We start from the raw sequence: 115,343 nt of genomic DNA on the forward strand, positions 1-115,343 counted from the left end.
GATTGACTCGCCGCCGGCGCACGCCGCCGGCGCTCCTCCGGCCTGTCAGATCGTCTCACCGAACGCCTTGGCCAGATTGCGGTAGGCCTTCTTCTGCGCCTCGTCGGTCGCGGCCGGGGCCACGATCTCGATCTCGACGATCTGGTCGCCGTCCGGGCTGCCCGGCAGGCCGCGCCCGCGCAGGCGCAGCTTGCGGCCGGCATCGGAATCGGCCGGGATCTTCAGCTCCACCGCCCCGCCCAGGGTTGGCACGCTGATGCTGGTACCCAATGCCGCCTGCCATGGAGTGACCGGCAGCGTGTAGAGGATGTTGCGGCCATCGACCTCGAACTGGGGGTGTGCGGCGTACTCCACTTCCAGCAGCAGGTTGCCGCCATGGTTGCCCTGCCCGGCCAGCCGGATCACCTGGCCCGGACGGATGCCCTTGGGCACGCGCACGTCCAGCTGCTTGCCGTTGACGGTGATGCGCAGGCTGTCGCCGCTGTAGGCCGCCTCCAGCGGTACCGACAGCTTGGCGCGGGTATCGCGATTGGGCGCATGGCCCTGGCTGCTGAAGCCCGGACCCGGGCCGGCACCGCCGCGCTGGCGGGCGAACAGGCTCTCGAAGAAGTCGCTGAAGCCGCCATTGGCGCCACCGCCGCCGAACACTTCCTCGAAGTTGAAGCCGCCGGCACCGCCGTAGTTCGGCGGCACGTTGAACTCCTCGCCCGGGCGATAGCCCTGCGCGCGCAGCTGGTCGTAGGCCGCGCGCTTCTCCGGGTCACGCAGTGCCTCGTAGGCTTCGTTGACCGCCTTGAACTTGTCTTCGGCCCCGGCCTCCTTGCTGACGTCCGGGTGGTACTTGCGTGCCAGCCGGCGGTAGGCGGTCTTGATCTCCGCCTCGCCCGCGCTCGGTTCCACCCCCAGGGTGGCGTAGTAATCCTTGAATTCCATCCAGCTACCTCGATTCGCTTCGGCCGCGCCGGTGGCGCCGCCCCGGGTTCATTCTACGCGCCGGCGATGCTACGCCGCCCCTCGTGCGGTCGCGGTGAGGCCGACTGATCCTGCGCAATGCGCCTGCCATCGGCCTCCCCAGGCTATGGCTGGAAGCCCGCGTGGCAAAGGCTGAAGATGGGGCCTGCACGCCGGTTTTCCAATGTCTTGACGCCCCTGTCCCATGCCGGCCACTAGCCTGCCTCTGCAAGGAGTTCCCCATGACCATCCACGTTGGCGACCGCATTCCGGAAGTGACCCTCAAGCGCATCCGCGAGGGCATCGAAACGCTCGATACGCACTCGCTGTTCGACGCGCGCAAGGTGGTGCTGTTTGCCGTGCCCGGTGCGTTCACTCCCACCTGCTCGGCGCGCCACCTGCCCGGCTTCGTCGAAAGATTCCAGGACTTCCGCCAGCGCGGCATCGACGTCTATTGCATGGCCGTCAACGACCCCTTCGTGATGAAGGCCTGGGCCGCCGAGCAGAGCGTGCCTGACGGCCTGCTGATGCTGTCCGACGGCAACGCCGAACTGACCCGCGCGCTCGGCCTGGAACTCGACGCCAGCGCCTCGGGCATGGGCATCCGCTCGCGCCGCTTCGCCCTGTACGTGGTCGATGGCGTGGTGCGCGCGGCGTGGGTCGAACAGCCCGGCCAGTTCGAAGTGTCTTCGGCCGAGTACGTGCTGGAGCACCTGCCCACCTGATTGTCCACCGCAAGAGGAAACGGCCAGCCATGTCCAGCAAGCCAGCCAAAGCCCCCAAGCCTGCCGCGAAGATTCCCGGCATCAGCGACCGCAAGACCCTGCGCGAGCGTGCCCGGCGCAACATCGAGGACGGCGCGATCACCGACAGCTACAGCGCCGACCGCAAGGTGGTGATCAAGCTGCTCAACGACGCCCTGGCCACCGAGTACGTCTGCGTGCTGCGCTACTACCGGCACTACTTCATGGCCAAGGGCATGCTGGCCGACGCGGTGAAAGCCGAGTTCCTCGAGCATGCACAGCAGGAACAGGCGCACGCCGGCAAGCTGGCCGAGCGCATCGTCCAGCTCGGTGGCGAACCCGATTTCAACCCCGATACGCTGACCGCGCGTTCGCATGCCGAGTACAAGGAAGGCAGCGACCTGCGCGACATGGTGCGCGAGAACCTGGTGGCCGAGCGCATCGCCATCGACAGCTATCGCGAGATGATCAACGTCATCGGCGACCGCGATACCACCACCAAGCGCATTCTTGAGGAAATCCTGGCGCAGGAAGAGGAACACGCCGACGAGTTCGCCGACCTGCTGGATGGGTGGATCGGGGAGTGATTGCCTGACGCTCCCTGTAGAGCCGAGCCCATGCTCGGCTGAGCGCTGCACACGCGTCGCAAGAGCAACCGAGCATGGGCTCGGCTCTACAACAGCGTGGCAAACATACGGGACGTGCCAACCAAGGTTGGCACCTACCGGAATACGGTGAAGCGCACCTGCGTCCAGGCGCCGTCGGCGGCCAACGCGGTCAGGGTGTGCGTGCCGGGATCGCCAAACTCGCGCTGCATCAGCTGCGCGCCGCGGGTCTGCGCGATCCAGCGGCCATCCAGCAGCCAGTCCACTGCCTGCTCGCTGCCCAGCGCGCGCAGCTGCAGGCGTACGCCATGCTCGGCGTTGGGCGCGCGCGCCAGTGCGGCGCCATCATTGAGGCCATCGATGTGCAGTGCGACGCTGGCCTCGCGGCCATCATCACGGCAGTCCGGCGACAACGGCGGCAGCTGCGAGGCCTCACGCGTGGCCTTGGGCAGCCACGGCGACAGCAACGCCGGCCAGCGCGCGATCTCGCGCGCCACTTCCTCATGCGGCAAGCGGCAATCGGCCGACACCCGCAATCCGCTGCGGGCATCGGCCAGGTAACGCTGCCGGCCCGGCTGCCAGCCCCGCGCCTCGCGTTCGGGGAAGGTCGGCGGTGCCGCGCCATCCAGCAGGTAGGCTGACATCCTCCGCTGGCACAGTGCCGCCGGCAGCCCCTCGGCACGTTCGCCGGTGGGCCAGCAGACATCCTCCTGGCTGACGCTGGCCGGCATCGGCGCAGCCGCCGAGTCACCACGCTGGCGCGGCAGGCTGTCCACCACCTCGAACATCAGCGGCAGCGCAGTGACCGCGCCGTACTGGCCCGGCAAGGGTGTGCCGTCCGGTCGACCCACCCACACGCCCACGGTGTAGTGGCGGGTACTGCCGATCGCCCAGGCGTCGCGGTACCCGTAACTGGTGCCAGTCTTCCAGGCCACGCGCGGTCGCCCGCCGACGTCGAAGGTGCCGATGCCGTAGCCCGGCCGCGGATTCGACTCCAGCATCTCGCGCACGATCCAGCTGGCACCGGGCGAGGCCAATCGCCGTTCGATCATCGGTTCGTCGCCGGTGTAACGCACGCGGCCGGCGATGCCGTTGCGGTTCAGTGCGGCGAACGCGCCAACCAGGTCTTCCAGGCGTGCGCCGGTGCCGCCCAGGATCAGCGACAGGTTGGGCGTGCTGCCCGGCGGGAAGCGCAGCTGGATGCCGGCATGTGACAGGCGCGCGGCAAAGCGCGCCGCACCGACCCGCTGCAACAGGTCCACCGAGGGCACGTTGAGTGACAGCCGCAGCGCGCTGGAGGCGCCCACCGGTCCGTTGAACGCCATGTCGAAATTGCCGGGCCGGTAGCTGCCGAAACTCTGCGGCGCATCCACCAGCAGGCTTTCCGAATGGATCAGCCCATCATCGAGCGCCATCGCATACAGGAACGGTTTGAGCGTGGAGCCGGGCGAGCGCCAAGCCTGCACCATGTCGACGTGACCGAGCCGCTGTCGGTCGCCGAACGCCAGCGTGCCGACGTAGGCACGTGCCTGCAGGGTCTGGTTGTCGACCACCAGCAGGGCCGCAGAGGTGCGCTCGGGCAGCGTCGAGAAATAGCTGGCCACGCGCTCTTCCAGCGTGCGCTGCAGGCCGATGTCGATGCTGCTCTGGATGCGCGCCTGGCCCGGATGCGCCGAATGCAGGCGCTGCGCCAGCAGCGCGGCATGCAGCGGCGGCCGCAGCGAGCGCGCCACCACGTTCTCGATGCGCGCGTCTTCCACCTCTTCCGGCGTCCACGCGCCCAGTTCGGCCATGCGGGTCAGCACCTTGTCGCGCGCTTTCTGCGCCGCTTCCGGGTGACGATCCGGGCGCAGCCGGCTCGGTGCCTGCGGCAACACCGCCAGCAATGCGGCCTCGGCATGCGACAGCTGCGCCGCCGGCTTGCCCAGATAGGCCCAGCTGGCCGCTTCCACGCCTTCGATGGTGCCACCGTAGGGCGCGCGCTCCAGATACAGGGCCAGGATCTGCGGCTTGCTCAGGTGCACTTCCAGCTGCACCGCGCGCAGCATCTGCTTGAGCTTGCCCCACGGCGTGCGCGAGTGCGGATCGAGGATGCGCGCGACCTGCATGGTCAGGGTCGAGCCACCGGACACGATACGGCCGCCACGCAGCAGCTGGCCACTTGCCCGCAGGATCGCCAGCGGGTTGATGCCCGGATGGTTCCAGAACCAGCGGTCTTCGTAGGTCAGCAGCGCCTGCAGGTACAGCGGCGAGACGCTGTCGATCGAGGCCGGATAGCGCCATACGCCCTCGGCATCGGCGAACGCGCGCAACGGGGTGCCGTCCGCCGATACCACCAGGGTGCTGGTGTCGCGCTGCTTCGGCAACGGTGGCGGGAAGGCGAAATCCAGCACCAGCAGCAGCCCCAGCATCGCTGCGGTGCCCCAACGCAGCCACGGCCACAGCGGCCGCAGCCGGCGGCGCAGGGCCGCCAGCCGGGTCTTCATCGCGTCCTTCATTGCGTAGCGCCAGCAGGACGGGCCGCGCCGTCGCGGCCCATCCTTCGGATCACGGCTGCACCACCGTGATCGTGGTCGGGTTGCTGCGGCCGACGCCCCGCAGCTGTGGCCGGTACATGTCCTCCACCAGCGGCGGCGGCACCGAGTAGGTGCCCGGGGTCACCGCACGCACCAGGTAGAACACGTTGGCCTTGCTGCCGCGCGAGAGCTTGAGCGCGGCCACGTAGCGGTCGTCGCGGAACTCCTCGTGCTTGGTGTCGGCCGCTTCACCACGGTCGCTGATGGTGATGCCATCGACCACCACGTCGGCCCACTGCTTGGCGTCGCCGAGGTTGAAGTTCTCGATCTCCAGGCCGGCCGGCAGCAGGTCGGTCAGCAGTGCATCGGGCATCGTGGTGTCGGCGGTGACGGTGACGCGCACGATCAGCGCCTCGCCTTCCTTCAGCGGACGCGGCGACCACGGCTTGCCGTCGGTGCCGTAGTAGCTGCGTTCGACCCCGAGCACGCTGTTGTCCGGTGCCGGTGCGCTGCGCGGGATGCCGGCCACGTCGATGCTGGCGAACATCGGCGGCTGGCCCTGCGGGGTGAAGCGCACGCCGCCGGCCAGTTCGCTGGCGCTGAAGTTGCGGCCGAACAGCTTGCGCTCGCCGATCACTTCAGTGCTGCCACCGATCACCAGTTCACCGGCCACCAGCGCTTTCTGGTTGGCGGCCAGTGCCTTGCCGAGGCGGGCGATGGCCACCTGCTCCTGCGTGCTCAGCCACATCCAGCCGGCATTGCGGCGCGCATCCAGCCCACGGCCAAGATCCACCGCACGCGCATCCCAGGCCGGCTTGGCCAGCTTGTTCTCATGGGTTAGCGCGATCATCAGCGCGTCATCGCGGATCGCGCTGCCGTAATCGCCGAAGTAGGACGGGCGTTCACTGCTGGACTTGGCGAAGGCCGCCGTCAGCGCCGCCTGGCCACGCTTGGCATCGCCCTGCAGCGACAGCGCCACACCCAGGTGGACCAGCGACAGGCCACCGACCGCCTTGCTGCGCTCGTTGTCGTACAGCGTGCGCAGGGTACCCAGCGGCGCACGGTTGACCCGCGCCAGCACATAGCCCGAATACGCCTGGTTGGCGAACTTCAGCTTCTCGCGGTCATCCTGGCCGTAGAACTGATTGCCACCAGACAGCAGGTCCTCGCTGAGGCGGTTGAGCGCCTTCTGCAGCACGTTGTCGGGCACTGCAAAACCAGCGTCCTTGGCATCGAGCAGGAACTCGGTGATGTACGGGGTCAGCCACGGGTTCACGTAGCCGTCGTCACCCCACATCGAGAAGTTGCCGTTGGCCACCTGCATCGACGCCAGCCGGCCGAACGCGCCTTCCATGCGTTCGCGGCGGGTCTTGGCATCCAGGCCATCGGCGCCGAGCATCGACGACGTTGCCTGGTCCAGGATCAGCGCGGCGTAGCCCTTGCTGGTGGTCTGCTCGGCACAGCCATACGGATAGTTCAACGCGCCCTGCAGTGCACTGGCGAACGGGATCGGCGGCAGCGGGCTGACCAGCAGCCGGGCATTCACCGACTCGGACATCAGGCCCTCGGTCAGGCTGTTGTCGAGGCTGACCGCGGCCAGCGGATCAAGCGTGCGCACCTGCGAACGCAGCACCTGCGGCCACGCCGCACGCACCGGCAGGTCGTAGCGGCGATCGGCCTTGAAGCCGTTGCCGTCCACCCGCACCCGCACCTTGGCCACGCTGTGGCCCTCGCGCGCCGACAGCGGGAAGCTGAGCGTGCTCTTGGCATCGGCATTCAACTGCACGCTGCGCGTGCCTTCAGCCAGTGCCAGCGGGCCCTCGGTTTCCACCCGCACGTTGAACGCACCCGGCTTGCCGGTGAAGTTCTGCACGTCCAGGGTGACGGTGCTGCGGTCGCCCGGGGCGAGCACGCGCGGCATGCTGGCTTCGGCCAGGATCGGCGCACGCACCACGGTTTCCACATCGCGCTTGCCGTACTGGTCATCGCTGTAGACCAGCGCCGACACGCGCAGGGTGCCGTTGAAATCCGGCACCTTCAGGCGGATCCGGGCAATGCCCTTGGCGTCGAGCTGCACCGGGCCGGAGAACAGGTCCACGGTCTGCACGCGCGCGGTCGGGCGCTTGGCCTGCGGCAGCGCCTGCAGGGCCATGTCGCCACCGAACTTCAGCTTGCCGGCGCCGCCGTCGAAGCTCTCGATCACCCGGCTGTAGATGTCGTAGGCATCGATGCCGAGACGACGCTGGGCGAAGAAGTGCGCGCCGGCATCGGGCACCGGGAAGCGGGTGATGTTGAGGATGCCCACGTCCACCGCCGAGACGGTGACGTGCGCCATCTTGCCGGCCAGCTGTGGTGCGCTGACCGTCACCGGCAGGTCCTGCTCCGGGCGCATCTGCTTGGGCGCCGCCAGGCCGACCGCCACGGTGCGGCCCTTGCGGTCCATCGGCACATGCACCACGCCCACGGCACGGGCCGGGGTGATCTTGCTCGGCGCACTGCCGCCACGGAACACCAGCGCGGTGATGTAGACGTCGTGGCGTTCCCAGTCGGCGGTGACCGGAATCTTGAAGGTCGACCCCGGCTTGGCGTCGATGTCCTGCACGTACAGCATGCGGTCGGTCTCGACCATCAGGATGCCCTTGCCGGCGTGCGGCGGGGTCACCGTCACCTCGAGCGTGTCGCCTGCCTTGTAGCCGGTCTTGTCCAGGCCCAGCTTGATCTTGTCAGGGCGCGCGTCCAGGCCACGGTTGTCATCGCCCCAGCTCCAGCCGGCGCGGAATGGATAGCGGCTGGTCAGGCCGGTGGACGGATCGAACACGTCCACCCGGTACTCGCCCCACTCCACCGGCACGTCGAAGGCCACCGCGCTGCTGCCGGCATCGACCGTGCGGGTTTCCTTGTTCTCGAAGCGGCGGGTGAAATCGTAGTCCCAACGGTTGTCGTTGAAGGTCCAGTGGTAATCGCGCAGTTCGCGCACCAGGGTGATCTTCAGGCCCTTGGCCGGCTGCGGCTTGCCCGCCGCATCCACGCGCATCAGTTCAAAGCGCGCATTGCCGTTGGCATCGGCACCGTCTTCGGGATTGAACAGCGGACGTACGCCCACCAGTGCGTTGGCCGGCCACATCACCCGCTTCAGGGTGCGGGTGACGGTGCGGCCACCGGTTTCGTACAGGCTGCCGGACAGCACCACGGCGATCGGTGCCTTGGCCTTGGCCGCCTCTTCCGGCAACGCCACATCCTCGCGCAGCTGGCCATTGGCCGGCAGCGTGGTGTCGATCACGTCCTTGGCTTCGCGCGGCAGCTGCAGGGTCGGGTCACCGAAGAAGTAGCCCGGCAGGCCTTCCATCGGCTGCTGCTCGGCCGCCACTGCCATGCGCGCGGTGAAGCGGTTGCCATCGGCCGGCGCACCATACAGGTAGGCACCATTGGCCTGCAGGCGCAGGTCCTCACCCGGCTTCAACGTCTTCTGCGCACTGTCCAGATCCAGCTTCATGCGCTCGGGCAGGAACTCCTCGATGCGCAGGGTCATGCCCTGGATCGCTTCCTTGCTGGCCGGGTCGGTGCGGAATTCCACCTGCCAGCGCCCGGTCGGCGCCTCGGCGGGGATGGTCTGCTCGAAGTTGATGTAGCCCTGGTCGCCGGGCTGCAAGCGGGTCTCGCGGAAGGTCTTGCCGTCAGGCTGCTTCAGGCGCAGGAACACCGGCTGCGCCTTGACCGGCTTGCCATCGTTGTCGCGCAGCAGGGCGGACAGGCGCACGGTCTCGCCGGGGCGGTACAGGTCGCGGCCGGACCAGGCATAGACATCGAACCAGGCGTTGTCACGGCCGGCCACGGCGAATTCGCTCAGGTCCAGCGCCGGCTGGTTGAACGGCAGGAAGCTGGTGTCCTTGCCACTGCTGGCGACCAGCACGTGGGTGGCATCCAGGGTGTAGTTCAGCAGCGCATTGCCGTTGCCGTCGGTGCTGCCCTTCAGCACCACCTCGCCCTTGGCATCGAGCACGCGCAGGTCGATGCCCTTCAGCGGCGCACCGTCCTTCAGGCCGGCGGTGTGCACGAACAGCTTGTCCTTGTAGGCGCGGGTATGCAGGCCGATGTCACTGACCGAGAAGAACGCGGTATCGAACTCGCCCTCGTAGTCACCGGTGCGCTTGAGCAGGGCGAAGTACAGGCCCGGCTCCTGCAGCTCCTTGATGTCCTGGGTCGGCAGGTAGGTCAGCACCCGCTCGTTCTTCTTGCCGCCAAGGATGAAGCGGTTGACGTAGACCGGCTCGGCCAGCTTGTTGATCGGGCTGCGCTCGTAGTCGCTGCTCAGTTCCCAGCTGCCGCGGCGGCCGCCGCGCTGATACTGGCTGAAGAAGGTTGGCAGGTCCTTCTCGCGCACGCGCAGGAACTCGACGTCGACCTCGGGCACGTTCACCGACACCACCGGCAGGCCACGGCTGTCCTTGGCCGGCAGCACGCTGCCCTGCGAAGCGAAACCGACCACCGGCTTCAGCTCGCCGCTGAACACCTTCTGCTTCAGTTCCTTGCCCAGCCGGCTGCCATCGGCGGCCAGCAGGTCGGCCGAGACCACCAGGCTGAACTCCTTGCCCGCCTCGACGAACGGGTAGCGCAGGGTCAGGCCGTCATCGGACAGCGTCCAGCTGCTGTCGTCGGTGCCGACCTTCTCCTCGAAGCGCACCAGCTTGTCGAAGTCCTGGGTGCCGACCAGTGGGCGCGAGAACTCCAGCGCCAGCGACAGGCCGTCATTCTTCTGGTCCGGGTAGGCACGCAGCAGGGTGAACTCCTTCACCTGCTCGGCCTGGGTGGTGATGGCTTCACCGCTGGCCTTGGGCAGCTGCCCGCTGTCGTTGCGGCAGCCGGCCAGGCCCAGCAACAGGCCTCCTGCCAGTACCGCCGCCGCCCATCCCCACCGCTTCCGCCGTGCCGGACCGCTCATGTCGTCACTCCTTGATCGAGGTGGCCATTATAGGCAGGCCGCGTCAAGGTGTTGACGCGGATTCGGCAAGTGCCCCAGATGCAGGTAGTGCCGGCCGCTGGCCGGCAACCGGCATGGCAAGGCCATGCGCGGCGGGATCGGTAGTCGCCAACCTTGGTTGGCGCCCCCGTGCCAACCAAGGTTGGCATCTACCAGAGCGGCCCTACCCCGGCAGGTACAGGTCCACGTAGTCGGTCACCGGCATCGCCGCCAGCGCCACCGGGTCCAGCGATGCCGCCAGGACGCGCTGCTGCTGGGCAGTCGGGAAGCGATGGGCCAGATGCCGGCGGAACTTGTCCATCAGCAGCGGAATGCCTTCGGCGCGGCGACGGGCGTGGCCGAGCGGATACTCCACCCGCACCTCGGGCAGTTCAGTGCCATCGGTGAAGCGCACGCTCAGTCCATTGCCGATGCTGCGCTTGTCCGGGTCCAGGTAATCAGCGCTGAGCTGCGGGTCTTCATGGCAGGCCATCTTCGCGCGCAGTGCGTCGATGCGTGGATCGGCGGCCACGTCATCCTCGTAGTCCTCGGCCACCAGCCGCCCGTGCAGCAACGCGATGGCGACCATGTACTGCACGCAGTGGTCGCGGTCGGCCGGATTATGCAGCGGCCCCTGCTTGTCGATGATGCGGATGCAGGCTTCCTGGGTGCGGATGTTGACATGCGCGATGTCCTCGACCCGCCGCCCCATCGCGCGCAGCTGCTGGTGCAGCGTGATCGCCGCCTCCACCGCGGTCTGGCCATGGAATTCGGCCGGGTAGCTGATCTTGAACAGCACGTTCTCCATGACGTAGCTGCCCAGCGGACGCCCCAACGTCACACGCTCGCCATGCATGGATACGGCTTCAAAACCCCAGGTCGGCGCACTCAACACGCTGGGGTAGCCCATTTCGCCGCTGGCCGCCATCAGCGCCAGGCGCACGCCGCGGCTGGTCGCATCGCCCGCCGCCCAGCTCTTTCGCGAGCCGGTGTTGGGCGCGTGCCGGTAGGTGCGCAACGCCTGGCCATCGACCCAGGCCAGCGACAGTGCATTGAGCATGCGTTCGCGATCCAGGCCGAGCAGCTGCGCGACCACCGCGGTGGTGGCGACCTTGACCAGCACCACGTGGTCCAGCCCGACCCGGTTGAAGGAATTCTGCAGGGCCAGCACGCCCTGGATCTCGTGCGCCTTGATCATCGCCAGCAGCACGTCATGCACGGTCGGGGGCGGGCGGCGCAGCGGCTGCGCGTTGCGCCCCAGCCAATCGCAGACGGCCAGGATGCCGCCGAGATTATCGGAAGGATGGCCCCACTCGGCGGCCAGCCAGGTGTCGTTGAAATCCAGCCAGCGCACCATCGCGCCCAGGTTGAAGGCGGCCTGCACCGGATCCAGCACATAGTGCATGCCCGGCACCCGCGCGCCATTCACCACGCTGATGCCGGGGACCAGCGGCCCGAGCAGCTTGCTGCAGGCCGGGAAGGACAGTGCCTCCAGCCCGCATCCCAGCGTGTCGAGCAGGCAGTGGTGTGCGGTCTGGAACGCCAGCGGCGAGTCGATGCGGGCATCACGCACGTAATCGACGATGTCCACCAGCAGCGCATCCCACGCTGCACGCTCGTTGGATGGGGTGTGACTGTCGGACATCGTCGATCTCCTCGTCAGGGTGTGGCGCGTTGGCGGCCGCCAAAGCAGATCAGGCCACGCATCCCGGTAGTCGCCAACCTTGGTTGGCGCTGGACCATGCCCGGGCGGTGCCATTGACATGCCAACCAAGGTTGGCACCTACCGAAGCGTGTAATGCCAGCGCCGCCGCAGCCATCATTCGGCCGGCACCCGCACCTTGCCTTCCATCAGCACACGGGCGCTGCGGCTCATGATGGCCTTGGTCACCGTCCACTGGCCGTCAACGAGCCCGGCCTGTGCGCCCACGCGCAGCGTGCCGGAGGGGTGACCGAAGGTGACTGCTTCGCGTTCGCCGCCGCCGGCCGCGCGATTGACCAGCGTGCCCGGAATCGCGGCTGCGGTGCCGATCGCCACGGCGGCGGTACCCATCATCGCGTGGTGCAGCTTGCCCATCGACAGCGCACGCGCATGCAGGTCGATCGCCGAGGCCGGAATTGATTTGCCGCTGGACGATACGTAGTCCTGTGCCGGTGCCACGAAGGCCACCTTTGGCGTGTGCTGACGGGTTGCCGCGTCTTCCAGGTTCTTGATCAGGCCCATGCGCAAGGCGCCGTAGGCGCGGATCGTCTCGAAGCGCTCCAGCGCTGCCTTGTCTTCGTTGATCGCCGGTTGCAGCTCGGTGCCGGTGTAGCCCAGGTCGGCGGCGTTGAGGAAGATGGTCGGAATGCCGGCGGTGATCATGGTCACCTCGAAGCTGCCGACGCCGGGCACCTCCAGGGTATCGACGAGATTGCCGGTCGGGAACATCGCGCCGGCATCGCCGTCATCGGACGGATCGATGAATTCGAGCTGGATCTCGGCCGCCGGGAAGGTCACGCCATCCAGCTCGAAATCGCCGATCTCCTGCACTTCGCCATCGCGCATCGGCACGTGGGCAATGATGGTCTTGCCGATGTTGGCCTGCCAGATACGCACGGTGCACAGGCCATCGCGCGGCACCCGGGCCGGATCGATCAGGCCATTGGCAATCGCGAACGGGCCGACCGCGGTGCTGAGGTTCCCGCAGTTGCCGCTCCAATCAACGAAGGCGGTATCGATCGAGACCTGGCCGTACAGGTAGTCCACATCGTGGTCCGGCACCGAAGAGGTGGAGATGATCACGCACTTGCTGGTGCTGGACGTTGCACCGCCCATGCCGTCAGTCTGCTTGCCATACGGATCGGGCGAACCGATCACCCGCATCAGCAGCGCATCGCGTGCGGCGCCCGGCACCTGCGCGGCTTCGGGCAGGTCCTGCAGGCGGAAGAACACGCCCTTGCTGGTGCCACCGCGCATGTAGGTGGCGGGAATACGGAGTTGCGGGAGGAAGGTCATCGTCGGATCCACGCGTTTGGATTTCAGGAAATGTCTTGCATCAGGGCATCAAGGCCACGATCAACGCACCACACACGCATGACGTCGACGCGGCCCGGCAGATCGAGGTAATAGACGAGATAGCGTTCAAAGGCTGGGACCCGCATGAAGCGCAATGGCGCTGGCAGCTGTGCCGCGAGGTCGGCGTGCCGTGTGGAACACGAGGCTGGAAACAGCGCGATGCGTTGAAGCGTGGCCTCCAGTTCTTCGAGAAAGCGCTGGCCCAGTGCCAGCCCTTCCTGCCGGGCAAACCACAGCGCGGCATCGGCCGCATCCGCCTCGGCCCTGGGCCTCCACTCAATCGCCTTCACGCTCCATCCTTTCGGTCAGTTCGCGACGCATGCGCTCGAATGTGTCGGCCGTCACCGGCACGGCAGGCCCAGATGCCAAGCCCTCGGCAATCAGCTGCTTGAGCAGATCTTCGGCCTTGCGCCGCTGGCGCTGGCGGATCAGGTCGCGTACGTAGTCGGAGGTGCTGGAATAGCCGCCTTCACGTACTTCCTCGTCCACGAACTGCTTGAGCGGGTCGGTCAGTGAGATGTTCATCGTGGCCATGAGACTCTCCATTGGCAATATTTGCCAAGCCAGTGTGCGCCGCGCCCGGGTGTCGGACAAGCCCGCCCCCGACCGCCGGGGGCAGGCGTTCAGGCCGCCATCACGCCACCTTGGCGCCTTCCAGGAAGTCCTGGGCGAAGCGCTGCAACACGCCGCCGGCTTCGTAGATCGCCACTTCCTCGTCGCTGTCCAGGCGGCAGGTGACCGGCACGATCACGTCCTGGCCGTCGCGGCGGTGAATGACCAGGGTCAGGTCGGCGCGCGGGGTGCGCTCGCCGACCACGTCGAAGGTCTCGGTGCCGTCGATGCCCAGGGTCAGGCGGGTGGTGCCCGGTTTGAACTCCAACGGCAGCACCCCCATGCCGATCAGGTTGGTACGGTGAATCCGTTCGAAGCCTTCGGCCACGATCGCTTCCACGCCAGCCAGGCGCACGCCCTTGGCGGCCCAGTCGCGCGAGCTGCCCTGGCCGTAATCGGCGCCGGCAATGATGATCAGCGGCTGCTTGCGCTCCATGTAGGTCTCGATCGCTTCCCACATGCGCATCACCTTGCCTTCCGGCTCCACGCGCGCCAGCGAACCCTGCTTCACGCTGCCGTCGTCGTTGCGCACCATCTCGTTGAACAGCTTCGGGTTGGCGAAGGTGGCGCGCTGTGCGGTCAGGTGGTCACCGCGGTGGGTGGCGTAGGAATTGAAGTCCTCTTCCGGCAGGCCCATCTTCGCCAGGTATTCGCCGGCGGCGCTGGAGGCCAGGATCGCGTTGGACGGCGACAGGTGGTCGGTGGTGATGTTGTCCGGCAGCACCGCCAGCGCGCGCATGCCTGCCAGCGTGCGCTCACCGGCCAGTGCGCCCTCCCAGTACGGCGGACGGCGGATGTAGGTGCTCTGCGGGCGCCAGTCGTACAGCGGGCTGACCGCCGCGCCGTGCTCCACGCGCACGTTGAACATCGGGTTGTAGACCTTGCGGAACTGCTCCGGCTTCACCGCCGCCTTGACCACGGCATCGATCTCGGCGTCGCTCGGCCAGATGTCCTTCAGGCGCACCTCGTTGCCGTCGGCGTCCACGCCCAGCACATCCTTCTCGATGTCGAAACGTACAGTGCCGGCGATGGCATAGGCGATCACCAGCGGCGGCGAAGCCAGGAACGCCTGCTTCGCATACGGGTGGATGCGGCCATCGAAGTTGCGGTTGCCCGACAGCACGGCGGTGGAATACAGATCGCGGTCGATGATCTCCTGCTGGATCGCCGGGTCCAGCGCGCCGCTCATGCCATTGCAGGTGGTGCAGGCGAAGGCGACGATGCCGAAGCCGAGCTTCTCCAGGTCCGGCAGCAGGCCGGCCTCTTCCAGGTACAGCTGCACTGCCTTCGAGCCCGGTGCCAGCGACGACTTCACCCACGGCTTGCGCAGCAGGCCACGTTCATTGGCCTTGCGCGCCAGCAGGCCGGCAGCGATCACGTTGCGCGGATTGGAGGTGTTGGTGCAGCTGGTGATGGCGGCGATGATCACCGCACCATCGGGCATCAGGCCCTGGGCCTGTTCGGCCTTGCCGGCTTCCAGCTTGGCTTCATCGGCAATGCCGCGCTCGGCCAACTCGGACACCGGCAGGCGGCGGTGCGGATTGCTCGGCCCGGCCATGTTGCGCACCACGCTGGACAGGTCGAAGTGCAGCACGCGCTCGTACTGCGCGGTGGCCAGCGCATCGGCCCACAGGCCGGTGCTGCGTGCGTAGTTCTCCACCAGCGCCACCTGCGACTCTTCGCGGCCAGTCAGGCGCAGATAGTCGATGGTCTGCTGATCGATGTAGAACATCGCCGCAGTGGCACCGTATTCCGGACACATGTTGGAGATGGTGGCGCGGTCACCGATGGTCAGTGCCGCGGCACCCTCGCCGAAGAATTCAAGGTACGCACCGACCACGCGTTCCTTGCGCAGGAACTCGGTCAGCGCCAGCACCACGTCGGTGGCAGTGATGCCCGGCTGCGGCCGGCCGCTCAGCTCGACGCCGATGATATCCGGCAGGCGCATCCACGAGGCGCGGCCGAGCATCACGTTCTCCGCTTCCAGGCCACCCACACCAATGGCGATCACGCCCAGCGCGTCCACGTGCGGGGTATGGCTGTCGGTGCCGACGCAGGTATCCGGGAACGCCACGCCGTCCTGCACGTAGACCACCGGCGACATCTTCTCCAGGTTGATCTGGTGCATGATGCCGTTGCCCGGCGGAATCACGTCCACGTTCTCGAACGCCAGCTTGGTCCAGTCGATGAAGTGGAAACGGTCTTCGTTGCGGCGGTCTTCAATGGCGCGGTTCTTCTCGAACGCCTGCGGATCGAAACCACCGCACTCCACCGCCAGCGAGTGATCGACGATCAGCTGCACCGGCACCACCGGGTTGACCTTGGCCGGGTCGCCGCCCTTGTCGGCGATCGCATCACGCAGGCCGGCCAGGTCCACCAGCGCGGTCTGGCCAAGGATATCGTGGCAGACCACGCGCGCCGGGAACCACGGGAAATCGAGGTCGCGACGGCGCTCGATCAGCTGCCTCAGCGAAGCGGCCAACGTGGCCGGATCGCAGCGGCGTACCAGGTTCTCGGCCAGCACGCGCGAGGTGTACGGCAGCGTGGCGTAGGCGCCGGGCCGGATCGCATCGACGGCGGCACGCGCATCGAAATAGTCCAGCGTGCTGCCGGGGAGGTTCTTGCGGTAATCGGTATTCATGGGCTGGCGGAGTACTTGGGGCGGGCCGGGTGCCGGCAATGCGGCGGCGAATGCATCCGGCCGGCGCAGGGCCGGCCGGATGGGTACAGCGGGTGGATCAGACGCGCTTGTCGATGGCGACGAAGTCGCGGTCTTCCGGGCCGATGTAGTTGGCGCTCGGGCGGATGATCTTGCCGTCGATGCGCTGCTCGACGATGTGCGCGCTCCAGCCGGCGGTGCGTGCGATCACGAACAGCGGGGTGAACATCGCGGTCGGCACGCCCATCATGTGGTAGCTGACAGCGCTGAACCAGTCCAGGTTCGGGAACATCTTCTTGATGTCCCACATCACCGACTCCAGGCGCTCGGCAATGTCGTACATCTTCATGCTGGACTGTTCTTCGGACAGCTCGCGGGCCACGTCCTTGATCACCTTGTTGCGCGGATCAGAGACGGTGTAGACCGGGTGACCGAAACCGATCACCACTTCCTTGCGCTCGACGCGGGCCTTGATGTCTTCCTCGGCCTCATCCGGGTTGTCGTAGCGCTTCTGCACTTCGAACGCCACTTCGTTGGCGCCGCCGTGCTTCGGGCCACGCAGCGCGCCGATGCCACCGCAGATCGCGCTGTACATGTCGCTGCCGGTGCCGGCGATGACGCGGCAGGTGAAGGTGGAGGCGTTGAACTCGTGCTCGGCGTACAGGATCAGCGAGGTGTGCATCGCCTTCACCCACGAATCCTGCGGCTTCTCGCCGTGCAGCAGGTGCAGGAAGTGGCCGCCGATCGAGTCATCGTCGGTTTCCACATCGATGGCGCGGCCGTTGTGGCTCCAGTGGTACCAGTACAGCAGCATCGAGCCGAGGCAGGCCATCAGCTTGTCGGCGATGTCGCGCGCGCCCGGATGGTTGTGGTCATCCTTCTCCGGTGCCACGCAGCCGAGCACGGACACGCCGGTGCGCATCACGTCCATCGGGTGCGCCGACGGCGGCAGTTCTTCCAGTGCGGCCTTCACTGCGGCCGGAATGCCACGCAGCGACTTCAGCTTGGCCTTGTACGAGACCAGCTCGGCGCGGGTCGGCAGCTTGCCGTGCACCAGCAGGTAGGCGATTTCCTCGAACTCGCTGGTGTTGGCCAGGTCCAGGATGTCGTAGCCGCGGTAATGCAGGTCGTTGCCGCTGCGGCCCACGCTGCACAGCGCGGTGTTGCCGGCGGCGGTGCCGGACAGGGCGACGGACTTCTTCGGCTTGAAGGTCGGGGTTGCGGTCGTATCGTTCATGTTTTCCCTCCGAAAACTGATGGTGCAGGGTACTGCTTATTTCTTGGCGGCGAACAGGGCGTCGAGCTGCTGTTCGAAGGCGTGGTAGCCGATGCGGTCGTACAGTTCTTCGCGGGTCTGCATGGTCTCCACCACGTTGCGCTGATGGCCATCGCGGCGCACCGCCTGGTAGACGTTCTCGGCCGCCTTGTTGGCGGCGCGGAAGGCCGACAGCGGGAACAGCTGGATGGCCACGCCGGCCGAGGCCAGTTCGTCGCGGCTGAACAGCGGGGTGGCACCGAATTCAGTGATGTTGGCCAGCACCGGCACCTTCACCGCATCGACGAAGCGGCGGTAGGTGTCCAGGTCATAGGCGGCCTCGGCGAAGATGCCGTCCGCACCAGCCTCGACGCAGGCGATGGCGCGCTCGATGGCCTTGTCCACGCCGTCCACCTGGATGGCGTCGGTGCGGGCGATCAGGAAGAAGTCCGGATCGGTCTTGGCATCGGCAGCGGCCTTCACGCGGTCGACCATTTCACCCTGCGAGACGATTTCCTTGCCCGGGCGATGACCGCAGCGCTTGGCGCCTACCTGGTCTTCGATGTGGCAGGCGGCCGCGCCGGCCTTGATCAGCGACTTCACGGTGCGCGCGATGTTGAACGCGCTCGGGCCGAAGCCGGTGTCGATGTCCACCATCAGCGGCAGGTCGCAGACATCGGTGATGCGGCGCACGTCGATCAGCACGTCTTCCAACGTGTTGATGCCCAGGTCCGGCAGGCCCAGCGAACCGGCAGCGACACCGCCACCGGAAAGATAGATGGCGCGGAAACCGGCGCGCTTGGCCAGCAGGGCGTGGTTGGCGTTGATCGCGCCGATCACCTGCAGCGGCGATTCGGCAGCCAGCGCCTCACGGAAGCGGGCACCGGCAGAGAATGGAGTGGAAGCGGTCATGCGGCAATCCAGGTTGGAGAACGGGTAGGTAGGCGCAAACACCATGCCAAGCTGCAAGCCGTTGATTTCACGGGGATGACCGGGGCGCAGCACTGAAACGAATGAAACATTGAAACAGATGTATCATGAAACATCACTTCCTCCCCTGCCGCCATGTACCTGCCCCCTCCCCACTGCGCCACGCCGATGCCGACCCGGGCCGCCCGGTGATCTGGACGGTCAGCGTCTCGCGCCTGACCGGCCTGCTCGGCGACGTCATTCCCGAATTCGACCGCCGCGCGCGCATCGAGCAGATCAATCTCGGCTTCGAGGAAGCCGTCGAGGTGATCGGCCAGCGCCTGCGCCGCGAGCATTGCGACGTGGTGATTGCCGGTGGCTCCAACGCCGCCTGGCTGCGCAGCCGGCTGGAACTGCCACTGGTGCCGATCCAGGCCAACGGCTTCGACCTGATGGAGGCGCTGGCGCGGGCGCGGCGCATCGCCAGCCGGATCGGCCTGGTCACCCACGCCAGCGACGTGCCGGTGTTCAGCAACTTCCAGCAGAGCTTTGGGCTGGACATCGAGCATCGCCGCTTCGTCACCCGCGAGGACGCCCGCGACTGCATCGCCGACCTGCGCGCCAATGGCATCGAGGTGATCGTCGGCACCGGCATGGCCATCGACCACGCCGAACAGGCCGGCCTGCCCGGCGTACTGCTGTACTCGGCCGATTCGGTACGGCAGGCGTTCGAGCACGCGCTGGAACTGACCCAGACCCTGGCCCGCTCCGGCGGCAGCCGGCCCGCGCCGCGCCGCCGCGCCACACCACGCAGCGATGCCCACGACCTGCTCGGCGACAGCGAGGCGATGGCGCAGGTGCGCGCGCAGATCGCGCTGTATGCACCGCATGACAGCACCGTGCTGGTCACCGGCGAGACCGGCACCGGCAAGGAGCTGGTCGCACGCCAGCTGCATGCGCGCAGTGGCCGACGCGGCCGCTTCATCGCGCTGAACTGCGGTGCGATCAGTGAATCGCTGCTGGAGGCCGAACTGTTCGGTTACAGCGATGGCGCGTTCACCGGCGCGCGTCGCGGCGGTCGTGTCGGCCTGGTCGAGGCCGCCGACGGCGGCACCCTGTTCCTGGATGAGATCGGCGAACTGCCGCTGCCGCTGCAGACCCGCCTGCTGCGGGTGCTGGAAGAACGCGAAGTGCTGCGCGTGGGCGCCACCGAACCGACGCCGGTCGACCTGCGCGTGGTCGCCGCCACGCTGCAATCACTGGAACAGCGCGCGGCAGCGGGCAGCTTCCGTCGCGACCTGTATTACCGCCTGGCCGCGCTGCGCATCGCCCTGCCCTCGCTGCGTGCCCGGCGCGGGGATATTCCGCTGCTGGCCCAGCACTTCTTCCGCCAGCTGCGTGGCATCGATGCGCCACTGGATGAAGCTGCGATGGCAGTGTTGACCGCCGCCGAGTGGCCCGGGAACGTGCGCGAACTGCGCAATCTGGTGGATCGCCTGCGCATCCACTGGCAGCCGGCTGAAGGGCCTATTGATGCCGCGCGACTGCTGCAGCTTGCGCCCGAGCTGACAAGCGAAGGCGCGACGGCACTGCCATTGGAAAGCAACGGCAAGCGCCCGCCGCGTGCGCAGCTGGAAGCATTGCTGCAGGAACACCGCAATGACCGCGAGGGCATGGCCCAAGCACTGGGCGTGTCACGCACCACGCTGTGGCGTTGGCTGCGCGCGGAAGGCCTGTAGAGTCGAGCTTGCTCGACTGGGAAAATCGGCCGAGCATGGCTCGGCTCTACAGGAAGAGCAGTCGAGCAAGCTCGACTCTACAGAGGGAGCAGTCGAGCAAGCTCGACGCTACAGAAGCTCCGCGCCACGACGCGCGTCGAAGGCGAAGCGGCCACTGCCCACCGCCGCAATCCACAGCAACAGTACGCCCAGCGGCACTTCGCTGAGATAGAAGAACCAGCTCAGCCAATCCAGCACGCCCAGCCCGGCCGGAATGCGCGCGATGCCATCGGTCAGCGCCGCCACCGCGCAGATCGCCGCCAGCAGCAGGGCCGACGGGCGGCTCAACAGGCCCAGCACCAGCAGGCCACCGGCAATCCATTCAATGGCCCCGAGCACCGGCGCACTGAACACCGGGAACGGGATGCCCGCCTCGACCAGCGTATGCACCATGCGTTCGCGCCCAGCATCGGTGAACACCTTGTTCCAGCCGGAGACGCAGAACATCACCCCGGCCACGATGCGGGCCAGCAACAACAGCAACGCTTCCACGCCGCGGCGCGGCGGCGGCACGGCAAACAGGCAACGCCAGGCAGGCATGGCAACTCCGCAGATCGAGGGCATCGGCCGGAGTGTGCCTGCCAGCGACCTGCTCGCAGATGAAGCAGGCCGGTCCGTTCACGACACCCCGCTCCGTAGCGTCGAGCTTGCTCGACGGCGGTCGCTCTGCCGCCAAGAGCAGCCGAGCGTGGGCTCGGCTCTACAGCAGCCCCATCACCATCCCGCCTTACGGGTACAGCAGGCGCTTGCTCCAGCGACCTTCCGCACCGGCTTCATAGCACCAGCGCTCATGCAGGCGGAACTGCGCGCCGTACCAGAACTCGATGCGGTCGGGCACCACGCGCAGACCACTCCAGCCGTCCGGACGCGGCACCTCCTTGCCATCGAAACGTGCCTCGACCTCCGCCACGCGCGCATCGAACGCTTCGCGCGTCGCCAGCGTCTTCGACTGCTGCGAGGCCCACGCACCGATCTGGCTCATGCGCGGGCGGCTGGCGAAATAGGCATCGGCTTCGGCACCGGCGACCTGCTCGACACGGCCTTCGATGCGCACCTGGATGCCGGCCTCGCGCAGGCTGCGCCACAGGAACAGCAGCGCGGCCTGCGGATTGGCCTGCAGCTCCTGGCCCTTATGGCTGTCCAGGTGGGTGTAGAACACGAAGCCGCGCTCGTCGAACGCCTTCAGCAACACGGTGCGCGCCGAGGGGCGACCCTGCGTATCGGCGGTGGCCACGGTCATCGCGTTCGGCTCGACCTCGCGGCTCTGTTTGGCCTCTTCGAACAGGCCGGCAAACGTGGACAGGGCTTCGGCGTACAGGTCGCTCATGATTGCGTTCTTCTCACACGGATTGGGCTATTGTGGCTGCATGGCCGCTGCTGCGTATATGCCCCAGGTGAAAGGATTCCCCGAAACATTGGCCGAACAGGCGCTGGACGATGCGCTGGGCAGCGGCGCAGCGGTTCCAGTATTGGCGATCAGCGGCCTGCAGGGGAGCGGCAAATCGACGCTGGCCGCACAGGTGGTGGCCCGCGCACAGGCGCGCGGCCTCAACGCGGCGACGCTGTCCATCGATGACGTCTACCTGACCCGCGTCCAGCGCCAGCGGCTGGCCCGCCAGGTGCATCCGCTGCTGATCACCCGCGGCCCACCCGGCACCCACGACCTGCCACTGGCCCACGCCGTGCTCGACGCAGTGGCCGCGCGGCAATCCTTCGCCCTGCCCCGCTTCGACAAGCTGGCCGACGAGCGCCTGCCCCAAGCGCAGTGGCCGCGAATTGAACAACCCCTCGACCTGCTGGTGTTCGAAGGCTGGTTCCTGGGCACACCGGCGCAGGCCGACGACGCGCTGGACAGCCCGCTGAACGCACTGGAACGCGAAGGCGACGCCGACGGCCGCTGGCGCCGCTGGTGCAACCAGGCGCTGGCCCGCGACTACCCCGCGCTGTGGCAGCGCTGCGACCGCCTGTGGTTCCTGCAGCCGCCGGATTTTTCGGTGGTGCCGCGCTGGCGCTGGCAGCAGGAGCAGAACCTGCAGGCTGCGCAGCCGGGCCGGCACGGCATGAGCCGGCCACAGCTGGAGCGCTTCGTGCAGTACTACGAGCGGGTCAGCCGGCAGGCGCTGCAGGCCTTGCCGGCGCTGGCCGACCAGGTGGTGGTGCTGGACGGCCAGCGCCAGGTGCAGGCACTGCGCTGAACGCGCTTATTCGACCAGGAAGGTCACCCGCAGGTTGACCCGCCATTCGGTGATCTCGCCGCTGCCATTGGTCACCACCTTGGTCTCGTTCACCCAGGCGCCCTGGATGCCCTTGACCGTCTCGGAGACCTTCTTCAACCCGCTGCGTACGGCGTCCTCGACACTTTTCGGCGAGGAGGCGGTGATTTCGATGACCTTGGCGACCGACATGGGCTGTACTCCGGCTGGCGCGGGAACCCCCGCAGGAACCACCACCCTGACGTGAAGAACGTAAAGGCCGGGGCACGGAGGTGTTAGCATCAGAGGGCATGAATCCTGCTCCGAACCTGATCCTGATCGGCCCGATGGGCGCCGGCAAAACCTGCATCGGCCGCCGCCTCGCCGAGCGCTTCACGCTGGACTTCGTCGATGTCGACCAGGCCATCGTCGATGCCGCCGGCGCCAGCATTCCGACCATTTTCGAGCACTCCGGGGAAACCGGCTTCCGCGCCCACGAACGCGAGGCGCTGGCCCGCGTGCTGGCAGGCCGCGGCCAGCTGGTTTCCACCGGTGGCGGCGCGGTGCTCGATCCGGGCAACCGTGCCCTGATCGCCCAGCGCGGCTTCGTGGTCTACCTGCGGGTCAGCGTGACCGCACAACTGGAACGGCTGGCCCGCGACAAGGGCCGGCCGCTGCTGCAACGCCCGGACCGCGAGCAGGTACTGCATGACCTGGCCGCGCACCGCGACCCGCTCTACCGCGAGCTGGCCGACCTCACCCTCGATACCGACCCGTACACCGCTGCCGATGCGACCGCCCAGCTGGTGGTCAAGCTGGCCACGCAATGGCAGCGCCAGGACCTGACCGCATGACCTCCCCGCCCTGCTGCAGGTCGCCGTTGGCGGCGACCGCCCCTACTCCATCACCATCGGCGCCGGTGCGCAGGCCGACGGCACTGCGCTGGCCTCGCATGTGCGCGGCCGTCACGTGCTGCTGCTCAGCGACAGCGAAGTGGCGCCGCGCTACCTGGCGGCGGTGAAGCAGACGCTGCTGGCCGCACGCCCGGACCTGATCATCGGCGAGCACGTGCTGGCCGCCGGTGAAGCGTCCAAGACCCTGGCCGAATTCGGCCGCGCGATCGAAGCGCTGGCGACCCTCGGCGCCACCCGCGATGCCTGCGTGTTCGCCCTCGGCGGCGGCGTGGTCGGCGATCTGGCCGGTTTCGCCGCCGCCTGCTGGATGCGCGGCGTGGACTGCGTGCAGCTGCCGACCACGCTGCTGGCGATGGTCGATTCGTCGGTGGGCGGCAAGACCGCCGTCGACATCCCGGCCGGCAAGAACCTGGTCGGCGCCTTCCATCCGCCGCGCGCGGTGATCGCCGACACCCGCGTGCTGGCCACCCTGCCGCCGCGCGAGCTGCGTGCCGGCCTGGCTGAAGTGGTGAAGTACGGCGCGCTGGGCGATGCGGTGTTCTTCGAGTGGCTGCAGCAGCATGCCGATGCGCTGCTGGCCGGTGAGGATGCGGTGCTTTCCGAAGCCATCGCGCGCAGCTGCCGGCACAAGGCCGCCATCGTCGAGCGTGACCCGTTCGAGAAGGGCGAGCGTGCCCTGCTCAACCTCGGCCACACCTTCGGCCACGCCATCGAGACCGAACAGGGTTACTCGGCCCCCGGCCGCGATGCGCTGAACCATGGTGAGGCGGTGGCGGTGGGCATGGTGCTGGCCGCGCAGCTGTCGACCGACCTGGGCCTGGCCGAGGACAGCGACCGCGCCCGCCTGCAGGCGCTGCTGGAACGCCTCGGTTTGCCGGTGACGATCCCGGCCGGGCTGGACCCGCAGGCCCTGCTCGGCCGCATGCGGCTGGACAAGAAGAACGTGGCCGGCCGCCTGCGCCTGGTGCTGTGGCGCGGCATGGGCCGCGCCGAAGTGGTGCCGGACGTGGATGAGGCGGCGGTGCTGAAGGTGCTGTCGGTGCGGTAGTGCCGGCCGCTGGCCGGCTTCCCCGTTGCTGAAGTTGCCGGCCAGCGGCCGGCACGACCGCGTTGCGGCGGGGGTCACCCTGGCCCCGCTACAATCGGCGCCATGCACGTCTACCTGCAACATCCCGACGCCGGTGCCCAGGCACCGCGCTTTCTGCGCCTGAACCTGCAGCCGGACCTGTTCGGCGGCTGGGAGCTGCTGCGCGAGAGCGGCCGCGTTGGTGGCCGCTCGCAGCTGCGGCGTGAGCTGTTCCTGCAGGCCGACGATGCCCGACATGCCTTCGAGAAAGCCCGCGATGCCGAACTGCATCGCGGCTTCCAGATCCTTTCGCACGGCGACTGACGCCGCTGCCCACTTTCGTCCAAGGAATGCCCATCGTGACCAGCCCTCTCCGCAACGATCGCCTGCTGCGCTCCCTGCGCCGCGAACCGGTGGATTGCACGCCCGTCTGGCTGATGCGCCAGGCCGGCCGCTACCTGCCGGAATACCGCGCGACCCGGGCCAAGGCCGGCAGCTTCCTGGCCATGGCCAAGACCCCGGAGATCGCCTGCGAAGTCACCCTGCAACCGCTGCGCCGCTTCCCGCTGGACGCGGCCATCCTGTTCTCGGACATCCTCACCATTCCCGACGCGATGGGCCTGGAGCTGTACTTCGTCGAAGGCGAAGGCCCCAAGTTCCGCCACCCGGTGCGCGATGAAGCGGCCATCGCCAGGCTGGCGGTGCCGGACATGGAGCAGGACCTGGGCTATGTGATGGACGCGGTGCGGCTGATCCGTCGCGAACTGGACGGCCAGGTGCCGCTGATCGGTTTCTCCGGCAGCCCGTGGACGCTGGCCTGCTACATGGTCGAAGGCGGTGGCAGCAAGGACTTTGCGCGCATCAAGGCGATGGCGCTGAACCACCCGCAGGCGCTGCACCGCTTGCTGGAGGTCACCACCGAGGCGGTGATCGCCTATCTCGGCGCGCAGCGTGCGGCCGGTGCGCAGGCGCTGCAGGTGTTCGACACCTGGGGCGGTGTGCTGTCGCCGGCGATGTACCGCGAGTTCTCGCTGCGCTACCTGCAGCGCATCGCCGAAGGGCTGGAGCGTGGCCAAGGCAGCGAACGCACGCCGCTGATCCTGTTCGGCAAGGGCACCGGCCTGCACCTGGACGCACTGTCGCAGACCGGCGCCGATGCCCTGGGCCTGGACTGGACGCTGGACCTGGATGAAGCGATGCGCCGCACCGGCGGCCGCGTCGCCCTGCAGGGCAACCTCGACCCGACCACCCTGTACGCCTCCCCGGATGCGATCGCCGCCGCCGCCACGCGCGTGCTCGATACCTATGCCGCCGGCAACGGTGGTTCGCGCGAGGGTCATGTGTTCAACCTCGGCCATGGCATGTCGCCGGACATGGACCCGGCGCACGTGCAGGTCCTGGTCGACGCGGTGCACGCACACAGCCAGCGCTGAATCAAGCGCCGCAAGCGTCACGGTGCGACGTTGATCGCACCGTGACCCGGTTTGCGCGATCATGGCGCCCCCACGCTGCACCGGCCACACGCCATGCCCACATCGTCATCGACCTACAACCGCCACCGTCCCCTGCTGTGGCTGGTGTCCTTGGCGATCTTCATGCAGATGCTGGACTCGACCATCGTCAACACGGCATTGCCGGCGATGGCGGCCAGCCTGGGCGAAAGCCCGCTGCAGATGCAGTCGGTGGTGTTCAGCTACGCGTTGGCGGTGGCGACCTTCATCCCCGCTTCCGGCTGGATCGCCGACCGCTACGGCACCCGCCGCACCTTCCTGCTGGCCATCATCCTGTTCACCCTCGGCTCGCTCGCCTGCGCGCTGGCCCAGCACCTGCACCAGCTGGTCGGCGCGCGCGTGCTGCAGGGCATCGGCGGCGCGATGCTGCTGCCGGTCGGCCGGCTGGCGGTGATGCGCTCGGTGCCACGCGAGGATTTCCTGCGTGCCATGAGCTTCATCGCCATCCCGGCGCTGGTCGGCCCGCTGATCGGCCCGACCCTGGGCGGCTGGCTGGTCGAGATTGCCTCATGGCACTGGGTGTTCCTGATCAACCTGCCGATCGGCGTGATCGGTTTCATCGCCGCGATGAAAATCATGCCCGACCACTACGCCAGCCATCGCACCCGCTTCGACCTGCGCGGCTACATCATGCTGGCCTTTGCGATGGTGGTGCTGTCACTGGCGCTGGACGGCATTTCCGGGCTGGGAACGCCGCACGCGCTGGTGATGCTGATGACCGTGGCCGGCCTGGCAGCACTGGTCGGCTACTGGCTGCATGCGGCCAATTCAACCGCGCCGTTGTTCTCGCTGGCGCTGTTCCGCGTGCCCAGCTACCGCATCGGCATTCTCGGCAACCTGTTCTCGCGCATCGGCAGCAGCGCCATGCCGATGCTGATCCCGCTGCTGCTGCAGGTCGGCCTGGGCCTGGGCCCGATGAATGCAGGCCTGATGATGGTACCGGTGGCGGCCGCCGGCATGGTCTCCAAGCAGCTGGCGGTGAAGCTGGTCGAACGTTTCGGCTACCGCCGCGTACTGATGGTCAACACGGTGCTGGTCGGGCTGGCGATGGCCAGCTTCATCCTGATGACACCGGGCCAGCACCTGGCGCTGCGGCTGCTGCAGCTGGCGTTCTTCGGCGCGGTCAATTCGCTGCAGTTCACCGTGATGAACACCGTGACCCTGCGTGACCTGGACCGCGAGTTCGCCAGTTCCGGCAACAGCCTGCTGTCGATGGTGATGATGCTGGCGGCCGGTTTCGGCGCCGCCGCGGCCGGCAGCCTGCTGGCCGCGTTCGGCAATCACCTGGACAGCACCGATGCCACAGCGGCGTTGCATGCCACCTTCCTGTGCGTGGGCGCGATCACGCTGACCTCGACGATGATCTTCTGGCAGCTGCCCGACACCACGCCGGAGCCACGGCAGGTCGAGCACGTGGCGGAGTGAGAGGGTCGGCAGGGCCTGCGGCCCTGCACCTGCTGCGGGCAAGGGCAACGGCAACGGCGGGCTTCCTGCGGGATGGCGGGGCACTGTGGGTTTGCGGGGACGCCGTAAACCCATCCATGGGGGCTTGGTCGCCGCATCCATGCGGCTCACACCCCGCAAACCCACAGTGCCCCGCCTTCGAAGGATTCCTGCGATCTGTTGGTGGGTGTCGACCTTGGTCGACACATCTGTCAGCTGCTTCAGTCGAGCAAGCTCGACTCTACGCTGGCCCTACCGCCCCATCACCTTGCCGATGGCCTCCATCAGCAGCTCACCGGTGACCGGCTTGCGCAGGAAACCGCCGATGCCGGCCGCCTCCACCTGCTGCTGCAGGTCCGGATCGGTACGCGCGGTCACCGCCAGCAGCGGCAGCATGTAGCCCTGGTTGCGCAGATGCTGGGCCAGCTCGAAACCGCTCAGACCCGGCAGGTCCAGGTCGAGCAGACCGACGTCGAAGTCACCGGCACTGATCTCACGCAGCGCCGCCAGCGCGTGCCCCGCATGCACCACCTCATGCCCACGCGCACTCAGCAATCCGCGCATGACGTCGGCCACGGTGGCATCGTCTTCCACCAGCAGTACCCGCAACGGCGGCAGGCGCGTGGCTTCATCGCGATCCGCTGCAGCGCCCGTCTCCGCATCGGTATCGACCACCAGCGGCAACGGCAGCGTCACGCCGAAACAGGTGCCGCGCCCCAACTGGCTTTCCACCTGGATGCGGCCCTGCATCGCCTGCGCCAGCTCACGGCAGATCGCCAGCCCCAGGCCACTGCCACCGTACTGCGCGGCGGTGCGCGCACCATCGGCCTGTTCGAATCGACGGAACAGGCGCTGCTGTTGTTCCTGGCTGATACCCGGTCCGGTGTCGCGCACTTCGAAGTGCAGCGCGCGCAGGTCGCCATCGCTGCGTGCGTGCAGGGTAATGGTGCCGCGGCTGGTGAACTTGACCGCGTTGGACAGCAGGTTCAGCAGGATCTGCCGCACCCGCATGGCATCGCCGGTGGCATGCAGACCTGCCGGCAGCTGGTTGTCCAGGTTGAAGTGCAACCCCTTCTGTGCCGCCAGCGGGCCCATCAGCGCGGCCAGATCCTGCAGCAGGCAGCTCAGCGCGAACGGCTTGGACTGCAGCTCCAGCCGCCCGGATTCGATCCGTGCCAGATCCAGCGCATCGTTGACCAGATGCAGCAGGTGCTCACCGGCATGCCGGATCGACTGGGTGTAGCCACGCTGCTGTGGGTCCAGCGGCGAGGCCAGCAGCAGTTCGCTCATGCCCAGCACGCCGGTCATCGGGGTGCGGATCTCATGGCCCAGATTGGCCAGGAAACGGGTCTTGGCGGCCGATGCCTGTTCGGCCAGCTCCTGCTTGTGCAACGCCAGCTGATAGGCGTGGCGGCGTTGCAGGCGGCGGCGATAGAGCCACGCAAACCAGCTGGTCAGCAGCAGGGCGATCGACGCCAGCACCAGCAGCCCGGACAGGCTGCGCCACCAGGGCGGTTGCACGCGGAACTCCAGGCTCTGCACCCGCGACCAGACGTGGTCGGCCGAGCGCGCCTGCACTTCCAGCCGGTAGCTGCCCGGTGCCAGGCGCGAGAACAGGCGCTCGCCGGCCGGCCCGACTTCGACCCAGTCCGGGTCGTAACCGGCCAGGCGGTAGCGATAGGTATTGGACGCCGAATCGGCAAAGGACAACAGCCGCGCGACGATGCGCAGGTCGCGGTCGCCGTCGGCGATCTGCAACGGTGCATCGTGGGTCATGTCCAGCACCTGCTCATTGCGGCGCACTTCCACCCGCTCGATCACCAGCGGCGCGCGCCGCACCGAAGGCCGCACCTGCGCTGGATCGAACACCACCGCACCGGCCGGGGTACCGGCCACCAGATGGCCGTCCGCCGCCGCGATCAACGTGTGTTCGCGGAACTCCTGGCTGGGCAGGCCATCGTGCACGCCGTACAGGCGCACGCTCTGGCCATCGGCACTCACCCGCACCAGGCCGCGCGCACTGGTCGCCCAGGCCACGCCCTGGCCATCGACCACCAGGCCGGAGGCGGAAATGGCCGGGTATCCCTGTTCCGCGCCGATCACCGCCTGCCGTTCCAGGCGGCCCTGGCTCCAGCGATAACGCGACAGGCGGCCATCCTCGGACAGCCAGACCTGGCCATCACGACCGACATGCAACGCATGGATGGCCGTTGCCGGCGCACCCGGCACCGGCTGGAAGCGCCCGCTGTCGGGCAGCCACTGCAGCAGTCCGCGGCTGCTGGCCAGCCAGATATGGTCCTGCGGCCCGCATTCGACATCGAGATTGAGCTGGCCCTGCTGCAATCCGCGTTCACCGTTGTCCAGCTGGTGCCGCACGTGACCGTCGAGGTCACGCTGCTGCAGGCCCGAAGGCAGCATCAGCCAGAGACTGTCGCCGTCACAGGTCATCAGGGCCTCGACCACCCCTTCCATGGCGGCATCGGCGTCGGCCTCGCGCCCCCATCGGCGCAACTCGCGCCGCTGCGGGTCGTAGCGGATCAAGGCATCGGTGGAACCGACCCAGACCTGGCCGTGGCGGTCTTCGCGCACCGAGGTCAACCAATGCATGCCATTGACCCAGGTCCGGTGCTGTTCGACCTTGCCGGTCCTGGGATCGAAGCGGTCCAGCGCGCCGTGCCCGCCGACCGTCCATACGCCGCCATTGCGCGAAGCGCTGGTACCCAGCACCAGCGCGTTGCGCAGCGAGCTGGGGTCATCCTCCAGGCGCGACAGCACGGAGAACTGCCACCAGCGCGGCAGCAGGTGCCACAGCCCGGCATTGGTGCTCGCCAGCCAGATGCCGCCTTCCCGATCCTCGTAGGTGCCGGTCCAGTTGGGCCGGACCGGACCGCGTGCGATCGCGCTGTACAGCGGCACGGTCTGGTACTGGCCATCGACCGCGCGGCCCAGGCCGGTGCGGGTATCCAGCCAGTGCCCTCCTGCTCGTCGCGCAGCATCATGCCCAGCACCTGCTCGCCCGGCGGCAGTTTCCACGGCGGTGCTTCGAAGCGACCGTCCGGACGACGCACCGTGGCACCGGCCATGGTGCTGATCCACAGGCTGCCATCGGGCTCGGTGGTCAGCCCGTTGATCAGCGGACTGGGAATGACGTCAGCGCCGACGCGTTCGAAATCGGTACCGGTCCAGCGCGCGACACCATGCTTGGTGCCGATCCACAGGCTGCCGTCGGCCAGCGTGGCCAGGTACGGCACCGACGATGAGGGCAGGCTGCGCGGGTTGTTCGGCTCGGGCAGGAAACGCTGCAGGCGGTCGTGGCTGTCCAGCCGGTACAGGCCGCCCTCATGGGTGCCGAACCAGATCGAGCCATCCGGCGTGCTGGCCAGGCTCCAGACCGTGTTGGTCCCCATCAACGGCTGGCTGCTGCGGTCGTAGAAGTGCAGCTGGCGGCGGTCGGCCGACATCCGTACCAGGCCCGCATTCTCGGTACCGATCCACAACTGGTTGCGGGCATCGACCAGCACCGTCCAGATGCGGTTGTCGCGCAGGCCATCTTCCGAGCGCCAGACCCGGTAGGTACGCCCATCGTAACGGGCGAGGCCGTCGTTGGTGGCGATCCACAGGTAGCCGTAACGGTCTTCGGCCATGCGGTTGACCGTGTTGGACGGCAGGCCATCGAACACCGTCACCTGTCGCGGACTCGGCGGCACCGGCTGTGCAGCAACCGGCGACACGCAGCACAGCAGGACCAGCAGCAGCATCGCCGCCCGCAGATACACCACCGATGGCCTCCTCACACTGGATCTGATGATGCCCGCACAGCGGGCGTCGGCATGGTAAACCGAAAGTCGCACCCTTCACGCCGGGCAACGCCGCAGTCACGCCATGGCTTGTCGTTTTGCACGCGCCTGAACAATCGCAGCCACCAGCAGGTCACCGGTCACCGGCTTGCGCAGGAAGCCGTCGAATCCGGCGGCCAGCACCTGCGTCTCGGCGTAGGCATCGGAGCGCGCGGTCACCGCCACCAGCGGCAGCTCGTAGCCCATCGTGCGCAGCTGGCGGGCGATGGCGGTGCCATCCAGCGCCGGCAGGTCGAGGTCGAGCAGGCCGACATCGAAGCGATGGGTGGCAATCTCGGACAATGCGCCCAGGCCATGCAGCACGTGGACCACGTCGTGTCCGCGTCCACGCAGCAGGCCAGCGATGACCTCGGCAACGGTCGCATCATCCTCCACCAGCAGCATGCGCAGCGGTGGCAGCTCCGGCGACGCCGCCGGCTCACCGCTGGCACGCGCCGCCTGCCGGGTCCACGGCAGCGGCAGCTGCACGCGGAACCGGGCCCCCTTGCCGGGCTGGCTGTCCACCTCGATGTGCCCGCCCATCGCCACCGCCAGCTCCTGGCAGATCGCCAGGCCCAGCCCACTGCCGCCATAGCGCGATGCCGTGCGGGGGCCCTCGGCCTGTTCGAATCGATGGAACAGGCGCTGCTGCTGCTCGGCATTGATGCCCGGGCCGCTGTCATGCACCTCGAAACACACACCGCCTCGTTCTTCCAGCTGCACCGACAGGCCCACGTGCCCGCGCTCGGTGAACTTGATGGCGTTGCCCAGCAGGTTCAGCAGGATCTGGCGGACGCGCATTTCATCGCCGCTGACGCTGATCGGGCCAGGCGGATCCTCGCCGCGCTGGAAGGCCAGCTGGCGCTGCTGCGCCATCGGCTGCATCAGGCCCTGCACCTGGTCGAGCAGCTCCTTCAGATCGAACGGGTGCAGGTCCAGTTCCAGCCGGCCGGCCTCGATGCGGGCCAGGTCCAATGCATCGTTGACCAGCCGCAGCAGGTGGCTGCCGGCCTGCTGGATCGAACCGGCGTAGCTGCGCTGCATCGGGTCCAGCGGCGTGGCCAGCAGCAGCTCGCTCATGCCCAGCACGCCGGTCATCGGCGTACGCACCTCGTGGCCGAGCGTGGCCAGGAAGCGGCTCTTGGCCTGCGAGGCCTGCTCGGCCAGCTGCTGCTTGTGCACGGTCAACTGCCATTGCTGGCGCCGGCGCAGCCGCGCACGGATCGCCCAGGCCAGCGTCAGCAGCAACAGCGACCCCAGCAGCACATAGCCGAAGATGGCCATGCCGCTGCGCCACCACGGCGGCAGCACCTTCACCTGCAGCCGCTGCGAAGCGGTCCACACCCCGTTGGAGGACGCCGCCTGCACTTCGATGACGTAGTGGCCGGTCGGCAGCCGCGACAGCGTGCGCTGGCCGTCGCCGCCCTGTTCCACCCAGTCCTGGTCGTAGCCCTGCACGCGGAAACGGTAACGGTTGCCCTGCGGGCTGGCGTAGGACAACAGCCGCGCGTCGATCTGCAGGTCACGGTCATCCGGCCCCAGCAGCAGCGTGCCGGTGACCGGCAACGGCTGCCAGCCACGCGCATCGTCGCGGCGCACGCGCACTTCGGCGATCACCAGCGAAGAAGGCGGCCGCGCACCGTCAGCAGCATTCACGTCAAAGGCCACCAGGCCGGTCTGGGTCACCGCCAGCACACGGCCATCGGCGTTCACCGCCGGTGGCCGCCCGGTGAATTCGGCGTCAGACAGGCCATCGCGCTCGTTGAACTGCTGCAGGCGGCGTGCCTTGGGATCCCAGCGCAGCAGGCCGCGCGGCGTCGTGGCCCACAGCTGGCCATTGTCGGCCAGGGCCAACCCGCCCATGCTGACCGGCGGCACGCCCGCAGCCCCGTCGATGCGCTGGATCAGCCGCAGGCTCATGCCATCCCACTGGTAGCGCTCGAAGGCGCCCTGGCGCGCCAGCCACATCTGCTGCGGATCGATCCACACCAGGTCGTAGATCGGCCCACGCGAAACGCCCGGCACCGCTTCGAAGCGTCCAGCCTGCGCGCGCCAGATCCCCATCTCTCCCATGATCCAGGGGCGGCCGTGGTCATCGAAACGGATCTGTTCGATGGGCGCATCGGCGCTGCCCTGGAACTGCTGCAACGGATAGCTGTGCAGCAGCCGCCCCTCGGCGCTGCGCTGCTGCAGGTCCAGGCCCATCACCGATACCCAGACCGTGCCATCCGGCGCCTGCCGCATCAGGTCGATGCGCTGGCGCAGGTCGGCACTGCCATCGATGCGCCAATCCTGCAGTGCACCGCTGGCCGGGTCATACACAGTGATGCGTCCACCGCGTCCCAGCCAGAGGCGCCCGTCCGGGCGCGGCAGCACCGACCACACCACACCGCTGCCGAGCTGGCGGTCGCTGGCAAGCAGGCGCAGGGTGCCCTGCGCATCGAGCCGGTAAACGCCACGGGCCGAGCCGACGTAGTAGTTCTGCCCGTCGCTGGCCGCGCTCAGCAGGTACTGGCTGTCCAGCGGCTTGCCATCGAGCTGGTTCCAGATCGAGAAGCGCCGCCAGTCCGGCGGCAGGTAGGCCAGGCCCTGGGTGAGCAGTGCCACCCACAACCCGCCCTCGTGGTCCTGCAACAGATCCAGCACGCCACTGTGTGCGGTCAGGAAGCCGCTGCCACGGTCACCCTCGAGCCGGCGCAGCATTGCCGCATCCCCGCGCAGCAGCCCATCGGAAGTGCCGGCCCAGTAGCCGCCCTGGCGATCGGCCAGCACCAGCGCCGAACGCAGACGGGCACTGTCGGCCCAGCGTGGCCGACTGACCCGGTCCTGTGCGTCGATGCGGTACAGGCCATCGTTCTGGCTGCCCACCCAGATCGAACCGTCAGCATCGCGACTGAGCCGGAGCACGCTCAGCGTGCCCAGTTCGCGTGCGCCCACCGGCTCGAAGCCGGACCCGTTCCAACGCGCCACCCCGGCTTCGGTGCCCACCCACAACCGGCCCTGTGCATCGACCAGGCTGGTGAAGATGCTGTTGCTGGGCAGCCCGCCGGGATGCGCCGGATCATGGGTGTACAGGCGCACGCTGCCATCTTCGCCGAGGCGGCACACACCATGGTTGTTGGTGCCGATCCACAAGGCGTCTTCGGCGTAGGCCAGCGCCCAGAACTGTCCCTCGCAGAGGGAGTTGACCGTGTCGAAGGTCCTGAAGCGCGCACGATCGGCGTCCAGCCGGGCCACGCCCTTGCCGTTCATGCCCACCCACACCCGGTCCAGCGGATCGATCAACAGCGTCTCGATCTCATTGCCGGGCAACGAGCCCGGCTGGTCCGGATCGTGCTCCCAGACCCGCAGGCTGTTGCCGTCGTAGCGGGCAAGGCCGCCGTCGGTGGCCGCCCAGATGTGCCCCTGGCGATCCTCGGCCAGCGCCACCACCATGCGCGAGGGCAATCCTTCGGCGGCCCCGAAGCGGCGCAGGCGTGGTGTTTCAGCCATGTCCGGGGTCGCCGCGGCGGCGGTGATCGCGCCCAGCAGCAGTCCCAACCCCGCAATGCCACGGCACCACTGCCGCCAGCGACTCTTCATCCTGAACCCCCTGTCCTGGGCCGATTGTCACACAGGGCCGGGTTCATGGCTGCAACAGCCTGTTTCCAGCGGCGGCACCACCACGAACTGTTGCAGTCATGCACGCAACGTTGGCAGGGGGCTGTGCGTATGATCGCAACGTCCCCTTCCCGGAGTCCGCCATCGATGCGTCCCTGCCTGGCCCTGCTGCCGATGCTGCTCGCCACCGCCCCCGCCTGGGCGGCCGCTGACACCTATCGGCTCGATCCGGTGCACACGCGGGTGCTGTTCTCCATCGACCACGCCGGCTACTCGCAGGCCATGGGCACGGTCTCCGGCAGCGAGGGCCGCCTGCAGTTCGATCCCGACAACTGGCGCGATGCCACGCTGGATGTCGAGGTGCCCGTGTCGCGGTTGGACCTCGGTGACGCCAAGTGGAACCAGGCCACCCTGGCCCGCAGCCTGCTCGACGGCGAACGTTTCCCGAACGCGCGCTTCGTCTCCAGCCGGGTCGAACCGATCGATCCCAAGCGCGCCCACGTGATCGGCACGCTGACCCTGCGCGGGGTCAGCCAGGAGGTCACCCTGGAGGTGACCCTCAACGCCCTCAAGCGCTACCCGCTACCGCCGTTCCGGCGTACCGCCGGCTTTTCCGCCACCACCACGCTGAGCCGGCGCGCGTTCGGCATCACCGCCTGGCCGGGCGTGATCGGTGATGCGGTGCAGGTACGTATCGAGGCCGAAGCCACCCTCGACCGCAGCGACACGCCGGGAACTCCCGCTGCCGTTCCGCACTCCGACCCCAAGACGGCCCCCAAGGACCCTTCATGACCGCCAAGAACACCCCCGCCGCCTGGGGAGTGTCAGCCAGATCCTGCACTGGTTGATCGCCCTGCTGATTCTCGCCCTGGGCGTGGTCGGCCTGACCATGGGCGAACTGCCCAAGACCCCGAAATACTTCTGGGTCTACACCGCGCACAAGTCGATCGGCATCACCGTGCTGGCGCTGGTGCTGTTCCGTCTCGGCTGGCGCCTGTATGCCGGCGCGCCGAAGCCGGTGCCGGGCGTGCCCAGCTGGCAGGAGCGCATCGCCAGCGCCACCCACGTGCTGCTGTATGTACTGATGTTCGCCATCCCGCTGTCGGGCTGGCTGTACGACTCGGCCAGCGGCCTGCGCCCGTTCCGCTGGTTCGGCCTGGTCGACGTGCCCAAGCTGAGCGGCCCCGACCCACAGGTGGTCGCGGTGTCCCATGCCATCCACGAATACGGCTTCTGGCTGTTGATCGCGGTGGTGCTGGCCCACGCCGGCGCTGCCTTCTACCACCACCTGTTCCAGCGCGATGCGACCTTGTCCCGCATGTTGCCGCGCGGCTGGCTTGCCTCCCCTCAGAAGGACTGACCGATGAACCTGAAACTGACCACTCCGGCCGCCGTGGCCGCCGCCCTGGCCGGCATGCTGGCCACCGCCCCGGCGCTTGCCGCCGACTACGCACAGGCGCCCGGTGCCGGTTCGATCCTGGTGTTTGCCACCAAGTACGACGGCGAAGTGTTCACCGGCAACTTCCCCGGCTTTGCTACCAAGCTCAGCTTCGACCCAGCCAATCCGGCCGCCGGTTCGCTGGACGTGGTGATCCCGCTGGCGGGCGCAAAGAGCGGCAACAGCGACCGTGACTCGACCCTGCAGGGCGCCGACTTCTTCAACGTCGGCAAGTTCGCCACCGCGCGCTACACCGCCAAGGGCTTCCGTGCCGTCGGCAATGATCAGTTCGCCGCCGATGGCACGCTGGAACTGCGTGGCGTCAGCAAGCCGGTCACCCTCACCTTCACCTGGAAGCCGGGTGCGCAGCCGGTGCTGACCGGCAAGGCCACGGTCAAGCGCCTGGACTTCGCTGTGGGTGCCGGTGATTGGGCCGACACCAAGACCATCCCCGACGAGACCGCGATCAGCACGATCGTGAAGTTCGACGCGAAATAAGACGCCTCCGGTAGTGCCGGCCGCTGGCCGGCATCACCGGGTATGGCGAGGTTGCCGGCCAACGGCCGGCACTACCGATCGACGGCCAGCCAGGCCTCAACCGTGGCCGCATCGAACGGCCAGTCCAGCTCGCGACCGCCCGCCTCGTCGCGCAGCACCGGCACGCGGGCGCCATAACGTGCTTCCAGCGCCGGCTGGTCATCCAGGAACACCGATTCGAACTCCGGCGCCCGCGCCTTGGCCAGCTCGGCCAGGGCCAGGTCGCACAGGTGGCAGTCGTCACGCTGGATCAGGGTCAACACCGGTTCGGCTCCCATGGCGGAAATGCTGCGCCGCAGCCATCGAATGGCCCGGCAAGCCGTTAGAATAGCGGCTTGTCCGGTACCCGCAGTTTGGCATCCATGGCTGTCAGCACGTTCGACGTTTTCAAGATCGGCATTGGTCCGAGTTCCTCGCACACCGTCGGGCCGATGAAGGCCGCCGAGCGATTCATCCACCGTTGGCTGCTGGATCCGGGCCGCCTGCACGAGGTCGCGCGCATCCGCGCCGATGTCTACGGCTCGCTGGCGCTGACCGGCCGCGGCCATGGCACCGACAAGGCGATCCTGCTCGGCCTGGAAGGCCAGCGCCCGAACCTGATCGACCCGGACATCATCCCGGCCACCCTGGAGCGCATCCGCAGCAGCAAGCGCATCCAGCTGATGGGCCAGCACGAGATCGCCTTCGACGAGAAGCGCGACCTGGGCATGAACAAGCGCCAGAAGCTGCCGTACCACACCAACGGCATGCGCTTCACCGCGTACAACGCCGAGGACGAAGTGATCGCCACCCGCGATTACTACTCCGTCGGTGGTGGCTTCGTGGTCAACCAGGACGATGCGGCCGATGACCGCATCGTGCCCGACGAAACCCCGCTGCCCTACCCGTTCAAGAGCGGCGACGAGCTGCTGGCGCAGACCGCGCGCAGCGGCCTGAGCATCGCCCAGCTGATGTTCGAGAACGAGAAGTGCTGGCGCAGCGAAGACGAGATCCGCGCCAACCTGCGCGAGATCTGGAGTGCCATGCAGTCGTGCGTGGCGCGCGGCATCCGCGAGGAAGGCGTGCTGCCGGGTGGCCTGAAGGTGGGCCGTCGTGCGCCGGCGCTGTACCGCGAGCTGTCGTCGAAGCCGGAAGCGGCGATGCGCGATCCGCTGACCACGCTGGACTGGGTCAATCTGTACGCGCTGGCGGTGAACGAGGAAAACGCAGCCGGTGGCCGTGTGGTCACCGCGCCGACCAACGGCGCGGCCGGCGTGCTGCCGGCGGTGCTGCACTACTTCGATCGTTTCTGCCCGGGTGCGAACGAACAGCGCGTGTTCGATTTCCTGCTGACTTCGGCGGCGATCGGCATTCTGTACAAGGAGAACGCCTCGATCTCCGGCGCCGAAGTGGGCTGCCAGGGCGAAGTGGGCGTGGCCTGCTCGATGGCCGCCGGCGGCCTGGTCGCGGCACTGGGTGGCAACCCGAGCCAGATCGAGAACGCCGCGGAAATCGGCATGGAACACAACCTCGGCCTGACCTGCGACCCGATCGGTGGCCTGGTGCAGATTCCGTGCATCGAGCGCAACGCGATGGGCGCGGTGAAGGCGATCAACGCCTCGCGCATGGCGATGCGCGGCGACGGCAAGCACAAGGTGTCGCTGGACAAGGTGATCAAGACCATGCGCGATACCGGCCGCGACATGCAGGACAAGTACAAGGAAACCAGCCGCGGTGGGCTGGCGGTGAACGTCATCGAGTGTTGAATTGTAGAGCCGAGCCCATGCTCGGCTGTCGCGCGCAGCGCGGGATTTTCGCGGTCTGATGGCAGAGCCGTCGAGCAAGCTCGACGCTACGCGGAGCGACATCATCACTGCGTTCCGGTTAGGCTCGGGGCTCCCTCGCCCCGGATTGCCCCATGCGCGTGATCGCTGCTGCCCTGCTCGCCTGCCTTCCGCTACCTGCCCTGGCCGCGCCCAGCTACGGCCCTCGGCTGGAAGGCTTCGACTACGGCTATCCGGTAAAGACCTTCGCGCTGGAATCGCAGCGGCAGCCGCTGGAGATGGCCTACCTGGATCTTGCACCGAAGCAGGCGCCGATCGGTGTGGTGGTGCTGCTGCACGGCAAGAACTTCTGCGCGGCGACCTGGAAGGAATCGATCACGCCGTTGCTGGCCGCCGGCTACCGGGTAATCGCACCGGACCAGGTCGGCTTCTGCAAATCGAGCAAGCCCGAGCGCTACCAGTACACGTTCGCGCAGCTGGCGGCCAATACCCATGCGCTGCTGCATCAACTGCAACTGGGGGATGCCCCGGTGCATCTGGTCGGCCACTCGATGGGCGGCATGCTCGCGGTGCGCTACGCGCTGATGTACCCGCAGGACCTGCGCAGCCTGTCGCTGGTCAATCCGATCGGGCTGGAAGACTGGAAGGCACTGGGCGTGCCGTGGCGCAGCGTGGATGCCTGGTATGCCGGTGAATTGAAGACCCGTTATGACAGCATCCGCCGTTACCAGCTGGACGTGTACTACGACGGCCAATGGAAGCCGGCCTATGAAACCTGGGCGCGGATGCAGTCGGGCATGTACGAAGGCCCAGGCAAGCAGGCCGTTGCGTGGAGCCAGGCGCTGGCCTCGGACATGGTGTTCAACCAGCCGGTGGTGTACGAGCTGAAGAACGTGCGGGTACCGACCACGCTGTTCATCGGGCAGAAGGATCGCACTGCGATCGGCCGCGATCTGGCAGCGCCGGACCTGAAGGCGACGCTGGGCAACTATCCGGCACTGGGCAGGCCGCGGCGGCGGCGATTCCCGGCGCGACGCTGGTCGAGTTCGCCGAACTGGGCCATTCGCCGCAGGTGCAGGACCCGAAGCAGTTCAATGCGGCGTTGCTGAAGGCATTGAAGGCGCATTGAACGGCAGCCCCTCTGTAGAGCCGAGCCCATGCTCGGCTCATTCGGCAGGAGGGGATCTCGCCAGCAGCAGCCGAGCGTAGGCTCGGCTCTACAGAAGCGGTGCGTTCAGCCCACAATCCGCAACACGTCATCCAGCAGCGCAGCGGCGGTGACTTCCGCGCCCGCACCCGGCCCCTGGATCAACAACGGCTGGCGCTGATAGCGGTCACTGTGGATGGCCACGCGATTGTCGGTGCCTGCACCCTGTGCCAGCGGATGATCGGCCGGCAGCTCGCGCAGGCCCACCTGCGCACCTTCGCCATCGACGCGACCGACAAAGCGCAGCACACAGCCATTGTCGCGCGCCTGCTGCCAGCGCGCCTGCAACGGCGCATCCAGCTGTTCCAGCGCGCCCACCGCTTCCTCCAGCGGCAACGCTGCCAGCGCCGCTGGCACCAGCGAATCCACCTGCACCTGCGCAGCATCCAGCGCCAGGCCACTGCTGCGCGCCAGGATCAGCAGCTTGCGGCGTACGTCTTCGCCGGACAGGTCCAGGCGCGGATCGGGTTCGGTGTAACCGGCCGCCAGCGCCTCGCGCACCGCCGCCGAGAATGGCGACTGGCCGTCATAGCGATGGAACAGCCACGCCAACGAACCGGACAGCACGCCCTCGATGGCATGGATGTGATCGCCACCGGCCACCAGCGCGCGCAGGCTGCTCAACAACGGCAGGCCCGCACCCACCGTGGCACTGTCGCCATAGCGCGCGCCACTGTCCGCGCAGCTTTCGGCAATCGCCTGCGCGCGGGCCAGCTGCGCGCCACGGCCCAGCTTGTTGGCCGTCACCACGTGCACGCCGCGCGCCAGCCACTGCGCGTGGCGGGCCGCCACGTCTTCGCTGGCCGTGGCATCGACCACCACGTCACCCCGTTCCAGGCCTTCGGCGCTGGACCAGGGCGGTGAACGTTGGCCGTCACGCGGCGCGCGCCGCGCCAGCTCCAACGGCAGCGCCAGGTCGCGATCGATCGCCAGTGCGGTGCGCGAATTGGCCAGCCACTGCACATTGGGCAGTTCCAACCCCCGTGCCTGCAAGGCCTGGTAACGCTGCACGAAGGCCGAGCCCACAGTGCCGGTGCCGAGCAGCGCCAGGCGTCCCGTGCCCAGCGCGGGAATGTCAGCGGCCAGTGCGTTCATGCGTCCACCACCTGTTTGCGGCGCGCGGCCGCTTCGATCACCGCTTCGGCGCGCTGCAGCGCGGCGCCGAGATCGGCCAGCAGGTCACGCTCGGCCTCGATACCGACCGACAGGCGCAGCAGTCCCTCGCTGATGCCGGCGGCGGCACGCGCCTCGGCAGTCATCGCGGCATGGGTCATGGTGGCCGGGTGCGCGATCAGGCTCTCGACGCCGCCCAGCGATTCAGCCAGGGTGAAGCAGCGCAGGCCGTCGACGAACGCACGCACGGCGGCATGCGGATCGTCGCCTTCGCAGTCGGCCAGCTCGAACGACAGCATTGCGCCGAAACCGCTCTGCTGGCGTGCGGCGATGGCATGGCCAGGGTGATCGGCCAGGCCCGGGTAATAGACGCGGCCAACGGCGGGATGCTGGTCCAGCAGCGCAACGATCGAAGCAGTGTTCTCCTGGTGCACGCGCAGGCGCGCATCCAGCGTGCGCAGGCCGCGCAGGGTCAGGAACGCATCGAACGGCGAACCGGTCAGGCCCAGCGCGTTGCCCCACCACACCAGCTGCTCATGCAGCGCCGGATCACGGGCCACCACCGCACCACCGACCACGTCGCTGTGGCCATTGATGTACTTGGTGGTGGAATGCAGCACCAGATCGGCGCCGAAGGCCAGCGGTTGCTGCAGCGCCGGCGACAGGAAGGTGTTGTCGACCACAACGAGGGCACCGGCCTTGTGCGCGGCTTCGATCACGAAGCGCAGGTCGGTGATGCGCAGCAGCGGGTTGGATGGGGTTTCCACCAACACCAGCTTCGGCTGGGTGGCCAGCGCCTGCGCCAGCGCGCGCGGGTCGGTGAGGTCGGCGGTGACCAGTTCGAAGTGGCCCTTCTTTGCCAGCGCGTTGAACAGGCGCCAGCTGCCGCCGTACGCATCATGCGGCACCACCAGGGTATCGCCGGGCTGCAGCAGTGCGTTCAGCACCAGGTTGATCGCGCCCATGCCGGTAGCGGTGACCACACCACCGACGCCGCCTTCCAGTTCGGCCAGCGCCTCACCCAGCAGATCGCGGGTGGGGTTGCCACTGCGCGTGTAGTCATACTGGCGCTTGTTGCCGAAGCCTTCAAAGCTGAAGTTCGACGACAGCACGATCGGCGGGGTCACGGCACCGTGGGCGGTATCGCGATCAATGCCGGCGCGGACCGCGGCGGTGGTGCGACTACAGGACGGCTCGTTGGCGTGCAGGCTCATGCGGACTCTCCAGAGGTGCGGAAGGCGGTGGCGAGGATCGCGTCGATGCGATCGGTTTCTTTGAGGAAGGCGTCGTGGCCGTAGGGCGAGCGCAGCACGCGCAGGCTGCCGCGCGGGCCCAGCCCTTCGACCAGGCCGACCAGGTCGGCCAGCGGCACCAGGCGGTCTCCCTCCACGGCCACCACCACGGTCGGCGGCAGGATCGCGGCGGGGTCGACACGGTGCAGATCGATCGATTCGGACAGGCGCAGGTAGGCGGTCACCGGCGTGCGCGCGACGTACTGCGCACCGGCCGCGTCGAGATAGTCTTCGGCAGCCACGCGCACGCGGCCATTGATGACTTCCGGCGCAGCATCGAAGCGCTCGCCGAATTCTTCCGGGGTGCGGTAGCTGAGCATGGCGAACTGCCGGGCCAGGGCCAGGCCGTGGTCTTCACCGCACTGCAGCTGGCCGAGCGCGACCGCGCGGCGCTGCAATGCGCGCCAGGCGGCGGCATACGGATGCGGGCGATGCGCACCGCTGGCCAGCACCAGCTGACGCACGCGGGCACGATGCCGGATCGCGAACTGCTGGCCAACCAGCGCGCCATACGAATAGCCGACGAAGGCCTTCAGCGTGCGGATGCCGAGATGGTCCAGCAGTAGGGCCAGCGCATCGGCCTGGTCGGCGGTATCGATCGGTACGTCCAGCGCTCCATCGGCACCGATGAAGTCGAACGCCAGTACGCGCAGCTGCTGCGGATCCAGCGTGCGGCCACTGCCGACCAGGTCCTCGGCCCAGCCCTTCTCGCTGAACTGCGGGTTGGAGGCCACATGGCGATGCGCGGAAATGCCGCCGGCCAGCACCACCACCGGCGCGTTGGCCGGGCCGACCCACTCGTAGCGCAGGCGTACCGGGCTGGGGCCGGCATGACGCATCGACAGCACCGCGGCGAACTCGCCGCGCTCGGCATGCACACGGTCTTCGACCGGCACGCTGACGGGGACAAAGGGTTCGGGGCGAACGGCGGTACTGGCAGCGAAGCTCATGGCGGGATCCGGTTGGGGAATCGGCCATCGAGCCTTCGCGGGGCCCGCGTTCGAGATGCACGTGTGGTGCATGGTTCGAACCATCTTTCGGTGGACGCCACGGTCCCCGCAGGATTTGGCACCTACGCAGACGCTTGCGCGTCTGCGGGCTGCCCCGGCTTCAAAGGGCCTGTCCCTCTGCCGGTCTCGATGGTGGAGCCACGATGCCAGCCCTTTCCGGCACTGTCAATCCCTTCATGCGGATAAAGCGATGAATATTTTTCCGACGCCGCTCTGCGAGCGCCGTCGCGGTCGCTCCGTTCAGGATCGGGTACAGTCCTGGCGGTCCATTTTCCTGAATCGCCGATGCCACGCCTGCCCCTGACCTGCCTGCTCCTGCCGCTGCTGGCCAGTGCCTCCGCCGGGGCCAGCGACTGGCGCCAGGGTTGGGGGATGCTGCCGAAGCCGCCCACCCGCGCGAGCACTGCCAGCACCGGCGCGGGCGCCGCAAAGGAGGCCGTTCCGATGGCCCAGCTGCGCCTGCAGCCGATCGGCGAACAGTGGCAGGCGCGGATCGACAACGCACTGGCGGGCCCGCTGCAGATCGAGCTGCGCGCGGCACCCGGGCGCCAGATCGAAGGCCTGCCGATGCAGTCACTGATCCAGGGCGACAGCAGCCTGGTGGTCGGTCACCTGCCTGCCCCCGCCAACGGCCGCACCCTGGACCTGCGCCTGCAGTCGGTGCCGGGCAACCCCGCCGCACAGGCCGAGGACGTGGCCTACCGGTTGCCCTTCGATGCCGCGCGCCTGCGCGTGGACCAGGCGCCGCAGGGCCGGTTCAGCCACGATGATGAGGAGAACCGCGATGCGGTCGACTTCGCCCTGCCCGAAGCCACCCTGGTGCTGGCCGCGCGCGAGGGCACGGTGATGCAGATCCAGGATGGCTACCAGGGCAACGGCCTGGACCGCGAACGCGATGGCGGCCGCGCCAACTTCGTCCGCGTCCTGCACCGCGATGGCAGCATGGCCCTGTATGGCCACCTGCAGGCCGGGGGCATGCGCGTGCGCCGTGGCCAGGCGGTGCAGGCCGGGCAGCCGCTCGGCCTGTCCGGCAACAGCGGCTTCAGCAGTGCCCCGCATCTGCACTTCGTGGTGCAGGTCAACCGTGGCATGGGCCTGCGCTCGGTGCCGGTGCGCATCTTCGCCGAACAGGGCCAGCTGCAGTTCGCCCGCCAGGGCGAGGCCGAGGGCGGCACCGGGCGCTGAGCGGCCCCGGCCGGTATAATCGGGCGCTTATCTCTTTGAAAAGCGCCCCGGGCGGGCGCCACTGCCATGTCCGAAGTCGCCAACGAAGCGTCGCGTCGCCGCACCTTCGCCATCATCTCCCACCCTGACGCCGGCAAGACCACGCTGACCGAAAAGCTGCTGCTGTTCGGAGGCGCGATCCAGATGGCCGGTTCGGTCAAGGGCCGCAAGGCGGCCCGCCACGCCACCTCCGACTGGATGGCACTGGAAAAGGAGCGCGGCATCTCCGTCACCTCTTCGGTGATGCAGTTCCCGTACGAAGGCAAGATCGTCAACCTGCTCGACACCCCCGGCCACGCCGACTTCGGCGAGGACACCTACCGCGTGCTGACCGCGGTGGACTCGGCGCTGATGGTGATCGACGTGGCCAAGGGCGTGGAAGAGCGCACCATCAAGCTGATGGAAGTGTGCCGCCTGCGCGACACCCCGATCATGACCTTCATCAATAAGCTCGACCGCGAGGGCAAGGACCCGATCGAGCTGCTGGATGAAGTGGAAACCGTGCTGGGCATCCAGTGCGCCCCGGTCACCTGGCCGATCGGCATGGGCCAGCGCCTGAAGGGCGTGGTGCACCTGCTGACCGGCGAAGTGCATCTGTACGAACCGGGCCGCAATTTCACCCGCCAGGATTCGACCATCTTCCCGTCCATCGATGCCCCCGGCCTGGCCGAAAAGATCGGTGCACAGATGCTGGCCGAGCTGCGCGATGAGCTGGAACTGGTGCAGGGCGCCAGCCACCCGTTCGATCTGCAGGCCTACCGTGACGGCAAGCAGACCCCGGTGTTCTTCGGCTCGGGCGTGAACAACTTCGGCGTGCAGCCGCTGCTGGACTTCTTCGTCGAGCATGCACCGTCGCCGCAGGCACGTTCCACCACCGGCCGCGAGATCGCCCCGGAAGAGAACAAGCTGACCGGCTTCGTGTTCAAGATCCAGGCCAACATGGACCCGCAGCATCGCGATCGCGTCGCGTTCATGCGCGTCTGCTCGGGCCGCTTCAGCGCCGGCATGAAGACCTTCCACGTGCGCACCGGCAAGGAAATGAAGCTGGCCAACGCACTGACCTTCATGGCCAGCGACCGCGAGATCGCCGCCGAAGCGTGGCCGGGCGATGTGATCGGCATCCACAACCACGGCACCATTTCCATCGGCGATACCTTTACCGAAGGCGAAGCGGTCACCTTCACCGGCATTCCGAACTTCGCCCCGGAACTGTTCCGCCGTGCACGCCTGCGCGATCCGCTCAAGCTCAAGCAGCTGCAGAAGGGCCTGGCCCAGCTGTCCGAAGAGGGCGCGACCCAGTTCTTCCGCCCGTTGACCAGCAACGACCTGATCCTGGGCGCGGTCGGCGTGCTGCAGTTCGACGTGGCCGCCTACCGTCTGAAGGACGAGTACGGCGTGGAAGCGACCTTCGAACCGGTCAGCGTGACCACCGCGCGCTGGGTCCATTGCAGCAACGAAAAGAAGCTGGAAGAGTTCCGCGAGAAGAACGCGCTGAACCTGGCGCTGGACGCGGCCGGCCACCTGGTCTATCTGGCGCCGACCCGGGTCAACCTGCAACTGGCACAGGAACGCGCGCCGGACGTGCGGTTCTCGGCCACCCGCGAAGCGGCGCACACCGTGTCGGTGGCCTGACCCCAGCACCCAGGGATTCATCGACCATACGGTGACCGGCGTGCACGCGCCGGCCATCGCGGCGATGATAGGGGGTGCGGGTCCCCTCCCCGCGAACGATGCCTACGACATGTCCACGACTTCCGTTGCTTCGATCCGCGAAGAAATCGCCAGCGCCCTGACCCACGGCCTCGGTGCCGTGCTGGCCCTGGGCGCCGGCGCGGTACTGATCACCTTGGCCGCCATCTACAGCGATGGCTGGCAGCTGGCCGGCGCGATCGTGTTCGGCATCGCGCTGTTGCTGCTGTACACCGCCTCCACCCTGTACCACGCCATCCAGCACCCGGTCGCCAAGGGCCGCCTGAAGGTGTTCGACCACTGCGCGATCTACGTACTGATCGCCGGCACCTACACCCCGTTCACCCTGATCGGCCTGCGCGGCCCCTGGGGCTGGGGCCTGTTCGCCGCGATCTGGACCCTGGCCCTGGCCGGGGTGGTGTTCAAGCTGTTCTACACCGGCCGCTTCAAGGCGCTTTCCACCGGCATCTACATCGCCATGGGCTGGCTGGTGATCGTGGCGATCAAGCCGATGCTGGCCTCGATCGACGGCTGGACACTGGGCTGGCTGCTGGCCGGCGGCCTGTCCTACACGCTGGGCACCTACTTCTACCATCGCGAATCGATCCCCTATTCGCATGCGATCTGGCACCTGTTCGTGATCGGCGGCAGTGTCTGCCACTTCGTCGCGGTGACCATGCAGGTGCTGTAACCACAGTCCGGCGCGCGGCCCTGCACGCCGCGCACATGGACGCTTCGCGCCCCGTCCACGATCGGGGCGCAACCATGGCAGTGTGAATGCTGCCGCCTCCCCTGCTGCACGGCGCCCTTCCCGCTGGCGCCTCCGGCGCCCTGGCCCGTGGGGCCAGCGTGTGTGGGCTGCGCTGCTGTTCCTGCTGGCCGCGCTGCTGGTGTTGATCGCGTTGTGGGACTGGAACTGGTTCAAGGGGCCGGTCGAACGTGCGGTGCAGGCGCGTACCGGCCGTGCGCTGCACATCGGCCAGCTGGATGTCGATCTGGGCCGCACCACCACGATCCGCGCCGATGCGATCACCTTTGCCAATGCCCGCTGGGCCAGGCAACCGCAGATGGCCAGCGCCGACCGGGTCGAGATCGACGTGCGGGTCTGGCCGCTGCTGCGCGGCAGTGTGCAGCTGCCCGAAGTGCGCCTGACCCGGCCCGACGTGCTGCTGGAAACCGCCCCGCGCAAGGGCGAACCGGGCAACTGGGATTTCCTCGGTGACAGCGCCGGCGGAACCAGCCCCCAACTCAAGCGCCTGCGCATCGACGACGGTCGCCTGCAGTTCCTCGATGCGCTCGGCCGCACCGATATCCGCGTGGATGTGCGCAGCGGCCAGCCGAAGCAGGCCGATGCCGCACCGCCGCTGCTGGTGCAGGGCAAGGGCCACTGGCAAGGCAATGCGTTTACCCTGCGTGGCGGCACCGAATCCCCGCTGGAACTGACCGACAGCGATCACCCGTTCCGCATCCATCTGGACGGCCGCGCCGGCAGCACCCACGCCGTCGCCCGCGGCACGCTCACCAATCCGTTCCAGCTGCGTGTGTTCGACCTGCAATTTGCGCTCAGCGGACAGGATCTTGCAGACCTCTACCCCCTACTGGGCATCGCCATTCCACCCTCGCCGCCTTACGCCCTGGACGGACGCCTGAAACGCGACCACAACGTGTGGCGCTACGATGCCTTCACCGGCAAGGTCGGTGACAGCGACCTGGCAGGCAACCTTCAGTTCGAAGTGGGCGGCGCGCGGCCGCGGCTGACCGCCACGCTGGAATCCAGGCGCCTGGATTTCGATGACCTGGCCGGCTTCGTCGGCGCACCGCCGAAAACCGGGGGTGGCGAAACAGCCAACGCCGAACAGAAGGCTGCGGCCGCCCGTGTTGCCGCCAGCAGCCGGGTGCTGCCGGATACGCCGTACAACCTCGGCAAGCTGCGCGCGATGGATGCCGATGTGCGCTGGAAGGCCCACCGCATCAATGCGCCGTCACTGCCACTGGATGACATGGATGCGCATCTGCTGCTGGACGACGGCGTGCTGCGCCTGGACCCGCTGAACTTCGGCGTGGCCGGCGGCGATATCCGCAGCACGATCCGCATGGATGCGCGCCAGGCGCAGATCAGCACCGCGCTGAAGGCCAGCGTACGCGGCGTGCAGCTGGGCCAGCTGTTCCCGGACGCGAAGCTGGCCGAACAGGCCAAGGGCGGCATCGGCGGCGAGGTGGACCTGAGCGGTCGTGGCAATTCGATCGCCGCCATGCTGGGCAGCAGCAGCGGCAAGGTTGGCCTGGCGATGGGCCGTGGCCACGTCGGCAACCTGGTGATGGAACTGGCCGGGCTGGATATCACCGAATCGTTGAAGTTCCTGGTGACCGGAGACAAGCAGATTCCCCTGCGCTGCGCCTTCGCCGACTTCGGCGTGCGCGACGGGCTGATGACCAGCCAGGCACTGGCAGTGGACACCACCGACACGATCCTCATCGGCGAGGGCACGGTCAGCCTGCGCGACGAAACCCTCGACCTGCTGCTGAAGCCTCGCCCGAAGGACAAGAGCATCCTGGTACTGCGCTCGCCACTGCACATCGCCGGCACGTTCAAGGACCCGTCGTTCCGCCCGGATTTCAAGGCGCTGGGCATTCGTGGCGCGGTGGCCCTGGCGCTGGGCAGCATCGCCCCGCCGGCGGCGTTGCTGGCGACGATCGAACTGGGGCCGGGCAAGGATGCCGACTGCGGCGGGCAGTATGCGAAGTAGGGTTACAGCGTTGTTCGCGGCGCCTGCATTGATCGCGGCTTGAGGGGGACGGGTGACGCAGGCAGGACACGCCGCAAGTACGTCCCTGTAGGCTCGATGGCGCCATCCATGGCGCCAACGGTCCTGCCTGCGTCACCCGTCCCCCTCCCGACAGTTTCCTGCGCGCGCGGAACGAGAGCGGAAATTCAAAGTCAAAAGAAAGAGCAAAGTCAGAAGCCGTTGCCAACCAAGGTTGGCACCCACCAAAGGCGAGGCACCGCGCTCGCGGGAACGTGTCCAGAGGCGGAGGGTGCGGCTGGGCAGGACCGTTGGCGCCATGGGCCCGAGGCATGCCTCGGGCGGGTTGGGCAGGACGCCAAACCCTGGTCTTGCCGTGTGCGCAGGACAGCGCACACGAGCAAGGCGCCATCGAGCCCCATGGATGGGTTTACGGCGTGTCCTGACCAGCCGCACCCTCCGCCTCTCCGACGTATCAGGAAGGCGCTGCTTTGGCTTTGGCTTTGGCTTTGGCTTCGAAAAGCGGGCCGGCGGGCCGCAGGCCCGCCAGCGACACCCTCACCCGGCAACGATGTACTGCTGCAGATGATCCAGCTCGCGCCGCTGCGCATCGATCACCGACTTCACCAGGTCACCAATGGAAATCACCCCCAGCACCTGCGCGCCCTCCACCACCGGCAGGTGGCGGATGCGGTAATCGGTCACCAGCTGCAGGCAGTGCTCCACCTGCTCGCCCGGTGACACCGTCACCACCTGCGCGGTCATGATCTCGGCCACCGCCGTATCGCGTGAGGAACGATCGCGCAGCACGATCTTGCGCGCGTAATCGCGCTCGGACAGGATGCCGACCAGTCGCGGGCCATCCATCACCAGCACCGCCCCGATGCCCTTCTCCGCCATCAACCGGATCGCATCGATCACCGCCGCATCCGGCGCGACCGCATGTACTTCAGGAGACTTGCCGTCCAACAGTTGTCGTACCGTGGTCATCCGCCTGCCCTCCGAGGGTGGGTTGCAGGGCCGAGTCTGCCACGGCCGATGCTAGCCAGGCGTCAACCAGGTACAGCGGTCGCTGCTTGGACTCTTCATACAACCGCCCCAGGTACTCACCGATCAGCCCCAGCGCGATCAACTGCACCCCACCCAGGAACAGGATCACCGCCATCATCGTCGGCCAGCCGGCCACGCGATCCCCGTACAGCGCCGCCTTCACGATCACCCACAGGCCAAAGACGAACGCCACTGCCGCCGTCGCCAGGCCCAGGTAGGTGGCGGTGCGCAGCGGTACCGTCGAGAACCCGGTAATGCCCTCCAGCGCGAAGTTCCACAGCCGCCACAGGCTGAACTTGCTGCTCCCGGCCACCCGCGCGTGGCGATGGTAGGGCACGGCAATGCGCTTGAAGCCGACCCAGCTGAAAAGCCCTTTCATGAAGCGGTGGCGCTCGCGCATTTCGCGCAGCGCGCTCAACGCACGCGCCGACAGCAGGCGGAAGTCGCCGGTATCGGCGGGAATCGGCGTGCGCGACAGGCGCCCCATCACCCGGTAGAACATCGCCGCCGTGGCGCGCTTGATCCAGGCCTCGCCATCGCGGGCCATGCGCGTGCCGTACACGTTGTCATGGCCCTCGCGCCAGCGCGCGACGAACTGCGGCACCAGTTCCGGCGGGTCCTGGCCATCAGCATCGAGGATCATCGCCGCGCCTTCGCGCACCAGGTCCAGGCCGGCGGTCAGCGCCGCCTCCTTGCCGAAGTTGCGCGACAGCCGCAGCGCCGAAACGCGCGCATCGCCCTCGGCCAGCCCGGCGATCACCTCCCAGGTGCCGTCGTGGCTGCCGTCGTCCACATACAGGATGTGGCCGTCGAGATCGGGCATGCCGTCGAGCACCGCACACAGGCGCGGATGCAGCAGGGGCAGTGCCAGCGCCTCGTTGTAGGCAGCGATGACGAAAGTAAGCCGTTCGCGGGTCATGCCCGGATTGTACGTTGCATGGGCGCACGCCATGCGCCGGCCGGCCGGCACGCGCACTCAGTCCTCGGCCAGATATCCGGCCCCGCCCAGCTGGCGCGCCTGGCGCTGGATCCACGCCGCGCGGCGCTGCACGTACGGGCCAGGTGCGGCCGCGTTGTAGCGCCGCGGTGCCGGCAGCACCGCCGCCAGCCGCGCGCTCTCGGCCGGGCTCAGGCGCGCGGCATCCTTGCCCCAGAATTTCTGCGCCGCCGCCTGCGCGCCATATACCCCATCGCCGAATTCGGCGATGTTGGCGTACATCTCCAGGATGCGCTGCTTGGGCCACATGGCCTCGATCAGCACGGTGTACCAGACCTCCAGGCCCTTGCGGATCCAGCTGCGGCCCTGCCACAGGAACAGGTTCTTGGCCACCTGCTGGCTGATCGTGCTGGCCCCGCGCAGGCGCCCGCCGCGGGCGTTGTGGTCGCGGGCCTTCTCGATGGCCTGCAGGTCGAAGCCGTTGTGCTCGGGGAAGCGCTGGTCTTCGGCCGCCACCAGTGAAATCGGCAGGCTCGGCGCCATCTGGTCCAGGTCGCGCCATTGGTAATGCAGCCGGTAGGACCAGTCCGCCTCGCCCAGCGCCTCGCCGTAGCGCCACAGCATCACGGTGGACCCGGGCGGGTCGATGAAGCGCAGCACCAGCACCTGCAGGCAGCTGAACGCAGCCAGCAGCAATGGCAGCCACAGCAGGTATTTCCAGCGCCAGCGACGACGACGCGGCGGCGGCGCCACGGCCTCTACCTTGTGCTGCTCTCCCCTGCCCCCATTACTGGTGCATCCTTCTTCTGTCTGGTTGTCGGCGCATTATCCGGCAACCGCCCCCGTTTACGCGCGATGTGAGCCGATGACCGCCAACTCCGATTCCCTGATCCGCTTCCTGCTGCCCGACGCCGGTGTCCGCGGCGTGCATGTACGCCTGCAGGCCACCTGGCAGGAAATCCTGTCCCACGCCCAGTATCCGGATGCCGCCGCCGAACTGCTGGGCGAGGCCTGCGTGGCCGCCGCGCTGTTCACCGGCCACACCAAGATCGATGGCCGCCTGTCGATCCAGCTGCGCAGCAGCAGCGCCCTGCGCACCCTGTTCGCCGAGTGCACCGCGGCCGGCACCCTGCGCGGCATCGCCCAGCTCAGCGACGGCGAGGACGCCCCGCGCGACCTGTCCGCCCTGGGCGACGACGCCATCCTCGCCATCACCATCGAAAACCCCGGCCTGGACCCGCGCGAACCGCAGCGCTACCAGAGCCTGGTCGGGTTGACCGCGCCGGAACTGGATGAAGCCTTCGAGGACTACTTCCGCCAGTCCGAACAGCTGCCGACCCGCCTGCTGCTGGCCGCCGACCGCAATGGCGCGGCCGGCCTGCTGCTGCAGAAGCTGCCGGGAGACGAGGGCGACGAGGACGGCTGGGCACGCGCCAGCGCCCTGTTCGAGACCCTGGGCAAGGCCGAACTGCTGGCCACCCCGGCCGAACAGCTGCTGCACCGGCTCTTCCACGAGGAGCACCCGGAGCTGATGGGCGACAAGCCGCTGTCCTTCGCCTGCTCCTGCTCGCGCGAGCGGGTCGAGGCCATGCTGCAGTCGCTGGGTGAGGAAGAAGCACGCGCCGCTGCCGTGGACACCGGCGCGGTCGAAGTGCGATGCGAATTCTGCGGGCGTGAGTATCACTTTCCATTGACGGAGTTCGGCATACTGTTCCACGGCGCCAAGGGGGCAGTACCGGCGCCTGAACGGCTTCAGTAAACGGCAGTCTTGTACCTGGGGAGGATCAAGGCTTGTTAAGAATTCATAAACACCCTAGGATCGAGTTCCCGTCCCCACGGGAACTTCCGTTGTCCGTCCCTGTCTGAACTGGTCCGATGCGTACCTTCCTGCGTCTACCGCTGGCCCTGCTGATCGCCCTTGGCGCGATCACGGGCGTGCACGCGCAGAGCAAGGACACCCGCACCGTGCTGCCGGTGTGGAACAAGGGCAGCGGCAAGGTCGAGGCCCTGCTGTATCTGGAGCCGACCGGCGAACAGGCTGCCGGCGCCCGCTGGCACTTCGGCCGCAATTCACTGGACGCCGCCTTCGGCCTGTCCTCCGGCGATTCGCTCGGTCTGCTCTGCAACAGCAGCAGCGGTACCAGCATGAGCGGCCTGGCCAGTCATTGCATGCTGGCCAGCCTGGGTGATGACGACGACCTCAACAGCCGGCGCTTCACCGGCACCGCCGCGCTGAACCGTGGCAACAGCCGCCTGGGCATCACCGCGGGCACCGGCCGCGAGACCCTGCCGGCGTGGCTGGCCGGGCCGAACAAGACCCCGTCGCTGCGCACCGAACAGAACGATCTGACCGTGTTCGCGCAGAAGAACATCGGCCGCGAAGGCTTCGTCTCCATCGCCGGCACCTACGCCAAGGCACGCCTGGTGCCGCTGGCCGACGCCTCGCCGGCACTGGTCGACCGCTGGGACAGCAAGAGCCTGAGCATCGGCGCCGGCTATGGCAACTTCACCGGCAGCATCATCGGCCGCGTCGTTGATGTGCCCGGTAAGCCGGGCAAGTGGGAAGGCCTGGGCATCGGCCTGACCTGGCGCACGCCGTGGTCCGGCCAGCTGACGGTCGGCGCCGAGAACGTGATCAGCCGTGGCAAGAATCCGTTCTCGCCGCGCAATGAAAGCAACGACGACGGCACCGTGCCGTACGTGCGCTACGAACAGGATCTCTGATCCGTTTCCACGGCCCTGGCCGTATCCCCGTTGTTCCCTGCCGGGCGCCGAAAGGCGCCCGTTGCGCATGTGCGCTGCATACCTTTTGATGCACGCGTCAAGGGCCTGGGATACCTGGAATAACGCGATGACATACTGCGGTACATATCAAACGTAACTTTTTTCATCATTCTGCGTTAACAAACGAGGCACGGCTAAATAACCACATAAGCAACCCATTGATTTCAATGAAATAAGAGGCAATTTACCAAAATCACAGACTTGATTAACACAGCTTTAATTCTTGGCGAACGCCCGCTACTATCGGGTCAGCCTCGCGATTTGGGAGCGCTCTTTCGCTCCCCCGCCGGGCATAAACCCCAGCCAAGATTTCTTGGAGAGAGAGAGCCAATGAAACTCAAGTCCAGCCAGCTGCGTGACGCAGTTGTGATCGCGCTTGTCGCCGGTGCCAGCACCGCGACGGCCCACGCCCAGGAAGCCACCAACCTCGACCGTATCGAGGTCACCGGTTCGCGCATCCGCCAGGTCGATACCGAAACCGCACAGCCGGTGATGACCATCAGCCGCGACCAGATCGAGAAGCAGGGCTTCAAGTCGGTCGCCGACATCCTGCAGAACATCCCGGCCGCCGGTTCGCCCGCCATCAGCCGCACCACCCCGCTCAGCTCGGGCGAAGCGGTCGGCGGTTACTACATCGACCTGCGCAACCTGGGTGCCAACCGCACCCTGATCCTGATCGACGGCCGCCGCCTGGGCATCACCAACGACGGCCTGCAGGACGTCGCCTCGATTCCGTCGGCGATGGTCGAGCGCATTGAAGTGCTGAAGGACGGCGCATCCACCATCTACGGTTCGGACGCCATTGCCGGCGTGGTCAACATCATCACCCGCAAGGACTTCGAAGGTGCCGAAGCCAACGTCTACATCGGCCAGTGGGACCAGGGCGACGGCAAGCGCGAGAACTACGATTTCATCATGGGCTTCCGTGGTGAGCGCGGTTCGCTGACCGCCGGTGTCGAGTACACCAACGAAGATCCGGTGTGGGCCAAGGATCGTTGGTTCTCGCGTGACCGCTTCCCGACCGGCGAGAAGAGCGCACCGCGCCCGGGCGGCCTGTCCGGCACCTCGCAGTGGGGCCGCTTCGTCTACAACGACCAGCTCTACACGCTGCGCCGCGACGTTCCGGGCCTGGATCCGTCGCAGTTCTCCAGCTATCGCCTGGTCGACCCGACCATCGACGTCTCCAACCCGGCGCTGGCCTCGACCGTGTACAGCGGCATCAAGCGCAAGTCGGCCTTCCTGAACGGCCGCTTCGACTTCACCGACAACGTGCGCTTCGACACCAGCGTGCTGTACACCGACCGTGACTCGTTCGCGCAGAACGCGGGCTATCCGTTCTTCAGCGAAGACTATGGATTCACGAACAATGGCCTGTCGGCTGACAGCGTGTTCAACCCGGTCGGCGAAGACGTCCAGTACGTGCGCCGTGGCTGGGAAGTGCCGCGCGAAGTCCGCAACAGCCTGACCACCACCCGCTTCACCGGCATCTTCAGCGGTACCTTCCAGACCGGTGAGCGTTACTGGGACTGGGAAGCCGGCTATCTGTACAACCAGAACAAGGGCACCCAGATCAGCACGGGTAACCTGAACACCTACGCCGTTGGCCAGGCCACCGGCCCGTCCTTCATCAACGCCAACGGCCAGGTGCAGTGCGGCACGGCAGCCTCGCCGATCCCGCTGGGTACCGGCCCCGGGTCGTGCACGCCGTGGAATCCGCTGATTCCCAACGGTTACAACTCGCGCAACAGCCTGGCCGATCCTGATGTGCAGGCCTACCTGTACCAGCCGGGCCAGGCGCTGTCGCGCACCACCACCAAGAACTACTTCGCCAACATCGCCGGCACCATCGCAACCCTGCCGGCAGGCGACCTGGGCGTGGCGCTGGGCATCGAGCGTCGTGAAGAGAGCGGCTCGTTCTCGCCCGATGCGCTGGCCCAGACCGGTATCTCGACCGATCTGGCCGCCGGCCCGACCCGTGGTGGCTACAACCTCAATGAAGCCTACCTGGAGCTGCAGATCCCGGTCCTGGCCGACCTGCCGGGTGCGAAGGAACTGACCCTGACCGCGGCCACCCGCTACTCGGACTACGACACCTTCGGCAATACGCTGAACAGCAAGTTCGGCCTGAAGTGGAAGCCGATCGACTCGATCCTGGTCCGCGGTACCTGGTCGGAAGGCTTCCGCGCACCGACCGTGGCCGATCTGTACGGCGGCATCTCGCAGACCTTCCCGGGCTACACCGACCCGTGCGACACCAGCTTCGGCCCTGCCGCCGGCAACGCACGCTGCCTGGCTGACGTGCCGGCCGGCTTCCGCCAGCCGAACACTTCGGGCACCGGCCCGGCTCCGGGCAGGGGTGAAGCCAGCGATACGCCGTTCGTCACCGGCTCGACCCCGGGCCTGACGCCGGAAACGTCGAAGTCCAAGACCATCGGCATCGTGTGGAGCCCGTCCTTCCTGACCGGCTTCAACACCTCGCTGGACTGGTGGAACATCCGCATCGACAACACCATCGTTGCCGATACGCCGACCGACCTGCTCACCGACTGCTACCTGCGTGGCATCGAATCGCGCTGCTCCGGCTTCACCCGTAATGCCAACGGCAACATCACCGACCTGACCTTCGCGCTGCGCAACGCCGGCTACGTGGAGACCGAAGGCTTCGATTTCGACGTCAACTACCGCTTCGAAACCGGCTTCGGCAACTTCACCACGTCGCTGCAGAACACGTACGTGACGAAGAACGAGATCAAGCAGGACAACACCGACAACCCGCCGACCCAGCTGAACGGCTTCGAGGGCAACTTCCGCCTGCGCTCGAACCTGACCGTCAACTGGCAGCTGGACAACCTGTCGATCTCCTGGACCGCGCGCTACTACTCGGGCACCAAGGAAGACTGCTACTTCGACGACCGCTGCACCCTGCCGAACTTCAGCTCGCCCGATACCCTGGGCGTGATCACGCCGAAGAACGAACTGGGTTCCAACACCTTCCACGACCTGCAGGTGTCCTACAACCTGCCGTGGAATGCGACGGTGGCCGTGGGTGCCAACAACGTGTTCGACCACTGGTCGGCACCGGCCTACGCGCAGCCGAACTCGGGCTACTCGTACTACGGTGGCTACGACATCGGCCGCTTCGTCTACATGAAGTACCAGCAGAAGTTCTGATCGGTTGATTGATCGATGACATCAGCAACGGCCCCGAAAGGGGCCGTTGTTCTTTGCGTGGCCGGCAGCGTGCGAAGGCCATCGGCCCCAGCAGAAAGGCCGCGGCAATGCCGCGGCCTTCCAGTGACCTCATCGTGTGGCGCTCATCCGTTCGGGATCAGCGTCTCGATCAGGTGCTCGACGTAGGCTTCGAAATCCTCACGCGCCTGTTTGGGCTGCTGCAGCTGCAGCGACAGCTGCAGGAAGCCGACGTAGGCCGCATAGGCCAGACGCGCACGGTGCCGCGCATCGGTCGAGCTGAGCCCGGCCTGGCGGAACGAGGCGACCAGATAATCCAGGCGGCGCTGCGAGACGCGGTCGATCACCGGCCGCACCATCGGATGATCCAGCGCCTTCAGCAGCTCGCTGTAGATGATGTGCGGCTGCACTTCATGCGCCACCATCTGGAACAGCTGGCGCAGGCGTACGCGCGGGTCCGGCACGTCTTCCAGGCTGCCGAACACTTGTTCCTGTTCGAACAGCTCCCAGCGTTCCAGCGCTGCCTGCAGCAATGCATCGCGCGAGGGGAAATGCCAATAGAAACTGCCCTTGGTGACCCCGAGACGGCGCGCCAGCGGCTCTACCGCGACGGCGCCGACACCTTGTTCAGCAATCAGATCGAGGGCCGCCTGGGCCCAGTCTTCGGCACTCAGGCGGCTGTTGCGGCCGGCGCGCGGTTCGCCGGCGGAAGCGTCAGGTTGATTCATGGGCTGATTTAACCATACGGCGGGGTTCGTTGCAGTACGCGGTTGCGCTGGAAACCGTCGCAGGGCCACGTGGAGCGCCTGCCGCGATGCACCATACTGCGCAGTATTGACTTCCTTTCGAAGCACTCCATACTATCAAGTATGGTTACGTCCCCTATTCCTGCTGCGTTCCATGACCTGCGCCTGGATGCCGCCCACGGTGCGCGCCTGGCGGCGACCGCCAGCGACCACGGCCGCCGCAGCCGCGTGCTGTTCGCGCATGGCTTCGGCCAGACCCGGCACGCCTGGAACGCCACTGCCCGGGCCCTGTCCGCGGCCGGCCTGCAGACCCTGGCCTACGATGCGCGCGGCCATGGCGACTCGGACTGGAATGCCGCCGAGCTGCCCTACCACGGCGAACAGTTCGCCGATGACCTGATCGTGCTGGCCGGCGAGCAGCCGCGTCCGCCGGTGCTGGTGGCAGCCTCGATGGGCGGCCTGTTCGGCCTGCTGGCCGAATCGCGCTGGCCGGGCCTGTTCTCGGCGATGGTGCTGGTGGACATCACCCCGCGCTGGGACACCGCCGGCGTCGAACGCATCCTGGCCTTCATGACCGCCCATCCCGACGGCTTCGCCTCGCTGACCCAGGCCGCCGACGTGATCTCGGCCTACATGCCGCACCGCCCGCGCAAATCCGAGCAGTCGCTGCGTGCGCTGCTGCGCGAGGACGGCCACGGGCGCTGGCGCTGGCACTGGGACCCGCGGCTGGTGGCCGAACTGGCCCGCGACAGCGAACAGCACCAGGACGCGCTGGCCGAGGCCGCACGCCAGGTGAAGTGCCCGCTGCTGCTGGTCAGCGGCGGCCGCAGCGACCTGGTCACGCCGCAGACGGTGGCCGAATTCCTGGCGTTGGCGCCGCACGCGCGCCATGTACAGCTGCCGCAGGCCACGCACATGGTCGCCGGCGATGACAACGACGCCTTTACCGCTACTGTGTTGGACTATCTGGACGTGTTGCCCGCAGCGGATGCTGCAGCTTCGTCCGCCACAAACGAGCACGTCACCGGAGCACGCTCATGAGCATCGTTCTTCCCTTCCTCGCCCTGCTGCTGGCAGGCGCGTTCGTCGCCTACCACCGCATGCGGCTGGTTACCTGGACGCTGATCAGCGTGGCCCTGCTGGCCGCCTGCTGGTTCATTCCCTACGTCAGCCAGACCGCCACGATTGTGGCCGCCGCCGTGCTGGCGGTGATCGCCGTGCCGCTGCTGCTGCCGTTCATCCGCAAGCCGCTGCTGACCGGCCCGATGATGAAGGTGTTCCGCAAGGTGCTGCCGCCGCTGTCGCAGACCGAGCGCATCGCGCTGGAAACCGGCTCGGTCGGTTTCGAGGGCGAGCTGTTCACCGGTGATCCGGACTGGAACATCCTGCTCAACTATCCCAAGCCGCAGCTGACCGCCGAAGAACAGGCCTTCCTGGATGGCCCGGTCGAAGAGCTGTGCACCATGGTCAACGACTGGGAAATCACCCACGTCCACGCCGACCTGCCGCCGGAACTGTGGGCCTTCATCAAGAAGAACAAGTTCTTCGGCATGATCATTCCGAAGGAATACGGCGGCCTGGGCTTCTCCGCGCTGGCCCACCACAAGGTGATCCAGAAGCTGGCCTCGGTGTCCTCGGTGGTCAGCTCCACCGTCGGTGTGCCGAACTCGCTGGGCCCGGGTGAACTGCTGGTGCACTACGGCACCCAGGAACAGAAGGACCAGTACCTGCCGCGCCTGGCCGATGGCCGCGAAGTGCCCTGCTTCGGCCTGACCGGCCCGTTCGCCGGCTCCGACGCCACCTCCATTCCCGACTACGGCATCGTCTGCAAGGGCGAGTGGAACGGCGAGCAGGTGCTCGGCGTCAAGCTGACCTTCGACAAGCGCTACATCACCCTGGCCCCGGTCGCTTCGCTGATCGGCCTGGCCTTCCGCATGTACGACCCGGACGGCCTGATCGGCGATACCCGCGATATCGGCATCACCCTGGGCCTGCTGCCGCGCGACACCGCCGGTGTTGAAATCGGCCGTCGCCACTTCCCGCTGAACTCGACGTTCCAGAACGGCCCGATCCGCGGCAAGGACGTGTTCATCCCGCTGACCCAGCTGATTGGTGGCGCAGCGATGGCCGGCAAGGGCTGGAACATGCTCAACGAGTGCCTGGCCGTGGGCCGCTCGATCACCCTGCCCTCCACCGCCAGCGGCGGTGCCAAGGCCGGTGCAGCGGTCACCGGCGCGTACGCCCGCATCCGCAAGCAGTTCGGCCTGTCGGTCGGCCGCTTCGAAGGCGTGGAAGAAGCACTGGCCCGCATCGGCGGCAAGGCCTACAAGATCAGCGCGCTGTCGCAGGCCACCGCTGCCGCGGTTGACCGTGGTGACGTGCCGTCGGTGCCGTCGGCGATCGCCAAGTACCACTGCACCAACATGAGCCGCGAAGTGATCTCGGACATGATGGACGTGATCGGCGGCAAGGGCATCATCCTGGGGCCGCGCAACTTCGCCGGCCGCAGCTGGCAGGCCGCGCCGATCGCGATCACCGTGGAAGGCGCCAACATCATGACCCGCAGCCTGCTGATCTTCGGCCAGGGTGCGATCCTCTGCCACCCGTGGGTGCTGAAGGAAATGAAGGCCGCGCAGGATCCGGACACCCGTGCCGGCCTGCAGGACTTCGACCGCAGCCTGTTCGGCCACATCCGCTTCGGTATCTCCAATGCCGTGCGTTCGTTCTGGTTCGGCCTGACCGGCGCGCGCTTCGGCGCCGCCCCGGGCGACGCCTACACCCGCCGCTACTTCCGCAAGCTGGACCGTTACTCGGCCAACCTGGCGCTGATGGCCGACATCTCGATGATGACCCTCGGCGGCAAGCTGAAGTTCAAGGAATCGCTGTCCGGTCGCCTGGGCGATGTGCTGAGCCATGTCTACATGACCAGCGCCATGCTCAAGCGCTACCACGACGAAGGCGCACCGCAGGCCGACCAGCCGCTGCTGGCCTGGGCCTTCCATGACAGCGTGCACAAGATCGAAGAGTCGCTGTCGGCCGCGCTGCGCAACTTCCCGATCCGTCCGATCGGCTGGCTGATGTGGGCGCTGATCTTCCCGCTGGGCCGCCGTGCCGAGGCCCCGGGCGATCGCCTGAGCCGCCGTGTTGCCGCCCTGCTGATGGCGCCGAACGAAGCGCGTGATCGTCTGGCCAGCGGCGTGTTCCTGACCCCGTGCGAGAACAACCCGGGTGGCCGCATCAACAGCTACCTGAGCAAGGCGATCATGGCCGAGCCGGTGGAGCGCAAGTTCCTGAAGGCGCTGAAGAGCAAGGGCATCGAAGCGCTGGACTTCAAGGCCCAGCTGGACGAAGCCGTGGCCGAAGGCGTGATCACCCAGGACGAACGCAGCCTGCTGGAAGAGCTGCGCACGTTGACCCTGGACACCATCACCGTGGACGACTTCGACACCCACGAACTGCGCGCGGCCAGCTACTACGACCGCCAGCACAAGGACCCGCATTCGCAGGCGGCCTGATCGCCCGCGACACGCGTTGCCTTCGACGGCGGGCCTCGGCCCGCCGTCGTTCTATCCGACGACCGGAAATCCACCATGTCCACGCCCCTGCTTTCGCTCTACCACCGCCTGCAGCGCTGGCCCGCTGGCAACTGGCTGTTCTCGCGCGCGGTGTGCCTGAAGGCACCCTACTTCGCCAGCATCGCGCCGCGCATCACCCGCCTGGAGCATGGCCGCTGCGAAGGCACGCTGGCCGACCGTCGCAAGGTACGCAACCACATCGGCACAGTGCATGCGATCGCGATGTGCAACCTGGCCGAGCTGACCGCCGGGCTGATGGTCGATGCATCACTGCCCAAGGGCATGCGCTGGATTCCGAAGGGGATGCAGGTGCAGTACCTGGCCAAGGCGCGCGGCACGCTGCAGGCGGTGGCGCTGCCGGCGCAGCCGATTGTCGTCGCGGCGCAGGGCTACGCGCTGCCGGTGACGGTGAGCGTGCGCGACCGCGCGGGGACGGAGGTGTTCAGCGCGGTCATCGACATGTGGATGTCGCCGGCGAAGTAGTATTCCGGCGAACGGCGCAGCCCCTCGTGGGTGGGTCGCGGAATGCGGTTTATCGGCTGGGCCGGAGGGGTGAGGCCGGGCGGGGACGCCGCAAGTACGTCCGTGTAGGCTTAGCCGCGCCATCCATGGCGCGGATACCCCGCCCGGCCCCACCCCTCCGGCCTCTGACAGATCTCTGCGGCGTCCACCCACGTAAGAGAAAAAGAAGAGCAAGAGCAAGAGCAAAAGCAAAAAGCAGAAGCGGCCCGCCGGCCGCTTTTTTCATGCGCGCAGAACCCACGAGCGCAGCGACCCGCTGTTGCTCTTGATCTTCTCTTCTTCTCCGTGGGCTGGCCGCGCACGGAAACTGTCAGGGGTGTGGCGGGTCGGCCGTGCAGGGGCGTTGGCGCCATGGATGGCGCCAACGAGCTTACAGGGACGTACTTGCAGCGTCCCCTGTACGGCCCACCCGCCACACCCAACCCATGACCCGCATTCCGCGACCAACCCACGAGGGGCTGCGCCGTTGGCTGGAAACTACACCACCGCGCGAAGCACCAGCGCCAGGATCGCCGGCAGCGCCTGGATCATGAAAATGCGCCGGCTCACGCTGTAGGCGCCATAGCACCCGGCCACCACCACGCAGGCCAGCGAGAACGTCACCGGCACCGGCTGCGCCATCACCAGCCCCACCACGATGCCCGCCGCCAGGAAGCCGTTGTACAGGCCCTGGTTGGCCGCCAGCACGCGCGTGATCTCCGCCTTCTCCGGCGTGTTGCGGAACGTCTTCAGGCCCAGCGGGCGGGTCCACAGGAACATCTCCAGTACCAGGAAATAGACGTGCAGCAATGCGACCAGCAGGGTCAGGGCGAGAGCGATCCAGTACATGAGCAGTTCCTTGGACAGGGATGGAGAATGGGGTCAGATCCGGTCCCCTGCGGGGACGGGATCTGACCCCGGAACATCAGCGATCGCGCGGCAGCTTCTTTTCTTCGCGCAGCACGCCGAATGCCGCTGCGGTCATGCACGCGGCCACCAGCACGCCACCGACGAACACCACGTGCGAGCCGAACAGGGACAGCCCCTTGTGTACCCATGCGAAGCTCAGGTCGGCACCGCGGTAGACCACGGTGTCGATCGCCGCACCGGCCTTGTAGCGCCACTGCCGGTCCACACGGGTGTAGATGGTCTCGCGTGCCGGCTTGGCCAGCGCGAACTCACTGGCGCGAGTCATCACCTGCACCACCGCCACCATCAGCGGCATCGGCGAAGCGGCCAGCACCGAGAAGCCGATCAGGATCGCGAAGCCGGGAATCAGCAGCGCCGGTGCGATACCGTGGCGCGACAGCAACCAGCGGGTCAGGCCAAGCTGCATCAACAACGCCAGCGCATTCACCGCCAGGTCGATGCGCGAGAAGAACGCGGTACTGGCCGCCGGGTCGGTGAACGCCGCGCGCACGATGGCCGCCTGCTGGTTGTACAGCAGCGTGCCGACGCCGACGCCGAACACCACCATGATCGCCAGCCAGCGCAGCGAGCGGCTCACGCACGATCAGCTTCAGTCCATCCAGGATGCTGCCGCCCATCGGCTGCTCGCCGGAGACCAGCTGCTGCTCGCGCTCACGCAACACCGCCCAGTGCCGCAGCCGCCAGATGCACAGCAGGCACACCAGCAGGAACCCGGCCGAGACCAGCATCAGGTTGGCGATGCCCACGCGCTGCACCAGCGCGCTGGTGATCAACGGGCCGAGGAAAGCGCCGACGGTGCCGGCCGCACCGATGTAGCCGTACCAGGCGCGCGCCTGTGCATTGGAGAACACATCGGCCATGAAGCTCCAGAACACCGCCACCGCGAACAGGTTGAAGACGGTGATCCAGAAGAAGAACGCCATGCCCCGACCGGGTACGCCGCTGTCGAACAGCGCGTAGAACCCCAGCAGCGTCACGATGAAAAAGCCGTACACCGCCGGCAGGAACACCCGGCGTGGGAAGCGGCTGACCAGCCAGCCGTACACCGGCTGCAGTACCAGCATGATCACGAACACGCAGGAGAACAGGAACTGCAGCACGAAGTCCTTCAGCGCGATGCCGTGGCTGGCGAACCAGGCAATCAGCACTGGCGGGAACACGGTTTCCAGGTCCGCCGAGGCGGCCATGGCCTCGCGCACCGGGCGCAGCACGTAGTAGCCGCTGAGCAGGCAGAAGAAGTACAGGAACGACCACCACAGCGCGGGCGACTCGCGCAGCGCCACCGTCAGCCCCCGCAGCGGCCCCTTGACCGGCGTCGCGCTCACGCAGCGCCCCTCGCCCACAGACGGCGGTTGGACAGCGGCATGGCAGGCTCCGGGGCGGTGAAGCGCGTACGTTAGCCAATGCACTGCAACATCGCCAGCACGGCACGCCATTCCCGCTGCTGGGAGACACCCGTAACGGCCTCGGATGACACGTTCGGATACACACTTTCGGAGCGTCAAAATTCCAACTTTTTCAACGAGATGCGCATTCATCTTCGCTTTGTTTGTGCACAGGGGAAAAGCGGCGCTAGAATCGCCATCAGCAGTCGCGCACGGGTCCAACCGATGAAAAAGAACAGCCTGCGTCGTCCGATCCGTTCGGCGGCCACCGGTTTGCTGGGCATGTTGATGCCCGTTGCCTTGTCCACCACCGCGCAGACCCCGCCGGCGTTGCCACCGATGCCGGCCAACATCGAATCCGCTGCGGCCAGCGCCGTCGCCCACACCCAGCCGGCGGCGTACCGCACCGGCCTGGTGCCGCAGGTGCAGGCCCCGGCCGCCGGCTTCAACGTCGCCAACATCGAGTCGATGGCGCAGCAGCTCACCTATGGCGAGCGCGTGCCGGGCATGGCGGTGGCGATCGTGCAGGGCGGCCGCATCCTCAGCGCGCGCGGTTATGGCGTCACCGACGTCAACAATCCGCTGCCGGTCGATGCGCACACCGTGTTCCGCCTGGCCTCGTTGTCCAAGGCCTTCGCCGGCACCATGGCCGGTCTGCTGGTGAACGATGGCACGCTGCGCTGGGACAGCAAGGTCACCGACTACGTGCCGGGCTTCCGTCTGAACTCGCCCGAAGCCACCGACCGCCTCACCGTGGCCGACGTGCTCAGCCACCGTGTCGGCCTGCCCTACAACGCCTACGACCGCGACATCGAAGGCAACGCCGAGTACTACTCGCTGACCCAGAAGCTGGCCAACACCAGCCTGAAGTGCCTGCCGGGCGACTGCTACGCCTACCAGAACGTGGCCTTCAGCCTGATCGGCGACGTCGTCTATGCGGCCTCGGGCAGCTTCTACGAGCAGTCGGTCGAACGCCGCATCTTCAAGCCGCTGGGCATGAACGATGCCAGCCTCGGCCTGGCCGGCATCCAGGCCAGCTCGCGTTGGGCGCGTCCGCACGTGCGCAGCCGCAACGGCTGGGTTTCGCTGACGCCGAAGCCGACCTACTACCGTGTCGCCCCGGCCGCCGGCGTCAACGCCAGCGCCAGCGACATGGCGCAGTGGCTGCTGGCCCACACCGGCCATCGCCCCGACGTGCTGCCCGCACCGCTGCTGGCCACCCTGCATTCGAGCCTGATCAACACCCCCGGCGAGATGCGTTCGGGCTGGCGCCGCGAGCGCCTGCACTCGGCCGGCTACGCGCTGGGCTGGCGCACCTTCGATTACGCCGGCCACGATGTGGTGTTCCATGCCGGCGCCGTGCAGGGCTATCGCGGCCTGGTGGCGCTGGTGCCGGAACGCGACCTGGGCATTGCGATCATGTGGAACGGCGAAAGCGGCCTGCCCAGTGGCCTGCTGCCGACCGTGCTCGATTCGGCGCTCGGCCTGCCGGCGCAGCGCTGGCTGGATGTCGATACCGACTTCGGCAGCGACAACCTGATGGCCGAGGGTGCAAGCCCGGCACAGCAGGACAAGCGCAAGGGCAAGGGCGCCTCGAGCAACCGCGCAGTGGCCTCGCCGCGCTGATCAGGCGGGCTCGGCCGTAAGCATGAAGGGCGGCCCATGGGTCGCCCTTTTTCTTGGGGTTGTAGAGTCGAGCTTGCTCGACTGACTGATCGGCACCTGTAGCGTCGAGCTTGCTCGACTGATCCAGGCAGTCGAGCACGCTCGACTCTACAAATGCGAAAAACAGTCGAGCAAGCTCGACGCTACCCATGCCCGGCTAATGCGCGAAGTAATGCATGCCACCGTCCACCGGGATCACCGCGCCGGTGATGTAGCCGGCCAGCGGCGAGGCCAGGAAAGCCACCAGCGGCGCCACTTCCTCCGGCTCGCCAAAGCGCCCGATCGGAATGTTGCGCGCAATGAACGCGCTTCGGCTTTCCTCGGTCGGGTGCAGGCGGTCGAGGATCTGCGGACTGTTGATCCGTCCCGGCGCAATCGCATTCACCGTGATGCCCTGCCCGGCCACCTCAGACGACAGGCCCTTGCTCCACAGATGCAGCGCCGCCTTCGCTGCCGTGGCCGCATTCACCGCACGCGGCTCCATCGAACCACTGAAGTTGATCACCCGCCCCCAGCCTTGTGCCTGCATCGCGGGCAGCAGTGCCTGGGTCATCCGCCGTGCCGCAGAGAAGTTCAGCGCCACAGCCTCCTCCCAGATCGCGTCGGCGGCATCCACCGTGGTCGGCCGCGAACCACCCGCCGCGTTGACCAGGATGTCCACCCGCTGCAGCGCAGCCAGGGCGGCGGCGGCGATGCGGCGCACGTCCCCGGCGTCGGTGACATCGCCCAGCAGGATGATCGGCGCCGCCGCACCCGCCGCTTCGATCTCTGCCGCCAGCGCCTGCAGTGGCTCTGCACGCCGCGCACTGATCGCAACGCGTACCCCTGTGATGCCAGGCTCCTGGCGACAGCGGCACCGATGCCACTGCCGGCACCGGTGACCAGCGCGGTACGCCCTTCAAGATCCAGATCCATGATGTTCTCCCAATCGCCTGCCGGCACATCCGGCGCGTGCCCTGCATGCTGTTTGATCACCCCCGATTGATAAACTCCGCGCAGGTTTCAGCATTCAACACCGGGAGTGTCAGATGAACCTGCTGGAGAGCATGCAGGTCTACGTGCTGATCGTGGACAAGGGCAGCCTGAGCGCGGCGGCGGAGGCGATGGACATCTCCGCCACGATGGCCGGCAAGCACCTGCGTGCACTGGAGGCGCGACTGGGCATGCAGCTGCTGAGCCGCACCACGCGACGCCAGCACGTGACCGCGTTCGGTGAGGACTACTACACGCGCTGCCGGGAGATCCTGCGCCTGGTGGAAGAGACCGATGCACAGGCCCAGCACCAGCAGCTGGCGCCGGCAGGCACATTGCGCATCAGTGCACCGGTGATCTTCGGCACGCATGCGCTGGTACCGGCGCTTGCCGACTACATGGCGCGCTACCCGGAGGTGCAGGTCGAGGCGACACTGACCGACCGCGTGGTCGACCTCACCGAAGAAGGCTTCGAAGCCGCCGTGCGTATCGGCACGCTGGCCGACAGCAGCGAGCTGGTGGCGCAGCCACTGGCGCCCTACCGGTTGATGATGTGTGCATCGCCTGGATACCTCGACCGGCATGGGACGCCGCACACCGCGCAGGACCTTGCCGGGCACCAGTGCCTTTCTTTCGAACCCACCGCGCTGGCCCAGTGGCTGCAGGCTGCACCTGGCGGGCTCGAGCGTGTGCCAGGCGGCCGGCTGCAGATCAACAACGGTGAAGCGCTGCGCGCAGCAGCACTGCATGGGCTGGGCATCGTGCTGCAGTCGGCGTTGCTGCTGGCCGCGGACGTGGAAGCCGGGCGACTGGTACAGCTGCTGCCCGGCCATGGCCACGCCGGCAGACCGATGCATGTGGTCTACGCCCACGACCGCTACCGCTCTACCCGCCTGCGCAGCTTCCTGGCGTTCCTGGCCGAGCGCTTCCTCCGGTGGGCACCACCTTCGGCACCGATACACGCCCATAAAAAACCCCTCCCCGCTGGGCAGCCAGGGAAGGGGTTTCAGGATGCGGCTATCGGGAAGTACTTAGATCAGCGGCGCCGGGGTTGCCGGCAGAGCGACCGGAGCGGCCTTCTTCTTGCGGGCGGCCGGCTTGCGCTTGGCAACCTTCTTCGCTGCCTTCTTCGGGGCAGCCTTCTTGGTGGCCTTCTTCGCCGTCTTCTTCACAGCCTTCTTGGCGGTCTTCTTTACTGCCTTCTTGGCAGTCTTCTTTACCGCCTTCTTGGCGACCTTCTTGGCCGGCTTGCGGGCCGTTGCCTTCTTGGCAGTCTTCTTGGCAGTCTTCTTGGTGGCCTTCTTGGCTACCTTCTTGACGGCCTTCTTCGCGGTCTTCTTGGCAGCGGACTTCTTGGCTACCTTCTTTGCCGCCTTCTTCACTGCCTTCTTCGCAGTGGTCTTCCGGGCGACCTTCTTCGCAGCCTTCTTCACTGCCTTCTTGGCGGTTGCCTTCTTCGCGACCTTCTTCACTGCCTTCTTGGCAGCGGCCTTCTTCGCGACCTTCTTCACCGCTTTCTTGGCGGCGGGCTTCTTCTTCGCAGCTTTCTTGGTTGCCATGGGATGGCTCCTCGTCAGTGATAGGGAGTTGAAACGCCCAGGTGGATCAAACCCGCGGATGCTGCGTGCGGGGACCGCCGGCGCGTCAGGCGCGCCGTTACGGATGCGGCAATGCCCGCTTCGATCGGCGGAGCAGGCATTGGAACGGGAGTTGCCTTGCGTTTCTCCGGGGAAGCGGGGCCATGTCCACCGTCATCAGGGTCGCGGTGGTCTTGAAGGGGCTGCTTCGCATCGGACGATTGATTCTGCGCACTCGGTTGGGCAGGCAAGGTCTGCTGAGGCGAAACCTAATCACGGTTTTTTTACTGTCAACAACCCCCGCGAAAAATTTTCACATCCGCACCATCCCTGGCACCGTCCGCGCCACCGCGCGGCTGCGCCTGCAACGCCCCTTGAAGCGACGCACGCGCGCATCGTGTGCCATGACGTCGATCCAGACATTGAACAAAAAACACTTGAAATAAGCACTCTGCGCAGATAGGCGCAGATAGGCGCAGATGCGGTACGACATCGCGCGTGCGTGCCTGATGGTCGCCCGCACCGCCGCCAACGCCAGCACAACGGCGCCGCAACGGGGGCGAAAAGTTTTCACATCCGGACGTGCCGACGCGGGGTGGAAACGCGGATTTGCGCAAAACTGCGCGTGCCCATCGGTACCGTTCGTCCGCTCGCTGATACCGCGTCGAGGGTGTGCAGCGAACCGGCCGTCATGAGTCCGACGCGGGCGCCAGAACAAAAACGGCCACCCGAAGGTGGCCGTGTCCGAACCGGAAAGCGACGACTCAGTGGTCGTCGTTCTCCAGGGCTTCGGCGTACGCGTCCGGGTCCAGCAGGTCGTTGACCTCTTCGGCGTTGGTCAGTTCGACCACGAACATCCAGCCTTCGCCGTAGGCATCTTCGTTGATGGTTTCCGGCTTGTCGGACAGGGCCGAGTTGACCTCGACAACCTTGCCGCTGATCGGGCTGTAGACGTCCGAGGCGGCCTTCACCGACTCGACGACGGCAATCTGTTCGCCGGCCTTGGCGTCGGCGCCGACTTCGGGCAGCTCGACATAGACCAGGTCACCCAGCAGGCCCTGGGCGTGGTCGGAAATACCGACGGTGACGCGGCCATTGCCTTCGACACGGGCCCACTCGTGGGACTTGAGGAACTTGAGGTCGCCGGGGATCTCGCTCATGGGACTGCTCCAGAGATATGCAGGGGTGGAAAAAACGGGGCTAGTGTAACCAACCGGCCGCCACTGCTGTCAGTGACGTCCGGCATGTTTGGATCAGGCGTCGGCAAGCACGCCGGGCTGGGCCTGGCCTTCGCGCACGAACGGGAACTTGACCACGCGCACCGGCACCTGCCGGCCACGGATGTCGACGGTGACCTCACCCAGTTCGCCGGCCGGCACGCGGGCGAAGGCGATGCCCTTGGCCAGCGTCGGCGAGAAGGTGCCGGACAGGATCTCGCCCTGGCCACCGGCAGTGGTCACCGCCTGGCCGTGGCGCAGCACGCCCTTCTCGTCCATCACCAGGCCGATCATCTGGCGCGCGTTGCCGGCGGCCTTCTGCGCTTCCAGCACATCGCGGCCGATGAAGTCGCGGCCTTCGTCCAGCGACACGGTCCAGGCCAGCGCCGCTTCGTACGGGCTGATCTCCTCGTCCATGTCCTGGCCGTAGAGGTTCATGCCGGCTTCCAGGCGCAGGGTGTCGCGCGCGCCGAGGCCGGCCGGCTTCACGCCCGCCGCCAGCAGGCGGTTCCAGAACGCGACCACCGCGTCCTGCGGCAGCAGGATCTCGAAGCCGTCCTCACCGGTGTAGCCGGTGCGGGCCACGAACAGTTCAACGCCATCGTCGGACTGCGCCTGCAGGGCGGCGAAACGGCCCAGCTTGGCCAGCGCTTCGCGGTCGGCGTCGCGCGCCAGGCCGATCACGCTCTGCCGTGCCTGCGGGCCCTGCACGGCGAGGATGGCCAGGTCCGGGCGCTGCTCGACGCTGACGCCGAACGGTGCCGCCTGCTCGCGCAGCCAGGCCAGGTCCTTCTCGCGGGTGGAGGCGTTGACCACCATGCGGAAGAAGTCATCGCCCAGGTAGTAGACGATCAGGTCGTCGATGACGCCACCGCGCGGATTCAGCATGCACGAGTACAGCGCCTTGCCCGGCACCTTCAGCTTGTCGATCGAGTTGGCCAGCAGGCGGCGCAGGAACGGCTTGACCTGATCGCCGCGCAGGTCGACCACGGTCATGTGGCTGACGTCGAACACACCGGCTTCGCGACGCACCAGATGATGCTCATCAAGCTGCGAACCGTAGTGGATGGGCATGTCCCACCCCCGAAATCAACCATCTTGGCGCCGAGGGCGCGGTGGGTATCGTTGAGCAGCGTCTTCTGGGTCATGACCGGGTCCGGCAGCAGAGGAAACAAGAACCCCCATTATCCCAGATCGGTCGGCGGCAGGTGTGCCGCAGCGCAGCGGCGGAGCGGTAGCGCCGAGCCCACGCTCGGCGCCCACACGAAGAGCAGCCGAGCATGGGCTCGGCGCTACACGGGGCGGTCTGCCGCCTCGACCACCAGCGTGCTGCCCTGCACCGCCACCACTCGTACCAGGCTGCCGGCCTGCAGTTCCGGGCCACTGACCTGCCAGTACGCGTCATCGATGCTGACCTTGCCCTGCCCGCCGGCAATGCCCTGCTGCAACGGCACCACGCGCCCGACCAGCTGTTCGGCGCGGCGGTTGAGCAGGGGCTGGTCGCTGGGCCGCGCCCGTGATCTGCCCCAGCGCCGGTAACACTGGATCGACACCACGCTCAGCACCACGAAGGCCACCACCTGCCACAACAACGGAATGCCGCTGAACACGACCACCAGCACGAACACGGCGGCCGCGCCGATGCCGATCCACAGCATGAACGCGCCCGGCGCCAGCGCCTCGGCGGCGAACAGCAGCAAGGCCAATGCGCCCCAGCCCACGACGTCCCAGCGCATGTCAGCCTCCAATCGGCGGCGGTCGCTTGCCCGCGGCCTTGTTGTTCTGTTCGCCCAGGGCCTGCTTGGCCAGTTCGGCCACGCCGGCGATCGAGCCGATCACACCGCTGGCTTCCATCGGCATCAACACCAGCTTCTGGTTCGGCGAGCTGGCCAGCTCCTTGAACGCTTCCACGTACTTCTGCGCGATGAAGTAATTGATCGCCTGCACGTCGCCGTCGGCAATCGCCGCCGAGACCACCTGGGTGGCCTTGGCTTCTGCTTCGGCCAACCGCTCGCGCGCCTCGGCGTCGCGGAATGCAGCCTCGCGGCGGCCTTCGGCTTCCAGCACGGTGGCCTGCTTCTCGCCATCGGCGCGCAGGATCTCCGACTGTCGCGAACCCTCGGCTTCCAGGATCTGCGCGCGCTTCTCGCGCTCGGCCTTCATCTGCCGCGCCATCGCGTCGAGCAGATCGCGCGGCGGCTGGATGTCGCGGATCTCGATGCGGTTGACCTTCACGCCCCACGGATTGGTGGCGTGGTCGACCACACTCAGCAGCTGGGCATTGATCACCTCGCGCTGGCTGAGCGATTCATCCAGGTCCATCGAACCGATCACGGTACGGATGTTGGTCTGCACCAGGGCGATCATCGCCACTTCCAGGTTGGCCACCTCGTAGGCCGCCTTGGCCGCGTCCAGCACCTGGAAGAACACCACCCCGTCCACGCGCACGGCGGCGTTGTCCTTGGTGATCACTTCCTGGCTGGGCACATCCAGCACCTGCTCCATCATGTTCACCTTGCGGCCTACCCCGTAGACGATCGGGATCAGGAAGTGCAGGCCGGGGGTCATGGTGTGGGTGTAACGACCGAACCGTTCGACGGTCCATTCGTAGCCCTGCGGCACCATCCGCACCGCCTTGAACAGGATCACCACGGCCACGAAGGCCAGTACCACGGTAAAGAACATGGTCGGGAACATCGCGCTTTCCTTATCTATGACGTCCGGGCCCCAGCATAGCGCGTGAATGCGGCGTGCACACGGCGCTACCAGCGCACCCGGCCGCGCAGGATGTCGGCGAACATCACCCAGTCACCGACGAATGAGTACAGCGGATGCCGGAAGGTGGCCGGGCGGTTCTTCTCGAAAAAGAAATGGCCGACCCAGGCAAAGCCGTAGCCGCACAGCAGGGCGAGCAGCAGCAGCATCGGCTGACCGCGCAGGAGAGCGGCGGCGACCAGCAGCAGCACCATGCAGCTGCCGATGAAGTGCAACCGGCGCGAAACCGGATGGCGGTGTTCGCTGAGATAGAACGGATAGAACTCGCGGAAGCTGGCGAAGCGCGACATCGGCATGCTCCGGGGCCATGGTCAGGCCCATCATGCGCCTTTCGCGGGCCCTGCGCTGCCGGTGTACATGGAACCGTCGAGCAAGCTCGACGCTACCTGGGCTCGTCAGCCTGCTCTTGTAGAGCCGAGCTTGCTCGGCTGCGGCAGGAACCGTCGAGCACGCTCGACGCTACGGTGCGGCGGCGCGCGGGCCGAACATGATCACCGCCATGCCGGCCAGGCACAGCGCGGTGCCGACCAGGTCCCAGCGGCTGGGGCGGATGCCATCGACCAGCCACAACCAGAACAGCGCAGTGCCGATGTAGACGCCACCGTAGGCCGCATAGACCCGGCCGCTGGCGGTCGGGTGCAGGGTCAGCAGCCAGGCGAACAGGGCCAGGCTGGCCGCCGCCGGCAGCAGCAGCCAGGCGCTGCCGCCCTTGCGCAGCCACAGCCACGGCAGATAGCAGCCGACGATCTCGGCCAGCGCGGTCAGCAGGAACAGGCCGAGCGTCTTCACGCCTTTTCCGCTGCCTTGGCGTGCTGCCACAGCGCTTCCTGCGCATCCAGATCCAGTGCGGCCAACGTTCCGCCCTGCACTGCGGCCTGCGCCTCCATCGCGCGGAAGCGGCGCTCGAACTTGTGGTTGGCCCCGCGCAGCGCGGCACCCAGGTCGATGTCAGCATGCCGGGCCAGGTTGGCGCAGACGAACAGCAGGTCACCCAGCTCTTCCTGCAGGCGCGCCTTGTTGCCGGCGATGTCGCCGCGCTCGAATTCCTCGCGCAGCTCCTGCAGCTCCTCGGCCGCCTTGTCCAGCACCGGCAGCGGGCCCGGCCAGTCGAAGCCGACCTTGGCCGCGCGCGACTGCAGCTTCACCGCGCGCTGCCATTCCGGCAGGCCACGCGAGATGCCAGCCAGCGCGGAGGTGTCCTGCTCGCCCTTGGCCGCACGCTCGGCACGCTTGATCGCCTCCCAGTTGCGCATCACCCCGTCGGCATCGTCGACGCTGACGTCGGCGAACACGTGCGGGTGGCGGCGCTGCATCTTGTCGCTGATCGCGCGCGCCACCTCGGCGAAGGCGAAGGCGCCCTGCTCCTCGGCCATGCGTGCATGGAACACCACCTGCAGCAGCAGGTCGCCCAGTTCGTCGCAGAGATCGTCGAGGTCGCCACGGTCGATCGCATCGGCGACCTCGTAGGCTTCCTCGATGGTGTACGGGGCAATGGTCGCGAAGTTCTGTTCCAGGTCCCACGGGCAGCCGCCCTGCGGGTCGCGCAGGCGCGCCATGATCGCCAGCAGGCGCTCCAGTTCGTGAGTGGCAGCGCTGCCGGGGGTGGGGGTGTCGTGCGCACTCATGCGGCCTCCAGGATCAGTCGGACAGCCAGTCCCGCCATGGCAGGCTGGTGTCACCAAGGGCAATGAAATCGCCGTTCAACAGGGTTTCGCGGCGGTTGTAGCGGAACGGCTTGCCGGTCGCCGCCGACAGCACCGCGCCACCGGCGGCGTGCAGCACGCACTGGCCGGCCGCGGTATCCCACTCGGAGGTCGGGCCGAGCCGTGGGTAGACATCCAGGCCGCCTTCGGCGATCCGGCAGAATTTCAGCGATGAGCCCTGGGCGACGGTCTCGATGCGGCCCATGCGCGCCAGCAGCGCCTCGGTCTGCGGCGAGCGGTGCGAGCGGCTGGCGGCAACCCGCAGCGGAGCGGTGGCCGGTGTGCGGGTGCGCAGCACGGTGTCGTGCAGGCCCTGGCGGCGATAGGCCAGCTCGCCGCGCATGGCGTGCCAGACGATGCCGGTGACCGGCGCCAGCACCACGCCGAAAGCCGGTGCGCCCTGGTAGATCAGGGCGATGTTGACGCTGAATTCGCCGTTGCGCTTGACGAACTCGCGGGTGCCGTCGAGCGGGTCGACCAGCCAGTACGCGCCCCAGTGGCGGCGCTGCTCCCAGCCCACCTGCAGCGACTCCTCGGACAGGATCGGCAGGTCCGGGGTCAACTGGCGCAGGCCCTGCTCGATGACCTGGTTGGCGGCCAGGTCGGCGGCGGTGACCGGGCTGTCGTCGGCCTTGACCTGCACCTCGAAACCATCGGCATACACCTGCATGATGGCCTGCCCGGCCTGCTGGGCGATGGCGATGGCGGTCTCGCGCAGGTCCGTGGTCAGCTTGATCATCGGCTTCCCTGCAGCCACTGGCGGGCGATGAACAGCGCCGCCAGCGAGCGTCCCTCGGAGAAGTCCTCGCGCAGCATCAACTGGTCCAGCTCGGCCAGCTTCCACGGCACCACTTCCAGTTCCTCCGGTTCGTCGCCGGCCAGCTTTTCCGGGTACAGATCGCGGGCCACCACCAGCCACGACTGGTGGCTCATGTAGGTCGGGGCCAGGGTCATCGCGCGCAGCACGTCGACCCGACGCGCACCATAACCGGCCTCCTCTTTCAGTTCGCGATCGGCGGCCTGCTCGGGGCTCTCGCCGGCGTCGATCCGGCCCTTGACCAGGCCCAGCTCGTAGCGGTGCATGCCCGCTGCGTATTCACGCACCAGCAGCACGGTCTGGTCGTCGAGCATCGGCACCACCACCACCGCGCCATGGCCGCGGCTGACCAGGCGCTCGAAGCGCCGGCGTTCCCCATTGGAGAACTCCAGGTCCAGGTGCTGGCGCTGGAAGGGGCCGTTCTCCTCGTCGGTGATCCGATGGATGATCGGCAGGCGACGGCCGCCACGGTCATCGTTCATGCGGAATCTCCGCGGCGGCCGGCGCACGCGCCGGGGCCGATAGAATGTGCAGGCAGCAACATGTTCATGAGCCCGAAATGCTAGCAGACCCAACCCCTCCCCGCTGGCCCAGCACTGGCGGCAACGCGACCTGCAGGTGCTGTGGCACCCGTGCACGCAGATGCGCGAGCACCCGCACACCCTGCCGCTGGTGCCGATCGCCCGTGGCGAAGGCGCATGGCTGATCGACCACGATGGCAACCGCTACCTGGATGCGGTCAGCAGCTGGTGGACCAATCTGTTCGGCCACGCTGAACCGCGCATCGGCGGCGCCATCGCCGCCCAGGCCGGGCAGCTGGAACAGGTGATGCTGGCCGGCTTCGGCCACGAGCCGGCGATCACCCTGGCCGAGCGCCTGCTGGCGCTGGCGCCGCGCCAGCCCGGCCGCGCGCCGCTGGCCAAGGTGTTCTACGCCGACAACGGTTCGGCCGGTGTGGAAGTGGCATTGAAGATGGCCTTCCAGTATTTCCAGAACCGTGGCGAGTCACGGCGCACCCGCTTCGTCGCGCTGGAGAACGGCTACCACGGCGAGACCCTCGGCGCGCTGGCGATGGCCGACATCCCGCTGTACCGGCGCGTATATGCCCCGCTGCTGGCCGAGGGCCTGTTCGCCCCCTCACCCGACGCTTACCTGGCCGAGCCGGGCCAGAGTGCCGCCGACCGTGCGCGGCAGGCCGCCGATGGCCTGGCCACGCTGTTCGACCAACATCCGGGTGAGATCTGTGCGGTGATCCTGGAGCCGCGCCTGCAATGCGCCGGTGGCATGCGCATGCACGACCCGGTGTACCTGCAGCGGGTGCGCGAGCTGTGCGATGCCCATGGCGCGTTCATGATCGCCGACGAGATCGCCACCGGGTTCGGCCGCACCGGCACCCTGTTCGCCTGCGAGCAGGCCGGGGTGATGCCGGACCTGTTGTGCCTGTCCAAGGGCCTGACCGGCGGCTTCCTGCCGCTGGCCGCGGTGCTGGCCACGCAGGCGCTGTACGACGCCTTCCTTGACGATTCACGCGAGCGCGCCTTCCTGCATTCGCACAGCTACACCGGCAACCCGCTGGCCTGCGCCGCTGCGCTGGCGACGCTGGACATCTTCCGCGATGACGATGTGATTGCCCGCAACCGCGGCATCGCCTCGGTGATGGGCACGCTGGCCGCGCCGTTCAACGATCACCCGCACGTGGCCGACGTGCGCCAGGCCGGGATGGTGGTGGCCTTCGAACTGTCGCGCGACGGCAACAGGCGCACGCCGTTCGACCCGGCGCTACGGCTGGGCCTGCACGCCTACAAGGCCGCGTTGAAGCGCGGCGTGGTGCTGCGCCCGCTGGGCGACGTACTGTACTGGATGCCACCCTACTGTGTGGATGACGAACAACTGGAGCTGCTGGCACATACCACGCTGGCCGCCATTGACGAGGCCATTGCATGCGCGTGACCCGCTGCCCCATCGATCTGCCGCTGCACAGCGGCCAGACCCTGACCCTGCCCGAAGAAACCGCCAACCACCTGGTCCGCGTGATGCGTCTGCGCGAAGGTGACAGCTGCGTGCTGTTCAACGGCGATGGCCACGACTACAGCGCGACGCTGACCGTGGCCGGCAAGCGCGAGGTGCAGGTGCGCATCGACGCGGTGCAGGCGGTGGACAACGAATCGCCGCTGGCGATCACCCTGCTGCAGGGCATCGCCCGTGGCGAGAAGATGGACCTGATCCTGCAGAAGGCGACCGAACTGGGTGTGGCCGCAATCATTCCGGTCAATGCCGAACGCACCGAGGTGAAGCTCGACGCCGCCCGCGCAGAGAAGCGGGTTGCGCACTGGAACAACGTGGTGACTTCGGCCTGTGGCCAGTCCGGGCGCGCACGCATTCCGCAGGTCGGTTCGCCGCTGTCACTGGCGCAGGCGGCGACAGCGCTGCCGGCCCAGACCCTGCGGCTGACCCTGGACCCGCAGGGCGCGCATCGCCTGTCGACGCTGGATGCGGCGCCGGCCGGTGGCATCGTGATTGCGATTGGCCCGGAAGGCGGCTGGTCACCGCGCGACCGTGACCAGCTGGCGGCGGCGGGGTTCCAGGGGCTGCAGCTGGGCCCGCGCATCCTACGCACGGAAACCGCAGGCTTGGCCGCGATCGCGGCGCTGCAGGCGCGGCTGGGGGATCTGGGGTAACGCTGATTCGTGGTAGTGCCGGCCGCTGGCCGGCATCCACAGGAATACAGGGTTGCCGGCCAGCGGCCGGCACTACCGGTAATCCGGAACGCCTGCGGTAGCGCCGGGCCATGCCCGGCGGAATTGCGATTGGCCCGGAAGGCGGCTGGTCACCGCGCGACCGTGACCAGCTGGCGGCGGCGGGGTTCCAGGGGCTGCAGCTGGGCCCGCGCATCCTGCGCACGGAAACCGCAGGCTTGGCCGCGATCGCGGCGCTGCAGGCGCGGCTGGGGGATCTGGGGTAACGCTGATTCGTGGTAGTGCCGGCTGCTGGCCGGCATCCACAGGAATACAGGGTTGCCGGCCAGCGGCCGGCACTACCGGGAATCCGGAACGCCTCCGGTAGCGCCGGGCCATGCCCGGCGGGTTCCCGATCAGGCGGCCAGCGAATCCAGCGCCGCTTCCAGCGCATCCAGGTTCGGCAGCAGCGCACTCTGCTCGCCCAGCAGCACGCGCATATGCACGATCTGCGGCAGGGTTTCTTCGGAGGCGTCGGCCAGCAGGCCGTCGCGCGGCACCGAGATCAGCTGCGGAAAATTCTGCGTCAGCAGCGCGTAGTACGGGCGCTGTGCGTTGCCGCTCAGGGCCTTGAGCACCACCACCTTGTTGTGACCGGCCACCGCCTCCTCGCCCAGCCCGGACAGGCGCGCGAACGACACCAGTGGCACCTGCCAGCCATGCCAGCCGATCTCGCCAACCAGCCAGCGCGGCGCATCGGCCACTGGCTGCACCGGCACGCGCGACATCATTTCCGCCACCGTGGCATTGGGCAGCAACACGCGTTCATTGCCGGCCTGGATCAGGACGCCGCGGATTTCATCATTGCTGGCATAGCTCACGGTGCTTCTCCGTTGTCGTCTTCCCCGCCCCAGCGCGCAGCAATCGCCTGCGCCAGCGCTTGTGGCTCGCCGGCCACACCGCCGGCGGCGACCACGGCCGTGGCTGCAGCCGGGTCATAGCAGCCTTCGCCCACCTGCCCAGCCACCCACGCACCGGCAGCGGCCAGATCCAGCGCCGGGCCGACATGGCCCAGGTCGGCGCCGCTGAGCAGCACCAGCGCGGTGTGCTCGGCCGGCAGCGCCGCGATCGCGATGCCTTCGGCATCGGACCGGAAATGCAGGCCATCGCTGGCCACGTGTACGCCGATGTCATCGGCCAGAACGTGCACCTCGCCGGGCACGGCGCGCTGGCCCGCTTCAGCCAGCTGCACCGGCAGCGGCGACACCCGCGCCATCTGCTTGACCAGGTTGCCGTAACGGCCCCCATCAAGGCGCATATGCACCAACACCGGCACGCTGAGCGTGGCGGGCAGTGCGCCGAGCAGGCGACGCAGCGCATCGGGGCCACCGATGCCGGCCAGCACCAGCAGCGATGCAGCGCGGGCGCCGACCGGCGCCGCCGCGTCCAGATCGACCAGGCTCAGGTGATCGGTATCGAATGCGGGCGATGCCTGTTCAGCGGCGACTTCGCGGGAACCGTCGGCAGATACGTGGTCGCCCGAGGTGTCCTCGACCAGCGACCACGCGGTGTGGTCGAAGGAAATCGGCGGCGCCATCGGGAGCGCGGGCGTGACCTCCGGCGGCACCGGCAGCGGCGGTGCTTCAGGCAGTTCGGGCAGCACCGGCTGCAGTGCGGACAACGCCTGCTCCAGCGCGATCGGCTCGCGCAGCTGCGCCGGTGGCGAGTACAGGCTGTCCGCAGGCACCTCGTCGGCCCAGCTCACGGCCTGGTCCAGGTGCGGCTGCAGGGCCTCTTCGCGCGGCGCCGGTGCTGGCGCCGGATGACCCGGTTCCAGCTGCAGGCTCGGTTCTTCCTCTGCGCCGGGCGGCAGCACCTGCTGGTGGCCGTGCAGCTTGGCGGCCAGATGGCGACCCCAGCGCTGCGCTTCCCAGCCGTCCCGGCGCGCGGCCAGCTCGGCTTCATCGAACACCAGCGTGAGGTCCGGCGCGGACAACACCGGCTCCAGGCGCTCCAGCGCATCCTCGATGGCGGCCTCCAGGGCGATCACCACGAACTGCGGATGCGCGGCCTGCAGCGCCTGAGGTTCCAGGCCGTTCGGATCGTCTTCCAGCACCAGCTGCACATCGGCGTGCGCCAGCGCCTCACGCAGGCGCTCGCGCGCCGCGCCAGGGCGGGCCAGCAGGGCAACGGCCGGAGCCGGATGGGCTTCACTCACGGACACGGGCGATCCCCAGCAGGTCGTACACGTTACGCATCAGGTCCAACTCCTGGTACGGCTTGCCCAGGTAGCGCTGGACACCAATCTCGAAGGCGCGCTGGCGGTGCTTGTCGCCGCTGCGCGAGGTGATCATCACGATCGGCACGTCCTTGTAGCGCGGATCGGCGCGCATTGCGGTGGCCAGCTCATAGCCATCCATGCGCGGCATCTCGATGTCCAGCAGCATCAGGTCGGGCACGCGCTCTTCCAGCCGTTCCAGCGCTTCCACGCCATCGCGGGCGACGCTGACCTCGAAGTTGTGGCGTTCGAGGATGCGGCCGGTGACCTTGCGCATGGTCAGCGAGTCGTCCACCACCATCACCAGCGGCACCTGGCGCTCCTGGCGCGGCGCGTTGGCCAGCACCGGCAGCGTCGGGTTGGCCAGGAAACGGCGCACCAGCGGCGCGACGTCCAGGATCACCACCACGCGGCCATCGCCGGTGATGGTGGCACCGTAGATGCCCGGTACCGAGGCGATCTGCAGGCCGACCGGCTTGACCACGATTTCGCGGTTGCCGAGCACCTGGTCGATCGCCACCGCAGCGCGCAGGTCACCGGCGCGGACCAGCAGCAGCGGCACCTGGTCCTGGCCATCGGCACGCGCCGGGGCCTGCCCGACCAGGCTGCCGAGGTCGTACAGCGGATAGTCTTCGCCGCTGTAGCGGTAGCTGCTGTCGGCGGCTTCAAAACGCTCGCGCGACAGGCGGCCGATACCACTGACCGAGGCCACCGGCACGGCGAAGGTGGTTTCACCGATCTGCACGAACACCGCCTGGGTGACCGCCAGCGTCTGCGGCAGGCGCAGGGTGAAGCGCACGCCCTGGCCACGCACCGACTGGATGTCGACCGAGCCGCCGAGCTGGCGCACTTCGTTGCGCACCACGTCCATGCCCACGCCGCGGCCGGCCAGCTGGCTGACCTGGTCGGCGGTGCTGAAGCCGGAGGCGAAGATCAGGTTGTCCAGTTCCTGTTCGCTGGGCTGCGCGTCGGCGCCCAGCAGGCCGCGGTCGATGGCGCGGCGGCGGATCGCTTCGCGGTCCAGGCCGGCGCCGTCATCGGCCACTTCCAGCACGATTTCCGAGCCTTCACGATGCAGGCGGATGGCGATCTCGCCTTCCTCCGGCTTGCCGGCGGCACGACGCTGTTCCGGCGCTTCCAGACCGTGCGCCACCGAGTTGCGCAGCATGTGTTCCAGCGGCGCGACCATGCGGTCGAGCACATTGCGGTCCAGCTCGCCGTGGGTGCCTTCCAGGGTCAGGTGCACCTGCTTGCCGGTGTCCATGCCCGACTGGCGGACCACGCGGCGCAGGCGCGGTACCAGGCCATCGAACGGCACCATGCGCGCGCGCATCAGGCCGTCCTGCAGCTCCGAGCTGACCCGCGACTGCTGTTGCAGCAGCGAGTCGTACTGCCGCGACAGATCGTCCAGCACGCCCTGCAGGCCGCCAAGGTCGGCCGCCGATTCGTTCAGCGCGCGGCTGAGCTGCTGCAGGGTGGAGAAGCGGTCCAGCTCCAGCGGATCGAACTTCTGGTCGGCCTGGTCCTGCTCGCGCTGGTAGCGGGCGACGATCTGCGCTTCGGTTTCCAGATCGAGGCGGCGCAGCTGGTCGCGCAGTCGCGCATTGGTGCGTTCCAGCTCGCCCATCGCGCCACGGAAGGCACCCAGCTGCTGTTCCAGGCGCGAGCGGTAGATCGCCACTTCACCGGCATGGTTGACCAGGCGATCAAGCAGGTCGGCGCGCACGCGGACCTGTTCCTGCTGCGGACGCGCGAGCGGATCCTCATCGACCACGCCCTCGACCGGCAGCGGCGCCGACAACGGCGCATCCAGCAGTGCCGGAACGGAGCCTGCGACCGTTGCCGATGCGGTTTCCTCGACGCCGGTCGCGATGGCTGCGCTGGCAGCCGCCGCGGCTGCGGCGATATCGGTAGTGGTGCGGACCTCAAACGCCTCCACCAGGTCCTGCGCCGGCTCCACCACGCGATGGGCGCCGGTACGGGTCAACATCTGGTGCAGACGGTCGAAACCACGTTCCAGCAGCTGCACGTCGCGGCGCTCGATCTCGGTACGGCCGGCGGCCACTGCTTCCAGCAGCGATTCGATGCTGTGGCCCAGATCGCCGATGGCGTTGATGCCGGCCATGCGCGCGCCACCCTTCAGGGTGTGCAGGTCGCGCTGCAGCCCTGCCAGCGCCTCCCGGTCCTGCGGTGCGTCGCGCAGTTCGCTGATCAGGCCATCGCAGTGGTCAAGCAGATCCTTGCCTTCCTCGACGAAGATGTCGACCAGTTCGCGGTCGTACACGCTGAAGTCGAGTGCATCGGCGCTGTCGTCCAGCGCCGGGGCGGCCGAGGCGGTGATGGCCGCTGCGTCGATCGCGGCGGCGTCAGCAGACGGCAGGACCGGCACCACGGCCTCAGCGGCGGGTGCATCAGCCGCCGGATGCGGCTGGCCTGGGGCCTCTTCCAGTTCGAAGAAGCGCACCGGCGCGAGGGTGTCCTGCGGTGCGTCTGCGGCGCTGTCTTCATCCACCGTCGCCGGGGACGGCTGGTCGGCGCTCTCTCCTTCACCGACCGCCGCCTCCCCGCCGACGTCCGCATCCTCGGCAAAGGCATCTGCCTCGCCCGGCGCGAGTTCGCTGGCCTGCAGGCCGAGCACGGGCCATTGCCCGTCGTCGGCCAGGGGCTGTTCTTCGTCGATCACGTGCAGGCCGGCCTCGAGCGCGGCTTCCAGCGAGACCGGTTCGGCAAACCCCGGCGCAGCCATTTCATCCTGCAGGCTCGACAGCTCGCTGTCGAGTGGCAGTGCAGCAGCGTCGTCGTGGCCTTCGTCGTCGGCAACCTCAACGTCGCTGGGCAAACGCCTATTCAGGCCAATTGCGTCAACTTCGTCGACCGCGACAGGCTCGTCCACATCGCGGTCATCCACCGGCAGCGCGCTGGCATCGAGGTACAGCGAGAGGTCATCGATCACGGTCAGGTCGGCCGCGTCGACCAGCGACGCCGCGGGCGCTGCTTCCAGCACGTCTTCGGCGATGCCGGCATCGCTGCCCTGCACCTGCAGTGGATCGATCTCAATCGATTCATCGACGGCCGCCGAAGGTTCGCCCTCGGCAGGCACCGACGGCCATCCAGCGTCGAAGTAGCGCGAGAGATCATCGCTGCCGGTCAGTTCGACGACCTGCAGATCGCCCTCCTCGACCGGCGCGGTGGTCTGCTCCGGCGAAGCGTCGGCTGCAACCGGTTCCAGTTCCGGTTCCCGTTCCGGCGCGGCCTGCGCATCGACGTCGGCGTCCGCGTCCAGCGCCAGATCGCCCTCGTCCTCTTCCAACCCGGCCATCGGCCAACGCGCTTCGGGCAGCTCGCCGGCCAGCGCCAGCAGGCGCTGCACCAACGCCGGCTGCGGCGCGATGCGCGGCTGCTCGGCCTGCAGCGCCTCCATGGTGGCGGTGATCGCCTGCGCGGTGGCGTCCAAGGCGGACACGCCCTCGTCTCCGGGCACCACGTCTGCGGCCAAGGCACGCTTGATGTACGACTCGGCACCGCCGGTAACCGCGGTGATTTCCGGCACTTCGGTCATCGCGAAGGCGCCGTTCATGGTGTGCACCGCACGCAGCAGTGCATCGCTGACCGGCTGCGGCGCGTGCTGGGCCGAGCGCAGCCAGTTCAGCAGCGTCGTCTGGTGCACCTCGACTTCGGCTTCGAGGATCTCGCGCAGCACGCTGTCGATATTGGCCGGCGTCCCCGCCGCTTCCAGCGCCGGGTCCAGCTGCGATCCGGGCTGCGTCGAAGCGATGGCTTCGGCCTCGAGCAGGCGGCTGATCTCGTCCTCGCCCGCTACCTCGGTCTCGACCTTCGGTGCGACAGGCGCGGCCGCAACCGGCAGCGGCACATAGAAGGTTTCCTCACCGGCGCCCACGCGGTCGGCAATGGCCTGCATCGCCTGCAGGTCGACGCTGATGCGCTGGCCATGGCGCAACGCGGCGTTCAGCTGCGGCAGCGCGGCATGGGCATGATCGACCATCGCCAGCACCGCCGGCGAGGCTGGACGCGTACCCTCGAGCACGCGGTTGAGCATGCTCTCGATCTTCCAGGCGAACTCGCCCAGGGTGCGTGCGCCCACCAGGCGGCCACTGCCCTTGAGGGTGTGGAAAATGCGCCGGATCGGACGCAGCCGGTCGGTGTTGTCCGGCTGCATGCGCCACGCCGGCAACAGCGCGCCGAGGTTGGCCAGCTCATCATCGAACTCTTCAAGGAACACCTCACGGATGTCCTCGTCGATGTTTTCGGCATCGTCATCGAAACCGGCCTCGAAGCCGGCTTCGGTGGCGGCGCCGGCTCCGGCATCGGCCGGTACAGCCGCCGCCTGCGGGTCGAAGTCGGCCGCAGCCGCGCTCAGCTCGGCGAAGAACTGGGCGTCGGCTTCGCTGAAATCAATCGGGGCGATGGTGTCGATGTCGATCACCGACACCGCCGGTGCCGGCACCTCGTCGGCAGCGGCATCGGCTACCGCCGCCAGGGGCACGTCGTCGACCGGCGCGGCGGCTTCGGCATCGACCTGCTGCAGCGGCACATGCAGATCGGTGTCGTCCTCCAGCGCCAGCGTCTCCATCGCATGCAGCGACAGCACGTCGTCGGCATTGTCCAGCGCGTCGGCGTCGAAGCGGAACACCACCTCATCGGTCGCGGCAGCCGCGTCGTGCTCGGCCATCACCGGGTCGAACACGGGTGCGGCATCGATCGCGGCGACACTGGCTGCCGGTGCGGCAACCGCGTCGTCCGCCTCCGGCGTGGAGACCTCGTCCTGCACCGGCAGCGGCGCTTCGGACAGCGTCCACTGAGGCGCGGCGTCCTGCCCGGCGTCGGCCAGCTCGAAGCTGACCGGATCAAAGCTGGCGAAGGTCGGGCTGCGTTCGTCGGAAGACGGCGCGAGCGGTTCGGCATCCGGGTAGAACGGCGCCAGGTCCCATTGCGGTACCTCCGGTGCGGGCGCGCTGGAGGCGGCAAACACCAGCGGCGACTCGGCATCGGTCGTGGACGCCGTCGCGATGGCCGCGGCAACGGACTGGCCGGCGGCATCGAACATCAGCGGGCTACCCGCCACCACCGGCGGCGGATCGAAGGTGAAGTCCGGCAGCGGCAGCGGCACCGCGCCTGGGGAGGGAGCAGCCTGCTGAACGGGGATATCAACGTGCTCCGGCTGCAACGCGTTGTCGTGCAGGTCGATCGGCTCGCGCTCGACCGCCTGCAGCGCGGCGGCCGCCGGTGCGCCGTCTGTGCGCTCGGGCAGTGGCCAGTAGCGCAGTGCTTCCAGGCTGCTGCGGGTGATTTCAAGAATGTCCTCGCGGCCCGGCCGACGGTCACGCAGGGCTTCGAGGTAGTACTCCAGGCTGGCCATGGCGTCGGCCAGCGTGTCCAGCTGGCGGCCACTGGGCACGCGCTGGCGGCCGATCAGTTCGGCCTCGATGTACTGCTGCACGCCGCGCAGGTAGTCGGCGGCGGTGCCCAGGTCGAGCATGCGCAGCGCACCGGCGACATCGCCGAGCAGGCGCGGCACGTCCTGCAGTTCGGCATGATTCCAGCTGGTTTCGATGAAGGCGACGAAGTGTTCGCGTGCCGCGGCGAAGTTGGCGATGGCTTCATGGGCCAGCACCTCTACCGTGCGCCGGTTTTCCACCGCGCTCGGGTCGTCCTCACCACTGCCACCGGCGCCCAGGTGGGCGACCTGGTCATCCAGCGACGCATCGACGTAGAGCAACGCGCCGGCGATATCCAGCAGCAGGTTCTCGTCGATCTGCTGGCGGCCCTCGACCACGCCACGCAGCGCGTCGCGCTGCTGCACGACCACGCCGCGGGCCACGCCCAGGCCCATCATGCCCAGCGTATCGGCCACCGCGCCCAGCTCGTTGGCCTGGGTCTGCAGCTGTTCCGGCGCACCGCCGGTACGCAGGTGCAGGTCCAGCGCATCCTTGATGCGCAGCAGTTCTTCCTTCACCGCGCTGCCCACGGTATCGAGCAGCTCGCGGTTGCGGCCACTCAGGCTGCCACGGGCATGGTCCAGCTCGGCTTCGGTGGCGGTGATGCTGTCCGGCGCGAAGGCCAGCAGCACGCTGTCATGCACGCCCTCTTCGCCGCGCGCGGCGCGGATCTCGTTGAGCAGCGGCATCAGCACGATCGGAATATCGCGGTGACCGTTCTGCAGGCGCTCCAGGTAGTCGGGCAGCAGCACGCTGCCGCGCATCAGGGTCGCGCACGCTTCATCGCGATCGGACACATGGCCGCCGCCGATGGCGTTGGCCAGCTGCTCCAGCTCTTCGGCCACCATCGCCGGGGCATACAGCTCGACCATGCGCAGGGTGCCCTGCACCTGGTGCAGGTAGCCGGCGCAGATGCGCATACGGCTGGCATCGGTCGGGTCTTCCGCGTAGTACTCGACCTCGTTGCGCACCTGGCGCAGGGTCTCGTCCAGCTCGGGCTTGACCCAGCCCAGCGCTGCGTGGCTCATCGCATCGCGCAGACTGCTCATGGACGCGCTCCGTTCGCCGCCGCGCGGAGGCCGCGCGAATTCTGGCGTGGGGAATGGAAATGCTTCATCGAGGGATTCCTTGCTCGCCGCCCTGCCCGCGTCACGCCGGCAGCTTGAAGTCGGCGACCGAACGGCGCAGGTCCGCCGCCAGCTGCGCGAGGTGGCCGATCGACTCTGCGGTCTGCCCGGCACCCTGCGAGGTCTGGCCGGTGATCTGCCGGATCACGCCCATGGTGCGGGTGATGTCCGACGCGGCGGCCGACTGCTGCTGGGCGGCGATGGAGATGTTCTTGATGAGGGTGTTCAGGGCGTTGGACACGCGCTCGATCTCGGTCAGCGCGGTGCCGGCGTCCTCGGCCAGGCGCGCACCGGACACCACTTCGGCAGTGGTCTGCTCCATCGAGGTGACCGCTTCGTTGGTGTCGGCCTGAATGGCCTGCACCAGGTTCTCGATGCGCCGGGTCGCACCCGAGGTACGTTCTGCCAGGCGCTGCACTTCGTCGGCCACGACCGCGAAACCGCGGCCGGCTTCACCGGCCGAGGCCGCCTGCACGGCAGCGTTCAACGCCAGGATGTTGGTCTGCTCGGAAATGTCGTTGATCAGTTCCACGATCGAGCCGATTTCCTGCGACGACTCGCCCAGGCGCTTGATGCGCTTGGAGGTTTCCTGGATCTGGTCGCGGATCTGGTCCATGCCCTGGATGGTCTCGCGCACCACGCCGGCACCCTCGGCGGCGATCACCACCGAGCGCTGTGCCACGTCGGCCGACTCGGCCGAGTTGCGCGACACCTGTTCGATGCTCGCGGCGATTTCGCCGATGCGGTCCGAGGCCGAGGTGATCTGGTTGGCCTGGTGGCCGGCAGCCTCTGCCAGCTGCATGGCCGTGGCCTGGGTTTCCTGGGTGGACACGGCGACCTTGGCCGAGGTGTCGTTGATGGTGGTCACCAGGTGACGCAGCTCATCGACGGCGTAGTTGATCGCGTCGGCGATGGCGCCGGTCATGTCCTCGGTCACCGAGGCCTTGACGGTCAGGTCACCCTCACCCAGCGAGGAGATTTCGTCCAGCAGCCGCATGATCGCCTGCTGGTTGCGGCTGTTGAACTCCACCTGGGTCTGGTAGCGCAGTTCCTGCTCGCGTGAGCGGCTGCGCACGTTGGTGGAGACGAAGCCGATGATCGCGATCAGCGACAGCGCACCGGACACCACGCCGATCCAGAAGTTCGGGAACAGGCGGGTGTCGGACACCGAGCCGAACGAGGAGAAGGCATCGAACAGCTTGCGGCTGTCATCGAGCATGTGCGCCGAGCCCTGGCCCAGCGCGGTGGCCGCCGACTGCGCCGCAAACAGCTGGCGCGAGCTGGCCAGGATCGCATCGGCGTCCTGCTTCATCGCTTCCCACTTCTGCTGCGACTGCTCCAGCGCGGCCACGGCGGCGGCACCGCGCACGGCGGTGATGCCCAGTTCCTCATTGCCGTTGCGCAGGCCATCGAGCACCTGCGAGAACACGGTGATATCACGCGCCAGTGCATCACCGGAGGTCGCCGCGGCGCTGCCGCCGGCACGCATTTCGGTCACGCGGCGGGCCATCGAACCGGCCACCACCACCTGCTGCAGTGCGCTGTACACCTGCGCCGACGGCGCACCGGAGGCGGACATCGCGCGCACCAGCTCGTTCAGCTGCGCCTGCAGGCCCGGCACCGCGCCGGTGAAGTTGTTGGCGTTGCCGGCCAGGGCCAGCACCGCCGGCTCGCTGGCCACCAGCTGGCCGGCCTGCTTGCCCAGCGGCGCCCAGGTTTCGCCCAGTTTTGCGATGGCCCCGGACACGCCCGGTTCCTTGCCGTAACGGCCCTGCAGCGTCGACACATTCTGTTCGATCGCGTTGCGGGTGGCCTTGAAAGCGGTAAAGGCCTGGGCGTTGCCGCCGACGGCATCACGGCCCTGGTTGGCCAGCTGTTGCGACAGCACCTGCAGATCGGCGGCCTTGGAGCCGGCGTCGGCCAGGCGGCTGCCCTGCCAGGTGGCGACGCCGGTGTTGACGCCGAACAGGATCATCGATGCCAGCAGCAGGAACAACCAGAGGTTGCTGCCGCCCAGCCGCAGCTTGCCGGTCTTGGTGGCGTCCGAAGCAGTACTCATCGTTCAACCTCGATCTTCAATGCAGGGGGCGATGCCCGGCCTCAGGCCGCGGCTTGCCGGAATTCAGGGGTGCGCGACAGCAGCGAGAGCGAGAACACGCCCCAGTCATGGCCGTCGGCATGGAAGGCACGATCGACGAAGTGGCCATAGCGCCCTTCGGCCAGCGTGCCGGCCGCGATCTGCTGGTCCTGTTCGAAGCTGCGCTGGCCGAACAGTTCGTCGATGGTCAGTGCAACGTCGCCACCGGCCTGGCGCATGATCAGCACGCGCTGGCCTTCCTGCTGCACGGTGCGCGTGCCTTCCAGGAAGTACTTCAGGTCCACCACCGGGAACAGGTTGCCGCGCAGGTTGCCCACGCCCAGCAGCCAGGGCTGGGCACAGGGCACCGCGGTGACCGGCGGCATCGGCACGATCTCCACCACTTCGCGGAAATCGGACACCAGCCGGCGCTGGCCGACGCGGTAGCCCACGCCACGCCACAGGTCCTGGGCGAACTGGCGTTCGGGCAGCTGCACCGCATGGGCCAGGCTGCGCCGTTCGTAGGCTTCCAGGATGTCGAAGGGCGAGCGCATCAGGTCACCAGTTCATTGATCCGCGCGATCAGTTCATCCTCGCGCGGCGGCTTGACGATGTAATCGGCCGCGCCCTGGCGCAGCCCCCAGGCCTTGTCGGTCTCCATCGCCTTGGTGCTGACGATGATCACCGGGATGTGCTTGATCGCCGCGTCACGGGCCATCGCCCGCGTCGCCTGGAAACCACTCATGCCGGGCAGCACCACGTCCATCAGCACCAGCTGCGGCACCTGGTCACGCACCAGCTGCAGGCCGTCCTCGGCGTTGTCCGCTTCCAGCACTTCGTGGCCGGCACGGCGCAGCCATTGGCTGAACACCGCGCGGTCGGTCGGTGAATCCTCGATCAGGACGATACGAGCCATTGTGCCTTTCCCCCTGGTCAGGCGTTGACGTATGTGCGGATGGCACCCAGCAGTTCTTCGCGCGTGAAAGGCTTGGTCAGGTACTGCTCCGAGCCGACGATGCGTCCCCGCGCCTTGTCGAACAGACCATCCTTGGACGACAGCATGATCACCGGGGTCGCCTTGAACAGCTGGTTGCCCTTGATCAGCGCGCAGGTCTGATACCCGTCCAGGCGCGGCATCATGATGTCGACGAAGATGATCTGCGGTTGCTGGTCTGCGATCTTCGCAAGCGCCTCGAAGCCGTCGGTGGCGGTGACCACCTCGCAGCCTTCGCGCTTGAGCAGCGTTTCCGCAGTCCTGCGGATGGTCTTCGAATCATCGATGACCATCACCCGGAGTCCTGCGAGTTCCCCGCCCGCAGTCGTGTTTTCAGTCATTGCCTATCCCCAAGCGAACGGCCCGATCTTTGGCGGGGGCCGCTACGAAAGCGTATCTATATCGCACTTTCCGCGCCCGCTTCAAGGCCGCCCCACCACGCGGGGCGTGGCGCCCTGCTGAACGTGACCGGGTTCGCAATGACTGCGCTGCCGCCAGGCGGACGCTGCGTTGCGGTGCGGCAGGCAGGCACGCGGGCGGCGTTGCCGCTACCATCAACGCCTTGCCTGACAGGTGCGCCCATGCCGTTGAACGTCATCGTGGTGATGGACCCCATCGCCCACATCAAGATCGCCAAGGACACCACCTTCGCCATGCTGCTGGAAGCCCAGCGCCGCGGCCATGCCCTGCACTACGTGCGGCCGGGCGGACTGGCCCTGGAAGGCGGCGTGGCGGTGGCCCAGACCGCGCCGTTGCAGGTGCGCGACGACCCGGCCGGCTGGTATGAGCTGGGCGCATTCAGCCGTACCGAATTCGGCCCGGGCCAGATCGTGCTGATGCGCAAGGATCCGCCGGTCGACGCCGAGTACGTCTACGACACCCAGGTGCTGGACGTGGCCGCCGCCGCCGGCGCCTGCGTGGTCAACAACCCGCAGGGCCTGCGCGACTACAACGAGAAGCTGGCCGCCCTGCTGTTCCCGCAGTGCTGCCCGCCGACCCTGGTCAGCCGCGACGCCAAGGCGCTGAAGGCCTTCGCCCTGGAACACGGCCAGGCCGTGCTGAAGCCGCTGGATGGCATGGGCGGGCGCTCGATCTTCCGCAGCGGCCAGGGCGATCCGAACCTGAACGTGATCCTGGAAACGCTGACCGACGGCGGCCGCAAGCTGGCGCTGGCCCAGAAGTTCATTCCCGACATCACGGCCGGCGACAAGCGCATCCTGCTGGTCGACGGCGAGCCCGTCGACTACTGCCTGGCGCGCATCCCACAGGGTGACGAGTTCCGCGGCAACCTGGCCGCCGGCGGCCGCGGCGAAGGCCGCCCGCTGAGCGAGCGCGACCGCTGGATCGCCGCCCAGGTCGGCCCGGAGATGAAGCGCCGCGGCATGCGTTTCGTCGGCCTGGACGTGATCGGCGATTACCTGACCGAGGTCAACGTGACCAGCCCGACCTGCGTGCGCGAGCTGGATGCACAGTACGGACTGAACATCGCCGGCACCCTGTTCGACGCACTCGAGGCCGGCCTGCGCTGATGCACGCCGCGTCTGCCGTCCTGCCCCCGCCGCCACGCGAAGCGCAGCGGCTGGGGGCGACCATCGCACTGTCGGTGCTGGTCCACGCACTGCTGATCCTGGGCGTGGGATTTGCAGTGAAGGGCGATGCGCCGCTGGTGCCGACGCTGGAGGTGATCTTCAGCCAGACCCGCACCGCGCTGACCCCAAAGCAGGCCGATTTCCTGGCCGCGGCCAACCAGGAGGGCGGTGGTGAGCACGACCGCGCGCAGCGACCGCGTGACAACCAGGCCGGCATCGTGCCGCAGGCGCAGGCGGGTCTGAGCCCGGTACCGCAGCAGCAACAGGCGGCCGCGCCCGTCCCGCCGCCGCAGGCCCGCGTGGTCAGCAGCCGCAATGGCGAGGAAACGGTGGCCCAGGCCCAGGCCCGGCCGACACCTGACCAGCCCGAACCGGATGCGCCCCTGACCGCGCGCGAGCAACGCGATGCGGAGATGGCACGGCTGGCGGCCGAGGTGCATCTGCGCTCGGCACAGTACGCCAAGCGCCCGAACCGCAAGTTCGTGTCGGCCAGCACGCGCGAATATGCGTATGCCAATTACCTGCGGGCGTGGGTGGATCGTGCCGAGCGGGTGGGCAACCTGAACTATCCGGACGAGGCGCGGCAACGCCGACTGGGTGGCCAGGTGGTGATCAGCGTGGGCGTGCGCCGCGATGGCAGCGTGGAGAGCAGCCGCATCCTGCGTTCAAGCGGGACGCCGTTGCTGGATGAAGCGGCACTGCGGGTGGTGAAGCTGGCGCAGCCGTTCCCGCCGTTGCCGAAGACCGAAGATGCGATCGACATCCTGCAGGTCACACGCACCTGGGTATTCCTGCCCGGCGGCGAACTGCGCGACGACCGGTAGGGGTTTGTTGCCCGGGCCTGCGGCCCGGGACCCGCTGCGAAGCCAGAGCAACGGCAACAGCCAAAGCAGCGGTCGGGATGTTGGGCTTGGCGGGGCGGTGTGGGCTTGCAGGACACGCCGTAAACCCATCCATGGGGGCTCGATGGCGCCATCCATGGCGCCAACGGTCCTGCAAGCCCACACCGCCCCACCTCTGACAGCTCGCGGCGCCTCATTGCTGTTGGTAGGTGTCGACCTTGGTCGACACATCCACGCCATGCGTGGATGCGAGCGAAGCGATCGGCTTTGACTTTGACTTTGACTTTTCTTTTTTGATTTTCCGTGGCGGACACGCACGGAAACTGTCAGAGGTCGGGCGGGGTGGGTTCGCGGGGGTGTCCGCGAACCCACCCCGCCCGGCCAAGCGCGCAGCCCTTCAGTCGAGCAAGCTCGACTCTACGCAGTCGCCGTCACGAGGGGCTCAGCCGTTGGCCTTCGCCTTGGCCTCGCGCGCCGCCTGCTGCTCGACCAGGGTCAGCGCCACGTTGTCGCGCAGATAGGCCGGCTCGACCCTCTCTGGTGCAATGGCCTCGCCACGCGCGAACGCCGGCACCGCCAGCGCCAGCACGTCCGATGCCCGCGGCAACGCCGTAGCGTCGAAACCGCGCAGGCCATCACCCAACTGCGCCACCAGCGCGCCATCGGCCGCACCAAAGCCGGTGCCGACGCCATAGGCCGAAAGGCCATCGGGCAGCGCCACCGCCGCCGGTGCACACACGCGCTCGGCATCGCGCGCCACCGGCAGGCCCGCCACGCGCTCGAAGCGCGCCACGTAGAGTTCGCCCATCCGCGCATCGATCGCCGACAGGATCTGTGTTTGTTCGGCCGGCGCACGCAACGCCAGCACCTGCAGCGTCGAGACCGGCAGCAGCGGGCGGTCCAGCGCCAGTGCGATGCCCTGCGCAATGGCGATGGCCAGGCGCACGCCGGTGAAAGCGCCCGGACCACGGCTGAGCGCGATGCCATCAAGCTGGCGGCGGCTGATGCCGGCCTCGGCCAGCAGCGCCTCGGCCCACGGCAGGCTCAGCTCGGCGTGCCGACGCGGCGCGATCTCGAAGCGTTCCAGTACCTGCCCATCGACATGCAGGGCAACGGAACAGGCTTCGGTGGCGGTTTCAAAGGCGAGCAGTTTCATCGGATCAGGTCAGAACAGGGGGAACGTGGCACCGGGCGCCGGGTCCGCCGCAGGGGCGGCCGGTACGGCATCATCGGCCACGGGGGCCCATTGTGGCGCAAAGAAGGCCTGCACATCGGCCAGGGCACGGGTGCGGCGGAACGGCGGCAGCGAATCGAGGAAGACCCGGCCGTAGCCGCGGTTGAGCAGGCGCGGGTCGCACAGCACCAGCACGCCGCGGTCGCTCTCGCTGCGGATCAGGCGACCGACGCCCTGTTTCAGCGCGATCACCGCCTGCGGCAGCTGTTCGTCGCGGAACGGATTGCCACCCTGGCTGCGGATCGCCTCCAGCCGCGCCTCGTACACCGGGTCGTCCGGTGCGGCGAAGGGCAGCTTGTCGATCATCACCACACTCAGCGCCTCGCCGACCACATCCACGCCCTCGCGGAAACTGGCCGAGCCCAGCAGCACGCCATTGCCCGATTCGCGGAAGCGCTGCAGCAGGGTGGCGCGCGGCGCCTCGCCCTGCACGAACAGCGGCCAGGGTCCGTCACGCAACGCTTCTGCCGCTTCGCGCAGCGCACGGTGCGAGGCGAACAGCAGGAACGCCCTGCCCTGCGATGCCTGCAGGACCGGCCGCAACGTCTGGATCAGCGCGGTACCGAAGCCGCGTGCGGCCGGATCGGGCAGGCCCTCGGGCAGGTAACACAACGCCTGCTCGGGCCAGTTGAACGGGCTGGGCTGGACAAGCGTGTGCGGATCGTCCAGGCCCAGTCGCGTGGCGATGTGATCGAAACCACCGCCGACGGTCAGCGTTGCCGAGGTGAAGATCCACGCCGCGCGGCTGCGTTCGCGGTGTTCGCGCAACGGGCCGGACACATCCATCGGCGTGCGCTGGCAGCGGAAACCACGCGGCGTCAGCTCGTACCAGAGCACATCGGCCGCACCTGACACTTCGGTGGGATCGGTGTCGAAATCCAGTGTGGGCTCGTCATCGCCCAGCCATCGGCTCAATCGTGAAACCGCTTCGCGCGCACGCGCATGGCAGGCATCGAGGCCTGCAGCCGCTTCGCGCAGCGGTTGCAGCGCCTGTTCCAGCGTCACCAGGCCGGCCATCACCGTATCGAAGCCCTCGCGCACCTGCGGCATCGCCAGCGCACGCCATTGCGTGCCGCGCGGCGGCAGGCCCTCCATCGCCGAACGCAATGCAAGCAGCGCCTGCTGCAGCTGATCGACCGGCGCCTGCAGGGCCGACTGCGCGCCGCCCACGCCGCGTGCCTCGGCCAGGCAGTCGCGACCCAGTTCCTGCCAGGGCCGCATGCCGAAGCCCTCGCCGAAGAACTGCGCGGCCAGCTCCGGCAACTGGTGCGCCTCGTCGATGACGAAGGCCTGCGCGCCCGGCAGCAGCTCGCCGAAACCGTCCTGCTTCAACGCCAGGTCGGCCAGCAGCAGGTGATGGTTGACCACCACCACGTCGGCGGCCTGCGCACGTTGGCGGGCGCGCACCACGAAGCAGTCGTCCCAGAACGGGCAGTCGGTGCCCAGGCAGTTGTCGACGGTGGAGGTGACCATCGGCAGCAGCGGCGAATCATCGGCCAGCCCGTCCAGCTCGGCGATGTCGCCAAACTCCGAACGACCGGACCAGGCCAGGATGCGCTGGAACTGCGCGGCCTGTTCGGGGCTGGAAAAGCGCGGTTCGCCGCGTGCCTGCTGCAGACGATAGCGGCACAGGTAGTTCGCGCGCCCCTTCAGCAACGCACTGCGCAGGCCGACCCCCAGTGCCTGCCGCACACGCGGCAGATCGCGGTGGTAGAGCTGGTCCTGCAGCGCGCGGGTGCCGGTGGAGATGATGGTGCGCAGGCCGGACAACAGCACCGGCACCAGATAGGCAAAGGTCTTGCCGGTGCCGGTACCGGCCTCGGCCAAAAGCAGATCGCGCTGCTGCAGCGCATCGGCGATGGCTTCGGTGAGGCGCAGCTGGGCCGGGCGCGGAACGAACGCGTCCAGGTGCGAGGCGAGCGCGCCGCCGTCGCTGAGGGCTTCGCGGCTGGCATGGACAAGGTCGGACATCAGAGAGAAAGGATACCCGGCCGGGCGCTGCCCGGCACCCGTTTCAAGCCGGAGCCAGAGCACCAGCAACGGCAACGGCGGTCATGGCTCTGGGTTGCACTGAGGGCTGGCAGGGGACTGTGGGTTTGCGGGGACGCCGTAAACCCGTCCCTGAGGGCTTGGCCGCGGCATCCATGCCGCGGACACCCCGCAAACCCACAGTCCCCTGCCTTCGACAGTTTCCCGGTGACGGAGGGACGCGCTTCGTAGCGTCGAGCCTGCTTTACCGGCAGCTCGGAAGCGGTGGAAGGAACGGGAAAAGAAGATGGATTACTGCGAGCGCGCGCAGCGCGCGACCCGCCTTTGTTTTTGATTTTGTTCTTGCCTGCGGCCCGCGCGATGTATGGCGGGCCGGGTGGGTGGGGCGTGCAGGACCGTTGGCGCCATGGATGGCGCCATCGAGCCCCCATGGATGGGTTTACGGCGTGTCCTGCACGCCCCACCCACCCGGCCCATCACCCGCATCCATCAGTGCGCGCGCCGCAGAGGGGCAGCGCCCGGTGGAGTGGAATACCTCAGTACCGCTTGATTCCCGGCACCGTGCAACCTTCAATCTGCGCATGCGCCGACACCGCGTTCTCCTTCTCGCCGCGCGCCAGGCGCGACTGCTCGATCGTCGCCCAGTGCCGGCGGCACAACGGACCGGTCTTCGAACCCAGATCGACCGCCTTGCGCGCGAATGTCTCCGCCTGCGCCCACTGGCCCTGCAGCAGCGCCAGCTCGGCACGCTCCTGCAGCACTGCCGGGTCGTCGGCCACGATCTGCAACGCGTGGTCCAGGCTGCTGGCCGCACCGGCCAGATCGCTCGCCTGGCGCTGTGCCTGTGCGGTCAAGCGCAGATCCTCCACCTGCGAATCACGCAGCGGTTGCACCGACAACTCCTTGTCGTCCGGACCCGCCGCCGCCTCGACCGCCGCCAGTCGCTGCGCCGGGGTGGTGGTGGCGACCGGCTTGACCACCGGAGGTGCGCTGCTCACGCAGGCAGCCAGGGCCAGGCTGAGACCAGCCACGGACAGTGGGTGCAGCAGGTTTCGGATGTTCATCGGTTTCATCGGCTCGGAGGGAGTGGCCGCAGCCGGGGCTGCGGCAGGTTCTGCGGGCGGGTCCGGCTTGCGATCCAGGCCGAACCAGCTGCGCCAGCCCCCGCCCTCACCTTCGGCACCCTCCTGGGCCTCGGGCGAAACGGCGGGCGCACACGGCGCATAGGCGGGCGCATAGCCCACCACGAACGGGAAGCGGCGTGCGCCGGGGCAGCCGTCGTCGGTGCTGTTGATGCCCGTGGCCGCCACCGGCTGCCAGTCCAGCCCCTTGTTGCTGACCCGCAACGGCGCGCTCGGCAGGCGCTGGAAGATGCCCGACCACACCCGCATCGCGCCGGTGGCGCCATACAGCCCGGCCTGCTCGTTCTGGTCGTTGCCGATCCAGATCACCGCCAGATGATCGCCGGTGTAGCCGGCATACCAGCTGTCGCGGCCATCGTTGGTGGTACCGGTCTTGCCGGCCGGTTGCAGCCGGCCCAGCCCGTCGGCATTCAGGCGCTGCGCGGTACCGCTGGACACCACCTGTTGCAGGCCGACGCTGATCAGGTTGGCGGCGATCGAGTCGCCTTCCTGCGCCGGCGCCGGAGTCTTGTCATAACGCTTGAGCAGCTTGCCCTGCGGATCGAGCACGCCACGCACCGCATGCAGCGGCTGGATCTCGCCGCCGGACGCCAGGAACTGGTACAGCTGCGCCATCGCGTACGGGCTCTGGTCGGTCGAGCCGAGGATCACTGCGGGGTTCGCCTCGGCCTTGATGCCGGCCAGCACGTGGATCAGCTGGGTCACGCGCTCGGGGCCGACCTGCATGCCTACCCGTACCGTGGCCTGGTTGTAGGAATGGGCCAGCGCATCGATCAGGCGCACGGTGCCATGGCTGCGGTTGTCCGCGTTGCCCGGGCTCCAGTTGCGGCCACGGCCGAGCTGCACCGTCACCGGCGAATCGTCGACCCAGCTGGCCAGCGAGTAGCGGTCCGGCTGCGCCAGCGCCAGCAGGTACACGAACGGCTTGAGCAGCGAACCCACCGGACGCTGCGCTTCGATCGCGCGGTTGAAGCCGACCTCGGAGACCTCACGGCTGCCGATCACCGCCAGCACATCACCGTTGTGCACGTCGGTCAGTACCATGCCGGCCTGCAGTTCGGGCCGACGCTTGCTCTCCAGCGATTTGACGGTACGGGTCACCGCACCTTCGGCATAGGCCTGGGCAGACGGTGACATGCCGCTCATCACGCTCAGGCCGGCGCCCTGCAGCGCCGATTCCGGATAGTCATGGCCCAGCTGGCGGCGGACCAGATCCACATAGGCCGGGAAGCGGTTGGCCGCCACCAGGCCCGGCGTCTTGGGCACACCCAGCGGCGCCTTCAGGGCGCGCTGGTACTCGGCATCGTCGATCAGCGTCGCCTCGTGCAGCTTGCCCAGCACGAAGTTGCGGCGGTCCAGCGCGCGTTCGGGGTTGCGTCGCGGATCGTAGAACGAGGGCCCCTTCACCAGACCGATCAGCAGTGCGATCTGTTCGGTTTCCAGTGACTGCAGGTCACGACCAAACCAGAACTCGGCGCCGGAGGACATGCCGTGGATGGCCTGGCTGCCGCGCTGGCCCAGGTACACCTGGTTGAGGTAGGCCTCGAAGATGGTGCGCTTGTCGTAGCGCGCTTCCATGATCAGCGCGTACAGCACTTCGTTGAACTTGCGGGTGACGGTCTGTTCCTTGCCGATGCCGAGCAGGCCGCTGCGGGCCAGCTGCTGGGTCAGCGTGGACGCGCCCTGGCGGCTCTGGCCGCCGGAGCGCACGGTCACCCACACCGCGCGCGCGATGCCGGACAGGTCGATGCCGTGATGGCGGTTGAAGTCCTTGTCTTCCACTGCCTGCAGGCCGGTCACCAGCAGGTCAGGCGCCTCGTCCATGCGGATCAGGCGGCGTTCTTCCTGCTTCTGGCCATACAGCGTGGCAATGCGCGCCGGGTCCAGCCGCGCAGCCTTCAGGGCCTTGCGGCTGTCGGCATCGCGCAGCGAGGCCACGCCACCGTCGGCCAGCGACAGTTCCACCCGGCGCGGGGCCACCCGGCCATCGACATCGTTGTATCCGCGGCTGGAGATGACGAAGCGCCCGCCGTTCACCGCATAGGTGGCCGGCTCCTTGCCCTGCCCGTCATCGCGGTAGGCCGAGGCCGCCAGTTCGGTCTTCAGCGTGGCCGCATCCATCGCCTTGCCGGGCGTGAGGACCAGCGGGCGCGCGTAGACCCGTGTCGGGATCTGCCAGCGCAGTTCGCCGAAGCGCTGGGTCACCTGTTGGTTCAGGTACAGCGTGTACGGAATCAGGAAGCCCAATCCCAACGCGACTGCCGCCATGCTCCAGGTGATCAGCCGGCGCCGCCACAGCGGGCCACCGTCCTGCGGGTCGTCGTCGAAATCGTCGATGTCGTCGGAATCGTAGCGTCGGGGCACGGGAATGCGAGAATGTAAGGTCTGGCGAGTCTACCCCAGCCACTACGGCTGGCGGATTCCCGCCGATTCCCCTGCTTAAGCTGGAGTTGCAACCGGATGGCGATGTCCCTGGCCGAGATCCGATACCTGATCAACCGCCTGAGCGGCCTGGCCCGGCGCAGTCTGGCCAGCCTGCGCACCCGTGGCTGGCGGGCGACCTGGCAACGGATCCGCGTCCATACCCAGCGCGCCGTCCCCGCCCCGCGCACGCCGCTGTACCTGCCACCGGCCCAGGCGTTTGCGCCGTTCGCGGTGCCGTTCAGCGAAACACCGGTGGTGAGCATCATCATCCCGGTCTACAACCACGTCGAGCACACCCTGGCCTGCCTGCGCGCGCTGGCGGCGCATCCGCCGGCCGCCGCGTGCGAGATCCTGGTCGTGGATGACGGCAGCAGCGATGCCACCACGCACTGGATGCCGCAGGTGACCGGGCTGCGCTACGAGGTGCGCGCGCACAACGGCGGTTTCATCGACGCCTGCAACGACGGTGTGTCGCGCGCACGCGGCCGCTATGTGGTGCTGCTCAACAACGATACGGTGCCGCAGCCGGGCTGGCTGGATGCCCTGCTGGACACCTTCGGCAGCGTGCCCGACGCCGGCCTGGTCGGCAGCCAGCTGCTGTACCCGGACGGCCGCCTGCAGGAGTCGGGCGGGGTGATCTTCGCCGACGGCAGCGGCTGGAGCTACGGGCGTTTCGAGGCCGCCGACGACCCGCGCTTTGCCAGCCTGCGCGACGTCGATTACTGCTCCGGTGCCGCCGTGATGCTGCCGCGTGCACTCTGGCAACAGCTGGGCGGCCTTGATACCCGCTACCGGCCGGCCTACTACGAAGACACCGATCTGGCCTTCAGCGTGCGCGCACAGGGCCTGCGGGTGCTGGTGCAGCCGGCCAGCCGGGTGATCCACGACGAAGGCACCAGCAATGGCACCGACACCGGCAGCGGGGTAAAGGCCTACCAGGTGCGCAACCAGGCCATCTTCGCGGCCAAGTGGGCGGCCGAACTGGCCCGCCATCCGGCGGTCGGTGAAGTGCCCTCGCCGGCACTGCTGCTGCGTGGCCGCCGCCAGGTACTGATCCTGGACGAGGAAATCCCGCAGCCGGACCGCGATTCCGGCTCGCTGCGCCAGGTCAATCTGGTCCGCCTGCTGCTGCAGGGCGGTGCCCATGTGGTGTTCGTGCCGACCCGGCGCGAGCATGCCGGTGCCGCCACCGAAGCGCTGCAGCGGATGGGCGTGGAGGTGTGGTACGCCCCCTTCCTGGACGGTGTGGCCGGCTGGCTGCGCAACCACGGCGCGCGCTTTGATGTGGCCCTGCTGGTGCGCCATCACGTGGCCCACGAGTGCCTGCCGCTGCTCAAGCGTTACGCCCCGCAGGCGCGCACCGTGTTCGATACCGTCGACCTGCATTACCTGCGCGAACGCCGCGGCGCCGAAGTGGCCGGCGATGCCACCCTGCTGCGTGCGGCCGAGCGCACGCGCAGCAGCGAGCTTGCGGTCATGGAACAGTGCGACATCACCGTACTGGTCAGCGCCGCCGAGCGTGAGCAGCTGCAGGCCGATGCGCCCGGCGTGCGCGTGGAACTGATCTCCAACCTGCACGAAGTGGCCGGCGCCGGCGCGCCTTACCACCAGCGCCACGACCTGGTCTTTGTCGGCGGTTTCCGCCACCCGCCGAACCTGGACGGCATGACCTGGTTCCTCGGCGAGGTGTTCGGGCGCATCCGCGAGCGCCTGCCGGAGGTGCGCCTGCACTGCATCGGCGCAGCCGCGCCGGAGGCATTGCGGGCACTGGCCGAGCGCCAGCCGGGCGTGCAGATGCACGGGTTCGTCGAGGACATCACGCCCTACATGGACGGCGCGCGCATCGCCATCGCGCCGCTGCGTTTCGGTGCCGGCGTAAAGGGCAAGATCAATCTGAGCATGGCCCACGGCCAACCGGTGGTGGGCACCACCTGCGCGGTCGAAGGCATGCACCTGCATCCCGGCCAGGATGTTCTGGTGGCCGACGATGCCGCCGGCTTCGCCGAGGCGGTGGTGCGCCTGTACCAGGACCCGCAGCTGTGGCAGCAGCTGTCCGATGCCGGCTTGGCCAACGTGGCCGAGCATTTCTCGCTCGATGCGGCCCGGGCGACCGTACAGCGGGTGTTCTTCGCCTAATCGGCGCGTGCGCCGGCGCGGCGCAGGCGGTCTTCGAACGCGGGCAGCTCGGCCAGGTCCGGTTGCAGCTGGCGGGCCTGTTCGGCGGCGTGGCTCGCGAATGTCACATCACCACTGCCCAGCCGCTCGCTGCCGATTGCCAGCCAGCGCTGGGCCAGCCGCAGGCGCGCGGAGGGCAGACCGGAGGCGGTCGGCGACAAGGTCTGCCAGGCCTGCAGGCAGGCCCCGGCGGCCTGCACGCGGTTCTGCCGCAGGTTGTCGTCGTAGCAGCGGCGGCTGGCGGGCAGCAGCCGCGCGGCGGCGGCCTTCACCCGAGCGTCCCGGGGCGCCAGCGACTGCGCCTCGCGCAGCGCATCGAATGCACTGTGGCCAGGAGGACTGATCCACTGACCGGCGGCCTCGGCGCGCTCGATCCTGCGCAGGTGGTCGCGCAGCTGGCGCTCACGCTGCGCAGTGCCCAGGCGCGGCTGCTGCAATGCGTGCTGGGCCTGCTGCGCGCGCGACAGCCGCTGCGCCAGCTGCTGCTGTGCCGCCGCGGACGCACCCAGTGCCGCCGCCAGCGCCGCATCGCGTTGTGCGGCCTCGAACTGGAAGTCATTGGCCAGCGTCTGGCTGCGCGCCAACACCGCCTGCAGCGTCTGCTCGCGGCCGCGCTGGGCGTTGGCATCGTCCGGTGCCGCCGCCAGCACGGCCAGGAACCCCTCGGCCGCCGCGTCCAGCTGCTGCCGCCGCAGCGCGCGATGTGCCTGCTGCAGCCGCTGGTCCACGGCCCGTGCCAGCGCTTCCTGGCTGGCCGGCAGATCGGCATGTCCGGCATCGAACTGGCGTGCGCGCAGCAGCATCGCCGCCGACTCGGCCAGCGCCCCACGCGCAGCGCGCGCGCGCCTGCTGCAGCAGATCGCTCAGTGCGTCCTCGCGCCCTTCCAGGGCCGGCAGGTTGTCCGGTTGCAGAGCCAGGATGCGCTGGAACAGGGGCAGCGCACTGCTGTCGCCGTCATCCAGCCGGCCCGCCGCGAAGGCGTTGCGCGCCTGCGCCAGCAATGCGCCGATACCCACGCCTGCACTGCGCCGCGCCTGCAGCTGGCGCGCCACGTCGTCGCCCTCTGCCTGCGGAACCTGCAGTTCGCGGGCCAACGCCAGCGCCTGCGCGCTGCCTTCCAGGTCGTCACGCAGCAGGCGGTCACGCGCCTGTTGCAGCGCCGCCGCACCGGTACGCGCCAGGCCCTGGCGCGCCTGCAGGCGATCACCGTCGAGCGCCAGCGCGGCCTGGTAGCGCTCGCGCGCACCACTGCCATCGGCCTCGCTCAGGCGCCCTGCGGCCAGCGCACGGTCACCCTCGGCCAGCAGTTGTTCAATCTGTGGCTCATCCCAGAACCAGTCGGCCAGCGGCCCACGCAGCAGCACCAGCAACACGAACACCGCCAGCGCCGCGACCAGCGCCCAGCGCCAGACCCGGCGCGCATGGCGTGCCTGCAGCCACCACCAACGGCCTTCGCGGCGGACGCGGTCCAGCGCCGGATGTTCAGCGCCATGCGGGCGATGCGGAGGCTCGCGTTCCATGCGTGCAGGGTAGCCGGGGCAGCGTGAAGCTCAGCCGAGGCGACGCGCCTCGCTCACACCCGGCAGCGCATCCAGCTTGCCCAGCAGGGTCGACAACTGGCCGTAGTCGCTCACCTTCAGGCGCAGCCGCAGATGGGCCCGGCCGCTGTTGCGCACGTTGTCGCTGTGGATATCGAGCACGTAGGCGTCTTCCTGGGCGATCAGGTTGGTGATGTCCTTCAGCAGCCAGCGGCGGTCGACCGCATCGACCACCACGTCCACCTCGTAGCCACCGCCTGCCTGGCCCCACTCCACCGGCAGGATGCGCTGCGGGCTGGTGGCCGCCAGGCGGGCCAGCGCGGCACAGTCTGCACGGTGCACGGTGACACCCCGGCTACGGGTCAGGTAGCCGACGATCGGTTCGCCGGCCACCGGCTGGCAGCAGCGCGCCAGCTGCACCAGCAGATTGCCCACGCCCTGCACGGTGAACTTGGACTTGCCCAGGTTCTCGCGGCGCGCGGTCGGACGCGGCAGAGTCGGTGCGGGCGCCGGTTGGCTGGCCGCACGCTCTGCTTCCAGCAGCGCCCGGCTGACCTGGTTGGGGCCGGTATCGCCCAGCGCCACCTGGATGTACAGATCATCGACGCTGTCGGCATGGAATTTCTTCGCCGCCAACGCCAGGTCCGAGTGCTGCAGCCCCAACCGCTTGAGTTCGCGTTCCAGCAGCTCGCGCCCGGCCTGCACGTTGCGCGCGCGGTCCAGCTTGTGGAACCAGCTGCGTACCTTCTCGCGCGAGCGGTTGCTGGCCAGAAAGCCCAGCGCCGGCATCAGCCAGTCGCGGCGCGGGTCGGCCTCCTTGCCGGTCAGGATCTCCACGCGGTCGCCGCTGCGCAGGCGATAGGTCAGCGGCACGATGCGGCCGTTGACCTTGGCCCCGCGGCAACGGTGGCCGACCATGGTGTGCACCTGGTAGGCAAAATCGAGCGGGGTGGCGCCCTGCGGCAGATCCAGCACCTCATCCTTCGGGCTCAGCGCATAGACGCGGTCTTCGGTCAGCTCGGCATCGAGCGCGCCGGCCAGTTCGTTGCCCTGCCCGTCCTGGGCCTGCTCCAGCAGCTGGCGCATCCAGGTGATCTTGCGATCGAAGGCCTTCTCCGCGCCCTTGCCGCCTTCCTTGTACTTCCAGTGCGCGGCCACGCCCAGCTCGGCCTGCGAGTGCATCTCGTGGGTGCGGATCTGCACTTCGATGGTGCGCCCTTCCGGGCCGACCACGGCGGTATGCAGCGAGCGGTAGTCATTGGCCTTGGGCCGCGCGATGTAGTCGTCGAACTCGCTCGGCACCGGCGCCCACAGCGCATGGACCACGCCCAGCGCGGCATAGCAGGACGCAACGTCGTCCACCATCACCCGCACCGCGCGGATGTCATACAGCTGGTCGAACGCCAGCCGCTTCTTCTGCATCTTCCGCCAGATGCTGTAGATGTGCTTCGGGCGGCCACTGACTTCGGCCTTGATGCCCTGTGCGACCAGCTCGCGCGACAGCACCTTCTTGACGTTCTCGACGTAGCGCTCGCGGGCGATACGGGTTTCGTCCACCTCGCGCGCGATGCGCCGGTAGGTCTCCGGTTCCAGATGGCGGAAGGCCAGGTCTTCCAGTTCCCACTTCAGCTGCCAGATGCCCAGCCGGTTGGCCAGTGGCGCGTGGATGTCGCGGGTGAGCTGGGCCAGCGCCCGGCGCTGTTCCTCGTCCAGCTTGTCGGCCGCACGCATGCGCGCCAGCTGCCGGGCCAGCAGGATCGGCACCACGCGCAGGTCGCGGATGATCGCCAGCAACAGCCGGCGCAGGCCTTCGCTGTTGCGTCCCGCTTCGCGCCCGGCGTGCAGCGCCCACACCGGATCGGCCGCATCCTGGCCATCGAGCAGGCCCACCACGGCGGCCTTGTGTGCGCCCAGCGGCAACTGTTCCAGGCTGGCACGCAGGCCGGGCAGATCGAACAGCAGTGCGGCCACCACCGCGCCTTCGTCGGCCGACAGCATCGCCAGCGCATCGAGGGTGTCACCCAGCACCGACCAGCTGGCACGCATCTGCGGGTCGCATTCCGGCGCTTCCCAGTGCTCGCGCAGGGCCTGGCGCAGCGGAGCAGGCAGCACCGCTGCCGAGGGACGGTTCAACAAGGCATCCAGGCCGGGGACGGAAGCGCGGTTCACAGCATCGAGCAGGCAAGACAGAGACCCCTACACTAGCGCCGGCGCCGTTCAGGGACAATCACCGCGGCCACCATCACCCGGCATGAAGACATGCCGCTACACTCGCCAACACACCCAGGAGAGACCCGCCATGCCTTCGATTGCCCCGCGCGTCCGCCCACGGCTGCTGGCCTGTGCCGCCGTGCTGCTGTCCCTGTCCGCGCCGGCACTGGCGCAGCGCACGGTGGAAGGCGACCTGCAGCAGCAGATGTCGCCGGCCGAGTTCCAGGCCGCCGGCCTGGACAAGCTCAGTGCCGCCGAACTGGCCTCGCTCAACCGCTGGCTGCAGGGCAAGGTGCAGGCCGCCACGACCCAGGCCGTCGCCACCGCGCGCGAGGAAGGCCGCCAGGAAGTGATCAAGAAAAACCGCGGCTTCTTCGACTTCGGCAGCGACGAGCCGATCGAAAGCACGCTGCAGGGCGAGTTCCGCGGGTTCGCAAAGGGCCGTCGCTACGTGCTGCAGAACGGGCAGGAATGGGAGCAGGTGGACGCCACCCAGTTCTCCGGCAGCGCCAGGCAGGCGCCGAAAGTGAGCATGCGCCCGGGCCTGATCGGCGTGTGGTACATGAAAGTGGACGGCGTGAACGTGCAGCCGAAGGTGCGCCGCGCCAAGTAACGCCACCGCTTTCCGGTAGCGCCGGGCATGGGCCCGGCGCTCCCCCGGAATCACGCCTGGCGCAGTGCCGCCACCCGCTGCGCCAGTTTCTTCGCCGAGATGCCGGTACGCGCACCCAGTTCCTGGGCGAACAGCGAAACGCGCAGTTCTTCCAGGTCCCAGCGCAGCGCCTGCCACTGCGGCCGCTCGCGCAACCCCTGCTGTTCGCCTACCTGCAGCGCCTCCAGGAACGGATGCAGTTCCAGCATGCGCGCCTGGTCGCGCGGCGGGTCACGCTTGGCGCGTTCGGTGCGCAGGATCATCGCCTTCAGATAGCGCGGGTACTGCGCCAACGCGTCGGCCGGGGTGTCACGCAGGAAGCCGGGGTGGATCAGCCCGGCCAGCTGCGCTTCCATGTCGTCCAGGTTGCCGCGCGCCCAGCCCATCAACGGCGCTTCCAGCATCGGCTTGAGTTCGGCCACCAGCGCCAGGATGCTCTCGGCCAGCTTCAGCCGCGACATCGCCTCGCCGAACAGGGCCTTGGCGGCATGCTCGCGACGCTGCTCGAAGGCCGCCGCCTCGCGGATGTCTTCCAGCCCCTCGGCCAGCACGGCGTTCATGGCCGCATCGACCAGGTCACCGCGCAGGCGTTCCTGCGATTCGATCGCCGCGTACAACAGGCCGGTCTTGGCGCCGACCGGCAACTGCTTGCGGGCCTGCTTGACCTTCTCGGCCAGGGCGATTTCCAGCAGGCGGCGCACGCCCAGCGGATGAGCCTCCTGCGCCTGCTGGCGGTCGGCGAAGATGCGCAGCGCCACGCTGTCGCCCTCGTCCAGCAAGGCCGGATAGGCCGGCACGCCCGCTTCGCCGGGCACCTGCAACGGAATCGGCGTGGCCGGGAAGCTGCGCAGCCCATCGGCCGCCATCTCGCGCCCGGCACGTGCGGCGAAGGCATCGCCGGCACGGCCACCGAATTTCGCGCGCAGGGCATCGAGTTCGCGCGAGGTCGCCAGCACCTTGCCCTGTTCGTCGCGCAGGCGCAGGTTCATGTGCAGGTGCGGTTCGATCGACTCCGGCTCGAAGTCGGTGGCCGCCACAGTGGCGCCGGTGGCCCGTGACAGGAAGCGCGCCAGTTCGCCGGTGATGGCATCGGCGCTGGGCTGCGGGAACGCTTCGAAGAAGGCTCGCGCGAAGTCCGGCGCCGGCACATAGTTGCGGCGCATCGCCTTGGGCAGGCTGCGGATCAGGGCCGAGGCCTTGTCGGCCACGAAGCCCGGCGCCAGCCAGCCCAGCTGCACCGGGTCCAACGCGTTGAGCAGGTGCAGCGGCACATCCAGGGTCACGCCATCGTCGTCGGCGCCCGGCTCGAAACGGTAGTGCAGCGGCAACCGCGCCTGGCCCAGCGCCAGGTACTTCGGGTAACGCTCCTGCTCGCTGCCCTCGCCGGGCAGCAGATCGGCCAGGCTCCAGTGCAGGGCCTTGCGCTGTTCCGGCGCCAGTGTCTTCCACCACGTATCCAGGCCTGCGGCCGAATGGATCTGCGGCGGCACCCGGTCCAGGTACCAGCGGGCCTGCCAGTTGTCATCGGCGACGATACCGGCCCGGCGCAGCTTGGCTTCTTCCTCGCGTGCGACCTCCAGCACCTTCTGGTTGTCGACCACGAAGCTGGCGCGGGTATTGATCTCGCCGGTTACCAGGGCCTGGCGCACGAAGATGTCGTGGGCCTCCACCGGCTCGATGCGGCCGTAGTGCACCGGCTTCTTCGGCGCCAGCACCAGCCCGAACAGGCTGATCTGCTCCGACGCCAGCACCTGGCCCTGCGCGCGCGACCAGTGCGGGTCGAAGTGCTTGCGCAGCAGCAGGTGCGGCAGTTCGGCAATCACCCAGTCCGGCTCGATCGCGGCCAGGGTCATGCCCCACACTTTCTGCGTATCCAGCAGATTGGCCGCCAGCAGCCACGGCGGCGGCCGCTTGGACAGCGCCGAACCCGGGAACGGCAGGAAGCGGCGCTGGCGTGGTGCCTGGAAATCACCTTTCTCGGTGCGGTGGCCGATCTGCGTGGGCAGGCCCGCCACCAGCGCCCGGTGCAGGGTCTGGTAGGCGGCAGCGCGCACGCGCTCGCTGAAACCGCCGCCGGCGGGCGCCTGTTCCATCTGTGCACGCACGGCCAGCGGCGCTGGCGCGGCCTCGGCCTTGCCTTCGCGGGCCAGGCGCGCAGCGCGGTGCAGTTGGCCACGGGTGGCCTTCACTGCGGCCGCGTCATCACGCGCCACGGCCGGCGCACTGCTGCCGGCCAGCAAAGGCGCCATCGAGGCCTCGCTGGTTTCCTCCTTCCAGCCCAGCTCCTCGCACAGCAGGCGCAGCTGGCGGTGCAGCTCGCGCCATTCGCGCATGCGCAGGAAGCCCAGGAAATGACGGCCGCACCAGTCACGCAGCTTCGATTGGGTCAGGTCTTCGTGGGCCTGCCGATAGGCATCCCACAAGCGCAGCACACCCACGAATTCGGAGCGGCCATCGGCGAACTGCGCATGCGCGCTGTCGGCCGCACCGCGCGCCTCGGGCGGGCGTTCGCGCGGGTCCTGGATGCCCAGGAACGAGGCGATCACCAGCATCGGCCGCAGGCAGCCGGCGGCCTGTGCGGCCACCAGCATGCGCGCCAGTTTCACGTCCACCGGCAGGCGTGCCATCTGCTTGCCGATGGCGGTCATGCGCCGCTCGGCATCGATCGCGCCCAGTTCGGTCAACTGCTGCCAGCCATCGGCCACCGCGCGCTCATCCGGCGCCTCCAGGAACGGGAAGTCCTCGATGCGGCCCAGGCCCAGCTGCAGCATGCGCAGGATCACCCCGGCCAGGCTGGAACGGCGGATTTCCGGATCGGTGAATTCCGGCCGCGCCTGGAAATCGGCTTCGGCGTACAGGCGGTAGCAGATGCCTTCGGCAATACGGCCGCAGCGGCCCTTGCGCTGGTTGGCGCTGGCCTGCGAGATCGGTTCGATGTGCAGTCGGTCCAGCTTGTTGCGCGGGCTGTAGCGCTTGACGCGGGCGAAACCCGGATCGACCACATAGCGGATGCGCGGCACCGTCAGCGAGGTTTCGGCCACGTTGGTGGCCAGCACGATGCGCCGGTTCGGGCCCGGATTGAACACCCGGTCCTGGTCCTGGTTGGACAACCGCGCGTACAGCGGCAGCACCTCGGTGTTGCGGTACTTGCGGCGCTCCAGCGACTGGTGCGCATCGCGGATCTCACGCTCGCCGGGCAGGAAGATCAGCACATCGCCACGCGCATCCAGGCGGGTGATTTCATCGATGGCCGACACGATGGCGTCGTTGACGGTGCGTTCGCCCTGGTCTTCGCCCTCGCCTTCCAGCGCGCGGTAACGCACCTCCACCGGGAAGGTGCGGCCTTCGACGCTGATCACCGGTGCATTGTCGAAATGCTGGGCAAAGCGTTCGGTGTCGATGGTGGCCGAGGTGACGATCAGCTTCAGGTCCGGGCGCTTGCGCAGCAGCTGCTTCAGGTAACCCAGCAGGAAATCGATGTTGAGGCTGCGTTCGTGCGCCTCGTCGACGATGATCGTGTCGTAGTTCGACAGCCAGCGGTCACTGGCGATCTCCGCCAGCAGGATGCCGTCGGTCATGAACTTGATGCGGCTGTCGTCGCTGACCTTGTCGTTGAAGCGCACCTGGTAGCCGACCAGCTGGCCCAGTTCGCTGTGCAGTTCCTGCGCCACGCGGCTGGCCACCGCACGTGCGGCAATCCGTCGCGGCTGGGTGCAGCCAATCATGCCGGCCTGGCCGCGACCGGCGGCCAGGCACAGTTTCGGCAGCTGGGTGGTCTTGCCCGAGCCGGTTTCACCGGCGATCACCACCACCTGATGATCGCGGATCAGCTCGATGATCGCGTCGGCTTCACGCGCAATCGGCAGCTGCGGGTCCAGAGTAATGGCCGGCTGCTGTTGCGCCCGCACCTGCCGGCGCTGCACCGACGCCTGCAAGGCCTGCTCGAAGGTGGCGGCCAGCGCCGCATCCTGTGGCTTGGCCTGGCACCGCGAGAGCATCCCCAGCAAACGGCCCCGGTCGCGGCTCATGGCGCCGTCGATGGCGGCGCGCTGCTGGCGCAGGCGGGGCGATGGATTTTTATCGATAGAGTTCATCAATCGGTTCGTTCAAAACTTTGAAAGCGACCAGTCATCACGACCGGTTTATTGTGAAGGCCAACGATTCCACAAGGAGGAACCCCATGGCGAAGACCAAGAGCACGACCAAGGCCAAGACCGGCAAGCAGAAGCTTGCGGCGGCGGCACCGTCGGCACCGAACATCGATATCGGGATCACCCAGGGCGACCGCAAGAAGATCGCCGACGGTCTGTCGCGCTTCCAGGCTGATGCGTTCACGCTCTACCTGAAGACGCACAACTTCCACTGGAATGTGACCGGGTCGATGTTCAACTCGCTGCACACCATGTTCGAGACGCAATACACCGAGCAGTGGGCGGCACTGGACGACGTGGCCGAGCGCATCCGCGCGCTGGGCTTCAATGCCCCGGGCTCCTACCGGGAATTCGCTGCGCTGACCTCGATCGCCGAGGAACCGGGCCTGACCGACAGTGCGGACTGGCGGGAAATGGTACGCCAGTTGGTGGTCGCCAACGAAGCGGTCTGCCGTACGGCGCGTGAAGTGCTGGACGTGGCCGCCAAGGGTGACGACGCCCCGACCGAGGACCTGATGACCCAGCGCCTGCAGACCCACGAGAAGTACGCCTGGATGCTGCGCTCGCTGCTCCAGTAAGGGTTTGGGGGCTCGGCAGGGCTTGCAGCCCTGCACCTGCCGAATCAACGTCAACGTCAAAGTCAAAGGCGGGTTTCCTGAGGGATGGCGGGGTGGGTCCGGTTGAGGGGGACGCCGTAAACCCCCTCCGGGGTCCGGCCCAGCCGCCGGCGGCTGGGCGTTCGGGCGCTTGCGAAGCAGTGCTTCGCAAGCAAAGCGCCCTCACCCATGGGGGCTTGGTCGCCGCATCCATGCGGCTCACACCCCCTCAACCGGACCCACCCCGCCTTCGACAGTTTTCCGCGATCTGCCGGCAAAGCCTGGGGTCAGATCCGTTTTCCGCAGGAGAACGGATCTGACCCCATTTTGATTGTCGATATCTGACAGATTTCATCCACGCATGGCGTGGATGGACCCACCGTTACCGGGAAACTGTCGGGGGCGGGGCGGCGTGGGCTTGCAGGACCGTTGGCGCCATGGATGGCGCCATCGAGCCCCCATGGATGGGTTTACGGCGTGTCCTGCAAGGCCACACCGCCCCGCCCAACCAGCAGGCACCCCAGAGCCGGCTGTTGCCTTTGACGTTGCTCTGGCCTGAAGGCTTCTGCAGGTGCAGGGCGCAGCCCTGCCGACTCCGCCGCCGGGGTAAACTAGCCGGATGGCTTCCCGTCCCGCGCACGACCTGCTCCAACGCGTCTTTGGTTACGACGATTTCCGTGGTCCCCAGCAGGACATCGTGGAGCATGTGGCTGCCGGCCACGATGCCCTGGTGCTGATGCCCACCGGCGGCGGCAAGTCGCTCTGCTACCAGGTGCCGGCCCTGCTGCGTGACGGTTGTGGCATCGTCATCTCGCCGCTGATCGCGCTGATGCAGGACCAGGTCGAAGCCCTGCGCCAGCTCGGCGTGCGTGCCGAATACCTGAATTCCACCCTGGATGCCGAGACCGCCGGCCGCGTCGAGCGCGAACTGCTCGCCGGCGAGCTGGACATGCTCTATGTCGCCCCCGAGCGGCTGCTGACCGGTCGCTTCCTGTCGCTGCTGTCGCGCAGCCACATCGCCCTGTTCGCCATCGACGAAGCACACTGCGTGTCGCAGTGGGGCCACGATTTCCGCCCCGAGTACCGCCAGCTGACCGTGCTGCACGAGCGCTGGCCGCAGATTCCACGCATCGCGCTGACCGCGACCGCCGATCCGCCGACCCAGCGCGAGATCGCCGAGCGCCTCGACCTGCAGGAAGCCCGCCACTTCGTCAGCTCCTTCGACCGCCCCAACATCCGCTACACCGTGGTGCAGAAGGACAACGCGCGCAAGCAGCTGACCGATTTCCTGCGCGGCCACCGTGGCGAGGCCGGCATCGTCTACTGCATGTCACGGCGCAAGGTGGAGGAAACCGCCGAGTTCCTGTGCGGCCAGGGTTTCAATGCCCTGCCCTACCACGCCGGCCTGCCGCCGGAGGTGCGCGCCAACAACCAGCGCCGCTTCCTGCGCGAGGACGGCATCGTGATGTGCGCCACCATCGCCTTCGGCATGGGCATCGACAAGCCGGACGTGCGCTTCGTCGCGCATACCGACCTGCCCAAGTCGATGGAAGGCTACTACCAGGAGACCGGCCGCGCCGGCCGTGATGGCGAAGCCGCCGAAGCCTGGCTGTGCTACGGCCTGGGCGATGTGGTGCTGCTCAAGCAGATGATCGAGCAGTCCGAGGCCGGCGAAGAACGCAAGCAGCTGGAGCGGGCCAAGCTCGACCACCTGCTGGGCTACTGCGAATCCATGCAGTGCCGTCGCCAGGTGCTGCTGGCCGGCTTCGGCGAGACCTATCCCCAGCCCTGCGGCAACTGCGACAACTGCCTGACCCCGCCAGCTTCGTGGGATGCCACCATTGCGGCGCAGAAGGCGCTGAGCTGCGTCTACCGCAGTGGCCAGCGCTTCGGCGTCGGCCACCTGATCGACATCCTGCGCGGCAGCGAGAACGAGAAGATCAAGCAGCAGGGCCACGACAAGCTGAGCACCTATGCCATCGGCCGCGACCTGGATGCACGCACCTGGCGCAGCGTGTTCCGGCAGCTGGTGGCCGCCAGCCTGCTGGAAGTGGATAGCGAGGGCCACGGTGGCCTGCGCCTGACCGATGCCAGCCGCGCCGTGCTCACCGGCCGCCGGCAGATCAGCATGCGCCGCGATCCGGCCAGCAGCAGCACCGGGCGCGAGCGCAGTGCGCAGCGCACCGGCCTGTCGGTGCTGCCGCAGGACCTGGCCCTGTTCAACGCCCTGCGCGGCCTGCGCGCCGAGCTGGCACGCGAGCAGAACGTCCCGGCGTTCGTGATCTTCCACGACAGCACCCTGCGCAACATCGCCGAACAGCGCCCGACCAGCCTGGACGAACTGGCCCGGGTCGGTGGCATCGGCGGCACCAAGCTGAGCCGCTACGGCCCGCGCCTGGTGGAGATCGTGCGCGAAGAGGGCTAGCGCCGGGCGAACGTAGCGATGCCCTTCGTAGAGTCGAGCTTGCTCGACTGCCGTTGGTTTCACGCCAGGAGCAGTCGAGCAAGCTCGACTCTACAGACCCCACCCTGGTGCGGGTCCAACCTTGAACACGCCATTCAGCAAGAGGTGCATCCGCGCCCGCTTGCGGCTAAATTGACGCCATGTCCCTCGCCTCGACCCTGCTCCGTGTCGTGCTCATGCTCAGCCTGTTGCTCAACGGGCTGAACGCGGCCATGGCCAGCGGTCATGAGGACATGGGGCGGATGGCCCATGCCATGGCCACCACGGTTGAAGGCGGCGATGCCGACTGCCACCACCACGCCGGCATGCAGGCCGGGGAAGCGCCGCAGGCCAAGGCCCCGGCCCACGACGCCCACTGCCAGATCAAGGACTGCGTGCGCAGTTGCGCCCAGCACCCGCTGCTGGTGGTGCAGCCGTTGCCGTACCTGGCCGGTCCCGGCCTGTCGCTGGCACCGCAGCCGATGCCGGCCAATGGCCGCCCGGCGCCGCCACTGCCGCCGATCTCACGCCCTCCCATCGGCTGATTCCCCACGCAGCGTGCGCGCTGCGCACCGGAGCCGGCGACCTGCCGGCGTCTTTCCGTGTCTGGAGTCATCCTCATGAATACCCGTAATCCCCCGGCCCGGGCGCCCTGCCCATGCCGTCGCGCCGCCTGTTCGTACAGGGCCTGGCCGCCGGTGGCGTGGTTGCCGGCATCGCTGCCGTCGGCGTGCCGCAGCGCGCGCTGGCCGCCGCCCGCGCCACCCCACGCCTGGCCGGCGCCCCGGCCGTGCTCAGTGATACCCGCATCGAACTGGCCATCGGCGAATCGCTGGCCAACTTCACCGGCCGCACCCGTCCGGCGATCACCGTCAACGGCTCGCTGCCCGCGCCGATCCTGCGCTGGCGCGAAGGCCAGACGGTGGATCTGTTCGTGCGCAACACGCTGGACCGCCACCCGACCTCGATCCACTGGCACGGCATCCTGCTGCCGGCCAACATGGACGGGGTGCCCGGCCTGAGTTTCAACGGCATCGGCCCCGGCGAAACCTACCATTACCACTTCGACCTCAAGCAGTCGGGCACCTACTGGTACCACAGCCACTCGATGTTCCAGGAGCAGGCCGGCCTGTATGGCGCGCTGATCATCGACCCGGCCGAACCGGCGCCGTACCACCACGACCGCGAGCACGTGATCATGCTGTCCGACTGGACCGACATGGATCCGGGCGCGCTGTTCCGGCGCATGAAGAAGCTCGCCGAGCACGACAACTACTACAAGCGCACCCTGCCCGACTTCCTGCGTGACGTGAAGCGCGACGGCTGGTCGGCCGCGCTGTCCGACCGTGGCATGTGGGGCCGGATGCGGATGACGCCCACCGATATCTCCGACATCAATGCGCACACCTACACCTACCTGATGAACGGCACCGCCCCGGCCGGCAACTGGACCGGGCTGTTCCGCAGCGGCGAGAAGGTGCTGCTGCGCTTCATCAACGGTGCCTCCATGACCTACTTCGACGTGCGTATTCCCGGCCTGAAGATGACCGTGGTCGCCGCCGACGGCCAGTACATCCATCCGGTCAGCATTGACGAATTCCGCATCGCCCCGGCCGAAACCTACGACGTGCTGGTCGAACCAACCGGGCAGGACGCGTTCACCATTTTCTGCCAGGACATGGGCCGCACCGGCTTTGCCGCCGGCACGCTGGCGGTACGCCACGGCCTGCAGGCACCGATCCCCGCGCGCGACCCGCGCCCGCTGCTGACGATGAGCGATATGGGGCATGACATGGGCGGCGGACATGCGGGGCACGACATGTCCGCGATGATGGGCATGGACCACAGCGCACATGGCGGCGGCACTACCGCCAGCAAGGCACCGAAGCATCCGGCCAGCGAGCGCAACAACCCGCTGGTGGATATGCAGAGTTCGGCCACCGAACCGAAGCTGGACGACCCCGGCATCGGCCTGCGCGACAACGGCCGCCAGGTGCTGACCTATGGCGCGATGCGCAGCCTGTTCGAAGACCCGGATGGTCGTGAGCCCAGCCGCGAAGTCGAGTTGCACCTGACCGGTCACATGGAGAAATTCTCCTGGTCGTTCGACGGCATTCCGTTTGCCAGCGCCGAACCACTACGGCTGAACTACGGCGAGCGCATGCGCATCGTGCTGGTCAACGACACCATGATGCAGCACCCGATCCACCTGCACGGCGTGTGGAGCGATCTGGAAAACGCACAGGAGGAATTCCAGGTCCGCAAGCACACCATCGACATGCCGCCCGGCACCCGCCGCAGCTACCGCGTGCGCGCCGATGCACTCGGCCGTTGGGCTTACCACTGCCATCTGCTGTACCACATGGAAGCGGGCATGATGCGCGAAGTGAGGATCGAAGAATGAGCCGCTCACTGCTTTCCCCAGCCTGCTGGCGCTGGGCCTGGCCACCGCACTGCCGGTGTTCGCGCAATCGCATGCCGGGCATGACATGGGCACGATGGACGCGCCGGCGAAGACTGCGACGACCGCGACCGAACCGGTCGATCATTCGAAGATGGATCACTCGACCATGGATCACTCGAAGATGGACCATGGCGCGATGCAGCCGGCGACGATGGACCATTCCACGATGGACCACGCCGCCATGGGTCACGGCACGCCCGCGCCGACCGAACCGCGCGAGCCGATCCCGGTGCCCACCGATGCCGACCGCGCCGCCGCCTTCCCGCCCATCGCCCACGGTGCGATGGAGCACGCGCCGGAGATCAACAGCCTGCTGCTGATCGACCGCCTCGAACACTGGGACGGCAAAAGCAGCAACGGCCAGGCCTGGGAAGCCACCGGCTGGATCGGCGGCAACATCAACCGCCTGTGGCTGCGCACCGATGGCGAACGCAGCAAGGGCCGCACCGAGTCATCGGCGGTTGAAGCCCTGTATGGCCGCAGCGTGTCGCCGTGGTGGGACGTGCTGGTCGGTGTACGCCAGGACTTCCGCCCCGCCGACTCACGCACATGGGCGGCAATCGGCATCCAGGGCCTTGCGCCGTACAAGTTCGAAAGCTCGGCCACGCTGTACATGGGCTCCGGCGGCCAGGTGCTGGCCAAGGCTGAAGTCGAGTACGACGTGCTGCTGACCAACCGGCTGATCCTGCAGCCGCTGCTGGAAGCGACGGTAGCGGCCAAGGATGAACCGGAGTACGGCATCGGCCGCGGCCTGAACAAGGTCGAAGCCGGGCTGCGCCTGCGCTATGAGTTCAGCCGCCGCTTCGCGCCGTACATCGGCATCAGCCACGAACGCAGTTT

At 68.0% G+C, this 115,343-nt stretch carries 80 protein-coding genes, 8 pseudogenes and 1 riboswitch (1 of these 89 only partly in view); of the genes and pseudogenes, 39 read left to right on the plus strand and 49 right to left on the minus strand.

Annotated features, from left to right (window positions below):
- Nucleotides 1-45: 45 nt before the first annotated feature.
- A complete protein-coding gene (locus tag N4G47_RS14340) occupies nt 46-933 on the minus strand; it encodes a DnaJ C-terminal domain-containing protein (protein WP_475287959.1) in 888 nt (295 codons plus the stop codon).
- A gap of 260 nt (nt 934-1,193) precedes the next feature.
- On the opposite strand from N4G47_RS14340, the gene N4G47_RS14345 reads away from it, so the two are divergent.
- Together N4G47_RS14345 and N4G47_RS14350 are read left to right on the plus strand one after the other, a co-directional pair.
- Nucleotides 1,194-1,676, plus strand: a complete 483-nt coding sequence (locus N4G47_RS14345) for a redoxin family protein (RefSeq protein ID WP_475287961.1) — start codon at nt 1,194-1,196, stop codon at nt 1,674-1,676.
- A 29-nt stretch (nt 1,677-1,705) separates the two neighbouring features.
- Entirely contained in the window at nt 1,706-2,281 is a 576-nt protein-coding gene (locus tag N4G47_RS14350; RefSeq protein WP_107231213.1) for a ferritin-like domain-containing protein, read from the plus strand.
- Nucleotides 2,282-2,415: 134 nt separating this feature from the next.
- Here the strand turns inward: N4G47_RS14350 and pbpC are convergent, their stop codons facing one another.
- The 9 genes from pbpC to prpB form a co-directional block, all read right to left on the minus strand.
- Nucleotides 2,416-4,797 carry a penicillin-binding protein 1C gene (gene pbpC, locus N4G47_RS14355; protein WP_475287964.1) on the minus strand — a complete coding sequence of 794 codons (2,382 nt, stop codon included), beginning with the start codon at nt 4,795-4,797 and terminating at the stop codon, nt 2,416-2,418.
- 49 nt (nt 4,798-4,846) lie between these two features.
- On the minus strand, nt 4,847-9,754 hold the full coding sequence (locus tag N4G47_RS14360) for an alpha-2-macroglobulin family protein (RefSeq protein WP_475287966.1): 4,908 nt from the start codon (nt 9,752-9,754) through the stop codon (nt 4,847-4,849).
- Nucleotides 9,755-9,956: 202 nt separating this feature from the next.
- Nucleotides 9,957-11,417 carry a bifunctional 2-methylcitrate dehydratase/aconitate hydratase gene (locus N4G47_RS14365; RefSeq protein WP_475287968.1) on the minus strand — a complete coding sequence of 487 codons (1,461 nt, stop codon included), beginning with the start codon at nt 11,415-11,417 and terminating at the stop codon, nt 9,957-9,959.
- A 174-nt stretch (nt 11,418-11,591) separates the two neighbouring features.
- Nucleotides 11,592-12,770: a 2-methylaconitate cis-trans isomerase PrpF gene (gene prpF, locus N4G47_RS14370; RefSeq protein WP_107231217.1), complete on the minus strand. Its 1,179-nt coding sequence runs from the start codon at nt 12,768-12,770 to the stop codon at nt 11,592-11,594.
- Between the two features lie 23 nt (nt 12,771-12,793).
- Nucleotides 12,794-13,120, minus strand: coding sequence for a type II toxin-antitoxin system RelE/ParE family toxin (locus tag N4G47_RS14375; RefSeq protein WP_475287970.1), 327 nt, complete (start codon nt 13,118-13,120; stop codon nt 12,794-12,796).
- Entirely contained in the window at nt 13,107-13,364 is a 258-nt protein-coding gene (locus N4G47_RS14380) for a type II toxin-antitoxin system ParD family antitoxin (RefSeq protein ID WP_071306232.1), read from the minus strand. The genes N4G47_RS14375 and N4G47_RS14380 overlap by 14 nt, the downstream gene beginning before the upstream one ends.
- A gap of 100 nt (nt 13,365-13,464) precedes the next feature.
- A complete protein-coding gene (gene acnD / locus N4G47_RS14385; RefSeq protein ID WP_475287972.1) occupies nt 13,465-16,083 on the minus strand; it encodes a Fe/S-dependent 2-methylisocitrate dehydratase AcnD in 2,619 nt (872 codons plus the stop codon).
- A 97-nt stretch (nt 16,084-16,180) separates the two neighbouring features.
- Complete coding sequence (gene prpC / locus N4G47_RS14390) at nt 16,181-17,338, minus strand: bifunctional 2-methylcitrate synthase/citrate synthase (RefSeq protein WP_008265338.1); 1,158 nt, start codon at nt 17,336-17,338, stop codon at nt 16,181-16,183.
- A gap of 36 nt (nt 17,339-17,374) precedes the next feature.
- Complete coding sequence (gene prpB / locus N4G47_RS14395) at nt 17,375-18,268, minus strand: methylisocitrate lyase (protein WP_107231270.1); 894 nt, start codon at nt 18,266-18,268, stop codon at nt 17,375-17,377.
- Nucleotides 18,269-18,393: 125 nt separating this feature from the next.
- On the opposite strand from prpB, the gene prpR reads away from it, so the two are divergent.
- On the plus strand, nt 18,394-20,004 hold the full coding sequence (gene prpR, locus N4G47_RS14400; protein ID WP_475287973.1) for a propionate catabolism operon regulatory protein PrpR: 1,611 nt from the start codon (nt 18,394-18,396) through the stop codon (nt 20,002-20,004).
- A 108-nt stretch (nt 20,005-20,112) separates the two neighbouring features.
- Here the strand turns inward: prpR and N4G47_RS14405 are convergent, their stop codons facing one another.
- On the minus strand, nt 20,113-20,583 hold the full coding sequence (locus N4G47_RS14405; RefSeq protein WP_475287975.1) for a DoxX family protein: 471 nt from the start codon (nt 20,581-20,583) through the stop codon (nt 20,113-20,115).
- A gap of 187 nt (nt 20,584-20,770) precedes the next feature.
- Nucleotides 20,771-21,370, minus strand: coding sequence for a pyridoxamine 5'-phosphate oxidase (pdxH, locus tag N4G47_RS14410; RefSeq protein WP_475287976.1), 600 nt, complete (start codon nt 21,368-21,370; stop codon nt 20,771-20,773).
- Between the two features lie 40 nt (nt 21,371-21,410).
- On the opposite strand from pdxH, the gene N4G47_RS14415 reads away from it, so the two are divergent.
- Nucleotides 21,411-22,238, plus strand: coding sequence for a kinase (locus N4G47_RS14415; RefSeq protein WP_475287978.1), 828 nt, complete (start codon nt 21,411-21,413; stop codon nt 22,236-22,238).
- Between the two features lie 6 nt (nt 22,239-22,244).
- On the opposite strand, the gene N4G47_RS14420 is transcribed toward N4G47_RS14415, so the two are convergent.
- Entirely contained in the window at nt 22,245-22,448 is a 204-nt protein-coding gene (locus tag N4G47_RS14420) for a dodecin family protein (protein ID WP_107231225.1), read from the minus strand.
- A 98-nt stretch (nt 22,449-22,546) separates the two neighbouring features.
- Between N4G47_RS14420 and N4G47_RS14425 the strand changes: the two genes are divergently transcribed.
- The 5 genes from N4G47_RS14425 (at nt 22,547) to mdtD (ending at nt 27,151) form a co-directional block, all read left to right on the plus strand.
- Nucleotides 22,547-23,089, plus strand: a complete 543-nt coding sequence (locus tag N4G47_RS14425) for a shikimate kinase (protein WP_309339471.1) — start codon at nt 22,547-22,549, stop codon at nt 23,087-23,089.
- Between the two features lie 10 nt (nt 23,090-23,099).
- Nucleotides 23,100-24,197: a 3-dehydroquinate synthase gene (gene aroB, locus N4G47_RS14430; protein WP_475289950.1), complete on the plus strand. Its 1,098-nt coding sequence runs from the start codon at nt 23,100-23,102 to the stop codon at nt 24,195-24,197.
- Between the two features lie 102 nt (nt 24,198-24,299).
- Nucleotides 24,300-24,539 (plus strand): WGR domain-containing protein, encoded by a 240-nt coding sequence (locus tag N4G47_RS14435; RefSeq protein WP_107231228.1) that lies wholly within the window; start codon nt 24,300-24,302, stop codon nt 24,537-24,539.
- Nucleotides 24,540-24,565: 26 nt separating this feature from the next.
- On the plus strand, nt 24,566-25,648 hold the full coding sequence (gene hemE / locus N4G47_RS14440) for a uroporphyrinogen decarboxylase (RefSeq protein WP_475287981.1): 1,083 nt from the start codon (nt 24,566-24,568) through the stop codon (nt 25,646-25,648).
- Between the two features lie 93 nt (nt 25,649-25,741).
- Nucleotides 25,742-27,151, plus strand: a complete 1,410-nt coding sequence (gene mdtD, locus N4G47_RS14445) for a multidrug transporter subunit MdtD (protein ID WP_475287984.1) — start codon at nt 25,742-25,744, stop codon at nt 27,149-27,151.
- Between the two features lie 270 nt (nt 27,152-27,421).
- On the opposite strand, the pseudogene N4G47_RS14450 reads toward mdtD, so the two are convergent.
- Nucleotides 27,422-30,927, minus strand: a pseudogene (locus N4G47_RS14450) (hybrid sensor histidine kinase/response regulator).
- A 117-nt stretch (nt 30,928-31,044) separates the two neighbouring features.
- Nucleotides 31,045-34,587 (minus strand): hybrid sensor histidine kinase/response regulator, encoded by a 3,543-nt coding sequence (locus tag N4G47_RS14455; protein WP_475287986.1) that lies wholly within the window; start codon nt 34,585-34,587, stop codon nt 31,045-31,047.
- 165 nt (nt 34,588-34,752) lie between these two features.
- Between N4G47_RS14455 and N4G47_RS14460 the strand changes: the two genes are divergently transcribed.
- Genes N4G47_RS14460 through N4G47_RS14470 form a run of 3 tightly spaced genes read left to right on the plus strand, consistent with a single transcriptional unit; the run spans nt 34,753 to nt 36,541 of the window.
- Entirely contained in the window at nt 34,753-35,397 is a 645-nt protein-coding gene (locus tag N4G47_RS14460; RefSeq protein ID WP_475287990.1) for a YceI family protein, read from the plus strand.
- Between the two features lie 22 nt (nt 35,398-35,419).
- Nucleotides 35,420-35,965, plus strand: coding sequence for a cytochrome b (locus N4G47_RS14465; RefSeq protein WP_446001656.1), 546 nt, complete (start codon nt 35,420-35,422; stop codon nt 35,963-35,965).
- Between the two features lie 3 nt (nt 35,966-35,968).
- Nucleotides 35,969-36,541, plus strand: a complete 573-nt coding sequence (locus N4G47_RS14470) for a YceI family protein (RefSeq protein WP_475287993.1) — start codon at nt 35,969-35,971, stop codon at nt 36,539-36,541.
- 71 nt (nt 36,542-36,612) lie between these two features.
- On the opposite strand, the gene N4G47_RS14475 is transcribed toward N4G47_RS14470, so the two are convergent.
- Nucleotides 36,613-36,843, minus strand: a complete 231-nt coding sequence (locus N4G47_RS14475; protein WP_475289951.1) for a glutaredoxin family protein — start codon at nt 36,841-36,843, stop codon at nt 36,613-36,615.
- A 99-nt stretch (nt 36,844-36,942) separates the two neighbouring features.
- Here N4G47_RS14475 and N4G47_RS14480 point away from each other — a divergent pair, with 99 nt between their 5' ends.
- Nucleotides 36,943-38,325, plus strand: coding sequence for an L-serine ammonia-lyase (locus N4G47_RS14480; RefSeq protein WP_024956918.1), 1,383 nt, complete (start codon nt 36,943-36,945; stop codon nt 38,323-38,325).
- A 152-nt stretch (nt 38,326-38,477) separates the two neighbouring features.
- Nucleotides 38,478-39,472: pseudogene (locus N4G47_RS14485) on the plus strand (alpha/beta fold hydrolase).
- A 105-nt stretch (nt 39,473-39,577) separates the two neighbouring features.
- Here the strand turns inward: N4G47_RS14485 and N4G47_RS14490 are convergent.
- Genes N4G47_RS14490 through metX form a run of 3 tightly spaced genes read right to left on the minus strand, consistent with a single transcriptional unit; the run spans nt 39,578 to nt 42,905 of the window.
- On the minus strand, nt 39,578-40,645 hold the full coding sequence (locus N4G47_RS14490; protein ID WP_475287996.1) for a homoserine dehydrogenase family protein: 1,068 nt from the start codon (nt 40,643-40,645) through the stop codon (nt 39,578-39,580).
- On the minus strand, nt 40,642-41,877 hold the full coding sequence (locus N4G47_RS14495) for an O-succinylhomoserine (thiol)-lyase (RefSeq protein ID WP_475287998.1): 1,236 nt from the start codon (nt 41,875-41,877) through the stop codon (nt 40,642-40,644). Before N4G47_RS14495 ends, N4G47_RS14490 begins: the two co-directional genes overlap by 4 nt.
- A complete protein-coding gene (metX, locus tag N4G47_RS14500) occupies nt 41,874-42,905 on the minus strand; it encodes a homoserine O-succinyltransferase MetX (protein WP_111113353.1) in 1,032 nt (343 codons plus the stop codon). Before metX ends, N4G47_RS14495 begins: the two co-directional genes overlap by 4 nt.
- 77 nt (nt 42,906-42,982) lie before the next feature.
- A riboswitch (SAM riboswitch) is annotated at nt 42,983-43,101 on the minus strand.
- Between the two features lie 149 nt (nt 43,102-43,250).
- Here metX and N4G47_RS14505 point away from each other — a divergent pair.
- From N4G47_RS14505 to N4G47_RS14520, 4 genes are all read left to right on the plus strand, one after another.
- Entirely contained in the window at nt 43,251-44,150 is a 900-nt protein-coding gene (locus N4G47_RS14505) for a M23 family metallopeptidase (RefSeq protein ID WP_475288002.1), read from the plus strand.
- 66 nt (nt 44,151-44,216) lie between these two features.
- Complete coding sequence (locus N4G47_RS14510) at nt 44,217-45,821, plus strand: peptide chain release factor 3 (RefSeq protein WP_107231240.1); 1,605 nt, start codon at nt 44,217-44,219, stop codon at nt 45,819-45,821.
- A 109-nt stretch (nt 45,822-45,930) separates the two neighbouring features.
- On the plus strand, nt 45,931-46,569 hold the full coding sequence (gene trhA / locus N4G47_RS14515) for a PAQR family membrane homeostasis protein TrhA (protein ID WP_010482744.1): 639 nt from the start codon (nt 45,931-45,933) through the stop codon (nt 46,567-46,569).
- An 82-nt stretch (nt 46,570-46,651) separates the two neighbouring features.
- Nucleotides 46,652-48,625, plus strand: coding sequence for an AsmA family protein (locus tag N4G47_RS14520; protein ID WP_475288006.1), 1,974 nt, complete (start codon nt 46,652-46,654; stop codon nt 48,623-48,625).
- Nucleotides 48,626-49,180: 555 nt separating this feature from the next.
- On the opposite strand, the gene N4G47_RS14525 is transcribed toward N4G47_RS14520, so the two are convergent.
- From N4G47_RS14525 to mtgA, 3 genes are read right to left on the minus strand one after another with little or no spacing between them, the layout of a single operon-like run.
- Nucleotides 49,181-49,612: a CBS domain-containing protein gene (locus N4G47_RS14525; protein WP_107231242.1), complete on the minus strand. Its 432-nt coding sequence runs from the start codon at nt 49,610-49,612 to the stop codon at nt 49,181-49,183.
- On the minus strand, nt 49,572-50,591 hold the full coding sequence (locus tag N4G47_RS14530; RefSeq protein WP_475288011.1) for a glycosyltransferase family 2 protein: 1,020 nt from the start codon (nt 50,589-50,591) through the stop codon (nt 49,572-49,574). The genes N4G47_RS14525 and N4G47_RS14530 overlap by 41 nt, the downstream gene beginning before the upstream one ends.
- A 57-nt stretch (nt 50,592-50,648) precedes the next feature.
- Nucleotides 50,649-51,362: a monofunctional biosynthetic peptidoglycan transglycosylase gene (gene mtgA, locus N4G47_RS14535; protein ID WP_475288014.1), complete on the minus strand. Its 714-nt coding sequence runs from the start codon at nt 51,360-51,362 to the stop codon at nt 50,649-50,651.
- Between the two features lie 112 nt (nt 51,363-51,474).
- Here mtgA and hslO point away from each other — a divergent pair, with 112 nt between their 5' ends.
- The 3 genes from hslO (at nt 51,475) to N4G47_RS14550 (ending at nt 56,564) form a co-directional block, all read left to right on the plus strand.
- Nucleotides 51,475-52,368, plus strand: coding sequence for an Hsp33 family molecular chaperone HslO (gene hslO / locus N4G47_RS14540; RefSeq protein WP_475288017.1), 894 nt, complete (start codon nt 51,475-51,477; stop codon nt 52,366-52,368).
- A 116-nt stretch (nt 52,369-52,484) separates the two neighbouring features.
- Nucleotides 52,485-53,333 carry an XOO1806 family protein gene (locus N4G47_RS14545; protein ID WP_057497274.1) on the plus strand — a complete coding sequence of 283 codons (849 nt, stop codon included), beginning with the start codon at nt 52,485-52,487 and terminating at the stop codon, nt 53,331-53,333.
- Between the two features lie 390 nt (nt 53,334-53,723).
- Nucleotides 53,724-56,564 (plus strand): TonB-dependent receptor, encoded by a 2,841-nt coding sequence (locus N4G47_RS14550; protein ID WP_475288020.1) that lies wholly within the window; start codon nt 53,724-53,726, stop codon nt 56,562-56,564.
- A 143-nt stretch (nt 56,565-56,707) separates the two neighbouring features.
- Here N4G47_RS14550 and N4G47_RS14555 read toward each other — a convergent pair whose 3' ends face one another.
- Nucleotides 56,708-57,310: a TetR/AcrR family transcriptional regulator gene (locus N4G47_RS14555; RefSeq protein ID WP_005418411.1), complete on the minus strand. Its 603-nt coding sequence runs from the start codon at nt 57,308-57,310 to the stop codon at nt 56,708-56,710.
- 141 nt (nt 57,311-57,451) lie between these two features.
- Here N4G47_RS14555 and N4G47_RS14560 point away from each other — a divergent pair, with 141 nt between their 5' ends.
- The 3 genes from N4G47_RS14560 to N4G47_RS14570 all read left to right on the plus strand — a co-directional run bounded on the left by N4G47_RS14560 (nt 57,452) and on the right by N4G47_RS14570 (nt 61,386).
- A complete protein-coding gene (locus N4G47_RS14560; RefSeq protein WP_475288024.1) occupies nt 57,452-58,369 on the plus strand; it encodes an alpha/beta fold hydrolase in 918 nt (305 codons plus the stop codon).
- Nucleotides 58,366-60,843, plus strand: a complete 2,478-nt coding sequence (locus tag N4G47_RS14565; RefSeq protein ID WP_475288028.1) for an acyl-CoA dehydrogenase — start codon at nt 58,366-58,368, stop codon at nt 60,841-60,843. The genes N4G47_RS14560 and N4G47_RS14565 overlap by 4 nt, the downstream gene beginning before the upstream one ends.
- A gap of 75 nt (nt 60,844-60,918) precedes the next feature.
- Nucleotides 60,919-61,386, plus strand: coding sequence for a hotdog fold domain-containing protein (locus N4G47_RS14570; RefSeq protein ID WP_475288031.1), 468 nt, complete (start codon nt 60,919-60,921; stop codon nt 61,384-61,386).
- A gap of 516 nt (nt 61,387-61,902) precedes the next feature.
- Here the strand turns inward: N4G47_RS14570 and N4G47_RS14575 are convergent.
- Both N4G47_RS14575 and N4G47_RS14580 read right to left on the minus strand, forming a co-directional pair.
- Entirely contained in the window at nt 61,903-62,253 is a 351-nt protein-coding gene (locus N4G47_RS14575; RefSeq protein WP_475288034.1) for a DUF1304 domain-containing protein, read from the minus strand.
- Nucleotides 62,254-62,329: 76 nt separating this feature from the next.
- Nucleotides 62,330-63,659 (minus strand): annotated as a pseudogene (locus N4G47_RS14580) (NTP/NDP exchange transporter).
- 285 nt (nt 63,660-63,944) lie between these two features.
- On the opposite strand from N4G47_RS14580, the gene N4G47_RS14585 reads away from it, so the two are divergent.
- Nucleotides 63,945-65,345: a serine hydrolase domain-containing protein gene (locus N4G47_RS14585; RefSeq protein ID WP_475288036.1), complete on the plus strand. Its 1,401-nt coding sequence runs from the start codon at nt 63,945-63,947 to the stop codon at nt 65,343-65,345.
- A 196-nt stretch (nt 65,346-65,541) separates the two neighbouring features.
- Here N4G47_RS14585 and N4G47_RS14590 read toward each other — a convergent pair whose 3' ends face one another.
- Complete coding sequence (locus tag N4G47_RS14590; protein WP_475289952.1) at nt 65,542-66,216, minus strand: SDR family oxidoreductase; 675 nt, start codon at nt 66,214-66,216, stop codon at nt 65,542-65,544.
- A 196-nt stretch (nt 66,217-66,412) separates the two neighbouring features.
- Between N4G47_RS14590 and N4G47_RS14595 the strand changes: the two genes are divergently transcribed.
- Both N4G47_RS14595 and N4G47_RS14600 read left to right on the plus strand, forming a co-directional pair.
- Nucleotides 66,413-67,936 carry a LysR family transcriptional regulator gene (locus N4G47_RS14595; protein ID WP_475288040.1) on the plus strand — a complete coding sequence of 508 codons (1,524 nt, stop codon included), beginning with the start codon at nt 66,413-66,415 and terminating at the stop codon, nt 67,934-67,936.
- Nucleotides 67,937-68,097: 161 nt separating this feature from the next.
- Nucleotides 68,098-68,379 (plus strand): hypothetical protein, encoded by a 282-nt coding sequence (locus N4G47_RS14600; protein WP_475288043.1) that lies wholly within the window; start codon nt 68,098-68,100, stop codon nt 68,377-68,379.
- 318 nt (nt 68,380-68,697) lie between these two features.
- On the opposite strand, the gene gcvH is transcribed toward N4G47_RS14600, so the two are convergent.
- The 9 genes and pseudogenes from gcvH to nudE all read right to left on the minus strand — a co-directional run bounded on the left by gcvH (nt 68,698) and on the right by nudE (nt 74,927).
- Nucleotides 68,698-69,093, minus strand: coding sequence for a glycine cleavage system protein GcvH (gene gcvH, locus N4G47_RS14605; protein ID WP_107231822.1), 396 nt, complete (start codon nt 69,091-69,093; stop codon nt 68,698-68,700).
- 93 nt (nt 69,094-69,186) lie between these two features.
- Nucleotides 69,187-70,298: pseudogene (gene gcvT, locus N4G47_RS14610) on the minus strand (glycine cleavage system aminomethyltransferase GcvT).
- Nucleotides 70,299-70,442: 144 nt separating this feature from the next.
- Nucleotides 70,443-70,886 (minus strand): NfeD family protein, encoded by a 444-nt coding sequence (locus N4G47_RS14615; RefSeq protein ID WP_475288047.1) that lies wholly within the window; start codon nt 70,884-70,886, stop codon nt 70,443-70,445.
- A 1-nt stretch (nt 70,887) separates the two neighbouring features.
- A complete protein-coding gene (locus N4G47_RS14620) occupies nt 70,888-71,847 on the minus strand; it encodes an SPFH domain-containing protein (protein ID WP_475288049.1) in 960 nt (319 codons plus the stop codon).
- A gap of 65 nt (nt 71,848-71,912) precedes the next feature.
- Nucleotides 71,913-72,215, minus strand: a complete 303-nt coding sequence (locus tag N4G47_RS14625) for an Mpo1-like protein (RefSeq protein ID WP_475288053.1) — start codon at nt 72,213-72,215, stop codon at nt 71,913-71,915.
- A gap of 169 nt (nt 72,216-72,384) precedes the next feature.
- Nucleotides 72,385-72,714, minus strand: coding sequence for a YnfA family protein (locus N4G47_RS14630; protein ID WP_475288055.1), 330 nt, complete (start codon nt 72,712-72,714; stop codon nt 72,385-72,387).
- Nucleotides 72,711-73,550, minus strand: coding sequence for a nucleoside triphosphate pyrophosphohydrolase (mazG, locus tag N4G47_RS14635; protein ID WP_475288059.1), 840 nt, complete (start codon nt 73,548-73,550; stop codon nt 72,711-72,713). The genes N4G47_RS14630 and mazG overlap by 4 nt, the downstream gene beginning before the upstream one ends.
- Before the next feature lie 13 nt (nt 73,551-73,563).
- Nucleotides 73,564-74,367, minus strand: coding sequence for a 3'(2'),5'-bisphosphate nucleotidase CysQ (gene cysQ / locus N4G47_RS14640; protein ID WP_475288062.1), 804 nt, complete (start codon nt 74,365-74,367; stop codon nt 73,564-73,566).
- Complete coding sequence (gene nudE / locus N4G47_RS14645) at nt 74,364-74,927, minus strand: ADP compounds hydrolase NudE (RefSeq protein ID WP_107231815.1); 564 nt, start codon at nt 74,925-74,927, stop codon at nt 74,364-74,366. The genes cysQ and nudE overlap by 4 nt, the downstream gene beginning before the upstream one ends.
- 77 nt (nt 74,928-75,004) lie before the next feature.
- Between nudE and bioA the strand changes: the two are divergent.
- The 3 genes and pseudogenes from bioA to N4G47_RS14660 all read left to right on the plus strand — a co-directional run bounded on the left by bioA (nt 75,005) and on the right by N4G47_RS14660 (nt 77,407).
- Nucleotides 75,005-76,395 (plus strand): annotated as a pseudogene (gene bioA / locus N4G47_RS14650) (adenosylmethionine--8-amino-7-oxononanoate transaminase).
- Nucleotides 76,386-77,123 carry a 16S rRNA (uracil(1498)-N(3))-methyltransferase gene (locus N4G47_RS14655; protein WP_475288067.1) on the plus strand — a complete coding sequence of 246 codons (738 nt, stop codon included), beginning with the start codon at nt 76,386-76,388 and terminating at the stop codon, nt 77,121-77,123. The pseudogene bioA and the gene N4G47_RS14655 overlap by 10 nt, the downstream one beginning before the upstream one ends.
- Before the next feature lie 110 nt (nt 77,124-77,233).
- Entirely contained in the window at nt 77,234-77,407 is a 174-nt protein-coding gene (locus N4G47_RS14660; protein WP_475288071.1) for an RsmE family RNA methyltransferase, read from the plus strand.
- Nucleotides 77,408-77,536: 129 nt separating this feature from the next.
- On the opposite strand, the gene N4G47_RS14665 is transcribed toward N4G47_RS14660, so the two are convergent.
- The 7 genes from N4G47_RS14665 to pilG all read right to left on the minus strand — a co-directional run bounded on the left by N4G47_RS14665 (nt 77,537) and on the right by pilG (nt 89,393).
- On the minus strand, nt 77,537-78,001 hold the full coding sequence (locus N4G47_RS14665; RefSeq protein ID WP_428702463.1) for a chemotaxis protein CheW: 465 nt from the start codon (nt 77,999-78,001) through the stop codon (nt 77,537-77,539).
- On the minus strand, nt 77,998-79,344 hold the full coding sequence (locus N4G47_RS14670) for a chemotaxis protein CheB (protein ID WP_475288077.1): 1,347 nt from the start codon (nt 79,342-79,344) through the stop codon (nt 77,998-78,000). The genes N4G47_RS14665 and N4G47_RS14670 overlap by 4 nt, the downstream gene beginning before the upstream one ends.
- Nucleotides 79,331-85,903 (minus strand): Hpt domain-containing protein, encoded by a 6,573-nt coding sequence (locus tag N4G47_RS14675; protein WP_475288081.1) that lies wholly within the window; start codon nt 85,901-85,903, stop codon nt 79,331-79,333. The genes N4G47_RS14670 and N4G47_RS14675 overlap by 14 nt, the downstream gene beginning before the upstream one ends.
- Before the next feature lie 100 nt (nt 85,904-86,003).
- Nucleotides 86,004-88,040 carry a methyl-accepting chemotaxis protein gene (locus N4G47_RS14680; protein ID WP_107231809.1) on the minus strand — a complete coding sequence of 679 codons (2,037 nt, stop codon included), beginning with the start codon at nt 88,038-88,040 and terminating at the stop codon, nt 86,004-86,006.
- A 41-nt stretch (nt 88,041-88,081) separates the two neighbouring features.
- Nucleotides 88,082-88,612, minus strand: a complete 531-nt coding sequence (locus tag N4G47_RS14685) for a chemotaxis protein CheW (protein ID WP_107231808.1) — start codon at nt 88,610-88,612, stop codon at nt 88,082-88,084.
- Complete coding sequence (locus tag N4G47_RS14690) at nt 88,612-88,974, minus strand: response regulator (RefSeq protein ID WP_057498588.1); 363 nt, start codon at nt 88,972-88,974, stop codon at nt 88,612-88,614. The genes N4G47_RS14685 and N4G47_RS14690 overlap by 1 nt, the downstream gene beginning before the upstream one ends.
- A 17-nt stretch (nt 88,975-88,991) precedes the next feature.
- A complete protein-coding gene (gene pilG / locus N4G47_RS14695; RefSeq protein WP_005418455.1) occupies nt 88,992-89,393 on the minus strand; it encodes a twitching motility response regulator PilG in 402 nt (133 codons plus the stop codon).
- A gap of 240 nt (nt 89,394-89,633) precedes the next feature.
- Between pilG and gshB the strand changes: the two genes are divergently transcribed.
- Entirely contained in the window at nt 89,634-90,581 is a 948-nt protein-coding gene (gshB, locus tag N4G47_RS14700) for a glutathione synthase (RefSeq protein WP_475288084.1), read from the plus strand.
- Nucleotides 90,581-91,465: an energy transducer TonB family protein gene (locus N4G47_RS14705; RefSeq protein WP_309334347.1), complete on the plus strand. Its 885-nt coding sequence runs from the start codon at nt 90,581-90,583 to the stop codon at nt 91,463-91,465. Before gshB ends, N4G47_RS14705 begins: the two co-directional genes overlap by 1 nt.
- Before the next feature lie 460 nt (nt 91,466-91,925).
- Here the strand turns inward: N4G47_RS14705 and tsaB are convergent, their stop codons facing one another.
- From tsaB to mrcB, 4 genes and pseudogenes are all read right to left on the minus strand, one after another.
- Nucleotides 91,926-92,639: a tRNA (adenosine(37)-N6)-threonylcarbamoyltransferase complex dimerization subunit type 1 TsaB gene (tsaB, locus tag N4G47_RS14710; RefSeq protein WP_475288086.1), complete on the minus strand. Its 714-nt coding sequence runs from the start codon at nt 92,637-92,639 to the stop codon at nt 91,926-91,928.
- Between the two features lie 9 nt (nt 92,640-92,648).
- Complete coding sequence (locus tag N4G47_RS14715) at nt 92,649-94,688, minus strand: ATP-dependent DNA helicase (protein ID WP_475288088.1); 2,040 nt, start codon at nt 94,686-94,688, stop codon at nt 92,649-92,651.
- A gap of 554 nt (nt 94,689-95,242) precedes the next feature.
- Nucleotides 95,243-95,779 (minus strand): hypothetical protein, encoded by a 537-nt coding sequence (locus tag N4G47_RS14720; RefSeq protein WP_107231803.1) that lies wholly within the window; start codon nt 95,777-95,779, stop codon nt 95,243-95,245.
- 9 nt (nt 95,780-95,788) lie between these two features.
- A pseudogene (gene mrcB, locus N4G47_RS14725) lies at nt 95,789-98,212 on the minus strand (penicillin-binding protein 1B); the annotation flags it as partial.
- 96 nt (nt 98,213-98,308) lie between these two features.
- Here mrcB and N4G47_RS14730 point away from each other — a divergent pair.
- Entirely contained in the window at nt 98,309-100,408 is a 2,100-nt protein-coding gene (locus N4G47_RS14730; protein ID WP_475288089.1) for a glycosyltransferase, read from the plus strand.
- Here N4G47_RS14730 and N4G47_RS14735 read toward each other — a convergent pair.
- Nucleotides 100,405-101,968: pseudogene (locus N4G47_RS14735) on the minus strand (hypothetical protein). The gene N4G47_RS14730 and the pseudogene N4G47_RS14735 sit on opposite strands and share 4 nt — an antisense overlap.
- A gap of 30 nt (nt 101,969-101,998) precedes the next feature.
- Nucleotides 101,999-104,155 (minus strand): RelA/SpoT family protein, encoded by a 2,157-nt coding sequence (locus N4G47_RS14740; protein WP_475288093.1) that lies wholly within the window; start codon nt 104,153-104,155, stop codon nt 101,999-102,001.
- Between the two features lie 130 nt (nt 104,156-104,285).
- On the opposite strand from N4G47_RS14740, the gene N4G47_RS14745 reads away from it, so the two are divergent.
- The gene (locus N4G47_RS14745) at nt 104,286-104,810 is read left to right on the plus strand and encodes a hypothetical protein (protein WP_475288096.1); all 525 of its coding nucleotides are present in this window, start codon (nt 104,286-104,288) and stop codon (nt 104,808-104,810) included.
- 50 nt (nt 104,811-104,860) lie between these two features.
- On the opposite strand, the gene hrpA is transcribed toward N4G47_RS14745, so the two are convergent.
- Nucleotides 104,861-108,943 carry an ATP-dependent RNA helicase HrpA gene (gene hrpA / locus N4G47_RS14750; protein WP_475288098.1) on the minus strand — a complete coding sequence of 1,361 codons (4,083 nt, stop codon included), beginning with the start codon at nt 108,941-108,943 and terminating at the stop codon, nt 104,861-104,863.
- An 86-nt stretch (nt 108,944-109,029) separates the two neighbouring features.
- Here hrpA and N4G47_RS14755 point away from each other — a divergent pair, with 86 nt between their 5' ends.
- The 5 genes and pseudogenes from N4G47_RS14755 to N4G47_RS14775 form a co-directional block, all read left to right on the plus strand.
- Nucleotides 109,030-109,578 carry a Dps family protein gene (locus tag N4G47_RS14755; protein WP_006439098.1) on the plus strand — a complete coding sequence of 183 codons (549 nt, stop codon included), beginning with the start codon at nt 109,030-109,032 and terminating at the stop codon, nt 109,576-109,578.
- 637 nt (nt 109,579-110,215) lie between these two features.
- Complete coding sequence (gene recQ / locus N4G47_RS14760; RefSeq protein WP_475288100.1) at nt 110,216-112,021, plus strand: DNA helicase RecQ; 1,806 nt, start codon at nt 110,216-110,218, stop codon at nt 112,019-112,021.
- Between the two features lie 179 nt (nt 112,022-112,200).
- Complete coding sequence (locus N4G47_RS14765) at nt 112,201-112,584, plus strand: CopL family metal-binding regulatory protein (protein ID WP_475288102.1); 384 nt, start codon at nt 112,201-112,203, stop codon at nt 112,582-112,584.
- 113 nt (nt 112,585-112,697) lie between these two features.
- Nucleotides 112,698-114,443, plus strand: a complete 1,746-nt coding sequence (locus tag N4G47_RS14770) for a copper resistance system multicopper oxidase (protein ID WP_475288104.1) — start codon at nt 112,698-112,700, stop codon at nt 114,441-114,443.
- Nucleotides 114,440-115,343: pseudogene (locus tag N4G47_RS14775) on the plus strand (copper resistance protein B) (it continues 76 nt past the right edge of the window). The gene N4G47_RS14770 and the pseudogene N4G47_RS14775 overlap by 4 nt, the downstream one beginning before the upstream one ends.

Source organism: Stenotrophomonas sp. GSD10, assembly GCF_056172695.1.

Bases quoted from the DNA above. Each gene is read 5' to 3' on its own strand.
- N4G47_RS14340 (WP_475287959.1), bottom strand. From the start codon at position 933: ATGGAATTCAAGGATTACTACGCCACCCTGGGGGTGGAACCGAGCGCG.
- N4G47_RS14345 (WP_475287961.1), top strand. From the start codon at position 1,194: ATGACCATCCACGTTGGCGACCGCATTCCGGAAGTGACCCTCAAGCGC.
- N4G47_RS14350 (WP_107231213.1), top strand. From the start codon at position 1,706: ATGTCCAGCAAGCCAGCCAAAGCCCCCAAGCCTGCCGCGAAGATTCCC.
- pbpC (WP_475287964.1), bottom strand. From the start codon at position 4,797: ATGAAGGACGCGATGAAGACCCGGCTGGCGGCCCTGCGCCGCCGGCTG.
- N4G47_RS14360 (WP_475287966.1), bottom strand. From the start codon at position 9,754: ATGAGCGGTCCGGCACGGCGGAAGCGGTGGGGATGGGCGGCGGCGGTA.
- N4G47_RS14365 (WP_475287968.1), bottom strand. From the start codon at position 11,417: ATGTCCGACAGTCACACCCCATCCAACGAGCGTGCAGCGTGGGATGCG.
- prpF (WP_107231217.1), bottom strand. From the start codon at position 12,770: ATGACCTTCCTCCCGCAACTCCGTATTCCCGCCACCTACATGCGCGGT.
- N4G47_RS14380 (WP_071306232.1), bottom strand. From the start codon at position 13,364: ATGGCCACGATGAACATCTCACTGACCGACCCGCTCAAGCAGTTCGTG.
- acnD (WP_475287972.1), bottom strand. From the start codon at position 16,083: ATGAATACCGATTACCGCAAGAACCTCCCCGGCAGCACGCTGGACTAT.
- prpC (WP_008265338.1), bottom strand. From the start codon at position 17,338: ATGAACGATACGACCGCAACCCCGACCTTCAAGCCGAAGAAGTCCGTC.
- prpB (WP_107231270.1), bottom strand. From the start codon at position 18,268: ATGACCGCTTCCACTCCATTCTCTGCCGGTGCCCGCTTCCGTGAGGCG.
- prpR (WP_475287973.1), top strand. From the start codon at position 18,394: ATGAAACATCACTTCCTCCCCTGCCGCCATGTACCTGCCCCCTCCCCA.
- N4G47_RS14405 (WP_475287975.1), bottom strand. From the start codon at position 20,583: ATGCCTGCCTGGCGTTGCCTGTTTGCCGTGCCGCCGCCGCGCCGCGGC.
- pdxH (WP_475287976.1), bottom strand. From the start codon at position 21,370: ATGAGCGACCTGTACGCCGAAGCCCTGTCCACGTTTGCCGGCCTGTTC.
- N4G47_RS14415 (WP_475287978.1), top strand. From the start codon at position 21,411: ATGGCCGCTGCTGCGTATATGCCCCAGGTGAAAGGATTCCCCGAAACA.
- N4G47_RS14420 (WP_107231225.1), bottom strand. From the start codon at position 22,448: ATGTCGGTCGCCAAGGTCATCGAAATCACCGCCTCCTCGCCGAAAAGT.
- N4G47_RS14425 (WP_309339471.1), top strand. From the start codon at position 22,547: ATGAATCCTGCTCCGAACCTGATCCTGATCGGCCCGATGGGCGCCGGC.
- N4G47_RS14435 (WP_107231228.1), top strand. From the start codon at position 24,300: ATGCACGTCTACCTGCAACATCCCGACGCCGGTGCCCAGGCACCGCGC.
- hemE (WP_475287981.1), top strand. From the start codon at position 24,566: ATGCCCATCGTGACCAGCCCTCTCCGCAACGATCGCCTGCTGCGCTCC.
- mdtD (WP_475287984.1), top strand. From the start codon at position 25,742: ATGCCCACATCGTCATCGACCTACAACCGCCACCGTCCCCTGCTGTGG.
- N4G47_RS14455 (WP_475287986.1), bottom strand. From the start codon at position 34,587: ATGAAGAGTCGCTGGCGGCAGTGGTGCCGTGGCATTGCGGGGTTGGGA.
- N4G47_RS14460 (WP_475287990.1), top strand. From the start codon at position 34,753: ATGCGTCCCTGCCTGGCCCTGCTGCCGATGCTGCTCGCCACCGCCCCC.
- N4G47_RS14470 (WP_475287993.1), top strand. From the start codon at position 35,969: ATGAACCTGAAACTGACCACTCCGGCCGCCGTGGCCGCCGCCCTGGCC.
- N4G47_RS14480 (WP_024956918.1), top strand. From the start codon at position 36,943: ATGGCTGTCAGCACGTTCGACGTTTTCAAGATCGGCATTGGTCCGAGT.
- N4G47_RS14490 (WP_475287996.1), bottom strand. From the start codon at position 40,645: ATGAACGCACTGGCCGCTGACATTCCCGCGCTGGGCACGGGACGCCTG.
- N4G47_RS14495 (WP_475287998.1), bottom strand. From the start codon at position 41,877: ATGAGCCTGCACGCCAACGAGCCGTCCTGTAGTCGCACCACCGCCGCG.
- metX (WP_111113353.1), bottom strand. From the start codon at position 42,905: ATGAGCTTCGCTGCCAGTACCGCCGTTCGCCCCGAACCCTTTGTCCCC.
- N4G47_RS14505 (WP_475288002.1), top strand. From the start codon at position 43,251: ATGCCACGCCTGCCCCTGACCTGCCTGCTCCTGCCGCTGCTGGCCAGT.
- N4G47_RS14510 (WP_107231240.1), top strand. From the start codon at position 44,217: ATGTCCGAAGTCGCCAACGAAGCGTCGCGTCGCCGCACCTTCGCCATC.
- trhA (WP_010482744.1), top strand. From the start codon at position 45,931: ATGTCCACGACTTCCGTTGCTTCGATCCGCGAAGAAATCGCCAGCGCC.
- N4G47_RS14525 (WP_107231242.1), bottom strand. From the start codon at position 49,612: ATGACCACGGTACGACAACTGTTGGACGGCAAGTCTCCTGAAGTACAT.
- N4G47_RS14530 (WP_475288011.1), bottom strand. From the start codon at position 50,591: ATGACCCGCGAACGGCTTACTTTCGTCATCGCTGCCTACAACGAGGCG.
- hslO (WP_475288017.1), top strand. From the start codon at position 51,475: ATGACCGCCAACTCCGATTCCCTGATCCGCTTCCTGCTGCCCGACGCC.
- N4G47_RS14545 (WP_057497274.1), top strand. From the start codon at position 52,485: ATGCGTACCTTCCTGCGTCTACCGCTGGCCCTGCTGATCGCCCTTGGC.
- N4G47_RS14550 (WP_475288020.1), top strand. From the start codon at position 53,724: ATGAAACTCAAGTCCAGCCAGCTGCGTGACGCAGTTGTGATCGCGCTT.
- N4G47_RS14555 (WP_005418411.1), bottom strand. From the start codon at position 57,310: ATGAATCAACCTGACGCTTCCGCCGGCGAACCGCGCGCCGGCCGCAAC.
- N4G47_RS14560 (WP_475288024.1), top strand. From the start codon at position 57,452: ATGGTTACGTCCCCTATTCCTGCTGCGTTCCATGACCTGCGCCTGGAT.
- N4G47_RS14565 (WP_475288028.1), top strand. From the start codon at position 58,366: ATGAGCATCGTTCTTCCCTTCCTCGCCCTGCTGCTGGCAGGCGCGTTC.
- N4G47_RS14570 (WP_475288031.1), top strand. From the start codon at position 60,919: ATGTCCACGCCCCTGCTTTCGCTCTACCACCGCCTGCAGCGCTGGCCC.
- N4G47_RS14575 (WP_475288034.1), bottom strand. From the start codon at position 62,253: ATGTACTGGATCGCTCTCGCCCTGACCCTGCTGGTCGCATTGCTGCAC.
- N4G47_RS14585 (WP_475288036.1), top strand. From the start codon at position 63,945: ATGAAAAAGAACAGCCTGCGTCGTCCGATCCGTTCGGCGGCCACCGGT.
- N4G47_RS14595 (WP_475288040.1), top strand. From the start codon at position 66,413: ATGAACCTGCTGGAGAGCATGCAGGTCTACGTGCTGATCGTGGACAAG.
- N4G47_RS14600 (WP_475288043.1), top strand. From the start codon at position 68,098: ATGTCCACCGTCATCAGGGTCGCGGTGGTCTTGAAGGGGCTGCTTCGC.
- gcvH (WP_107231822.1), bottom strand. From the start codon at position 69,093: ATGAGCGAGATCCCCGGCGACCTCAAGTTCCTCAAGTCCCACGAGTGG.
- N4G47_RS14615 (WP_475288047.1), bottom strand. From the start codon at position 70,886: ATGCGCTGGGACGTCGTGGGCTGGGGCGCATTGGCCTTGCTGCTGTTC.
- N4G47_RS14620 (WP_475288049.1), bottom strand. From the start codon at position 71,847: ATGTTCCCGACCATGTTCTTTACCGTGGTACTGGCCTTCGTGGCCGTG.
- N4G47_RS14625 (WP_475288053.1), bottom strand. From the start codon at position 72,215: ATGTCGCGCTTCGCCAGCTTCCGCGAGTTCTATCCGTTCTATCTCAGC.
- mazG (WP_475288059.1), bottom strand. From the start codon at position 73,550: ATGAGTGCGCACGACACCCCCACCCCCGGCAGCGCTGCCACTCACGAA.
- cysQ (WP_475288062.1), bottom strand. From the start codon at position 74,367: ATGATCAAGCTGACCACGGACCTGCGCGAGACCGCCATCGCCATCGCC.
- nudE (WP_107231815.1), bottom strand. From the start codon at position 74,927: ATGAACGATGACCGTGGCGGCCGTCGCCTGCCGATCATCCATCGGATC.
- N4G47_RS14655 (WP_475288067.1), top strand. From the start codon at position 76,386: ATGCGCGTGACCCGCTGCCCCATCGATCTGCCGCTGCACAGCGGCCAG.
- N4G47_RS14660 (WP_475288071.1), top strand. From the start codon at position 77,234: ATGCCCGGCGGAATTGCGATTGGCCCGGAAGGCGGCTGGTCACCGCGC.
- N4G47_RS14675 (WP_475288081.1), bottom strand. From the start codon at position 85,903: ATGAGCAGTCTGCGCGATGCGATGAGCCACGCAGCGCTGGGCTGGGTC.
- N4G47_RS14680 (WP_107231809.1), bottom strand. From the start codon at position 88,040: ATGAGTACTGCTTCGGACGCCACCAAGACCGGCAAGCTGCGGCTGGGC.
- N4G47_RS14685 (WP_107231808.1), bottom strand. From the start codon at position 88,612: ATGCGCTCGCCCTTCGACATCCTGGAAGCCTACGAACGGCGCAGCCTG.
- N4G47_RS14690 (WP_057498588.1), bottom strand. From the start codon at position 88,974: ATGGCTCGTATCGTCCTGATCGAGGATTCACCGACCGACCGCGCGGTG.
- pilG (WP_005418455.1), bottom strand. From the start codon at position 89,393: ATGACTGAAAACACGACTGCGGGCGGGGAACTCGCAGGACTCCGGGTG.
- gshB (WP_475288084.1), top strand. From the start codon at position 89,634: ATGCCGTTGAACGTCATCGTGGTGATGGACCCCATCGCCCACATCAAG.
- N4G47_RS14705 (WP_309334347.1), top strand. From the start codon at position 90,581: ATGCACGCCGCGTCTGCCGTCCTGCCCCCGCCGCCACGCGAAGCGCAG.
- tsaB (WP_475288086.1), bottom strand. From the start codon at position 92,639: ATGAAACTGCTCGCCTTTGAAACCGCCACCGAAGCCTGTTCCGTTGCC.
- N4G47_RS14715 (WP_475288088.1), bottom strand. From the start codon at position 94,688: ATGTCCGACCTTGTCCATGCCAGCCGCGAAGCCCTCAGCGACGGCGGC.
- N4G47_RS14720 (WP_107231803.1), bottom strand. From the start codon at position 95,779: ATGAAACCGATGAACATCCGAAACCTGCTGCACCCACTGTCCGTGGCT.
- N4G47_RS14730 (WP_475288089.1), top strand. From the start codon at position 98,309: ATGGCGATGTCCCTGGCCGAGATCCGATACCTGATCAACCGCCTGAGC.
- N4G47_RS14745 (WP_475288096.1), top strand. From the start codon at position 104,286: ATGCCTTCGATTGCCCCGCGCGTCCGCCCACGGCTGCTGGCCTGTGCC.
- hrpA (WP_475288098.1), bottom strand. From the start codon at position 108,943: ATGAACTCTATCGATAAAAATCCATCGCCCCGCCTGCGCCAGCAGCGC.
- N4G47_RS14755 (WP_006439098.1), top strand. From the start codon at position 109,030: ATGGCGAAGACCAAGAGCACGACCAAGGCCAAGACCGGCAAGCAGAAG.
- recQ (WP_475288100.1), top strand. From the start codon at position 110,216: ATGGCTTCCCGTCCCGCGCACGACCTGCTCCAACGCGTCTTTGGTTAC.
- N4G47_RS14765 (WP_475288102.1), top strand. From the start codon at position 112,201: ATGTCCCTCGCCTCGACCCTGCTCCGTGTCGTGCTCATGCTCAGCCTG.
- N4G47_RS14770 (WP_475288104.1), top strand. From the start codon at position 112,698: ATGCCGTCGCGCCGCCTGTTCGTACAGGGCCTGGCCGCCGGTGGCGTG.